The 115,343-nt window shown below is 63.4% G+C and carries 106 protein-coding genes (1 of these 106 running past the window's edge); 41 read left to right on the top strand and 65 right to left on the bottom strand.

Annotation, left to right across the window (positions count from 1 at the left end; translation table 11 throughout):
- Positions 1 to 21: 21 nt before the first annotated feature.
- Positions 22 to 372 (bottom strand): hydrogenase maturation nickel metallochaperone HypA, encoded by a 351-nt coding sequence (locus tag KRX12_RS10720; protein ID WP_218366613.1) that lies wholly within the window; start codon positions 370 to 372, stop codon positions 22 to 24.
- A 37-nt stretch (positions 373 to 409) separates the two neighbouring features.
- On the opposite strand from KRX12_RS10720, the gene hypF reads away from it, so the two are divergent.
- Positions 410 to 2,656, top strand: coding sequence for a carbamoyltransferase HypF (gene hypF / locus KRX12_RS10715; protein ID WP_218366612.1), 2,247 nt, complete (start codon positions 410 to 412; stop codon positions 2,654 to 2,656).
- Here the strand turns inward: hypF and hypE are convergent.
- Positions 2,585 to 3,691 (bottom strand): hydrogenase expression/formation protein HypE, encoded by a 1,107-nt coding sequence (gene hypE, locus KRX12_RS10710; protein WP_218364422.1) that lies wholly within the window; start codon positions 3,689 to 3,691, stop codon positions 2,585 to 2,587. The two genes, hypF and hypE, sit on opposite strands and share 72 nt — an antisense overlap.
- A 435-nt stretch (positions 3,692 to 4,126) precedes the next feature.
- Between hypE and KRX12_RS10705 the strand changes: the two genes are divergently transcribed.
- Both KRX12_RS10705 and KRX12_RS10700 read left to right on the top strand, forming a co-directional pair.
- Entirely contained in the window at positions 4,127 to 5,383 is a 1,257-nt protein-coding gene (locus KRX12_RS10705) for an alpha/beta hydrolase-fold protein (RefSeq protein WP_218366611.1), read from the top strand.
- Positions 5,380 to 7,806: a bifunctional lysylphosphatidylglycerol flippase/synthetase MprF gene (locus KRX12_RS10700; RefSeq protein WP_218366610.1), complete on the top strand. Its 2,427-nt coding sequence runs from the start codon at positions 5,380 to 5,382 to the stop codon at positions 7,804 to 7,806. Before KRX12_RS10705 ends, KRX12_RS10700 begins: the two co-directional genes overlap by 4 nt.
- Before the next feature lie 91 nt (positions 7,807 to 7,897).
- Here the strand turns inward: KRX12_RS10700 and lysS are convergent, their stop codons facing one another.
- Positions 7,898 to 9,481 (bottom strand): lysine--tRNA ligase, encoded by a 1,584-nt coding sequence (lysS, locus tag KRX12_RS10695; RefSeq protein WP_218366609.1) that lies wholly within the window; start codon positions 9,479 to 9,481, stop codon positions 7,898 to 7,900.
- A gap of 606 nt (positions 9,482 to 10,087) precedes the next feature.
- Here lysS and KRX12_RS10690 point away from each other — a divergent pair.
- A complete protein-coding gene (locus tag KRX12_RS10690; protein ID WP_218366608.1) occupies positions 10,088 to 11,197 on the top strand; it encodes an alpha/beta hydrolase in 1,110 nt (369 codons plus the stop codon).
- 110 nt (positions 11,198 to 11,307) lie between these two features.
- Here the strand turns inward: KRX12_RS10690 and KRX12_RS10685 are convergent, their stop codons facing one another.
- On the bottom strand, positions 11,308 to 12,459 hold the full coding sequence (locus KRX12_RS10685; RefSeq protein ID WP_218366607.1) for a GuaB3 family IMP dehydrogenase-related protein: 1,152 nt from the start codon (positions 12,457 to 12,459) through the stop codon (positions 11,308 to 11,310).
- A gap of 94 nt (positions 12,460 to 12,553) precedes the next feature.
- Positions 12,554 to 14,080, bottom strand: coding sequence for an IMP dehydrogenase (gene guaB, locus KRX12_RS10680; RefSeq protein ID WP_151529862.1), 1,527 nt, complete (start codon positions 14,078 to 14,080; stop codon positions 12,554 to 12,556).
- A gap of 279 nt (positions 14,081 to 14,359) precedes the next feature.
- Here guaB and KRX12_RS10675 point away from each other — a divergent pair, with 279 nt between their 5' ends.
- On the top strand, positions 14,360 to 14,740 hold the full coding sequence (locus KRX12_RS10675; RefSeq protein ID WP_218364430.1) for a DUF5319 domain-containing protein: 381 nt from the start codon (positions 14,360 to 14,362) through the stop codon (positions 14,738 to 14,740).
- Between the two features lie 61 nt (positions 14,741 to 14,801).
- Here KRX12_RS10675 and KRX12_RS10670 read toward each other — a convergent pair whose 3' ends face one another.
- Entirely contained in the window at positions 14,802 to 15,785 is a 984-nt protein-coding gene (locus KRX12_RS10670; RefSeq protein WP_218366606.1) for a hypothetical protein, read from the bottom strand.
- Entirely contained in the window at positions 15,782 to 16,348 is a 567-nt protein-coding gene (locus tag KRX12_RS10665) for a sigma-70 family RNA polymerase sigma factor (RefSeq protein WP_218364432.1), read from the bottom strand. Before KRX12_RS10665 ends, KRX12_RS10670 begins: the two co-directional genes overlap by 4 nt.
- Positions 16,349 to 16,749: 401 nt before the next feature.
- Between KRX12_RS10665 and KRX12_RS10660 the strand changes: the two genes are divergently transcribed.
- Positions 16,750 to 17,025: a WhiB family transcriptional regulator gene (locus tag KRX12_RS10660; RefSeq protein ID WP_151528879.1), complete on the top strand. Its 276-nt coding sequence runs from the start codon at positions 16,750 to 16,752 to the stop codon at positions 17,023 to 17,025.
- A gap of 84 nt (positions 17,026 to 17,109) precedes the next feature.
- On the opposite strand, the gene groL is transcribed toward KRX12_RS10660, so the two are convergent.
- The 7 genes from groL to tsaB form a co-directional block, all read right to left on the bottom strand.
- Positions 17,110 to 18,726 (bottom strand): chaperonin GroEL, encoded by a 1,617-nt coding sequence (gene groL / locus KRX12_RS10655; protein ID WP_218366605.1) that lies wholly within the window; start codon positions 18,724 to 18,726, stop codon positions 17,110 to 17,112.
- Between the two features lie 18 nt (positions 18,727 to 18,744).
- On the bottom strand, positions 18,745 to 19,044 hold the full coding sequence (groES, locus tag KRX12_RS10650; RefSeq protein ID WP_151528881.1) for a co-chaperone GroES: 300 nt from the start codon (positions 19,042 to 19,044) through the stop codon (positions 18,745 to 18,747).
- Positions 19,045 to 19,222: 178 nt separating this feature from the next.
- Positions 19,223 to 20,581: a sodium/glutamate symporter gene (locus tag KRX12_RS10645; protein WP_370625189.1), complete on the bottom strand. Its 1,359-nt coding sequence runs from the start codon at positions 20,579 to 20,581 to the stop codon at positions 19,223 to 19,225.
- A 179-nt stretch (positions 20,582 to 20,760) separates the two neighbouring features.
- Complete coding sequence (locus KRX12_RS10640; protein WP_218364434.1) at positions 20,761 to 21,189, bottom strand: hypothetical protein; 429 nt, start codon at positions 21,187 to 21,189, stop codon at positions 20,761 to 20,763.
- A 152-nt stretch (positions 21,190 to 21,341) separates the two neighbouring features.
- On the bottom strand, positions 21,342 to 22,370 hold the full coding sequence (tsaD, locus tag KRX12_RS10635) for a tRNA (adenosine(37)-N6)-threonylcarbamoyltransferase complex transferase subunit TsaD (RefSeq protein ID WP_370625584.1): 1,029 nt from the start codon (positions 22,368 to 22,370) through the stop codon (positions 21,342 to 21,344).
- 14 nt (positions 22,371 to 22,384) lie between these two features.
- Positions 22,385 to 22,885, bottom strand: a complete 501-nt coding sequence (rimI, locus tag KRX12_RS10630) for a ribosomal protein S18-alanine N-acetyltransferase (protein ID WP_370625214.1) — start codon at positions 22,883 to 22,885, stop codon at positions 22,385 to 22,387.
- A 157-nt stretch (positions 22,886 to 23,042) separates the two neighbouring features.
- The gene (gene tsaB / locus KRX12_RS10625) at positions 23,043 to 23,717 is read right to left on the bottom strand and encodes a tRNA (adenosine(37)-N6)-threonylcarbamoyltransferase complex dimerization subunit type 1 TsaB (protein WP_218366604.1); all 675 of its coding nucleotides are present in this window, start codon (positions 23,715 to 23,717) and stop codon (positions 23,043 to 23,045) included.
- A 37-nt stretch (positions 23,718 to 23,754) separates the two neighbouring features.
- Between tsaB and KRX12_RS10620 the strand changes: the two genes are divergently transcribed.
- On the top strand, positions 23,755 to 24,207 hold the full coding sequence (locus KRX12_RS10620; protein ID WP_255550228.1) for a methylated-DNA--[protein]-cysteine S-methyltransferase: 453 nt from the start codon (positions 23,755 to 23,757) through the stop codon (positions 24,205 to 24,207).
- On the opposite strand, the gene KRX12_RS10615 is transcribed toward KRX12_RS10620, so the two are convergent.
- A complete protein-coding gene (locus tag KRX12_RS10615) occupies positions 24,204 to 25,658 on the bottom strand; it encodes an MFS transporter (protein ID WP_218366603.1) in 1,455 nt (484 codons plus the stop codon). The genes KRX12_RS10620 and KRX12_RS10615 overlap by 4 nt on opposite strands.
- A 255-nt stretch (positions 25,659 to 25,913) precedes the next feature.
- Between KRX12_RS10615 and KRX12_RS10610 the strand changes: the two genes are divergently transcribed.
- Positions 25,914 to 27,401: a DUF1624 domain-containing protein gene (locus tag KRX12_RS10610; protein ID WP_218366602.1), complete on the top strand. Its 1,488-nt coding sequence runs from the start codon at positions 25,914 to 25,916 to the stop codon at positions 27,399 to 27,401.
- Here KRX12_RS10610 and tsaE read toward each other — a convergent pair.
- Together tsaE and alr are read right to left on the bottom strand one after the other, a co-directional pair.
- A complete protein-coding gene (tsaE, locus tag KRX12_RS10605) occupies positions 27,379 to 27,867 on the bottom strand; it encodes a tRNA (adenosine(37)-N6)-threonylcarbamoyltransferase complex ATPase subunit type 1 TsaE (protein ID WP_151528889.1) in 489 nt (162 codons plus the stop codon). The two genes, KRX12_RS10610 and tsaE, sit on opposite strands and share 23 nt — an antisense overlap.
- A gap of 6 nt (positions 27,868 to 27,873) precedes the next feature.
- Positions 27,874 to 29,037 (bottom strand): alanine racemase, encoded by a 1,164-nt coding sequence (alr, locus tag KRX12_RS10600; protein WP_218366601.1) that lies wholly within the window; start codon positions 29,035 to 29,037, stop codon positions 27,874 to 27,876.
- Positions 29,038 to 29,080: 43 nt separating this feature from the next.
- Between alr and KRX12_RS10595 the strand changes: the two genes are divergently transcribed.
- Positions 29,081 to 29,818 carry a CPBP family intramembrane glutamic endopeptidase gene (locus tag KRX12_RS10595; RefSeq protein ID WP_218364445.1) on the top strand — a complete coding sequence of 246 codons (738 nt, stop codon included), beginning with the start codon at positions 29,081 to 29,083 and terminating at the stop codon, positions 29,816 to 29,818.
- Positions 29,819 to 29,886: 68 nt separating this feature from the next.
- Here KRX12_RS10595 and glmS read toward each other — a convergent pair whose 3' ends face one another.
- Complete coding sequence (gene glmS, locus KRX12_RS10590; RefSeq protein WP_218366600.1) at positions 29,887 to 31,752, bottom strand: glutamine--fructose-6-phosphate transaminase (isomerizing); 1,866 nt, start codon at positions 31,750 to 31,752, stop codon at positions 29,887 to 29,889.
- 154 nt (positions 31,753 to 31,906) lie between these two features.
- On the opposite strand from glmS, the gene KRX12_RS10585 reads away from it, so the two are divergent.
- Complete coding sequence (locus KRX12_RS10585; protein WP_218366599.1) at positions 31,907 to 32,773, top strand: dienelactone hydrolase family protein; 867 nt, start codon at positions 31,907 to 31,909, stop codon at positions 32,771 to 32,773.
- Positions 32,774 to 33,085: 312 nt separating this feature from the next.
- Here the strand turns inward: KRX12_RS10585 and KRX12_RS10580 are convergent, their stop codons facing one another.
- The 3 genes from KRX12_RS10580 to glmM all read right to left on the bottom strand — a co-directional run bounded on the left by KRX12_RS10580 (position 33,086) and on the right by glmM (position 36,453).
- A complete protein-coding gene (locus KRX12_RS10580; protein ID WP_218366598.1) occupies positions 33,086 to 34,639 on the bottom strand; it encodes a hypothetical protein in 1,554 nt (517 codons plus the stop codon).
- Positions 34,636 to 34,959 carry a hypothetical protein gene (locus KRX12_RS10575; protein WP_218366597.1) on the bottom strand — a complete coding sequence of 108 codons (324 nt, stop codon included), beginning with the start codon at positions 34,957 to 34,959 and terminating at the stop codon, positions 34,636 to 34,638. The genes KRX12_RS10580 and KRX12_RS10575 overlap by 4 nt, the downstream gene beginning before the upstream one ends.
- A gap of 150 nt (positions 34,960 to 35,109) precedes the next feature.
- Positions 35,110 to 36,453: a phosphoglucosamine mutase gene (gene glmM, locus KRX12_RS10570; protein ID WP_218364455.1), complete on the bottom strand. Its 1,344-nt coding sequence runs from the start codon at positions 36,451 to 36,453 to the stop codon at positions 35,110 to 35,112.
- Positions 36,454 to 36,588: 135 nt separating this feature from the next.
- Between glmM and KRX12_RS10565 the strand changes: the two genes are divergently transcribed.
- Positions 36,589 to 37,569, top strand: coding sequence for a TIGR00730 family Rossman fold protein (locus KRX12_RS10565; protein ID WP_218366596.1), 981 nt, complete (start codon positions 36,589 to 36,591; stop codon positions 37,567 to 37,569).
- Positions 37,570 to 37,670: 101 nt separating this feature from the next.
- Here the strand turns inward: KRX12_RS10565 and rpsI are convergent, their stop codons facing one another.
- Positions 37,671 to 38,219 (bottom strand): 30S ribosomal protein S9, encoded by a 549-nt coding sequence (gene rpsI / locus KRX12_RS10560; protein WP_151528898.1) that lies wholly within the window; start codon positions 38,217 to 38,219, stop codon positions 37,671 to 37,673.
- On the bottom strand, positions 38,216 to 38,659 hold the full coding sequence (gene rplM, locus KRX12_RS10555) for a 50S ribosomal protein L13 (protein ID WP_151528899.1): 444 nt from the start codon (positions 38,657 to 38,659) through the stop codon (positions 38,216 to 38,218). The genes rpsI and rplM overlap by 4 nt, the downstream gene beginning before the upstream one ends.
- Before the next feature lie 321 nt (positions 38,660 to 38,980).
- Between rplM and KRX12_RS10550 the strand changes: the two genes are divergently transcribed.
- Positions 38,981 to 39,664, top strand: coding sequence for an SDR family oxidoreductase (locus tag KRX12_RS10550; RefSeq protein WP_218366595.1), 684 nt, complete (start codon positions 38,981 to 38,983; stop codon positions 39,662 to 39,664).
- A 271-nt stretch (positions 39,665 to 39,935) separates the two neighbouring features.
- On the opposite strand, the gene KRX12_RS10545 is transcribed toward KRX12_RS10550, so the two are convergent.
- The 4 genes from KRX12_RS10545 to eccCa all read right to left on the bottom strand — a co-directional run bounded on the left by KRX12_RS10545 (position 39,936) and on the right by eccCa (position 45,538).
- On the bottom strand, positions 39,936 to 40,223 hold the full coding sequence (locus KRX12_RS10545; RefSeq protein WP_151640686.1) for a WXG100 family type VII secretion target: 288 nt from the start codon (positions 40,221 to 40,223) through the stop codon (positions 39,936 to 39,938).
- Positions 40,224 to 40,294: 71 nt separating this feature from the next.
- Positions 40,295 to 40,609 carry a WXG100 family type VII secretion target gene (locus KRX12_RS10540; RefSeq protein WP_151528902.1) on the bottom strand — a complete coding sequence of 105 codons (315 nt, stop codon included), beginning with the start codon at positions 40,607 to 40,609 and terminating at the stop codon, positions 40,295 to 40,297.
- Between the two features lie 192 nt (positions 40,610 to 40,801).
- Positions 40,802 to 41,896, bottom strand: a complete 1,095-nt coding sequence (locus tag KRX12_RS10535) for a type VII secretion-associated protein (protein WP_218366594.1) — start codon at positions 41,894 to 41,896, stop codon at positions 40,802 to 40,804.
- Positions 41,897 to 45,538, bottom strand: coding sequence for a type VII secretion protein EccCa (gene eccCa, locus KRX12_RS10530; protein WP_218366593.1), 3,642 nt, complete (start codon positions 45,536 to 45,538; stop codon positions 41,897 to 41,899).
- A gap of 369 nt (positions 45,539 to 45,907) precedes the next feature.
- Here eccCa and eccD point away from each other — a divergent pair, with 369 nt between their 5' ends.
- Entirely contained in the window at positions 45,908 to 47,335 is a 1,428-nt protein-coding gene (gene eccD, locus KRX12_RS10525) for a type VII secretion integral membrane protein EccD (protein ID WP_218366592.1), read from the top strand.
- Positions 47,336 to 47,341: 6 nt separating this feature from the next.
- On the top strand, positions 47,342 to 48,556 hold the full coding sequence (locus KRX12_RS10520) for a S8 family serine peptidase (RefSeq protein WP_218366591.1): 1,215 nt from the start codon (positions 47,342 to 47,344) through the stop codon (positions 48,554 to 48,556).
- A 62-nt stretch (positions 48,557 to 48,618) separates the two neighbouring features.
- On the opposite strand, the gene eccB is transcribed toward KRX12_RS10520, so the two are convergent.
- A complete protein-coding gene (eccB, locus tag KRX12_RS10515) occupies positions 48,619 to 49,944 on the bottom strand; it encodes a type VII secretion protein EccB (protein ID WP_218366590.1) in 1,326 nt (441 codons plus the stop codon).
- Between the two features lie 312 nt (positions 49,945 to 50,256).
- Between eccB and KRX12_RS11045 the strand changes: the two genes are divergently transcribed.
- Entirely contained in the window at positions 50,257 to 50,925 is a 669-nt protein-coding gene (locus KRX12_RS11045) for an SHOCT domain-containing protein (protein WP_218366589.1), read from the top strand.
- Positions 50,926 to 51,183: 258 nt separating this feature from the next.
- Positions 51,184 to 51,870 carry a metal-dependent transcriptional regulator gene (locus KRX12_RS10505; protein ID WP_218366588.1) on the top strand — a complete coding sequence of 229 codons (687 nt, stop codon included), beginning with the start codon at positions 51,184 to 51,186 and terminating at the stop codon, positions 51,868 to 51,870.
- Between the two features lie 18 nt (positions 51,871 to 51,888).
- On the opposite strand, the gene KRX12_RS10500 is transcribed toward KRX12_RS10505, so the two are convergent.
- Positions 51,889 to 52,149 (bottom strand): hypothetical protein, encoded by a 261-nt coding sequence (locus KRX12_RS10500; protein WP_151549503.1) that lies wholly within the window; start codon positions 52,147 to 52,149, stop codon positions 51,889 to 51,891.
- Positions 52,150 to 52,639: 490 nt separating this feature from the next.
- Between KRX12_RS10500 and KRX12_RS10495 the strand changes: the two genes are divergently transcribed.
- A complete protein-coding gene (locus KRX12_RS10495; RefSeq protein ID WP_151528910.1) occupies positions 52,640 to 53,221 on the top strand; it encodes an NADPH-dependent FMN reductase in 582 nt (193 codons plus the stop codon).
- A 709-nt stretch (positions 53,222 to 53,930) separates the two neighbouring features.
- Here KRX12_RS10495 and KRX12_RS10490 read toward each other — a convergent pair.
- The 4 genes from KRX12_RS10490 to KRX12_RS10475 form a co-directional block, all read right to left on the bottom strand.
- The gene (locus KRX12_RS10490) at positions 53,931 to 54,089 is read right to left on the bottom strand and encodes a hypothetical protein (protein WP_218366587.1); all 159 of its coding nucleotides are present in this window, start codon (positions 54,087 to 54,089) and stop codon (positions 53,931 to 53,933) included.
- Positions 54,090 to 54,117: 28 nt separating this feature from the next.
- Positions 54,118 to 56,553 carry a DUF6541 family protein gene (locus KRX12_RS10485; RefSeq protein WP_218366586.1) on the bottom strand — a complete coding sequence of 812 codons (2,436 nt, stop codon included), beginning with the start codon at positions 56,551 to 56,553 and terminating at the stop codon, positions 54,118 to 54,120.
- 111 nt (positions 56,554 to 56,664) lie between these two features.
- On the bottom strand, positions 56,665 to 57,543 hold the full coding sequence (gene truA / locus KRX12_RS10480; protein WP_218366627.1) for a tRNA pseudouridine(38-40) synthase TruA: 879 nt from the start codon (positions 57,541 to 57,543) through the stop codon (positions 56,665 to 56,667).
- Positions 57,544 to 57,607: 64 nt separating this feature from the next.
- Positions 57,608 to 58,504, bottom strand: a complete 897-nt coding sequence (locus KRX12_RS10475; protein WP_218366585.1) for a DUF998 domain-containing protein — start codon at positions 58,502 to 58,504, stop codon at positions 57,608 to 57,610.
- 195 nt (positions 58,505 to 58,699) lie between these two features.
- Here KRX12_RS10475 and KRX12_RS10470 point away from each other — a divergent pair, with 195 nt between their 5' ends.
- Positions 58,700 to 59,461 (top strand): siderophore-interacting protein, encoded by a 762-nt coding sequence (locus tag KRX12_RS10470; RefSeq protein WP_218366584.1) that lies wholly within the window; start codon positions 58,700 to 58,702, stop codon positions 59,459 to 59,461.
- Positions 59,462 to 59,592: 131 nt separating this feature from the next.
- Here KRX12_RS10470 and rplQ read toward each other — a convergent pair whose 3' ends face one another.
- The 20 genes from rplQ to KRX12_RS10370 form a co-directional block, all read right to left on the bottom strand.
- Entirely contained in the window at positions 59,593 to 60,084 is a 492-nt protein-coding gene (rplQ, locus tag KRX12_RS10465) for a 50S ribosomal protein L17 (protein WP_151528914.1), read from the bottom strand.
- A 94-nt stretch (positions 60,085 to 60,178) separates the two neighbouring features.
- Positions 60,179 to 61,204, bottom strand: coding sequence for a DNA-directed RNA polymerase subunit alpha (locus KRX12_RS10460; RefSeq protein WP_218364474.1), 1,026 nt, complete (start codon positions 61,202 to 61,204; stop codon positions 60,179 to 60,181).
- A gap of 177 nt (positions 61,205 to 61,381) precedes the next feature.
- Positions 61,382 to 61,987 (bottom strand): 30S ribosomal protein S4, encoded by a 606-nt coding sequence (gene rpsD / locus KRX12_RS10455; RefSeq protein WP_151528916.1) that lies wholly within the window; start codon positions 61,985 to 61,987, stop codon positions 61,382 to 61,384.
- A gap of 28 nt (positions 61,988 to 62,015) precedes the next feature.
- Positions 62,016 to 62,420 (bottom strand): 30S ribosomal protein S11, encoded by a 405-nt coding sequence (gene rpsK, locus KRX12_RS10450; RefSeq protein ID WP_018018725.1) that lies wholly within the window; start codon positions 62,418 to 62,420, stop codon positions 62,016 to 62,018.
- Entirely contained in the window at positions 62,420 to 62,788 is a 369-nt protein-coding gene (gene rpsM, locus KRX12_RS10445; protein WP_018018724.1) for a 30S ribosomal protein S13, read from the bottom strand. The genes rpsK and rpsM overlap by 1 nt, the downstream gene beginning before the upstream one ends.
- A gap of 252 nt (positions 62,789 to 63,040) precedes the next feature.
- On the bottom strand, positions 63,041 to 63,259 hold the full coding sequence (gene infA / locus KRX12_RS10440) for a translation initiation factor IF-1 (protein ID WP_012359610.1): 219 nt from the start codon (positions 63,257 to 63,259) through the stop codon (positions 63,041 to 63,043).
- A 157-nt stretch (positions 63,260 to 63,416) separates the two neighbouring features.
- Positions 63,417 to 63,908, bottom strand: a complete 492-nt coding sequence (locus KRX12_RS10435) for a GNAT family N-acetyltransferase (protein ID WP_218366583.1) — start codon at positions 63,906 to 63,908, stop codon at positions 63,417 to 63,419.
- Positions 63,909 to 63,989: 81 nt separating this feature from the next.
- On the bottom strand, positions 63,990 to 64,829 hold the full coding sequence (locus KRX12_RS10970; protein WP_218366582.1) for a L,D-transpeptidase: 840 nt from the start codon (positions 64,827 to 64,829) through the stop codon (positions 63,990 to 63,992).
- Positions 64,830 to 64,978: 149 nt separating this feature from the next.
- Positions 64,979 to 65,788, bottom strand: coding sequence for a type I methionyl aminopeptidase (map, locus tag KRX12_RS10425; protein ID WP_218366581.1), 810 nt, complete (start codon positions 65,786 to 65,788; stop codon positions 64,979 to 64,981).
- A 97-nt stretch (positions 65,789 to 65,885) separates the two neighbouring features.
- Entirely contained in the window at positions 65,886 to 66,431 is a 546-nt protein-coding gene (locus KRX12_RS10420) for an adenylate kinase (protein ID WP_151528920.1), read from the bottom strand.
- A complete protein-coding gene (gene secY / locus KRX12_RS10415) occupies positions 66,431 to 67,753 on the bottom strand; it encodes a preprotein translocase subunit SecY (RefSeq protein WP_151528921.1) in 1,323 nt (440 codons plus the stop codon). The genes KRX12_RS10420 and secY overlap by 1 nt, the downstream gene beginning before the upstream one ends.
- A gap of 366 nt (positions 67,754 to 68,119) precedes the next feature.
- On the bottom strand, positions 68,120 to 68,569 hold the full coding sequence (gene rplO / locus KRX12_RS10410; RefSeq protein ID WP_151528922.1) for a 50S ribosomal protein L15: 450 nt from the start codon (positions 68,567 to 68,569) through the stop codon (positions 68,120 to 68,122).
- Between the two features lie 7 nt (positions 68,570 to 68,576).
- Entirely contained in the window at positions 68,577 to 68,762 is a 186-nt protein-coding gene (gene rpmD, locus KRX12_RS10405; RefSeq protein WP_151528923.1) for a 50S ribosomal protein L30, read from the bottom strand.
- A gap of 3 nt (positions 68,763 to 68,765) precedes the next feature.
- A complete protein-coding gene (gene rpsE, locus KRX12_RS10400) occupies positions 68,766 to 69,392 on the bottom strand; it encodes a 30S ribosomal protein S5 (RefSeq protein ID WP_151528924.1) in 627 nt (208 codons plus the stop codon).
- A 40-nt stretch (positions 69,393 to 69,432) separates the two neighbouring features.
- Positions 69,433 to 69,834 carry a 50S ribosomal protein L18 gene (gene rplR, locus KRX12_RS10395; protein WP_151528925.1) on the bottom strand — a complete coding sequence of 134 codons (402 nt, stop codon included), beginning with the start codon at positions 69,832 to 69,834 and terminating at the stop codon, positions 69,433 to 69,435.
- Complete coding sequence (gene rplF, locus KRX12_RS10390) at positions 69,834 to 70,370, bottom strand: 50S ribosomal protein L6 (RefSeq protein WP_218364480.1); 537 nt, start codon at positions 70,368 to 70,370, stop codon at positions 69,834 to 69,836. Before rplF ends, rplR begins: the two co-directional genes overlap by 1 nt.
- A gap of 18 nt (positions 70,371 to 70,388) precedes the next feature.
- A complete protein-coding gene (gene rpsH / locus KRX12_RS10385; protein ID WP_151528927.1) occupies positions 70,389 to 70,787 on the bottom strand; it encodes a 30S ribosomal protein S8 in 399 nt (132 codons plus the stop codon).
- A 303-nt stretch (positions 70,788 to 71,090) separates the two neighbouring features.
- On the bottom strand, positions 71,091 to 71,852 hold the full coding sequence (locus KRX12_RS10380; protein WP_218366580.1) for an ATP-binding cassette domain-containing protein: 762 nt from the start codon (positions 71,850 to 71,852) through the stop codon (positions 71,091 to 71,093).
- Between the two features lie 3 nt (positions 71,853 to 71,855).
- Complete coding sequence (locus tag KRX12_RS10375; RefSeq protein ID WP_218364877.1) at positions 71,856 to 72,857, bottom strand: ABC transporter permease; 1,002 nt, start codon at positions 72,855 to 72,857, stop codon at positions 71,856 to 71,858.
- 35 nt (positions 72,858 to 72,892) lie between these two features.
- Positions 72,893 to 73,891: a substrate-binding domain-containing protein gene (locus KRX12_RS10370; RefSeq protein ID WP_218364876.1), complete on the bottom strand. Its 999-nt coding sequence runs from the start codon at positions 73,889 to 73,891 to the stop codon at positions 72,893 to 72,895.
- A 394-nt stretch (positions 73,892 to 74,285) separates the two neighbouring features.
- Between KRX12_RS10370 and KRX12_RS10365 the strand changes: the two genes are divergently transcribed.
- The 15 genes from KRX12_RS10365 to KRX12_RS10295 all read left to right on the top strand — a co-directional run bounded on the left by KRX12_RS10365 (position 74,286) and on the right by KRX12_RS10295 (position 93,431).
- Complete coding sequence (locus tag KRX12_RS10365; RefSeq protein WP_370625583.1) at positions 74,286 to 75,329, top strand: ATP-binding cassette domain-containing protein; 1,044 nt, start codon at positions 74,286 to 74,288, stop codon at positions 75,327 to 75,329.
- A complete protein-coding gene (locus KRX12_RS10360) occupies positions 75,326 to 76,126 on the top strand; it encodes an ABC transporter permease (protein WP_218364484.1) in 801 nt (266 codons plus the stop codon). Before KRX12_RS10365 ends, KRX12_RS10360 begins: the two co-directional genes overlap by 4 nt.
- Positions 76,116 to 76,889 (top strand): ABC transporter permease, encoded by a 774-nt coding sequence (locus KRX12_RS10355; protein WP_218366578.1) that lies wholly within the window; start codon positions 76,116 to 76,118, stop codon positions 76,887 to 76,889. The genes KRX12_RS10360 and KRX12_RS10355 overlap by 11 nt, the downstream gene beginning before the upstream one ends.
- A 463-nt stretch (positions 76,890 to 77,352) precedes the next feature.
- Positions 77,353 to 78,579, top strand: a complete 1,227-nt coding sequence (locus KRX12_RS10350) for an RtcB family protein (protein ID WP_218364488.1) — start codon at positions 77,353 to 77,355, stop codon at positions 78,577 to 78,579.
- Positions 78,580 to 78,676: 97 nt separating this feature from the next.
- On the top strand, positions 78,677 to 79,381 hold the full coding sequence (locus KRX12_RS10345) for a 6-carboxyhexanoate--CoA ligase (protein ID WP_218366577.1): 705 nt from the start codon (positions 78,677 to 78,679) through the stop codon (positions 79,379 to 79,381).
- Positions 79,378 to 80,547, top strand: a complete 1,170-nt coding sequence (locus tag KRX12_RS10340; RefSeq protein ID WP_218364493.1) for an 8-amino-7-oxononanoate synthase — start codon at positions 79,378 to 79,380, stop codon at positions 80,545 to 80,547. The genes KRX12_RS10345 and KRX12_RS10340 overlap by 4 nt, the downstream gene beginning before the upstream one ends.
- Before the next feature lie 163 nt (positions 80,548 to 80,710).
- Positions 80,711 to 83,038, top strand: coding sequence for an FdhF/YdeP family oxidoreductase (locus KRX12_RS10335; protein ID WP_218366576.1), 2,328 nt, complete (start codon positions 80,711 to 80,713; stop codon positions 83,036 to 83,038).
- Positions 83,031 to 83,348 carry a DUF6457 domain-containing protein gene (locus tag KRX12_RS10330; protein ID WP_255549173.1) on the top strand — a complete coding sequence of 106 codons (318 nt, stop codon included), beginning with the start codon at positions 83,031 to 83,033 and terminating at the stop codon, positions 83,346 to 83,348. The genes KRX12_RS10335 and KRX12_RS10330 overlap by 8 nt, the downstream gene beginning before the upstream one ends.
- 78 nt (positions 83,349 to 83,426) lie before the next feature.
- On the top strand, positions 83,427 to 84,260 hold the full coding sequence (gene fdhD, locus KRX12_RS10325) for a formate dehydrogenase accessory sulfurtransferase FdhD (RefSeq protein ID WP_218364499.1): 834 nt from the start codon (positions 83,427 to 83,429) through the stop codon (positions 84,258 to 84,260).
- Between the two features lie 59 nt (positions 84,261 to 84,319).
- On the top strand, positions 84,320 to 86,146 hold the full coding sequence (locus KRX12_RS10320) for a GAF domain-containing protein (RefSeq protein WP_218366575.1): 1,827 nt from the start codon (positions 84,320 to 84,322) through the stop codon (positions 86,144 to 86,146).
- A 226-nt stretch (positions 86,147 to 86,372) separates the two neighbouring features.
- A complete protein-coding gene (locus KRX12_RS10315) occupies positions 86,373 to 87,491 on the top strand; it encodes an alcohol dehydrogenase catalytic domain-containing protein (protein WP_218366574.1) in 1,119 nt (372 codons plus the stop codon).
- Positions 87,492 to 87,517: 26 nt separating this feature from the next.
- Complete coding sequence (locus KRX12_RS10310) at positions 87,518 to 88,984, top strand: NAD-dependent succinate-semialdehyde dehydrogenase (RefSeq protein WP_218366573.1); 1,467 nt, start codon at positions 87,518 to 87,520, stop codon at positions 88,982 to 88,984.
- 3 nt (positions 88,985 to 88,987) lie between these two features.
- On the top strand, positions 88,988 to 90,493 hold the full coding sequence (locus tag KRX12_RS10305; RefSeq protein ID WP_218366572.1) for a hypothetical protein: 1,506 nt from the start codon (positions 88,988 to 88,990) through the stop codon (positions 90,491 to 90,493).
- Between the two features lie 754 nt (positions 90,494 to 91,247).
- Positions 91,248 to 92,531 carry a hypothetical protein gene (locus tag KRX12_RS10300; protein ID WP_218366571.1) on the top strand — a complete coding sequence of 428 codons (1,284 nt, stop codon included), beginning with the start codon at positions 91,248 to 91,250 and terminating at the stop codon, positions 92,529 to 92,531.
- A gap of 81 nt (positions 92,532 to 92,612) precedes the next feature.
- Complete coding sequence (locus KRX12_RS10295) at positions 92,613 to 93,431, top strand: SDR family NAD(P)-dependent oxidoreductase (RefSeq protein ID WP_218366570.1); 819 nt, start codon at positions 92,613 to 92,615, stop codon at positions 93,429 to 93,431.
- A 6-nt stretch (positions 93,432 to 93,437) separates the two neighbouring features.
- On the opposite strand, the gene KRX12_RS10290 is transcribed toward KRX12_RS10295, so the two are convergent.
- The 5 genes from KRX12_RS10290 to pulA form a co-directional block, all read right to left on the bottom strand.
- Complete coding sequence (locus tag KRX12_RS10290; protein WP_218366569.1) at positions 93,438 to 93,785, bottom strand: DCC1-like thiol-disulfide oxidoreductase family protein; 348 nt, start codon at positions 93,783 to 93,785, stop codon at positions 93,438 to 93,440.
- 9 nt (positions 93,786 to 93,794) lie between these two features.
- Positions 93,795 to 94,547: a hypothetical protein gene (locus KRX12_RS10285; protein WP_218366568.1), complete on the bottom strand. Its 753-nt coding sequence runs from the start codon at positions 94,545 to 94,547 to the stop codon at positions 93,795 to 93,797.
- A 203-nt stretch (positions 94,548 to 94,750) separates the two neighbouring features.
- Positions 94,751 to 95,872: a phosphatase PAP2 family protein gene (locus tag KRX12_RS10280; RefSeq protein WP_218366626.1), complete on the bottom strand. Its 1,122-nt coding sequence runs from the start codon at positions 95,870 to 95,872 to the stop codon at positions 94,751 to 94,753.
- Between the two features lie 140 nt (positions 95,873 to 96,012).
- The gene (locus tag KRX12_RS10275) at positions 96,013 to 97,698 is read right to left on the bottom strand and encodes an alkaline phosphatase D family protein (RefSeq protein ID WP_218366567.1); all 1,686 of its coding nucleotides are present in this window, start codon (positions 97,696 to 97,698) and stop codon (positions 96,013 to 96,015) included.
- A gap of 130 nt (positions 97,699 to 97,828) precedes the next feature.
- The gene (gene pulA / locus KRX12_RS10270; protein ID WP_218366566.1) at positions 97,829 to 99,823 is read right to left on the bottom strand and encodes a type I pullulanase; all 1,995 of its coding nucleotides are present in this window, start codon (positions 99,821 to 99,823) and stop codon (positions 97,829 to 97,831) included.
- 139 nt (positions 99,824 to 99,962) lie between these two features.
- On the opposite strand from pulA, the gene KRX12_RS10265 reads away from it, so the two are divergent.
- The gene (locus tag KRX12_RS10265) at positions 99,963 to 100,691 is read left to right on the top strand and encodes a hypothetical protein (RefSeq protein ID WP_218366565.1); all 729 of its coding nucleotides are present in this window, start codon (positions 99,963 to 99,965) and stop codon (positions 100,689 to 100,691) included.
- Between the two features lie 134 nt (positions 100,692 to 100,825).
- On the opposite strand, the gene rplE is transcribed toward KRX12_RS10265, so the two are convergent.
- The 4 genes from rplE to KRX12_RS10245 all read right to left on the bottom strand — a co-directional run bounded on the left by rplE (position 100,826) and on the right by KRX12_RS10245 (position 103,031).
- Entirely contained in the window at positions 100,826 to 101,401 is a 576-nt protein-coding gene (gene rplE, locus KRX12_RS10260) for a 50S ribosomal protein L5 (protein WP_151528944.1), read from the bottom strand.
- A gap of 2 nt (positions 101,402 to 101,403) precedes the next feature.
- Complete coding sequence (gene rplX, locus KRX12_RS10255) at positions 101,404 to 101,718, bottom strand: 50S ribosomal protein L24 (RefSeq protein WP_151528945.1); 315 nt, start codon at positions 101,716 to 101,718, stop codon at positions 101,404 to 101,406.
- Positions 101,719 to 101,722: 4 nt separating this feature from the next.
- The gene (gene rplN / locus KRX12_RS10250) at positions 101,723 to 102,091 is read right to left on the bottom strand and encodes a 50S ribosomal protein L14 (RefSeq protein WP_151528946.1); all 369 of its coding nucleotides are present in this window, start codon (positions 102,089 to 102,091) and stop codon (positions 101,723 to 101,725) included.
- 286 nt (positions 102,092 to 102,377) lie between these two features.
- Positions 102,378 to 103,031: a TetR/AcrR family transcriptional regulator gene (locus KRX12_RS10245; RefSeq protein ID WP_218364510.1), complete on the bottom strand. Its 654-nt coding sequence runs from the start codon at positions 103,029 to 103,031 to the stop codon at positions 102,378 to 102,380.
- 427 nt (positions 103,032 to 103,458) lie between these two features.
- On the opposite strand from KRX12_RS10245, the gene fabG reads away from it, so the two are divergent.
- Positions 103,459 to 104,196, top strand: coding sequence for a 3-oxoacyl-ACP reductase FabG (fabG, locus tag KRX12_RS10240; protein ID WP_218364512.1), 738 nt, complete (start codon positions 103,459 to 103,461; stop codon positions 104,194 to 104,196).
- A gap of 75 nt (positions 104,197 to 104,271) precedes the next feature.
- On the opposite strand, the gene KRX12_RS10235 is transcribed toward fabG, so the two are convergent.
- Positions 104,272 to 106,023 (bottom strand): siderophore-interacting protein, encoded by a 1,752-nt coding sequence (locus KRX12_RS10235; RefSeq protein WP_218366564.1) that lies wholly within the window; start codon positions 106,021 to 106,023, stop codon positions 104,272 to 104,274.
- Positions 106,024 to 106,501: 478 nt separating this feature from the next.
- Here KRX12_RS10235 and KRX12_RS10230 point away from each other — a divergent pair, with 478 nt between their 5' ends.
- Genes KRX12_RS10230 through KRX12_RS10215 form a run of 4 tightly spaced genes read left to right on the top strand, consistent with a single transcriptional unit; the run spans position 106,502 to position 110,403 of the window.
- On the top strand, positions 106,502 to 107,530 hold the full coding sequence (locus KRX12_RS10230; protein WP_218366625.1) for an iron ABC transporter permease: 1,029 nt from the start codon (positions 106,502 to 106,504) through the stop codon (positions 107,528 to 107,530).
- Complete coding sequence (locus KRX12_RS10225) at positions 107,527 to 108,576, top strand: iron chelate uptake ABC transporter family permease subunit (protein ID WP_218364518.1); 1,050 nt, start codon at positions 107,527 to 107,529, stop codon at positions 108,574 to 108,576. Before KRX12_RS10230 ends, KRX12_RS10225 begins: the two co-directional genes overlap by 4 nt.
- Positions 108,573 to 109,349: an ABC transporter ATP-binding protein gene (locus tag KRX12_RS10220; protein WP_218366563.1), complete on the top strand. Its 777-nt coding sequence runs from the start codon at positions 108,573 to 108,575 to the stop codon at positions 109,347 to 109,349. Before KRX12_RS10225 ends, KRX12_RS10220 begins: the two co-directional genes overlap by 4 nt.
- A gap of 43 nt (positions 109,350 to 109,392) precedes the next feature.
- On the top strand, positions 109,393 to 110,403 hold the full coding sequence (locus KRX12_RS10215) for an iron-siderophore ABC transporter substrate-binding protein (protein ID WP_218366562.1): 1,011 nt from the start codon (positions 109,393 to 109,395) through the stop codon (positions 110,401 to 110,403).
- Positions 110,404 to 110,496: 93 nt separating this feature from the next.
- Here the strand turns inward: KRX12_RS10215 and KRX12_RS10210 are convergent, their stop codons facing one another.
- Positions 110,497 to 112,038 (bottom strand): PucR family transcriptional regulator, encoded by a 1,542-nt coding sequence (locus KRX12_RS10210; protein ID WP_218366561.1) that lies wholly within the window; start codon positions 112,036 to 112,038, stop codon positions 110,497 to 110,499.
- 172 nt (positions 112,039 to 112,210) lie between these two features.
- Between KRX12_RS10210 and gabT the strand changes: the two genes are divergently transcribed.
- Positions 112,211 to 113,539: a 4-aminobutyrate--2-oxoglutarate transaminase gene (gene gabT / locus KRX12_RS10205; protein WP_218366560.1), complete on the top strand. Its 1,329-nt coding sequence runs from the start codon at positions 112,211 to 112,213 to the stop codon at positions 113,537 to 113,539.
- A gap of 133 nt (positions 113,540 to 113,672) precedes the next feature.
- Positions 113,673 to 114,884 carry an amino acid permease gene (locus tag KRX12_RS10200; protein ID WP_218364528.1) on the top strand — a complete coding sequence of 404 codons (1,212 nt, stop codon included), beginning with the start codon at positions 113,673 to 113,675 and terminating at the stop codon, positions 114,882 to 114,884.
- An 80-nt stretch (positions 114,885 to 114,964) separates the two neighbouring features.
- On the opposite strand, the gene KRX12_RS10195 is transcribed toward KRX12_RS10200, so the two are convergent.
- Positions 114,965 to 115,343, bottom strand: the 3' end of a protein-coding gene (locus tag KRX12_RS10195) for an APC family permease (protein WP_218366559.1). 1,166 nt of this gene lie beyond the right edge of the window; the window shows 379 of its 1,545 coding nt (coding positions 1,167-1,545); its start codon lies off the right edge, out of view — the gene reads right to left on this strand; its stop codon occupies positions 114,965 to 114,967.

The raw sequence follows: 115,343 nt of genomic DNA, 5'->3' as shown, positions 1-115,343 counted from the left end.
TCGCAGAAAGTGGCTATGCCCTCAGCTTAGCGCGGTGGCCGGCCCCTCTACCTCGATATCGACCACCCGGAATTCCTCCCCGGAGAGAATCTCGGCGGGCTCACCGCAGCGAGGGCAGCACAGGTTCAGCTCGGCACCCATCTCGCCGTGGAAACCGCAGGAGCAGCGCAGCCGCACCGGAATCCAGCGGGTGTCGAGCTCGGCACCATCGAGTTCGGTGCCGGCAGAAACGAAGTGCCACGCATACTCGAAAGAGGCGGGCACCACCTGCCGCAGTTGCCCCACCTCGAGATGGACCACGCGCACCCGGCGGCCGGCGGCGGCGCGGCGCACTACTGCTGCGAGCTGGGTGGACAGAGCGACTTCGTGCACGTGATCGAATCTAGCAGCCGCTACTACTATCGGGGATATGGTGAGTGAGCGCAGGCGCGCCGAGATTCTCGGGGTGGTACAAGGCGTCGGGTTTCGACCCCATGTCGCCCGCTGTGCCGCGCGCTTTCCGCTCACTGGGTTCTGCGGCAATTCCGACTCGGCCGTCTATATCGAGGCCCAGGGCGACTCGGCGGTCCTCGCGGAGTTCTTCCACGCTGTCATCGACGAGCTGCCACCGCTGGCGCAGGTGCAGCAGCACCACATCACCGCGCTACCGCTGCGCCCTGCAGAACGCGGCTTTCGCATCGTCGCCTCGCAGCATTCCGGCGCCACCCCTACCTTGCTGCCACCAGATGTGGCCGTCTGCCCAGAGTGCCTGGCCGATATGGCGGATCCGCATAATCGGCGCTTCCGCTACCCCTTCACCACCTGCACCAACTGCGGCCCACGGCTATCGATAATCGAGTCCCTGCCCTATGACCGCCCCCGCACCACCATGCGGGAGTTTCCCATGTGCCCGCGCTGCGCCGCCGAATACGCCGACCCGCTGGATCGGCGCTATCACGCCCAGCCCATCAGCTGCCCCGATTGCGGCCCGCAGCTCTGGCTAGAGCGCGAGGGCCACCGAGTGGAGGGCGATCTCACCCGCGCCGCCGAGTGGCTGGCCGCAGGCGAGATTCTGGCGGTCAAAGGCCTAGGCGGGTTCCACCTGCTCTGCGATGCGCGTAACTCAGCCAGTGTGGCGCGGCTGCGCCGGCGGAAGCAGCGGCCCCATAAGCCCTTCGCCGTGATGGCGCCGCTCGCCGAGGTCGAACACCTCGCAGAGATCGACCCGACGCTGCTGTCTCAGCCCGCCCATCCCATCGTGATCGCCCCACAGGCCGCCACCTATGATCTCGCCGACGAGGTGGCCCCGGGCAATACGGATATTGGCATTATGCTGCCCTATACCCCGCTGCATACCCTGCTCGTGGATCGCCCCGTGGTGGCCACCTCCGGCAATATCTCCGGCGAGCCGCTCTGCTTCGAGAATGATCGCGCCCGCGCCCAGCTCGCAGGAATGGCCGATGGGTGGGTGATGCACGACCGGCCGATCCACATCCCGGTGGAGGATTCCGTGGATCTTGCCGACCATGATCGGCTGCTGCCGGTGCGCCGCTCGCGCGGTCAGGCGCCGCTGCCGCTGCGGCTCTCGCTGCCCGGCGCGGAGTCCTCGCCGCCGGTGCTGGCCGTGGGCGGGGAACTAAAAAACACCTTCACCCTGCTTATCGGCGAGACCGCCCATATGTCCGCGCATATCGGCGACATGGGCTCCTGGGCGACCCAGCAGGCTTTTGAGCGCGCCGTGGAGCAGCTGCTGAGTATGCGTCGCACTGAGCCGGAGCTCGTGGCCTGCGATCTGCACCCGAACTATGCGACCACGGCGTGGGCGGAGCGCACCGGGTTGCCCGTGGTGCAGGTGCAGCATCACCACGCCCACGCGCTCTCGCTGCTCGCCGAACAGCAGCTTCTCGATCAGCCGGCGGTGATCGCCACCCTGGATGGCACCGGCTATGGCCTCGACGGCACGATCTGGGGCGGCGAAATCCTCAGCTACTCCCCTGAGCGGGGCTGCACCCGCGCCTGGCATATCCCCCGCTTTCCGCTTCTCGGCGGCGACCGCGCGGTCCGTTATCCCTGGCGCATCGCTCTCGGGCTCAGCCACGCCTATGGCCTCGAGTGCCCGCCGCTGCCCGCGCCCGCAGCAGAGCGGGAGCTCGTCGACGCCCAGCTGCGCACCGGATATGGGGCGGTGGAGTGCAGCTCGGCAGGCAGGCTTATCGACGCCATCTCCACCATGCTTGGCCTCTGCCCGGAACAGAGCTTTGAGGCCCATGCTGCGCTGCGGCTGGAAGCCTGCGCCCGCAGCGCCACCGAGCAGCTGCCCTCCACGGCTAGCACTATCCCCGAGCTGGTGCAGGAGGCCCTGGATGGCACTGCCGCCGCGCCGGCGGCATGGCGTTTTCACCACGGGCTGGCGCAGATTCTTGCCACCCAGATGCGCCGCATCGCCGCCGAGACTGGGGCGGAGATCCTGGGTATCAGTGGAGGCTGTGGCCTCAACCGGCTGCTGCTCGGGCATCTGCGCCGGGTGCTGCCGGGGCTGAAGGAGCACCGCGTGGTGCCCGCCAATGATGGTGGGCTCTCCCTCGGCCAGGCCGTGGCGGCGCGGCTAACAAATGCGGGGCAATGGGTCCCCGACCAGCATGTCCACCATGCGGGTGCCACCGAAGCCGGTGCGTAGCACCACCGAGGCGGCCGGTTCTTCCACGACCTGCCCCAGTTCCACGGCCTCGGGTGCGCCCGCGGCATGGAGTGCCTGCAGCGCCGCCTCGGTCTGCGCCGCCGGAACTACGGCGACAAAGGTCCCCTCATTGGCCACATAGAGCGGGTCGATGCCCAGCATGTCGCAGGCGGCGCGGGTCATATCCCGCACCCGCACCCCCTGCTCGTCGATGGCGACGCCGAGGCCGGTGGAACGAGCAAGCTCATTGAGCACGGTGGCCACACCGCCGCGGGTGGCGTCCCGCATCCAGCGCACCTGCGGGGCGGCGTCGATAAGCGCCTGCACATCGGAATTGAGGGCCCGGGTATCGGATTCGATGGGGGCGTGAATGGCCAGATCGCCGCGGGCCAGCATGACGGCCATGCCGTGATCAGCGATGGGGCCGGAAATAATGATGCGGTCTCCTACCTGCACCTGCTCGGAGCCGAGCTGCAGATTCGGCTGGATGGTGCCGATGCCGGCGGTGGTGATGTAGAGCTTGTCGCCCGCCCCCTTGGGCACCACCTTGGTATCGCCGGTGGCGATGGTCACCCCGGCGGCATCGGCGGCGGCGCGCATATCCTCCACAATGCGGCGCACTACCGCGATCTCGAGCCCCTCTTCCAAGATAAAAGCCACCGAGATCAGCGCGGGCTGGGCGCCTGCCACCGCAAGATCATTAACCGTGCCGTTGATGGCGAGATCGCCGATGGATCCGCCGGGAAACTCGATGGGATTGACCACATAGGAATCGGTGGACATCGCCACCGCGCTACCCGCGTCGCGGATGATAGAGTCGGCGGCCACCACGGCGGAATCGCCGCCAGCGGAGAGAATGGGATTGCCATAGGCGTCGAGGAATACCTGCTCGACGAGCGCGGCAGAGGCCTTGCCGCCGGAGCCATGGGCCAGGGTCACGCGATCCTCGGTGAGGCGGAAGGGGCGGGCCCGGACCCGAGAGATATTGCTCTGGACCTTGTGTTCATCGTGGTTCAGCCGGTTCTTCGGTTCCATGGCGTGGGCCCTGCCTCGCTTCGTCGCTACATTCGTTTAGGGCGCCGCAGCTCTAGGAGCGGCGGGCATATGTCTCGCCTTTTAAGCGTAGTAGCCCCCAGCCAGCCGCAGCGGCCCCATCCACCCACCTGTGCCTACCCTCGCCACGGTGAGATCAGCCACATATTTGATGACAGTTAGGACACGCTCGGCCCTGAGCGGCGGCGTGTTGTGAGTATTTTGGGTACAAGTCCTCAGCAAGCCGCTAGCAGGTTCACAGCTGATCTCCAGATTACCCCTCTCCAGCACCCCCACACACTACCCTGAGCTGGTAATTTCCATTTGTTTTGAATAAAGAAACACAGGGGGTAGCAGACCTGCGGAGCAACTAGGGCGACGGCGCCGAGCAGGCTAGTGTCTCCGACTATGACAACAGTGTGGAGAACACTCACGGCGGTGCCGTTGACGACCCACAAGGCAGCCGCGGTGAGTATCGCGCTGTTGGTGTGCGCACTCGTGGCCGCAGCAATACTGCTGCTGCGTGGAGGTCGGCTGCACCGCCGGGTCGGGCTCATCGCCCTGGCAACGGGCGCGCTTGTCCCCCTCGGAATATGGATCGGGCTGGAAAAGATCTGGCGGCCCTTCCCCGATCACATCCCCACCGAGATCTATCTCTCGGGCGGTGTGGCGGTGGCTGTGATCGTGGCAGCGCTGGCGAGCCTGGCGATCCGGCCGCGGCGGCGGGGAGTGCTGCTGCTTCCCTTCGCGGTGCTCGCCCTAGTCGGGGCGCTGATGGTGGCCAATACCGCCTATCAGGTCTATCCCACGCTCGGCGCCTTGGATCCGCGACCTCATGCGGCGCGGATGTCCATGAGCGAGGCGGAGGCGATGCGTGCAGAGAATACCGCCCCGAAGAATAAGGATGGCGAGACCATCGGCGCGCTCGTCAGCATCGACATCCCCAGCGGCAGCGGCTACCAGCCGCGCCCCGCTCAGGCCTATCTGCCCCCGGCCTTCTTCGCCGGCGAGCAGCTACCGGTGCTGATGCTCATGCCGGGCTCCCCCGGATCGCCACCCCAGTGGTTCACCACCGGCCAGCTGACGCACATAGCCGATGCCTTCCAGCAGCGGCACAATGGCGCCGCCCCGCTGATACTGAGTGTCGATGCCACCGGCGCTCTCGCGGGCGCCCCGAAGTGTGTCGGCGAGGTCGAGGACTATCTGCGCACCACCGTGCCGAACTATGCGCTCTCGTCCCTTGGCGCCACCCCGGATCGCAGCCGGTGGAGCATCGGCGGGCTGTCCTATGGTGGCACATGTGCACTGCAGATATTCTCCCGCCACCCCGATGCCTTCGGCACAGTGCTGGACTACTCCGGCGAGGCGGAGCCCTCGGTGGGCAATCATGAACAAACCGTGCAGCAGCTCTTTGACGGCAGCGAGGAGGCCTTCGCCGCCCACAATCCACGGGATATCCTCCGCGCCGCGATGGACGCCAACTCCACGGCCTATCGGGGGCGCGCCGCCCGCTTTGCTGCCGGGGCGCGCGATCACGATGCCCAAGAGGCGATGCAGGGATTCGACTCCCAACTGCGTTCCCTCGGGGTAGATAGCCACTATCAGGAATATCCCGGCGGCCACACCTGGCAGGTATGGCGCGCGGCCATCACCAACGATTTTGAATTTATTGCTCAACGAGGGGGACTGACATGACACCTACGCCCGACGCCACGTCTGCTGACTCGACAACCGCCGCGACAGCAGCACCCCCCACCCTGCTGACGCTGCTGCGGCGCCGGCTGTTCAGCTATGCAGTCTCCGGCCCCGTCACCCTCGTGATGATCGCCTGCGCCTGGATTATCCACCTAGTGGGGATCAACGCCGTCTTCGGCCCAGAGAGCTATTTGGAAAAGGTGGCGATCAGCGGGCTCAGCACCCAAACGGTACAGGGCCTGATTCCCGCCACTTTGGGCCTTCTGCTGCTCGGCATTCCTGCCGAGCGCGCCCTCGGCACCTGGCGCTATTTGCTCGCCGCGATCCTGTCCCAAACCCTCGCCGTCGGCACGGCGGTGACCCTCGGCGAGCTCTGGACAACGCACTCCGGCTGGGCCCACGGCATCGCCACGGGCACCATTCTCACCCCCGCAGTGTGGCTGCTGGCTGTGAGCATGCTGGCCGCCACCCGCTATACCGTGGTGTGGCGCCGCCGCGTGCAGTTCTTCTCCGTCGTGATCGCGGTGGTCTTGCTCCTCTATTCCGGCACCTTGCAGGATGTGGCGATCGCAATCGCGGTGGCAGGCTGCGGGATCCTCACGGCCCGCCATTGGGACTGGCAGGCGACTGTGCGAGAAAAGCGCCGCATTTCCGCAATCACGGTATTCGCCGTGGCCATCGGCCCCTTTTTGGCGGCCATGAACCCGCACAGCAATGCCGTATTTTCCTCCCTCGGGCTCTTCGTCACCTCTCCCGCGTGGTCGCTGGATTCGGCGGAAGAGGTCTGCGCCCATGCCCGCCATAGCGCGGCATGTATGAGCGCGGCATCCTCCGTGAACAATGCTGGTATTGCGCCCTTCCTCGGCAATGTGGCCATCGCCCTCGTCTTTGGCGTGCTCTGCTATGGTCTCGCCCGCGGCCGCCGCCGCGCTCTCTACGGCACTATCGTGCTGCTTATCGCCACCGCCGGCGTGATTATCGCCGCCTCCTCGCGGCTGGGTATCGCGTGGGTGCCCTTCGTGGTGCAGGCGCTCGCCCTCATTGCCCAAAGGAAGTGGTTCACCTCGGCGGGCTCGCGCCAGGCTATGGTGCGTTCCGTGGCCATCATGGGCGGTCTCGCCGTGGCGCTCGCGGCGCTTTGGCTCGCGATCTTGCCCACCATGACCGGCCTGCGCGAGCTGCCGTGGCGCTTCCTTCCTCCGGTCTTGTCCCGGTTCTCCCCGGCACCACTTATTCCAGAATCGGGCATTGAGAGCCTCGGCTTTGAGTGGACCCCGGTGATCTTCTGGACGGCCGCAGCGATCATATTGTGGCGGCTATTCACCTCCCCCGCCCCGTCGACCGTGCCGCCGGCGGTGCGCCGGATCCTGGACGAGGGCACCGGCGACCATATTTCGTGGATGGGCACCTGGCCGCACAACTCCTATTGGCTCGCAGCAGCAGAACGCGGCTATGTGGCCTATCGTGTCCACGGCTCCATCGCGGTCACCGTCGGCGCCCCGGTGGTGCTGGATGCTGCCGAGTTGTCGAGTGTGGCCGATGAGTTCGAGACCTATGCCCGCAGCCAAGGCTGGCGGGTGGCGTGGTATTCGGTGAATGACGAGTTCGCCGCCACCCGCGCCGCACATTATTCCTCCCTGCACGTGGCCGAGGAGTCCGTGGTCGAGGTGGGCATCGAGTTCAAGGGCAAGAAGTTTCAGGATGTGCGCACCGCCCGCAACCGCGCCGTGAAGGAAAATATCCGCTATGAGTGGACCACGTGGTCCCAGGCCAATCCTGTGATTCGCTCCCAGATTCACGCGCTGAGCGAGCAATGGGTTTCGGAAAAGGCCCTGCCGGAGATGGGCTTTACCTTGGGCTCGGTATCAGAACTCATCGATGATGAGGTGAAGCTGCTGATCGCCGTGGATGACACCATGCACGTGCACGGTGTCACCAGCTGGCTGCCGGTACGCCACAATGGCGAGATCGTCGGCATCACCCTGGATTTCATGCGTCGAGATCGCGAGGGATTTCGGCCCGTGGTGGAGTTTCTTATCGCCGAGGCGATCACCACCGCCCCCGATATCTATGGCCCGCAGCTGACGTGGGTCTCGCTTTCTGGGGCTCCGCTCTCTGGCGGGGATACCTCCAGCCTGCTGGGCATGATGCTCAATGAACTCGGCAGAGTTCTCGAGCCGCTTTATGGCTTCCGTTCCCTTGCCGCCTTCAAGCGCAAGTTCAAGCCGGTGGAGCACTCCTGGCTGCTCTGCTATGACGACCCCGCCGCCCTACCCGCCATCGGGCTCGCTGTGTCGCGCTGCTATTTGCCGCACGTGAAGCTGCGCGACGCCCGGGCCGCCGCGGCGGTATGGAGCGCCGCCCGCAGCGAACGCAAGGAGCGCGCCACAGCCGCCCACGCGGGCAGCCGCGAGCACTCCTAGAGCCCTTAAGACACACCGCACCCGCCGGCTGCGCCTCGGGAAGAATCCCTAAGCGTCGCCGGCGGGTGCGTCTCTGTTCGGCAGCGAGTTTTTAGAGCTCGGGCTTCACAATCGGGAAGAGCACGGTCTCGCGGATACCGAGGCCGGTCAGCGCCATGAGCAGGCGATCGATGCCCATGCCGCAGCCAGCGGTGGGCGGCATGCCCTGCTCCATGGCGGCCAGGAAGTCCTCGTCCAGCACCATGGCTTCATCATCGCCATCCGCGGCCAGGCGGGCCTGGTCCTCGAAGCGCTCTCGCTGAATGATCGGATCGACCAGCTCGGAGTAGCCGGTGGCCAGCTCGAAGCCGCGAACGTAGAGATCCCATTTCTCGGTCACGCCGGGCTTCTCGCGGTGGGAGCGGGTCAGCGGCGAAGTCTCCACGGGGAAGTCCTTGACGAAGATCGGGCCGTGCAGCTGATCTTCGCAGAGCAGCTCCCAGATCTCCTCCACCAGCTTGCCGTGGCCCCAGCCGCCCGTGGCAGGAACGTCGAGGCCGATCGCTGCGGCGATCTGCTTCAGCTCCTCGACGCTGCTGTCGATGGTGACCTCCGGCTGGCCGGGGAATTTCCGCTGCAGCGCCTCGTTGAGCGAGGGATACATCTCAATTTCTTTCCACTCGCCGCCGAGATCGTACTCGGTGCCATCGGCGAGGGTAACGGTGGTGGAGCCAAAGACCTCCATGGCCACGGCCTGAATCAGCTCGCGGATGGTGCGGGCACCGTCCTCGTAGGTGCCCCACGCCTGATAGGTCTCCAGCATGGCGAACTCGGGCGAATGGGAGGAGTCCACACCCTCGTTGCGGAAGTTGCGGTTCACCTCGAAGACGCGCTCCAGGCCACCGACCACGCAGCGCTTGAGATAGAGCTCCGGGGCGATACGCAGGTAGAGATCCATGTCCATGGCATTGGAATGGGTCACAAAAGGACGCGCCGCGGCGCCGCCGTGCAGGGTCTGCAGCATTGGGGTTTCTACCTCCACGAAGCCTTCGCCCTCGAGGTGGTGGCGCAGCGCGCGCATGACCTTAATGCGGGTCATGGCGTTGCGGCGGGCCTGCTCGCGCATAATGAGGTCGGTATAGCGCTGGCGCACGCGGGTATCTTCGCTCATCTCCTTATGCGCCACCGGCAGCGGGCGCAGGGACTTGGCCGCCATATGCCAGCGCGCGGCCATCACGGAAAGCTCGCCGCGCTTGGAGGCGATCACCCGACCGCGCACGGAGACAATATCGCCGAGGTCCACGTCCTGCTTCCAGCTGGCGAGGGAGTCCTCGCCGACCTCGCGTAGCGAGAGCATCGCCTGCATGGTCTCGCCGCTGCCCTCTTGCAGGGTGGCGAAGCACAGCTTGCCGGTATTACGGACGAAGATCACGCGCCCGGCGATAGCCACCTCGGTATCGGTTTCTTCCCCGACCTCCAGCACTCGCGCCCCCTCTGGGGCCTCGCCGGCATCGTCTTTGCGCACAAAGAACTGGCGACGCAGCTCCGAGATAGCGATGCTGCGGTCTACCTCCACGGGGTAGGGATCGCGCCCCTCGGCGAGCAGCTTCTCGCGCTTCTCGCGACGGATTCGCAACTGCTCAGGCACATCATCTACGCGCTCGGCGGGTTTTTGCTTCTTAGTCTGCTCGCTCATGACTGATTACTCTAGTGCATTCCCCCGCAGGCGCTTTTCGACGCCCACCTCCTGCCCAGCACCCCGCTACCACTCACTCACCCCGCGCCGATCCACAGCAAAACGGACATCATAGGCCCATATACCCGCAGATTCCCACAGTAGTTTTTACCCCCATTACTTTCCGGTCGCCTGACATACTACCCCTTTACCCGAGGCCAAAACAGCGGTTACTGGCGACTGCATAAAATAGGCCGCCAGCCAGCGGCTTTAGATTGTGAGCCACATCCGGTGCGCGCCAGCCCTGTGATGCCTACCCCATAGGCCACGCCGCGGACCCTACCCCGCTGCAGCGCAACTGTGCTGGTCTGCCCTTGATGGGGCGCAATAGGAGCCATAGACTTACGGTTACGTAATAAACGCTGATGCCGACGAGGCCACGCCGCCCTCCTGGGACGCCACGCCCTTGCCATCACCAACGTTTCCCCACGTGCTCTGGCGCGCATGTACCGCGGATTGCGTCGAGAAGCATCCGCGAAGCGGTTGAGCCTACGTACATCGCGCCACCCTATATAGGGGGCATGTACGCCCATGCTCCCGTGTCACTTTATGGAAAAGAGGCCGACCATGAACTCGAAGCGCACACTGTTCATCGCCACCGCCACCGCCCTGGCCACCATGGCGACACCGCTCGCCGTGGCCACACCGGTCTACGCCGCCGAGGCGCCCGCCGCAGTGCAGGACCATGCCCAGGTCCAGGTGCAGGAGGGCTACATGACCAGCACCGATGGCAAGGGCACCAAGATCTGGTGGAAGTCGCAGACCCAGCCCAACGCCCGCGGCACCGTGGTGGTCATCCACGGCGCCGCCGAGCACTCGGGCCGCTATGACTACGTGAGCAACCGCCTGCTCGACGCTGGCTACAATGTCTACCGCCTGGACCACCGCGGCCACGGCAAGTCCGCCCTGCCCGAGCTGGGCAATGCGGTGGTGCGCGGCCACATCGACGATTTCCACTATCTCGTCGACGATATGAACCAGCTGGTGAACAAAGCCAAGTCCGAGAACCCAGGCATGAAGACCTTTATGCTCGGCCACTCCATGGGTGCACTCGCAGCACAGTTCTACGGGATCAAATACCCCGGCCAGATTGATGCCTTTGTGACTAATGGCGGCGGCGCCCCGCTCAACTTCTCTGGCGTGAACAACCCGGGCCAGACCATCACCCCCGAGGCGATCACCGAGACGCAGCGCAATGCCCAGCCGAGCATCTATGAGAGCCTGCCTTTCCGGGAGCTGACCACCTTTAATGCCCATATGGTCAATGAGATGATCCCCGGCCGCCGCGATATTCATATGCCCTCGCCGCTGGGTAGCGATCTCATCCAGGTGCCCAATGCCTTCACCGACGGGGTGGCCTCCGATCCGGCGGTCACCGCCGAATACCAGACCGATCCGCTGGTCAATAAGAAGATCAGCCTCGGCATGGCCGAGCAGATGGCCTTCGCGGGCTTCTACGATGCGGCGAATGCCGATCTCTTCACCGCCCCGACCCTCATCATGCACGGCAGCAAGGACGGGCTGGTGCCGCCGTATTTCGCCCAGGACTGGTACAACGCCATTGGCTCCGCCGATAAGGAGCTCATCTACTGGGAGGGGCAGATGCACGAGGTGCTCAACGAGCCCGCCAAGCACGAGGCCATGGATAAGGTCATCGACTGGCTCAACGCCCACTAGAAAAACAGGAACCCCCACGCTGTCGGCGTGGGGGTTTGTGCTGTGTGCAGCCGCGCTACAGGAAGCGTGGCCGCCGGCTCATGGTCTCAGGCGCGGCGGCACACCGAGCATCAGAAGGGCGCGTTGCGCACCATCAGCTCCACCTTCTGGAAGCTCTTGAGATCCGAGTAGCCGCACTTGGCCATGGCGCGACGCAGGCCGCCGACGAAGTTCTCCGAGCCATAGCAGGAGCTGGAGGGGCCGTGCAGCAGGGTCTGCAGCGGCACCAGGTCGCTGCCCTCGGAGTCCCCACCGAAGCCCACCTGCTGCACCATGCCACGCGGGAACCGGGGATGCGCAGTCACCGACGGCCAGAACCAGCCGGGAGCGGCGGACTCGGTGGCAAAAGCCAGCGGGCTGCCCAGCATGACGGCATCGGCGCCGCAGGCCATGGCGCGGGCGACATTGCCGGAGTACACCAGCTCATCGGAGTCGGCGATGATGTGCACATAGCGGCCGCCGGTCTCGTCGAGGTAGTCACGACGTGCCGCAGCCACATCGGCGATGGCAGAAGCCATCGGGGTGTGGATGCCCACGGTGAGGTCATTGGTATTCGAACCGCCGCCCACAATCACACCGGCGGCGCCGGTGCGCATCAGGTGCAGCGCGGTGTGATAATCGCCCACACCACCGGCGATCACCGGCACATCCAAGGTGCCGATGAACTCCTTGAGGTTCAAGGGCTCGCCGCCGGTTTCCACATGCTCTGCGGAAATAATGGTGCCCTGGATGACGATGATCTCGGCGCCGGCCTTCACCAACACCGGGGAGAGCTCGCGGGCGTGCTGCGGGGAGACGCGCACGGCCACCGTGGTGTCGCCGGAGCGTACCTCGCGGATGCGCTCCGTGAGTAGATCCACGTCCAGTTCTGCGGCGTGGAGCTGCTGCAATAGCGCCACCGCGGCCTCGGAGCCCTGCTCCATCTCGGTGTTCACCACCTGCGCGATAGCGCCCTTGAGATCAGCGTGGCGGCCCCACAGCCCCTCGGCGTTGATCACGGCCAGACCGCCGTTCTCCGCCATGGCGTTGACGAACTCCGGGGAGGCGAGGCTGTCTGTCGGATGGGAGAGGAAAGGAATATCGAAGCTGTAGGCATCGAAGTGCCAGGTGGTGTCCACGTCCTTGGAGGAGCGGGTGCGGCGCACGGGCACAAGCCCGATATCAGCGAGCGAGTAGGTGCGGCGGGCCTCCCGGCCGATGCCGATTTCCACGATGTCACGCATAGTCTTTGGTATTCACTTTCCGTCTATGTCGGGGGCGTATAGGTGCCTAGGGTCAAGAAGAAAGGCCCTAGGTCGTCTGCCTAGAGCCTTCATCTTAGCGCTGGTAGTAGTTCGGAGCTTCAACGGTCATCTGAATGTCATGCGGGTGCGACTCGCGCAACCCGGCACCGGTGATCCGCACGAACTGCGCGTCGTGCAGCTCCTCAATGCTGGAGGAGCCGGTGTAGCCCATGGCCGCGCGCAACCCGCCCACCAGCTGGTGGGTGATGGAGTCGATCGAGCCGCGGAAGGGCACACGGCCCTCGATGCCTTCCGGCACCAGCTTGTCTTCGCTTTTCACATCGGCCTGGAAGTAGCGGTCCTTGGAGAAGGAGCGCTGCTCACCGGAGAGGCCGCGGCCGCGCATCGCCCCCAGCGAGCCCATGCCGCGATACATCTTGTACTGCTTGCCGTTGACCACGGTGATCTCGCCCGGGGCCTCGGCGGTGCCGGCTAGCATGGAGCCGAGCATCACGGTCGAAGCGCCGGCGGCCAGGGCCTTGGCGATATCGCCGGAGTATTGCATGCCGCCATCGGCGATGATGGGCACGCCGGCCTTGTGGGCCTCGGTGGCGGCCTCCATGATGGCGGTGATCTGCGGGGCACCCACACCAGCGACCACGCGGGTGGTGCAGATAGAACCCGGGCCAATACCCACCTTGATGGCGTCCGCGCCGGCCTCAATCATGGCCTTCGCGGCGCTACGGGTGGCCAAGTTACCGCCGATCACCTCGACGGTCTCGCCCCATTCCTTCTTCACGCGGGAGACCATCTCCAGCACGCCGCGGGAATGGGCGTGGGCGGAGTCCACCACGAGCACATCCACGCCGGCATCCACCAACGCCCCGGCGCGCTGCCAGGACTCATCGCCGGTGCCGATGCCTGCGCCCACCAGCAGGCGGCCGCGCTGATCCTTGGAGGAGTGCGGGTACTGCTCGGTCTTCACGAAGTCCTTGACCGTGATCAGACCCACCAGGCGGTTGTCATTGTCCACGATCGGCAGCTTCTCGATCTTATTGGCGCTGAGCAGGTGTAGTGCTTCCTCCTTGCTCACGCCCTCCTTGGCCACCACTAGCGGCATCGGAGTCATGACCTCGGCGACCGGGCGGTTGAAGTCCGGCTCGAAGCGCATATCGCGGTTGGTGCAGATGCCCAGCAGCACGCCGTTATCGTCCACCACGGGCAGACCAGAGATACGGAAGCGGGCGCACAGCGCATCCACCTCGCCGATGCTCTGATCGGGGCGACAGGTGACGGGATCGGAGACCATACCGGATTCGGAGCGCTTGACCAGCTCTACCTGCTCGGCCTGATCCTGAATGGAGAGGTTGCGGTGCAAAATACCCATGCCACCTTGGCGGGACATGGCAATCGCCATGCGGGCCTCAGTGACGGTGTCCATAGCCGCAGACACCACCGGAATGTGCAGGCGCAGCTTGCGCGTCAATTGCGCGGACGTCGTCACCTCGGAGGGGATCACATTGGACTCATTGGGCAAAAGCAGCACATCATCAAAGGTCAGCCCCACCAAGGCCACCTTATTAGGATCATCGCCGCCGGTTGTCACTCGCTCGTTATTCATCTGCTTGAAAGATCCTCCTCGTAGTTGCACGTATCCCCGTCGCTGTCCCAGCGCCACCGCCTGTGGGGCCAGTCGATGCTTATCGACGCCACCTCGCGGTCACGCTCACCGGCACGGTGCAGATACAGGTGCCTTCCACACTAATCCCTCCGCCTCAGAGTTGAGAACACTTCTCCCCTGCTACCCCTACTCGTGGCAGATGGGGGCGCTGGGGATGCCCGATTGCTGGGTGGAGGCCGACAGTTGATTAATGAGGGCACACTCAATACCCTGAACGATGTGAATTTCTCTGAGATGCCACGCGATCCCTTTGAAGGCGATCCCAACGACCCCGCCCGTCTGTTGGATGAGGACGAGCCCTTTGCGCCCCTGAGCGAGGACGAGCGCGCCGGCCTGCATCAGGATCTCAAGCTGGTCAAGGAGTTTCGCACCCATCTCGCTCCCCGCGGGATCAAGGGCATCGTCTACTTCTGTGAGGATTGCGATCGCCCCCACTATTGCGACTGGGAGATGATGCAATCCAATATTCACGCCACCTTGCAGGAGGAGCTGCCGCCGGTGCACGAGCCGAGCGCCAACCCCAATCCCGATGAATATGCTCCCTGGGAGTACTGCATGGGCTTTCTCGACGGCATCACCCACCGCCGTTTCGGGCGCTAAGCTCCCACACATCACGACAGGCCCCGCCATATGGCGGGGCCTGTCGTCATAGCTGGGGTAATTAGAGCTGATCGCGCACGGCGTCGGGCAGTTCGGGGCCGCCATCGTGCATCAGGCGCTCCACCACGGACTTCTCTTTATCGTCCTTGGACTCCTTGGTGTCCACCTCGAGGGAGCGCTCACCCGGGGCCAACGGCGAGTCCACGGCCTTCGGCTCGCGGCTGGCCCGCTCCGGTCGGGTGGTCTCGCCATACTCATGGGACTCGGTGACCGTTTCCGTGACCGTTTCGGTGGCGGTGGTGGTCTCCGTCGTGGCACTGGGCTTCGAGGACTGCGAGCTCGCCGAGGAATTCGGCTGCGTGACCGTGGTCGTCACCGTGGAGGTCCGCGTGGACGGGCGCGGCGCGGCGGGAGTCATGGTGACAGTGCGCTGGGCTTCTTCCACCTGGCGGTGCGCGAGCTCCCGATCACGTTCATCGAGGTAGTTAATCAACTCACGGGCCTGGGCGATGAGGCGCTTGGCGCCTTCCACATCGCCGCGCTCGCGCAGTTCATCGGCCTCCTCCAGGGTGGAGGCGAGCTGCACCATATCGGCCTGGGGCTCGCCGAAGACGGCGACGCGAGCGCCCCACAGGGGGCCGCCAGGCTGGGCGTTGTAGACGGTGGTGCCGCCGACGACGATCATGGCGCTGGCTGCCACGGCGCCGAGCGCGGCGCCACCGACCATGCCCATCAGGCGCGGCTGCTGCGGCCGGCGCCGCCGAGCGCGGTGCGTGGCCATCGAGGTCACCGGCGCAGCGGCGGAATCCGTGGTGGTGTCGTTGTCTGCCGCTTGGTCCAGCAGCGCGCGAATATCCGGCACCGCATCGCTGGCGGCATCGCTGTGCACTTCCTCGCGCATGCCTGCGAGGGCCGCGGCGAGGGGATCCGAGCCATGGCTGGGATCAGCGCCGGCGGCGAGTTCATCGAGGAACGCATCGCACTGAAAAAATTCATCGCGCTGCACAGACAGATCCCTCGGATCTTCATGAGAACGAGATGTCATCGTGTGCTTCCTTCAAATTTCTTACGCAGCTGCTTCAGCGCTCGGTGTTGCGCCACGCGTACTGCCCCTGCTGTGGTGTCCAGAACCTCCGCAGTTTCCTCTGCGCTCAGTCCCACAAAGAGGCGGAGAACAAGGATTTCGCGAGACCTATCACTTAATAGATCGAGCAAGGCCCTCACCTCGTTACTACCGTCGAGACTTGGACTTACATCTTCGGGATTCATCGAGCGATCTGCGGTGTCGGGAACCTCGTCGGTGGGGTGTAATCGGTCACGACCCATGGCCCGATGCGCATCGATCACTTTATTGGAAGCGATTCCATAAACAAAGGCCATGAAGGGGCGCCCATGGTCCTTATAGTTCGGTATCGCGGTAGCCACCGCTAGGCACACATCCTGGATCACATCCTCGGGCGAGGGGTACTGGCTGCGGGAGATACGCGCCCGCACATAGCGAGCCACCAAAGGGTGAATTAGCCGAATAATTTCCTGTAGAGCTTTGTTATCCCCATCAGCAGCGGGCGCGACCAGCGGGGCGAGCTGTTGCTCCAGTTCACCTGACACTGTTCGTCGGGCCTCCCACTATCTGCGATACGAATATGACATATGTCCTACCGGCACCACGCTGGGCAAACCACAGCGTGGCCGCCTCTCGCTAAAGAGCCCGCACATTAGCTCGGACAGTAAAAAGTACTTTTTAAGTATAACGACAGGTTCTATTGAAACTTTTTGAACACCCCCCGCCAGACTAACCCCCCTCCCCTGCCTGCCCCCACCCAAGAGTTCACGCATCGTTCATATCACTCCATAGCCCCTGTACAGGGCATATGCGTTTGTTAGGAAAAGAGTTTCTTTAAATCAGGTGCCATGAATGCTTAATGTGTCGTTTACCCGTAGCGCGCACACTGATCGGCGTATCACCACCGTCTTGTTCATACGCCTTTTATTCATCAAGGAGCATCCTCATGCCCCAGCCGAGCGAGCTACCCGGTACCTACACGGATTTTTGGGATTGGCAGATGAAGGGAGCCTGCCGCGGGCACGAGTCCGCGGTGTTCTTCCACCCCGATGGGGAGCGCGGCCGCGCCCGACTCAATCGCGAAAACAAAGCCAAGGAAGTCTGCCATGGCTGCCCCGTCCTCGAGCAGTGCCGTGACCATGCCCTGCGGGTAGGCGAACCCTATGGCATCTGGGGCGGGCTCTCTGAATCCGAGCGCGCCATTATCCTCCGCACCCGCTAAACGCCTCGCTGGAGCCACCACAGCATAAACGCCCAGCCCCTGAGATATTCAGGGCGCTGGGCGTTGCTGCAGCATGAGCCGAGTTTAGTGGTGGTGGCCGCAGCCACCCTCCTGCTCCTCGGGCTCGGCCGGCTTATCCACCACGGAGGCCTCGGTGGTCAGCACCATCCGGGCCACGGAGGTGGCGTTCACCACGGCGGAGTGGGTCACCTTCACAGGGTCAATGATGCCCTGCTCGATGAGGTTTCCATACTCCAAGGTGGCGGCGTTGAAGCCGGAACCATTGTCCATCTCTGCGGTGTGAGCGACGACGACGGCACCGTCCAGACCTGCGTTGGCGGCAATCCAGTAGGTGGGCTTGGTCAGTGCGCGGGCGGTAGCCAGCACACCGATCTTTTCCTCGCCCTCGAACTCCTCGGCATAAGCCTTGAGCTCTTCGGCGATCTGCACCAGCGCGGATCCACCGCCGGCCACGATGCCCTCATCGGCAGCGGCCTTGGCAGCGTTGATGGCGTCCTCCACGCGCAGCTTGCGCTCGCCGACCTCGGTCTCGGTGGCGGCGCCCACCTTAATCACGGCGATACCGCCGGAGAGCTTGGCCAGACGCTCCTGCGCCTTTTCCTTGTCCCAGGTGGAGGAGGTGGACTCGATTTCGCGGCGAATCTGCTCGCGGCGTACCTCGACGTCCTCGGCGGAGCCGGCGCCATCGACGATCACGGTCTGATCCTTGGTCACGGTGACGCGACGAGCGGAACCGAAGTGGCTCATCTCGGTCTCGGAGAGGTTGATACCCACCTCCGGGTCGATCACGGTGGCGTTGGTGACCACGGCGAGATCATCCATGAAGGCCTTGCGGCGATCGCCGAAGTACGGGGACTTCACGGCCACCACGTTGAGGGTCTTGCGCAGGGCATTGACCACAACCATCTGCAGCGGCTCGCCCTCGATGTCCTCCGCAATGATGAGCACGGGGCGCTTGGAGTCCACGATCTTCTCCAGCACCGGCACGAAGTCCGGCAGCGAGGAGATCTTGTTGCGCACCAGCAGGATCAGCGGATCGTCCAGCTCGGCGCGCTGGGCGTCGACGTCGGTGATGAAGTAGGGAGAAAGGAAGCCCTTGTCGAAGGACACGCCCTCGGTGATGTCGAGGGTGGTCTCCATGGACTGGGACTCCTCAACGGTGACCACACCGTCCTTGCCCACCTTCTCCATAGCGCCGGCCACCATCTCGCCGATCTCCGGATCGCGCGAGGACACAGTGGCCACGTTCGCAATCTCGGAGGCAGCGGAGACATCGGTGGCGCGCGCCTTGAGCAGCTCCACGGTCTTCTCCGCCGCAGCCGCGATACCGCGGTTGAGGCCGATGGGGTTGGAGCCTGCTGCTACGTTGCGCAGGCCTTCGTCGATAAGCGCCTGGGCGAGCAGCGTGGCGGTGGTGGTGCCATCGCCGGCAGCGTCGTTGGTCTTGATGGCCACAGACTTCACCAGCTGGGCGCCGAGGTCCTCGAGGGGCTCCTCCACGTCGATATCGCGGGCGATGGTGACACCATCATTGGTGACGGTCGGGGCACCGAAGGCCTTCTCGAGCACCACATTGCGGCCGCGGGGGCCAAGGGTGACCTTGACGGCGTCGGCGAGAGTATTGACGCCGCGTTGGATGCCCTCGCGGGCCTCCTGGTTAAAAGCAATGAGTTTCGCCATAAGTGGCTCGACCCCTCCTTAGTTCTCGATGACTGCGAGAATGTCGCGCTGAGACAGCAGCAGGTACTCCTGGCCGTTGTACTTCAGCTCGGTTCCGCCGTACTTAGAGAACACCACGACGTCGCCTTCCTTCACGTCCATCTGGACGCGCTCGTCGTTGTCGCCCCAGCGGCCCGGGCCCACAGCGATGACGGTGGCTTCCTGCGGCTTTTCCTTAGCAGAGTCCGGGATAACCAGACCGGATGCGGTGGTGGTCTCGGCCTCGTTGATCTGGACCAGGACGCGGTCTTCCAGCGGCTTGATGTTTACATTCGCCACGATATTCCTCCATATGACATAGCAAGAATGGTTTCCATGTGCCGGTTGGTACTTCCAGCACAGCCGTCGTCGCGGGTGAACAACTGTGGGTCACACAACCTATTGGCACTCTACCCCCGTGAGTGCTAACGCTCAACTGTGCCCACTGCTAGGGTGCTGAGCTCTCGGGCCCGGGGCCTCAGCCTGGCGTCGATGCGCCCGCATCCGCGGAGGATCGACGGCGCCACTGGGCAATAAAGGGCAGGGACAGGATAATTAGCCCCGCCCCGAGAGTGGCCGCGCCCAACCCGAGGGTAAAGCCGCCGAGGATCAGCATGGGGGCAATAATGATCACCAGAATCTCGATGGGCGCGAATCCCACATAGGCCACCCCGAACTCCTCAAGGGTGCCGGACTTCATATTCGGATCCACGATCTTCAGAATGGCAATCGCCGTGGCCACAGAGGCAGTGGACCAGCCCCAGCCGAAGAGGGCACGCTCAAACCACGGATCCTTGAAGGCGCGCGGCGCCACCACAAAGGCGTAGACACAGCAGAACGCCAGAGCAAAGAGGAAAAGCAGCACCAGCGCTAGGGCATAGTCGGCCACCACCGCGGGAATAATCGCGGCCACGCCCGTGACCACGAGATAGTCGGTAAACCCGCCGGAAATGGAGCCCACGAGGTCCTTATCCACAAAGTGGGGCGCCTTCACTATGTGCAGCAGCCCCACCCCGAGCATGCCGACGACGAAGGAGGACGCAAATAGCGGCACGGACAGCACCGGAAAGAGCGACTCGAGCAGCAGCTTGATCTGATAGCCCACGAACATGGTGATGCCCACGACGGAGACGTGCAGGGCGATTGGCTCGATCGAGGAGGGATTCGTGGTGGCCTTGCCCACGCTCGGGCGCTCGCTGCTCTGGCCGATCCAGCCGGTGCGAATATCGTCGGAGAGGCTGGAGAAATCCGGCAGCTGCGAGGTCTTGCCGGTGGATGAGCCCCACTTGGCAATGATCACCCCGCCCACCACGGCGGCGAGGGTGCCGACGGTAGCCGCCGTAAAGCCGAGTGTCATCGCCGCCTCTTGTCCCTGACTTTCGAGCGATCCGCCGACGGCTGCGGCCACGCCGAAGCCGCCCACAAAGCCGACGGGCACCATCGCGCCGAACCACTCGGGCGTGCCCAAGAGCGGGGCAAAGAGTAGCACGCCGAGCAGGGCGAATATGCCCCACTGCGTGAGAAACATCGACACCGATACCGACCACATCGTGCGCGCCCCAGAGCGAACCTCCTGGGAGAAGTTCATGGTGTAGGGCAACGCGCCGAAGACGGCCGCGATGAGCATGGTGGTGTAGGTGTTGAGCTGATCGGAGAAGGGGATCCACCCCAGCCCCTCGGGGCCGAGGGCGAGGCCGAGAATGCCCGCGGTAATGGGCGCGGGCACCATGAGTTTCTGGAATACCGGCACGAATCGCCGCAGCAGTTTGCCCACCACGAGCAACACGGAGATCCAGCCGAGGTCTAGCAGCAAAACATAGGGCGAAAAATCATCCACAGGTGTACCTCACATCTTTGGAAGCTCTATGACTTAAGCCATATTCACAACAATGTCAGCTACACTACAGACTTTTCTTAGTGTCTCGAAACCTTCCCCCACACACGAGGAGAAGCCGGCGCTGTCGCGGACGCGAGGGACATCGCACGCGGACAACGCCCCTGCTGCACGGGGCGCGTCTACTCGGCGGCGCGGCGGCCGAGGTTGAGCACTGCTGCACGCCAGAGGGCATAATCCTCCGGCTCGTCTTGCCGGTAGTTGTCTACGGCGCGGATACCGGACCGCACCTGCTCGATATCGTCATCGCTGATATCGGAGCCATCGGCGCCGACGAAGAGGACCGGACCGCAGACGGCATTGGTGGGGTCGGTGAGGAAGGCGGAGTTTCCGGTGGTGGCCTCTTGGCGGCCCATGGATGCCACGGGGTTGGGCTCGGCGCCCTCGCTGGCCGCCGCGGCGGCGTAGAGTGCCGCCACGGTGGTGCCATCATCACGGAAGGTGACGGACACACGCTGCCCGTCGGCGCCGAGATACGCAGCGGCGTCCTCAAGCTCGAAGGTGATCAGCTGCGAAGAGGAATCGGGGTGCACGAGCAGGCCACGGGGCATGGAAAAACAACCTTTGCTAGTTCTGCGTGAGGAGCGCGCGGGCGCAGGGACATCTTCTGTGTCTAACAGAGCACTCAGCCCAGTCGCCTGCCCTCGCCGCACAATTCAGCAGATGTTTCCCAAAGTTTCACCCCGCGTGTGTGCTGCGGCAACTAAACCTGGGGCTGTTCCACCTCAAGCGAGGGGTCGGTGCCCACGCTGAGATCCGAGGGGGCGGCCCCGGCGCGAATCCGCTCGGCGCAGAGCGCGGCGATCATCACTCCATTATCGGTGCAGTAGCTCAGCGGCGGCACCCGCAACTCGATGCCGGCGGAGCGGCAGCGCCGCTCGGCGAGCTCACGCAGGCGGGAATTGGCGGCCACTCCCCCGCCAAGCAGCAACACGCTGGCACCGGTATCGCGGCAGGCGCGCACTGCCTTGGCCGTGAGGACATCCACCACGGCTTCTTGGAAGGAGGCGCACACATCGGGGATATCGATCACCCGGCCCTCCCGCTCGGCCTGTTCCACATAGCGGGCGACGGCGGTTTTGAGCCCAGAGAAGGAGAAGTCATAGGCGGATTTACGCATGCCGCGGGGAAAGGCGATGGCCTTGGGGTTGCCTGTGCGGGCGAGGCGGTCGATCACGGGCCCGCCCGGGTAGCCGAGACGCAGCAGCCGGGCCACCTTGTCATAGGCTTCACCGGCGGCGTCGTCCACGGTAGAGCCCAGTTCCACCATGGGTTCGCCTACCGCGCGCACCTCGAGGAGCTGGGTGTGCCCGCCGGAGACCAGCAGTGCCACGGAGTGCGGCAGCTGCTCGCCGTCGATAGTGGCGACGGCCACGTGGCCGCCGAGGTGATTGAGCCCGTAGAAGTCCACGCCCCAGGCCGCGGCATAGGCTTTCGCGGCGGAGGCGCCCACGAGCAGCGCGCCGGCAAGGCCGGGGCCCACGGTGGCGGCAACGACATCGGGTTTATCGATGCCGGCCTCCCGTAGGGCTTGGTGCATCACCGGCTGGATGGATTCCAGGTGGGCGCGGGAGGCGATTTCGGGCACCACGCCGCCGAAGCGGGCGTGCTGGTCCATGGAGGAGGCGACGGCATTGGCGCGGACGGCCATGCGGCCATCCTCGAAGAGCTCGATGATGCCGACACCGGTTTCGTCGCAGGATGATTCGATCCCGCAGATAAAGCGTGACACGACTATGTAGTGACCTAGCTGGGATTGGGGGCGCCGTGCGGATTGCGCTGCATCACATAGGCATCGGCGCCGGAGGGCTGATAGTAGTTCTTGCGCTCGTCGATGACGCCGAAACCATAGCGCTGGTAGAGCGTCACCGCGGCGGTGTTATCGGTGCGGCATTCGAGGAAGATCGGGCCCTCATAGTAGTCGGCCACGTCCACAAAAACCTGCAGCATCAGGGTGGCAATACCCTGGCGGCGGTAGTCGGGGTCCACGCCGATGGTGTGGATCTCGAACTCGGGATCATCTTCCGGCCCGAGCATGGCGAGGCCGGCATAGCCCACGAGCACGCCATTGTCCTCGTAGCCGATATAGATGGTGCGGCCGGCAAACTCATAATAGAAGGCCTGCTCGCTCCACGGGTCATCCTCGCCGAAGAGCTGCTTTTCCAGCTGGGCGCAGCGCGGGGCATCCTCGTTGTTCAACGGGCGCAGCGCGTCGGGCAGGATCAGCTGCCCATCGTCGTCGGTGATCGCAGGGCGCGGGGTGGATGATGACGCAGGGTTGGAGTCACTCACGGGAACAGTTCACACTTCCTTGACGGGTCTCACTCGGTGTTGATGGGCGCTACCCGGCGCTACACGGGCGGTGCCGCGATGCGCCGCTTATCTTCGACACTATACGCAGCCGCTAGCCCAGATTGATGTCGGGGATCGCCGGCGATAGCGGCTGCGGCGCGGGTTCCACGGCATCGGGCCGGCGCAAATAGAGCGGCACCAGCGGCGCGGGCTCACGTTCCCACTCCGCCACGGCCACCAGCGACGCCGGGGTGGGGCTGATATCCACGCGCCGCGCCGTGGCGGGCAGCTCAATGTGCGCGGGGCAGTTGAGCACTTCCACCGGATCGTCCTGCAGCAGCTCGGCCACATGGGCGGGGGCGTGCACCTCGGGGCCGGTGCTGCGCTGGCCATCGCGGTAGCGGGACCAGTAGACCTCGCGGCGGCGGGCGTCGGTGGCCACGAGGAGGCTGCTGGGCGGGGAGGCGGCGTCGATAAGCTGCTGGGCGATCGCATCGTGGGAGACCACTCCGTGCACGGGGATGCCGAGCGCATCGCCGAGGGCGGCGGCGGTGGCCATGCCCACGCGCAGGCCGGTGAAGGGCCCCGGGCCGCAGCCGACGACGATGGCGTCGAGATCAGGCAGGGTGCAGCCGGCGCGGGCGGCGCAGTCCTGGATGGTAGGAATAAGCACCTCATTGTGCTTGCGGCAGTCGCGCACCAGCTGCACGGCGAGCTCGCCGTGGACGGTGTCGACGATGCCGGCGACAAGTGTAGGTGTGGAGGTATCGATGGCTAAGCACAACACGATGTATCACCCTACCCACCCGCTAGGCTAGGAGCCTATGCAGGCAACAGTGACCACCGCCCTGGGCGCCTTTACCCTCACCGCGGGCCCGCACGGTATCACTCGGGTGGATTTCGGCGCGGAGCAGCCCATCGCCCCAGCTAGTGACGTACTGCGCCAGGCCTGCGAGGAGTTATGTGCCTATGCCGCGGGCGAGCGCCGGCAGTTCTCGGTGGCGTGGGACTCTCGCCCCCACACCGCTTTTCGACGCCATCTCTACGCCGCCCTGAGCACTGTGGGCTATGGCGAGACGCTGAGCTATGGCCAGCTCGCAGCGCGGGCCGGTCATCCCCAGGCGGTGCGCGCCACCGGCACGGCGCTGCGGCTGAATCCCGTGCCGGTGTTTCTGCCCTGCCACCGGATTCTGCGCGGCGATGGCAGTATCGGCGGCTACGCCGGCGGGGTGGAGCTGAAGCGCCGGCTGCTGCGCCTGGAGGGCGTGGAGATCTAGTCGGTTATGGCGCGGCGCTGGCGCACATCGTGCACCCCGATCGCGGTGGCGCTGAGCATGATAATGACGATGATGCCGAAACTGCCGGCCACGGCCACCGGCCACGCCACGCGCTCCAGCAGGGCGAAGAGCACAGCGGTAATCATGGCCAAGCCGATGGCGGTGCCGATGCGCTGGCCCACCTGCAGAACCGCTCCGGAGGAGCCGGCATAGTTTTGGGGCACATCCGCCAGCGACAGGGTTTGGTTCGGGCTGATCACGCTGCCCTGCCCCACGCCAACGATGCCGAGGGTGGCCACCAGCCACCACTCGCTGAGCATGCCGCGGTGCTCGCCGAGGATCACGAGGATGCTCAAGATCATGCCGGTAGTGGCCACGAGCATGCCGCCCACGACCAGCGGGCGGCCAAGGTCCATCACGCGCCGGCCGGCCCAGTCCGCAGAGAGCGAGGAGGCCAGCGCGGCGGGGATCCCCACGGAGCCGGCCACGAGCGCCGAGTAGCCTAGGCCCTGCTGGAAATACATGGCCACGATCACCCAGATGCTGGTGATGCCCAAAAAATACAGCGAGGATAGCGCGGCACCATTGCGGAAACTCGAGACCACCAGCACATCGAGATCCACCATAGGGGCGTGGCCGGAGTCCTTATAGGAGCGTTCCCAGCGCACAAAAGCGGTGAGCAGCAGCAGGGAGAGCAGCGCTAAGAACCACACCCACGGCCGTTGTTTTCCTTCCGCGAAAGGCAGCAGGAAGAGCAGCACGGCGCTGGTCAGCAGCGCCACGCCCACGGGGTCGATGGCTCGGATCACCGAGGAGATTTTGTAGCTGCCATCCGCGGTGCGCACCGGATCGGCGCTCGCCAGCGGCCGCGGGAACCATAAAAGCCCCAAGATCAGCACGATCAATCCGATAGGCAGATTGACAAACATGGTGAGCTGCCAGCCTAAGTCTTCCCCGCCCAGACCGATGAGGAATCCGCCGAGCACCGGGCCAATGGCCACCGCGATGCCCACGGTGGAGCCGAAGAAACCAAAGGCACGGCCGCGTTCTTTGCCGGTGAAATAGTACTGAATCATGCCGATCAGCTGGGGATTCATCAACCCCGCACCCATGCCCTGCACCAGCCGGGCTGCCACGAGGAAGGCGGGAGTAGGTGAAAGGCCACCTGCGACGGAACCGCTGAGGAACACGATGAGGCCAATGAGGAAAAACCCGGGCCTGCCGAAAATATCTCCGGCCCGACCGGCGGGCACGAGGAAGGCACCAAAGACGAGTGTGTAGCCGGAGAGCACCCATTGGATATCGGTGTGGGTGGCGCCCAAGCCGGCCTGGATCGCGGGCAGCGCCACGTTCATGATGCTCACGGACATCAGGGACATGAACACGGACACGAGCATGAGCCCGAGGATTTTCCAGCGAATAGGATCCGCGGCAGCGGGGGTGGTACTCAACTGCTTAGTCTCCTCATCTATCCATCGTCGCCACACTGGGCTCGTCCTTCATCGGCGCCGATCATGCACAGCCGCAGCGTCGTTCCCACACAGACCGGACACGGCGGGAAGGCGATATCTCTCGATGCCGACGTGCTGGGCCGAGCACTCCCCGAAAAAATTCGTGGAGTAGTGCTCCGGCTGAACGCAGCACCACCCTACTCATACTCCTCTTTCTCCGGCGCTGCCCACTGGACGCGCCTACAGTTATGAGCCATGGCGACATCACCGCAGAGAGTCGATGGGCTCGATATCGCACGGGCGCTCGCGATCATCGGCATGATGTACGCGCACACCGTGTATCACGGGCCGAGCGTACTCACAGATCTTTCGGACGGCTATCCTTCTACCCTCTTCGCTGTGCTCAGCGGCATCACCTTGGCCATCATCGTGGACAGACATGACTGGGGCGTGGCCACCATCAGAGGCATCGCCCTGATCGCGGTGAGTATCGTCCTCACTCCCTTCAGCGGCGCCATCGCCGTCGTCCTCGGCACCATTGGCGTGGCGCAGATCCTGCTCGCACCCCTCGCGCAGTGGAGCACGCGGCGCTTAGTCATTCTCACCGGGGTGCTCGTGCTTATCGGACCGTTGCTGCAGCAGGCGCTGCTTATGTCGATGAGCCCCATCGGCCTGATAGGAGACGGCGCCTATCCGCTGCCGGCGTGGCTGGCCTACACCCTCCTCGGAGTCCTGCTCGCCAGGGTGTACTGGGCGCGAGCGCTGCTGTGGTGCATCCCCGCCGGCGCAGCTGCCGTCCTTGCCCGCTCTGTGCTGATTGATCACAACGATTCTTTTCTCGCCCCCGCAGGGATGGCGGATTCCCCCTTATCCGCTGCGCTCGAGTTCTATCTGCTGCCGCTGCCGCACAGCGGCTCCATCGTCGATATGGCGGCTACCGGGCTCGCGGCCGTGGCCGTCATCGTGGCGCTGCGATATGCCCACTTCTACCCACTGCAGGCTGTCGGCTCCATGGCCCTGACGGTCTACGTCACCCACGTTCTGCTCACCGCGCCACTGACGGCGGCGCTCAACCCCACGGCGGATGGCTATTCCTCCGCCCCGGTATTCGGTTCCTCTGTATTCGGCACAGATGACTTCGGCACAGATGACACAGACACAGCTCCGGGCAGCACACGCTACGAAGAAGGCGACTCGGTGGCCGACTCCGCGGAGGCAGAGGTGTCGCAGCAGCGCCAGCGCGCCTTGGATGTGCTCCACATGCGCCTGCGCGGGCCCCTCAACAGCGAGCAGTTCGAGCGCGCTCTCAGCGAGTACACCCTGGACTATTACATGGCCGAGCCCGATCCCCTTCTCGATTCCACGGCACCGCTGTCCGCCGAGCAGGAACAGCTCCGCGATGAGCTTCTCGCCCTCGACTCCCCCACAGCCGCCAGAGAGAGTGCTGAGCGCTTCATCGGCGAGTACTCCCCCGATGCAGATGGCAGCGTCGGCGAGATCCCAGCACCGGACGCCGAGCCCTATAGCTGGCAGGATGTGAGTGTGTTCAGCATCCAACTGCTGACCGCCCTGCTCGGCACCTCGCTCTATCGCCTGCGCTGGCGGCGCGGCCCCATGGAATATCTACTCCACCGGCTCAGCATCGCCACGAGCACCAGCGGCGGCGAGCCGCCCTCGCGCTCGCCATCGTGGGTGCTGCGGAGGAGGCGCCCGCGCGCAGCTAGTGCCACTGCCAAGAGATGAGGCGCGCCTCCGAGTCTGGGTCGGCCTCCACCGCGGAATGGCGATCGAGGGTAAGCAGCAGATAGTGCTCGGCGAGCTGCTCCATCAAGCCCTTACCCCACTCGGCCACCACCACCGCTTCGTGCAGCTCGCTATCCATATCCAAAGAGTCAAGCGCGCCCACCGGATCCACCGGGCCGCTGCCCTCCCCGAGCAGCCGATACGCATCCACGTGGATCAGGCTCGGGCCGCTGCCGCGCGGGCGATGCTCCCGGGCGATAGTAAAGGTCGGCGAGGTCACCCGCCCCTTCACATTCATGCCGCGGGCAATGCCCTGGGTGAGGCTGGTTTTTCCCGCCCCCAGCGGGCCATCCAGAATCACCACATCCCCGGCTTCGAGGACACGGCCGAGCCGTTCCCCGAAGGCGTGGGTGTCCTCCAATTCCTCGCAACGCTCCTGCCCAGAGGCGGGCCACTCTTTAAGCATCTACTCCTACTCCTCCACTGGGTTGTGCTGCTGAGACGGCAGATAGTGCCGCACCGTCCGTCCCTTTGGGGCGCACACCATCTCATAGGCGATCGTGCCGGCGGCCGCGGCGAGCTCGGCGGCGGTCATGTCTCCCGCGCTGCCATCGCCTAAGAGCACCACCTCATCACCGATGGCCACTCCCTGTGCATTATCCCCGAGATCCACCACGATCTGATCCATACACACCCGACCGATCTGCCGATAGCGCTGGCCCTTAATGCTCACCCAGAGATCGGATTCGCCGCGCCGGGTCTGCACGGCGCGCGGCAGCCCATCGGCATAGCCCACCGCCACCACGGCGGTCACGCTCTCCCGCGGGGCACGCCACGTCAGCCCGTAGCTAACGCCTTCGCCGGTGTGGGTGGTTTTGATGGTGGTCACCCGCGCCGTCCACCGCATCGCGGGGAGAAGCCCCCACTCCTTAACGTCTCTTCCGGCGAAGGGAGAGACCCCATAGAGCGCCAGCCCGGGGCGGATGGCCTCGAAGTAGAGATCGGGGCGGGTCAGGGTCGCTGGGGAATTGGCCAGATGCCGCAGCCGCGGGCGCAGGCCGCAGCGCTGGGCGCAGTCCCAGGCGCGGCGCAGCAGCTCTGCTTGGGCGTCGATGCTGCTATTGCCCGGATCATCGGCGCAGGCCAGGTGGCTGAAAATACCATCGACCGTCACCGTAGGGGCGGCGGCGAGCAGGTGAAAGATCTCCTCCCACTGCTCTTCATCCACCCCCGAGCGATTCAGCCCGGTATCTACCTTCACGTGCACGGTGATGGGGCGGCCCTGTAGCTGGGCAATAAGACTACGGGCCTGCTCCAGGTTCGCGATGCCCAGCACCACTCCCGCCTCGAGCACAGCATCTAGGTCTTGGGCGGGATGCCAGAGCCAGCACAGCACCGGCTGCTCATAGCCGCGCGGGCGCAGCGCGGCGACCAGCTCGAGCGCCTCAGGCAGGGTGGCCACCCCAAACATATCGGCGCCCTCGCGCGCCATCACGGCAGCGCATTCCGCCATGCCATGACCATAGGCATCGGCCTTCACCACCGCGATGAGCTGGGCATTCCCGGCGCGCGCCTTGAGCGCACGGGTATTGTGCGCAATCGCCTCGAGATCAATGGTGGTGCTGAGCAAATCCATAAGCCACATTGTGCCACTGTCACCGCAGCGTAGGATGAACCGCATGTTCGTTTTCGCTGCCCGTCGCCCCCACCTATCCGGATCGCGGCGCTCAGCGCTTATCGACGTCGCCCTCTTGGTCGGCAGCCTCGCCATCATTAATTCCCTCGCCCACTTCACCGAGCTGGCGTCCTATCGTTCCACGGTGCCCTTGGGGGTAGCGGCGATGGTGCTGCTGGCCTTCGCCCGCGGCTATACCCCGCAAGCGATGGGGATCTCCCGGGCTACGCTGCGCCGTGGGGCGCGCTGGGCGGGGATATCGATGGCGGCAGTGATCCTCGTGGTGGGTGCCGGGCTGGCGCTGCCGTTGACGCGCGAGTTCTTCCTCAATGATTCCTACGCCACGCTGCGCCGCGCGCTGCTGGCCGCGCTGGTGATTATCCCGCTGCAAACCGTGGTTCCGGAGGAGCTGGCTTTTCGCGGCATGCTGCATGCCTCCCTCGCTCGCCTCGGCGGCACCAAGCTGGTCTTTGGGGCGGGTTCTGTGTTGTTCGGGCTGTGGCATATCAGCTCCTCGCTGGGGCTGACCGCCTCCAACGCGGGCCTATCGGGGCTACTCGGCTCCGGTAGCCTCGGCACCTGGATCGGGGTGGGCTTGGCGGTGCTGGCCACCGCCGGCGCCGGGGCGGTGCTCACCTGGCTGCGCCACCATACCGATAGCGTGATCGCCCCCATTGGTTTGCACTGGGCGCTGAACGCCACCGGGGCGCTGGCGGCCGCGGCGGCGTGGACGTGGCTCTAGGGCGGCGTCGATAAGCAAAAAACTCGAGCACCACGGCATGTGGGCTCGAGTTCTTTTTGTTGCTGGGACTATTCCACAGTCACGGACTTCGCCAGGTTACGGGGCTTGTCGATGTCCTCGTTACCGCACTCGCGGGCGATGAACGCGGCGAGGAACTGCAGCGGCACGGTGGCCAGCAGGGGCTGCATGATCGTGGAGGTCTCGGGGATACGGATGAGCCAATTGGCGTAGGGCTCCACCGCATCATCGCCCTCCTCGGCGATCACGATGGTCTTCGCGCCGCGGGCACGGATCTCCTGAATATTGGAAACGATCTTGGAGTGCAGCAGCTTCACCCCGCGCGGCGAGGGCACCACCACAACCACCGGGAGATCGTCCTCGATGAGCGCGATCGGCCCATGCTTGAGCTCACCGGCTGGGAAGCCCTCGGCGTGAATATAGGCCAGCTCCTTCAGCTTCAGCGCGCCCTCCAGCGCCACGGGGAAGCCCACGCCGCGGCCCAAGAACAGCATGGTGGGAATCGCGCCCAGCACCTCCGAGATGCGCTTGGTCTCGTCCTCGACGGCGAGCAGAGTCTCGATCTTCTCCGGGATGGACTCCAGATCGTGGTAGATATCCGTGATCTCATCCGGGTACTTGGTGCCCTTGGCCTGCGCCAGGGCCAAGCCCACGATGTAGTTGGCGGCCACCTGCGCCAAAAAGGCCTTGGTGGAGGCCACACCAATCTCCGGGCCGGCGTGGGTGTAGAGCACCGCATCGGACTCGCGGGGAATCTGCGCCCCGTTGGTGTTGCACACCGCCAGCACCTTGGCGCCCTGGGCCTTGGCATGGCGAACGGCCTCGAGCGTATCGGCGGTCTCACCGGACTGGGACACGGCCACCACGAGGGTATTTTTATCCAGCACCGGATCGCGATAACGGAACTCGCTGGCCACCTCGATCTCCACGGGGACGCGGGCCCAGTGCTCGATGGCGTACTTGGCCAGCAGGCCCGAGTGATAGGCCGAACCGCAGGCCACCACGAAGATTTTGTCCACGGCCTTGAGATCGGCCTGGCTGAAGTTCTGCTCGTCCAAGACGATGCGGCCGTCCTGGAAGTGGCCGGCCAAGGTGTCGCGCACCGCCGCGGGCTGCTCATGAATCTCCTTCATCATGAAGGAATCGAAGCCACCCTTCTCGGCGGCGCTCAAATCCCAGTCAATGGTGAAGGGCTTGCCCTCAGCGGGGCTGCCATCGAAGTTGAGAATCTCATAGGAATCACGGGTGATGATCACCACGTTGTCCTGGCCCAGCTCAACAGCATCCTTGGTGTATTCAATAAAGGCCGCCACATCCGAGCCAAGAAACATCTCGTCCTCGCCGATACCGACGATCAACGGGGTGGAACGGCGGGCCGCAATGATGGTGTCCGGGTGATCGGCGTGGGTAAACAGCAGGGTGAATGCGCCCTCGAGGCGATTGAGCACATGCAGGGCAGAAGCCTGGAAATCGCCCTTGGTCTCACCCTCGTTATAGGCGGCGGCCAGCATGTGGGCGGCCACCTCCGAGTCGGTGTCAGAGAGCAGCTCCACGCCGCTGTGCTCCAGCTCCTCGCGCAATACCGCGAAGTTCTCGATAATGCCGTTGTGCACAATGGCCACCTTGCCGTCCGCAGACAGGTGCGGGTGGGCGTTGTTATCGGTGGGGCGACCGTGCGTGGCCCAGCGGGTGTGGCCCACAGCGGTGTGGCCCCGGAAGTTATTGGCACCTTCCTCGTCGATACGCATCTCGAGGTTGCTAATCTTGCCGGCCTTCTTCACCGCATTAATGCTGCCCGCACCGTCTGCGACGGCGATTCCTGAAGAGTCATAGCCGCGGTATTCCATGCGCTTGAGGGCGCCGAGCGCCACATCCAAGCCTTCACGATGACCGATGTATCCAACGATTCCACACATGCCGTTCATCCTAACCCAACCCAGAGACACCTCCCCTCGCAGCAGCTCACCGCGCGCCGCGGCCCCTTCTCCCCGCCGCTGCGCCTTGGCCGTGCACTCTCCGGCCGGAGCCGCCGCCCCACGGCCTGGCGTGCATAGACTATCCTTGAACACCGTGGCTGAGAACTTGAAGAAACACCTAAGCAAACTGTCCAAGCGTGGCCCCCACCGCGTGCTCGTGGGCGATCTGTCCTATGCCGGTATCCCCGGCAAGGTTTATACCCCCGCCGAGGGCCAGGGCCTGCCCGCAGTGGCCTTTGGCCACGATTGGCGGCAGGGCATTAAGCACTACCACGCCACCCTGCGCCACCTCGCGAGCTGGGGCATTGTGGCGGTGGCACCGGATACGGAGACCGGCTTCGCACCCGATCACCGTGGTTTCGCCGCCGATCTAGAAACCTGCATGCAGATTGCCGCTGGGGTGAAGCTCGGCCAAGGCAATATCACCGTCGCCCCGGGCAAAATCGGCTTGGTGGGCCATGGCATGGGAGCCGGCGCCGCAATCCTTGCCGCCGTGGACCGCGATCTGGTCAAGGCCGTCGCCGCCATCTACCCCTCCGTTACTGCCCCCTCCTCCGAGGAAGCCGCCCGCCACGTGAACGTGCCCGGGCTGGTGCTCTCCCCAGGCCGCGGCGAGTTCCTCGATATGGGCAACCCGCCGAAGGTGGCCTTCAACTGGGGCGGCGATGTCGCTTTCCGCGTCGTGGACAAGGCGAGCCAAACCGGCTTCCGCGAGGCGAGCGTGAGCAAGCTCCTCACCGGAATCAGCGGGCTCGAGTTCGGCGCCCAAGAGACCGCCCGCGGCCTGGTCACCGGCTTCCTGCTGCACCAGCTCGCCGGGGAGAACAAGTACTCGGCATTCTCTGCCTTCGCGGCTGAGGGCAAGGGCGTGACCGCTTGGACCCGCCAAGAGCTGCGTGAAGAGGTAGCCAAGCACGACCCCCATGTGGATGCCTCCACTGAGGATGACGAGCAGGACTAACCTCCACATCTGATCTTTATTCCCGCCCCGAGCGGTGCCTTTAGGGTGAGTTTCTCAGCACTCCCCGAACAGGACCACGCGGGGCGGGTTTCTGCTGCGCTGGGCGCGGCCATGCCCGCTCTGCCGCACTCGCCGCAGGGCGCTGCCTAGCAGCCGGGTGCGGCGGGGTGGGAGTGTGTTCTGCGCTGGCGCGCGCCTCGCGCCGTGCCTGGGCGGTGAGCTCATCGAGGGAGCGGGAAAACTCCGCTAGCCGCGCACTCGTGTGGCGCTGGAAGGTTTCGAGATGCCGGAGGAAATCGGGATTCACGTTAGTCACCATGCACCTGCCTTGTGGGGCCAGCTGGTGTGCTCACTGTGTTCTCCTTCATCAGTCGGTGGGGCGGTATCCGCGGCAGCTGCTGCCGGCTCGGCAGCCTCGGAAGACGATTCTGGTTGTGGCTCGGGCGGTGCCGGGGCTGGATCTGGGGCTGGGGCTGTGTCCGGTTCTGAGACCGGGGCTGCCTCCTGCGCCACGTTCTGCATAGCCACCTTCTGCGCCGGCGGCTCGGGTTCGGGCACAGCGGTGAGATCCTCCGGTGGGCAGGGATCATCCGGCTGAGGCGCTTCGGGCTCAGGCTCCGGTTCGGGTACGGGTTCCGGTTCGGCAGTTGGGACAGCCGGGGCGCAGGGGTGGTCCACCACTGGCGGGCAGTCCGCTACCGGCGCGGGCGCACAAGCGCTGGGTGCTTGTCCGAGCTCGGCGGATACCTCGATAGAGCCGGTGATAGCGGCCTCGAGGTGCGCATGCAGCGAGGCCTGAGCCTGTGCCACTCCCACGGCGGCGGCGCTGGCCATCGCCTGCCCCACCGTGAGTATCGAGCCACTCACTACCCGTCCGAGCTCGGCAGCAGGGCACGGCGGTGCGGCGGCGGGAGCAGGAGCCGGTGGCGGGGTCGGCGGGGTGTCTGGCACGCAGGGCTTCGGCGGTGCTGTCGGTGGTTGTGGCGGCGGTGCGGCGGACGCGGGTTCGCAGGCCGGGGCCGGTTGTGGGGCCGGCTGCGGCTCTACCGACGGCGTCGGTTGGGGCGCTGCCGCAGGCGCCGGTGCCGGCTGCGGGGCGGGTTTCGGCGTGGGTTTTTCTGCCACGCAGGGCTCTGGCTCCGCTACGGGCGCGGCGGCCGCGGGCTCGCATGGCGGCTCCGGCTCACACGGCGGCTCCGGCTCACACGGTGGCGCGGACTCGCACGGCGGTTCTGGGGTGCACGCAGCGGGCGGTTCGCTGGCGCAGTGCTGTTCGGCGTGGGCGATCAGCTCATCAAAACAGCCCGCCACGGCGGTGTCGTGATCGCCGAAGATACCCAGCAACTGCTGGCCGGCACTATCGATGAGCCCTGCGCCCATGTGCACTAATTGCTGCGCCAGCCCGCGGGCTCCGCTACTGCCCAGCAGTTCGAGGGCGTGGCACACCGCGCGTACGGCCTCATCAAGGCTCAGCGTCATCGTCTGCGCCGCCTCATGGGCGCTGCTAGCGACCGCGTCGATGCTATCGGCGCAGGAATGCGCGGCCGCCTCTACTGCTGCGGCACCTTCTACCCGCTGCTCCCACTGCCGCATAGCCTCGTTCAGGCCGCCACACATGGCCCCTTCGGCCACTCCGGCGAGAGCGGGGCTGAGCACCTCCTGCACCCAGCGGCCGGCGTCCTGCGGGGCGGATTCCCCTAGGGCGCAGCTCGCGGCTGTGCGTAGTGCGGAAGTATCCAAACCGGCGAGATTCTCGGCGGCGGCGCTGAGCTCCTCGGCGCTGATCTGCGGCCCGGCATACAGCCCGCCCGCGGCCAGACGCAGCGCCTCCACCGTGGAGGCGTAGCAGGTCACGGAGCTGTTCATCTGCCCTCACCTGCCCTATCGATGCGGTGCAGAGCGTCGGCCACCGCGTGGTCCTGCTCTGAGAGAGCGCGGAGATGATCGCTGGCGGTATGCGTCGATAAGCGTGCTGCGTCTAAAGCAGTGGCGGTATCGGTGTGCAGTTGGGTGAAGACACGGGCGAGGGCTTCACCGCGTGCACGCAGCCCCTTCCCCGCCGCGGCGGGCGGAAACTGTGGTGCGTGGCGCTGGTGCGCGCTCGTGTTCTCGGCGAGAGTGCGGAGCAACTCGGCGGTATGCGCCAGCGCGGTTGGTGGATCGACATCTATGTCAGTGTGCGTCATAGCCTCCCCCATGCGAGGTCAAAGAAACGGCGGCGTGCACCCTGGCAGGGCGCACCTTCTCACCGAGTTAGACGCACATTCGCACCTGGGAGGTTCCCGCGGCGCGGAAGTATTCTGCGCCGCCCGCGGGATTGACGGGCTCAGGCGGGTTTAGATCTCGGCCACCACGGCGGCCAGGCGGCCGGCCACCTTCCGAGCCTGCTCCTCGTGGGCGGCCTCCACCATGACGCGGAAGAGCTCCTCGGTGCCGGAGGCGCGCAGCAGCACCCGGCCGGTGTCGCCCAGCTCCGCCTCGGCCTTGGAGATGGCCTCCTTGACGCGCGGATGATCCATGATCACGGACTTGTCCGAGACCGGAACGTTGATGAGCATCTGCGGCAGCACCGTCATCACGGTGGCCAATTCCTTCAGGCTCGAGCCGGTTTCGGCCATGCGGGCCATGAGCGAAAGACCAGTGAGTACGCCATCGCCGGTGGTTCCGTGATCGGGGATCACAATGTGGCCGGACTGCTCGCCGCCAAGGCTATAGCCGCTGCGGTTGAGCTCGGCGAGGACATAGCGATCGCCCACCTGGGTGGTGAGCACCTCAATGCCTGCGTCCTCCATGGCCAGCTTCAGCCCGAGATTCGACATCACGGTGGCCACGAGGGTGTTCTTGCGCAGCTCGCTATTGGCCTTCATCGCCACGGCTAGGATCGCCATGATCTGATCGCCATCAACGATGGTTCCCTCGGCATCCACGGCGAGGCAGCGATCGGCGTCGCCATCGTGCGCCAGACCAATATCGGCGCCGTGCTCGCGCACCGCGCGCTGCACCTCCTCGATGTGGGTGGAGCCGCAGCCATCGTTGATGTTGTAGGAATTCGGCTTGTGGTGAATCGGGATCACCTCGGCACCGGCGGCACCATAGGCCAAGGGGGCTACCTCGGCGGCGGCGCCATTGGCGCAGTCCACCACCACCTTGATTCCGGAAAGATCCTGCGGCACGGCCTGGGCCAGGTGCATCAGATAGCGCTCCTGGGCGTCCGAGGCTTCCTCAATCACGCGGCCGATACCGTGGCCGGTGGGGCCTTCGTCGGCGATATTGTCCATGCGGCGCTCGATCTCGTCCTCTACCTCATCGGGCAGTTTATGGCCGCCATCGGAAAAGAACTTGATGCCATTATCCGGCATGGGGTTGTGGGAGGCGGAGATCATCACGCCCATATCCGCGCCATAATCATCGGTCAAAAATGCCACCGCTGGGGTGGGGATCACGCCGACGCGCAATACGTCCACACCGCGCGAAGCCATGCCCGCGGAGATCGCCGCGGCCAGCATCTCGCCGGAGACGCGCGGGTCGCGGCCCACGATGGCGACGGGGCGGCGCTTGGAGTTGCGGTACTCCTTCGTTAGTACCTCCGCAGCCGCTGCACCGAGCTGCAGCGCCAAGGGGGCCGTCAGCTTCTTATTGGCTAATCCGCGTACACCGTCTGTTCCGAAGAGTCGAGTCATTCCTCCATTATGCACGCTCGGCTACCCCGATCCCACGCCAGACATTCCCCTGCGGTGGTGCTCAGACGTATGACCGGTGTCCGTGTGGGAGCAGCTGCCCGTGCGCCGGGGCTGACAGCTAGTAGCCTTGCAGCCATGTCTGTCGATGCCCGCGCAATGAGTGCCGTTATTATTCGCGATCCCCGCCGCCGTCTCCTCACCGTGCCCGAGCCCGCCGGCGCCGCGCTGACCCTCCCCCAGGCTGTAGCTCGGCCGGGAGAATCCCCCGTACAAACCGCGCTCAGGGCGCTGCAGGAACTCGGCATCACCCTCGCGGCAGCGGAGCTCACCCCCTGCGGAGAGATCACGACCCGCACTAGCAGCACCACCCAACTATGGATCGTTCCTGGCTCGCCGCTTCACGACGCAGCCTCGCAGGACACAACAGCTCCTGCCGCAGGGCAGGGGCTCGGCCCCGAGCGGCAGTGGCTCGCACTCGATGCACTCGATGATCGCTCCATCCCGCTAGCGCCGCTGCTCACAGAGCATGTGCTGGATTATCTTCAGGCCCATCCGATTCACTCGGTGGCGGTGTTTAGCGGCGCCCGCGCGGGACAGGATGGGCGCCACCTCGTGGCTGCCCGCGCTGTGGGAGAAAGCCTGGCGCGCAATGACATGCGCCTGGTCTATGGCGGCAGCGCGGTGGGGTTAATGGGGGCTGTGGCCACGGCGGCTCTCGAGGCCGGCGGAGCGGTGAGCGGGGTGCTCCCGCAGAGCCTGATGCACGGCGAGATCGCCCATCCCGGGCTGACGCAGCTCGAGGTGGTGGAGACAATGCACGCCCGCAAACAGCGCATGAGCGAGCGTGCCGACGCCTTCCTTTGCCTGCCCGGCGGGACCGGCACATTAGATGAGTTCTTCGATGTGTGGACCGGCCAGCAGCTCGGCTACCACGCCAAGCCGATCGCGTTATTAGACAGCGACTATTGGGCTCCCACTCTGCGGGCGCTGAGCATCATGGTGGAGGAGGGCTTTGTGCGGGCAGAAGATTATGACGCGCTCATCCTCGGCGATAGCCCCGAGGAGATTCTCCAGGCCATGCGCACTTGGACCGCCCCGAGACCGAAGTGGAGCTAGCAGCATCGCGGCGGGTGTGTCTGGCCGGGCGCTGCTAGCGGTGCCCCAGAAACGAGCAACGCCCGCGGCCGAAGCCACGGGCGTTGAAAAAGCGTTGGTGTTTAACGCTTGGAGTACTGCGGAGCACGACGGGCCTTGTGCAGACCTGCCTTCTTGCGCTCCACGGCACGGGCGTCGCGGGTGAGAAGGCCAGCCTTCTTCAGCTGCTTACGCTCAGCCGGGTTGTACTCGTTGAGGGCGCGGGCGATAGCCAGACGCATAGCACCGGACTGACCGGTGGGGCCGCCACCGGAGATGCGGGCACGGATGTCGAACTGGTTCTCGCGCTCCAGAAGGGTCAGCGGGGTCTTGATGTCCTGCTGGTTGAGCTTGGAGGGGAAGTACTCCTCGAACTCACGGCCGTTGACGGTGATCTTGCCGGTGCCCTGGGTCATGGTGACGCGGGCGACGGCACGCTTACGACGGCCAACGGTCTGGATCGGCTGGCTGAGATCGGCCGGGCCCTCGGCTGCGGGAGCCTCGGCGGTCTCGGCGGACTCGTCCACGAGGGAGTCACCGATGGTGTTGGTGAACTCCTCGGTTGCGGCCTGCGCTGCAGCGATGTCCTCAGCGGAGGCTACCTGGGATTCGTTCTGATTCTGTTCGGTCACTGGGCCACCTGCTTGATCTCGAAGGTCTCGGGCTTCTGGGCTGCATACGGGTGCTCGGAGCCGGCGAAGACGTGAAGCTTCTTCACCGAGGCGCGGGAGAGACGGTTGTGCGGCATCATGCCCTCAACAGACTCGAACACAACGCGCTCCGGGTGCAGCTCGAGGGAGCGACCCAGGGACATGGTCTTCAGACCACCCGGGTAGCCGGAGTGACGGTAGCGGAACTCACGCTCGCGCTTGTTGGAGGAAACAGCAACCTTGTCAGCATTGATGATGATGACGTGGTCACCGCAGTCGACGTTGGGTGCGTACTGGGGCTTGCCCTTGCCGCGCAGGAGGCCTGCGGCGGTCACTGCCAGGCGACCCAGCACCACATCAGTGGCGTCGATGACATACCACTTGCGGGTGATGTCACCGCTCTTCGGGTGATAAGTAGACAATGCAAAACCTTTCAAAGTCTATTCTGCTCGCTGCCAGCCAAACGTGTCAGTTATGGATAGCGCGGCGGCCGGTGGAGACCCGCGCTATCAGTACTCTTCCCAGCTTCCGCATGCCCTCAGAGGGCAGGCGTTACTACGGGGAGTACACACGAAGAGTGAATTTTAGCCCCCTTTGCCTGCGCAGCGCAAACTCCTCGCAGCATCACTGGTCCGGCTCGCTCGGGAATATCGTCTCGGGCTGTGTCGTTGGAACCGCACTGCACCACCGCAGGCTCTCGCCTGGGGTGGAACCACGCGTCTATAGCTTTAAGGAGGACAGCTATGTCTCATATCGTCATTATTGGTGGCCACGGAAAGATCGCCCTTGAGCTGGCCCCGATTCTCAGCGAACGCGGCGATAGCGTCACTGCATTGATCCGAAACCCCGACCATGCCGCCGATGTGGAGGCCGCCGGAGCACATCCGGTGGTGGTCGACGTGGAAGAATCCTCGACCGCAGAGCTCACCGCGGCCCTGCGAGGCGCCGATGCCGTGGTGTGGTCCGCCGGTGCCGGCGGCTCTGGTGGGGCCGCGCGCACCTACGCCGTGGATCGGGACGCCGCTATCCGCAGCATGGACGCCGCCCAGGCGGCTGGGGTGAAGCGCTATATTATGGTCTCCTTCAATGGTTCGCGCTCCCCACTCCAGATCCCAGAGGATCATCCCCTCTACGACTACGCCGTGGCCAAGCTCGCGGCCGATACCTACTTGGTGGATAGCGACTTAGACTGGACCATCCTGGGCCCTGGCGCACTGGACGATGAGCCAGCGACGGGGACGGTGCGCGTCACGCCGATAACGCACGGGATGTCCTCCGCGACCTCCCGCGGCAACGTCGCACAGGTGGCAGCCGCCGCGCTGCAGCAGCCCGCCACCATCCACCGGGTGATCCCCTTTGTCAATGGCCCCACCCCTATCGCCGAGGCCCTCGCCGAGGTGCCTGAAGACTACTCGCAGATCAGCTAATACCGGACAGCTCTCGGGGGACGTGCGACAGCACACACCCCGCGGTAGCGTGCCGCCCATTCATCACTGGCGGCTGGTGCTACTACGCGGGGTGTGGCTGCGTATTGCTCGATGAGGTGGTGGTTTGTGGCGCCGCGGGGCACGAGGCGGTGCGCTCACGCGAGTGGCTGGCTGCGTCCCTGGATTTTGGAGATACACGGAGAACACGGGGATTCCACGGACACGCCCGCGCGCGAGACTTACCGGCCCGAGCCTCTGCGGCGGCGGGCGGCTAGCTCCAGCTAGCGGCAGCGCGGCGATTGACATCGCTCATACGCTCATTGCCTTCTGCCACAGTGCGGGAGATGGTGGTCAAAATAGTGTTGATCTCCAGTGCGGCGGCATCCCACGCGCGCTGGGCTTCCTGGTAGGCGGAGGAGGATTCGCCTTCCCACGCCGCGGTCATCGGCGCGATCTGGGCTTTGAGATCCTCCAAGTTGGCGTTGATCTTGGCGGAGGTGGCGCGAATATCCTCAGCCGCTTGGCTGATGGCGCCGAATTGATAACGAATCGTGTCCATGAGTGGCACTAGCCTTTCTGTGTTGCGCTCTTATGAGGTGTGCTGATGCAGGTGAGTGGGATGCGGGTGCGCTAGAGCGCCAAGCCGCCACCGACCTGACGGAATGCGGTTTCGTTCTCGGTCTCGGAAACGTCGAAGGCGCGGGCATTGGCGCGGATATTCTCCGAGATGGAGCTCAGCGCCTCCTGCAGCTGGCGTGCCGAGGCGTCCCAGCGGCTCATGAGATTGGTGAAAGCCAGCTGCGCGCTGCCTTGCCAGCTGCCGCCGATGGCGTCGACGGTGCCGCGCAGCCGCGCTAGCTCGGCCTGAACGTCGTGGTTGGTCTGATCCACCTTGCCTGCGGTGGCGACCATGGTCTGTGATTCTGTGCGAAAATGCCCAGTCATAGATACTCCTTGAAAGATAATCCTGTGTGCATTGATGCAGCAGCTGCTGCCGGATATATAGGGAATGGACTGCACAGTGATCGGATGTGATGCTCCCCCGAGTGCTCCACACAATCCCCCCCCTGTGATGGTGAAACCAAGTGGCTTCATGGGATATAGACGTCAGACACAGCGGCTGAGGTTCCGCCCCGGCTAAAAAAGCTTCTCCCCATCGCCGGTGGTGTTATCGCGGTGCTCGAGACTATCCACCGCCATGCGGCAGCTGGCGGTATGCGCATGGCTGGGCTGGTGCCGCGAATGACAGCCCACGCTGATCAAAGTCCCCTGCTCGACCCAGGCGGTCCAGCGCACCACCGAGCCATCGCCTGGTTCTTCCACATAGCTGGTCTGGGCGGGCTGCCCATGCCGGCGAAATACCGCCGCCTCGGTGCGCAGCGTCTCATCCACAGCCACCATCGCCTCTATCTCAGCGATCACCGCCTCCGGCGACACGGAATAGACCTCATCGAAAGAGATGAGGATGCGCAGTTCGGGATCGGCACCGTTGAGCTGAAAGCTACTGTCCCCGCGGTCACTAATCTCGAATCCCTCTGGGGTGCGCACCCGCACTGGGCCGCGCTCTACCACGATCTCTCGCGGCGCCGCCGCGCTTATCGACGCCTCCTCCCCGGCACTGTCACTCGGCGGCGGGCTGGCGCTCGACTGCTCCGGTTCCGCCACCGTGCGTACCGGCGCCGGTTCTAATGACTGGCGGGTGGACCACCAGCTCACCCCCACCACCAGCAGCACCACGGCCACGATGGCCACGCTAAAGAGATTGACCCGCTCCAGCAGCCGGGCGATGCCGCCACCGTGGAGGGAACGGCGGCGCACGCCCTGTGGCGGCTGCGGCCACGGGCCGTCCTCGAGCTCCGGCCGCGGCGCGGTGGCAGATCGTGGCGCGGAGGCGTTTGGGGCAGGCACCTCGGCAGGCGCCGCAGGCTCTGCTGGCTCTGTAGGCTCTGCTGGCTCGGGCGGTCGCTCGCCATAGCGCCAGGCCCGCACGCGGGCGGTGTGACACTGCTCGAGCAGGCACTCGCCGGGTTCTTCGGCGGCGTCGATGATCACCTCCACCTGCGGCCACTGGCTACCGGTCAGATCCCGCAGCTCGGAGACTAAGCGGCGGGCCTGATCGGGCTCGCTCAAGGCGGCGGCGCCAAGATCGTAGAAATAGTGCGCTTTAGCGGTGGTTGCTTCGACCACGATGGTGAGCGCATCGGTGACGGAGACTTCCCAACGGGGCATCATTTAGTCACTCACCACCTGAATGAGTCCCTCGGCACTGCCGCCGCGGATCAACTGGGCCCTACCCGGCGCGAGGGTGGCAGGCCGCGCCCCGAAGAGCGGGCCCTCGTCTTTGTCGCTGTCGAAGAGCAGCACCAGTGGCGAGGAGTCCTTCAATTCGGCAAGCCCGGGCGCGTAGAAGGCGCGGGAGGCACCGCCGGATTTGCGGGCGTAGATCAGGTGCAGGCCGATATCGGTGGCGTGTGGCAGCAGGGGCGCGAGCGGATCGAGCAATCCGTGCGGCAGCAGCTCGGCGTCGTCGATAAGCAGATATAGCTCGGGCCCGCTCCACCAGGAACGTTCGAGCAGCTGCTGCGGGGTGATGTCTTCGCTGGGGAGGCGTTGGCGCAGCGTGGTGCAGAGATCGCTGATGAGGCTGCGGCTGGCGTCGGTGGTGCCGCTATAGCCGGCCAGCATGTGCTCGGGGACTACCCCGAGGTGGCGGCGGCGATGATCGATGAGCAGCAGCCGCGCCTGCTCCTGCGGCAGCTGGGCGAGCTGCCGGCCCACGACCTTGAGCAGCTGGGATTTGCCGCAGCCCTTGTTGCCGAGGGCAATCACGTGTTGGGTGTCGCTGAAGTCCACCGCCACCGGCTCGAGTCGGGCCCCGCCCATGCCCAGCAGCACCTGCTCGGAGTCGGGCAGGCTGGCGGCCGGCAGGCTAAGAGGCAGGGTTTTTAGTGCGGGCACGGCCGCCATGCCGGCCTCCTCGCTCTGCTGGGCCACATGGGCGATGTCTTGGGTGCTGGATTGGGCGATGAGGATATTCTCCCCTGCCGCGTTCAGCCCCCGGCCGGGCAGGGCGGGGAGTTTTTCTTGGCGACGGCGATCGATCATGGAGTCCATGGCCTCGGGCAGGCGCAGCTCATAACGTTGGCCGATGAGATCCCGCACCGATGGCCGCAGGGCGGTCCAGCGGGAGGTGGAGATCACCAGGTGCACCCGCGCCGCGAGGCCCTCGCTGGCGATGCGCTGCAGGCTCGGGGTGAGCTCCTCGAAGTCGGTGGTGAGTGCCTGCCAGCCGTCGATAAGCAAGAAAGTGTGGCGTTGTTCCGGCTCATCGATGAAGCCGAGCACCTCATCCACCACGCGGGCGATGGTTTCTTCCTGCTCGCGGCCAGCCACCCCAGCGGTATGCGGCAGGCGATCGAGGGTGCCGAGTCCACCGCCGCCGAGGTCCAGAGCGTAGAGGCGTAGCGTCTCGGTGCTGTGGGTGGAGGCGAGCGCGGTGGCGATGCTGCGCAGCATGGTGGTTTTGCCGCTCTGCGGCCCGCCGCAGACGGCCACATGCCCGTGTTGGCCGGTGAAGTCCACCACGAGGGGATCTTGGCGCTGCTCATAGGGGCGATCGATCACACCCACCGCGGCGCGTAGCGGGCCGAGATCCTCCGCCACCCCGCCGAGCGGGATGGCGGCGGGCAGCGGATCCAGCCACACCTTGTGCGCTTTTAGCCCCAGCTGGGCGGCGCGGGCGGTGGTGAGTTCCACGGTGAGATCCACGAGCGTCTGGGTGCTCGAGGGGTCTTGCTGCGAGCTGGTGCTGGCGGCGGGCAGGCGCGGCTCGGGCAGGGTATCGGCGCGGGTATCGAAGCGGCCCACCCGCCCGATCGCCTCCGCGGCGGGGCCGGTGCTGGCGCTGACCGGGCCGGAGACATAGCTGGCTTGGAAGCCGCGCACCTCGGCAGCATCGGCTTTGATGAAGCCACGGCCGGGTTGATTGGGCAGCTCATAGGCGTCCGGCACGCCGAGTACGTGGCGGGATTCCATGGCCGAGAAGGTGCGCAACCCAATGCGGTAGCTTAAGTGCGAGTCCAGCCCGCGCAGCCGCCCCTCCTCGAGGCGCTGGCTGGCGAGCAGCAGGTGGATGTGCAGGGAGCGGCCCAGCCGGCCGACGGCGGCGAAGAGATCGGCGAAGTCGGGGTGCTGGCCGAGCAGCTCGGAGAACTCATCGATCACGATCACCAGCGCCGGCATTGGCTCGGTGCCGGCGGCGGCTGCGGCGGCGTTGAAGGCCTCCACATTGGGCACGTTGCCGGCCGCGCGCAGTACTTCTTGGCGGCGGTTCATCTCCCCGGAGATGGCGTCGCTCATGCGCTCTACTAGGTCAGCTTCGGCGTGCAGGTTGGTGATCACCGCGGAGGTATGCGGCAGGCCATCGAGGCCGAGGAAGGTGGCGCCACCTTTGAAGTCCACCAGCACAAAGTTCAGCTCCGCTGGGGAGTGGCTAAGGGCAAGAGAGACCACGAACGTGCGCAGGAGCTCGGATTTTCCCGATCCCGTGGCACCGATGCATAGCCCGTGCGGCCCCACCCCGCCGTGGGCGGATTCTTTGATATCGAGCAGCAGCGGCTGGCCATCGCTTCCCACGCCGATAGGCACATTGAGACGGGTGGGATCGCCTGGGGCGCGCGGCGCCCACAGGGTTTCGGCGCGCACATGCTCCCGCTCGTGGTAGCCGAGCAGCGGCAGGAGCTCTCCCGAAGGGGCGCTGCTCTGCCGCTCGGGTCGATCGTGCGGATGAAGGGCCTTGGCTAGGCAGGTGGCCTCGGTGATGCTGAGGGTATCGGGCACCCCAATGTTTTCCTCGCCGCCAAGAATCGAGACCACCAGCGCAGCATCGGCGCGCAGGATCAGCCCATCATTGAAGGCTGCCTCATACAGCGGTGTGGCCTGGTGGGCGTCGATGGCGATGATGAGATCCCAGCGGCGCGAGCCCACGAGGTGGGCGGGCTGCTCGCCATCGTCGATATCCACGATGAGCACCCGGCAGGCGGCCTCGCTGGGAGTGCGGGTGTGCGGTAGCCATTTCAGCCACTGCCACTCCCCCTCGGCGGCGTCGGCGGTAGTGGCTCGCGCCCCGCTGAGCACCTCGATGCCGATGGCCTCGGGGCCGTGGTGAAAAACCAGTTGGGCGATGAGTGCCCGCGCGAGAGCCCGGGCCTTCTCCCCGTGCAGTGAGATCACGCTAAACGATCCCACCTGCACCACCAGCGGCATGGCGGGCACGGTGTCCACGGCGGTCACCATGTGGCGCAGCGCCACCGCGCACACCGGGTCAAGGTCCTCGGTGGCGTTGATGTTCTGTAATTCGATCGGCGTGCACAGCGCGGTGGTGCCACGCCCGATACGCACCTCCCCCACATCGGGATCGCCGAGGCTGCGCTCCCACATCCGCGGCGAGCCGGCGGCGGCGTAGAGCGCCTTCGGATCGGGGTGGCGGTGCAACTCGTGGGCGCGCTGCGCGGCGGCGTTGTTCAGCGCGGCGCGGCGCACATGCGAGAGATGCCGCAGATAGGTGCGGCGGGTGTCATCGCTGTCCTCGCCGCCCTGGGGCAGAAACATCGCTAGCATCGAGGCGCCCATCATCAGCGGAAAGAGCAGCATCATGGGATTAAGCTGCCGCTCCCCAGTGAGCATCAGCGCCACCATTCCCACCATGGCCAGCACCATCACCACTGGGATGATGATGCGCACCAGCGGCACGGGCTGCCGCGTCGGGGCATCCGGTACGGCCTCCGGCTGGATGCTGCCGCTGGGCAGCGGTGGTGCGGCGATCCGCTCGATCGCCCTGGTTTCTTCTACTGCCTGCGGAAATGCGACAGCCATATCTCAAACTCCCCCCGTAGCACGGATACTGGCTGCACCCGGCGCGCAGGCATGTCCCCCATCCCCGCGCCGCATGCATGATCGACGTCGCCCGCTCGATCGCTCAGCCCCACCGGTACAGCACTGCTCGGCCGCGGCGGGGTGCGCCTCGAGTGGACACGGCACTGATCCTAAGCCAAGCTGATGGGCACTGCAGGCCAACAGTTTCGCGCCTGCAGCTCGCCAGCACCCCATGGAGGGTGGAGGGGGAGATGGTTCGGGGGAACCATCACAGCAGTACTCGGCGCTATCGTCTGCGCGCGCGAGCCTAGCTATCTCTCTGCGTCGTCTGTGGGCGTGATCGTGTTATCTACTCAGGGGGAATTTCTTGTGACGCTGTCACTGCACTCACCATCGGCGCCGCCACCCGAGCCGCGCCCCGCCACCACGGCGGTGACCACCACCATCCGTCTCGAGGTGCCGGAGCAGCCCGAGCGCAATCGCCAGCTCGATATTGTGTTGCCGCCGCGTTCCTCACTGGCGGAGGTGCTCGATGAGGTCTTAGATCTCCTCGATGCGCCGAGTATCAGCGTGCCCTGGCAGGGGCGCACCGCCGCGGGGGTGCCTATCGACGCCACCCGGCCGCTGCATACCGTGCCCTTCCTACATGGGGGCGTGCTGGTGCTCGGCCCCTATGAGCAGCACGCCGCGCCGGTGGTCAAAGACACCGCCCATGCGCTTGCCGACGCCGCCAGCACGCCCTGCCGGCGCGGCCTCGATACGCTACCGCTGCTGGTGGCGGGCCTGGTGCTGTGTCTCGGCGCGGTGGCCGCACCCTTAAGCCCCACCGCAGTGGCGTGGTGGTGCGCCAGCCTCGCCCTGGCGGCCAGCGCGGTGGCCCTGCGGGCGCGCCGCCGGCTCAGCCCAGAGGCCACCGCCTGCTATATGGCCATTGCCCAGCTCAGCGCAGCGATAGCCGGGGCCAGCGCCGCCCAGCAGCGCGGTGTGGAGTCCTTGGTGCTCTCGAGTAGCGCTGCGGGGTGGACGCTGGTGGCTGCTGCGGGTGGACTGGCCGCTGCCACCGCCCTCGGCGCGAAGGCCCTGCATATTCGACACTGTGCCGCGGCGATCACCACGGTCGCCCTGCTGATGGTGTGCGGCGGGCTGCTGGCAGCGAGCGGCCAGTGGGTGGCTGCCAGCGCCGGCACCATCGCGGTGGCCATGGTGGCTATGAGCGCCGCACCCAGTGTGGCACTAAAAACCGCGGGCCTGCGGGTGCCGCTGATCCCTTCGGCCGGCCAGGACCTCGAGGTGGCCGATCATACGATCGCCGAGCCGGAGAAGAAGGCCCGCAGGACTGCGCAGATCCTGGGCGGTTTCTACCTCGGGCTCACGGTGGTACTGAGCCCACTGCTGCTGGTGCTCGCCCAGCGCGCCGATGCGTTCGCCCTCGCCTTGGTGGCCTGCACCGTGGGGTCCGTGGTGGTGCATGCCGCCCGCCATCACGATGTCTGGAGCATGTGGGCGTTGTGGGTCTCTAGCTGCGCCGGGGTGGCGGCGCTCGCGCTCTGCGCGCTGCGTATGGCCACTGCGGAGCTTGCCGGCCAGGGCTCGTGGATTATCTGGCCGCTGGTGATCGCCGGGGCTGTGCTCGCGCTCGCGGGCGCCGCTCCCCTGCTCACTGGGCCGCTATCGACCATGGAGCCCACATGGCAGCGGCGCCTCGAGCGGGTGGAGCATATCGCATTGGCCGCCATCATTCCGCTCTCCGCGCACCTCATGGGCGTATTCACCGCGATCCGCACCTGGGGATGGTAGGCCGTGATGCGCTTCGTGTGTCCCCTGCTGGCCGCCGTGTTGCTCGTCGGCTGTGCCCCTCTCGCTACCGCCCAGGAATCGCCGCCCGCACCGAACACCCCAGACATTGCCTGCGCTCAGCCCGTGCAGATCAGCGACTCCGCTGGCGATCGTGCCGCGTGGGATGAGGCTTTACGACGCTCCCTCGCCCTCCGCGATACCCACCAGCACGCCACCGGCGCTGGGGTAAAAGTCGCCGTAGTCGATACCGGGGTGGCGCAGCATCCGCGCCTGCGCATAACCCCGAGCGCGGATTTTATCCACCCCGAACAGCCGCGCGCGGATCATGATTGTGACTCCCACGGCACCGTGGTGGCGGGGATTATCGGCATGCGCCCCGACCCGAGCAGCGATGAACTCACCGGCATCGCCCCGGATGCCGAGATCCTCAGCATCCGCCACACCAGCGCCCACTATCGCAGCCCGCAGCGCGACAGCAGCGGCAATCTCGCGAATCTCGCCGAGGCTATCGATGCGGCTATCGACGCCAAGGCGGATGTGATCAACGTGTCGGTGGTGTCCTGTGTCTCTCCCGCCCGTGCCGCGGGGCTGAACACGCGAGCGCTCCGCGCCGCGGTACGGCGGGCGGAGGCCAGCAACGTCGTGGTGGTCGCCGCGGCCGGCAATGCTTCCGAGAGGTGCTCCCCCGGTGATGTGGTGTATCCGGCGCATCTGCCCACCGTGATCGCGGTCAGCGCCGTCGATCACTCCACGCGCAGCCTCGCCGACTACGCACTCCCCGCCGCCGACGATACTGGGCTGCAGCTCAGCGCCACCGGCGATGTGCCCATAGCCCTGCACTCGGAAGGAAGCGGCCTCGCCTCTGGGGTATACGGCGAGGAGGGCCAAGTACACGGCTATATCGGCACCAGCTTCGCCGCGCCGGTGGTCTCTGGCGCGGTGGCACTTCTGCTGCAGCGCGACCGCCACGCCAGCCCAGCGGAGATTCGAGCGCGACTGGCCACCATCGCCGATCCAGCGCGGGGTGAATTCGATATCCACGCCGTACTCACTCATCTCGATCTCGACACCCGCACCAGCGCAGCGGAGCGGGATATCACCATCCGCACCGCGCAAAGCGATCCCACCCGCAACCGGGTGGCGATCATGACAGCGGTGGCTCTTGCCGCCATCGCACTCCGCGCCATTATCCGCGGCTGGCGCAGCGACCGCGAGGCCTAAAACCCCCTCGCCCCTCGCCCACAGACTGCGGCGAGGGACGAGGGGATACTTTAAGCGCCGAATTACTCCTCTATACGGCGATGCGCGGGAGCACGGGCCGCCTCAAAAGACAGCACCTCGCCCTCCGGCAATAACGACACCACCGACCACGAGGCCGCCGTGGTGGACTCCACCCCCACCACCGCCAACTCTTTGCCCGAGGGCACCGCATGCCGCCGCCCCGTCTCCGAGATCACATGCGTGCCCTGGGCGGTATCCACCCCAAAGGCCAGGCCCGAGCGCTGCTCATCCTCATAGGCCGGACGGTAATGGGTGGCATGGGCGCCCAACACGGGGATCGACCCCTCCAGCGCGCGCATCCGCACCCCAGGGCCGCGCTGTTTTCCCGCCGAGCACACCGCCACTGGATGCGACTCGGGCGCGCCGAGGAAGGGGGCGTCGATAAGCGAATAGGGGCGACGCAGCAGCTGCAGTGTCTGCCCACTATCGCCGAAACCACTGATCTCCTCCCGCGTGCGCTCGCGCGTCCGCGCCCCCAGTTGCACGAGAATGCTGCGTTGCGTATCCGTGAGCTCTATCAGGTTCTCGCGGCGGATGAGATAGGCGGCCTCACCCACATCCGCGATCTCCCACGGGGCCGAGGGCACCGCGAAATCCGGCAGCGCATGCACAGTATTCAGCCACGTACTGGTGGTCTCCACCACCGGCGTGTCTCTATCCACCCCCACTGCCTGGCGGGTAGCGGCCCCCAGCTCATCACGCGCAAAAGGCAGCCGGCGACGCCCCTCGGAGGTGATCAACCACTGCGTACCGCGCTCATCGCGGGCCACAAACGCCTCCTCCTCCGTTAGCGGCCGATACGCAATCCCCGAACCCACGTGCAGCTCATCACTACGCACCTCGTGGCAGGCCACCAAAGGCTGCTCCGGCGCCGAATCCGCCACGGCCGAGGGCGCCACACCGATGCCCACCTCATGCGCGAAACGCTGCGTGGCCAGCACCGCATCCGAAATCCGCGCCGGGGTGGCGGCCTCGCCCACCACCAGCCGCGCCGAGGCCAGATTCGTCACGGGATGAACGCCCTCCTCAGAGCGCACATAGAGCGCCCCCGAATCGGCCACCATGATCGGCGCCTCCCCTGGATCGCGCTGCGGCGAAAATAGCGCCATCGCGCCGGCGCCCAGCCCCACCACCACAGCCGCGGCAGCACCAAAGGCCAGCGCCTTATTCCGCGCCCCGAGCGGATCGTGGATCATTCGAATATCGCCCATCACCGCCCCGAGCTCGGCGCGGCGGAGCAGAAACTTATAGCCGCTCACCTGCGCCTGCGTGGTGGGCTGCAGGATCGATCGCAGCGGCTGATGATGTGTATCGGAGTGCTCACCCATGTGGCACCAGACTCCTCCCCCGAGAATGACTATTGGAACTGCGCCCTCGCACACACACTCACGCGAAAGCCTCTACGTGGCTTTTCGACGCACCCCGTCCCCCGACGGGTGCTGATGGCCTCAAGGCCTGCAGATTCTGTGCTGTGTACCTGCGCTGAGCGACGCTGCTCTCACTTTAAACGCTGCGCAGGCGGGGTGCAGGGTGAGGGCAGCGCGTGCTCCCCTGTACTCACTGAATCATTCCCCAGAGCGCTACCCCCACCCGGTATTCTGCAGAGGTTGGAGTACTCAACCATCTTGTGGAGGAACACTGTGGGTATTTTTAAGCGCCGGCCTGGGCAGACCCCTTCATCGTCTGATTCGAAGAACACCAACCTCGTGGGGTCGATGGTGGACAAGCTCGGCGCCAAGGTCGATTCCGAAATCGCGTTGCACAAGCAGGTGCTCGCCAAAACAAAAATCATCCAGAAGCATCTCCCCGCACTTGAGCGAAACACCTGCTCGGTAGCGGTATCACAGGCTGGGATGGTCCTGCGAGACGATGAAGAGATTCTTTTTGCAGCCGTAGCCAAAGAAGCGGACTTGGATGTCGGATGCGTACTTGTCGCCACGGTGGATCGCATTTTTATTGCCTATAACAAGAAGCTCAACTTCGCCCATACAGAGCTGCTCTACAGTGCAATCGACCGTATTGACGTAGGGCGTAATCTCCGAGGAGCATGGATCAACCTGTGGTCTAATGCCCAGATGATTCAACTCGAAAAGTGCACTCGGGATTTCGAGGAATTGCAGGACATTGTGCGTGAGCGCCAAACAGCCGGAACGCAGGATGCCGCCACGTCGCCCTCCCAGGCTGCGGCTGCCCCTTCTGATCTCGATACCGGCATGGAACAGATTAAGAAACTTGCTGATCTTCATGCCCAAGGAATTCTCTCCGACGAGGAATTCGCCGCCGCGAAGGCCAAGGCCCTCGGGCTCTAATAACCGCCATATGATGAGGTATCGCTCGTCACGACATCGGGCCGCTGTGGTCGCGACGGTGGCATAAGCAGTATGGCCAGGTGATTACACTGACGCGCGTGGGATGGGGGCACCCCGAGTCAAGGGGCCTCCATCCCCGTGCAAAGAGTTATCCGCCGCCTGTGGAGCACCGCCAGCATCGCCACAGCGCGATAAGCGATATCGCTGACTAAACGAAATTCTGAGTTGGGAGGCCCGAAGTACGGGTAGTCTGGAACCATGTCTGTTAGCTCGTTATCTGCCAGTACCCAGAATTATGTGAAGATCATTTGGGGGCTGAGCGAATGGAGTACGGCGCCCATCACCACGGGAATGATCGCGGACAAAGCTGGGGTGAAGAAGTCCACGGTCTCCGATGCGTTGCGCAAGCTTAGTGACGCCGGCCTCGTCGAGCACTCGCGCTATTCCGCAGTGACTCTCACGGATCTGGGCAGAGAGTACGCAGTGGCCATGGTGCGCAGGCACCGCCTGATCGAAACCTTCCTCGTGGACACCTTGGGATATCGCTGGGAACAGGTGGATCGCGAAGCGGATGCTCTTGAACATGTGGTGTCCGATCTGATGATCGAACGATTGGATGAGCACCTTGGCCATCCACAACGCGACCCGCACGGGGACGCAATTCCTGACTCGCGGGGCACTATTATCCGCCCACCCGCGGTGCGATTAACGGAATGCGAACCGCATTCCGTAGTGACCATTGCCCGCATTGCCGATGATGATCCGCAGCTTTTGCAGTACCTTGCCGAACATGACATCGGCCTCGATACGCGCGTTCAGGTCACGGCGGGGCCGCCCTTTAGTGAGTCAATTACTATCACCCCGCACGACGGCGAGGAGGCGCTGACTATCAGCAGCACCATAGCGCAGTCGATCTTCGCTATTCCCTCGCAGCCGCAGGACTAACTATGCTGCGCCGCGCGATCAGAAGAATCCGCGGAGCGCATCTGGGATCCGGGGTGGCGGTCCCATCTGCCACGCTGCATCCACAAAACGAGTCACGTCGTCTTGATCGGCGTTGCGCAGGTAGAGGCTGACCATCCTCATGAAATATTCCATGACCTCTTCAGGCGCATGGGAGCTAGCCAAGATGCGCGTAGCCGATGCGGGGTTTCCCTCTTTGAGATCACTAAACATGCCTACGGCTTCTATCCAGTGACCATCGGAGGCTGGTTGTGCATCCATCGCTCTTCCTCCCTCGTATGACGAGAAGTGTCCATCCACCGCACCGGCACCAGCTGCGTCAAGGACACAGCCACTGCCCATATCGGTGAACATGTGCATGGTCTTCGGTTCGCGTACTGCAGATCGCAACAGAGCCACAGTGTTCGCCTAGCCGAAGTTAAATGTTTGACACAGCCTATCACAAGCGCTCATAATTGCCGTGGATAACTACACATTGGTGCCCGCGGTCGCTGCGGGCGGGGCGGATTAGCGCATTTGTGCAGCTCAAAGTGGATTACCACCGCTGCGAATGCATGAGTACGAGCCTTTCTGAGCGGGCCCGCACGGCCCCCTCCGCGATGGGGCTTTCCCGTCGCGTGCTCATCGTCTCAGCGGCACGTGCCTCAGCGTGGTTATGCCACAGCACGGCCCCCACACCAGGATCGTCCTCCACTGCGGGAAGCGCCGAGCAGCCCCTCAACACCAGCTACACACGCTTTAAGGAGTATGTATGACTAACAAGAACGTAGTAGTACTTGTCGGAAGTTTGCGACGTGGATCCTTCGCCCGCAAGATCGCGAAGAATGTGATCCCCATGTTCCCCGAGGACATCTCCGCCGAGATCGTGGAGATCCGGGACCTGCCTTTGTACGACTTTGATTATGACGACCCCGAGGTCGAGGACAAGACCACTCCGCAGGAGTACACCGAGTTCCGCGAGCGGCTCAAGCAAGCCGATGGCGTTCTCTTCGTGACGGCAGAAAACAACCGCACCATCCCCGCTGCCCTGAAGAACGCCGTTGATATCGGATCCAAGCCCAATTCCGATGTGGCATGGAAGGGCCTGCCTGCTGCGATCATCAGCCACTCCGTTGGCCGGATGGGCGGTTACTCCTCCCAAAAGAACCTGAAGCTGGCACTCTCCTACTTCGACATGCCGATGCTGGGGCAGCCGGAGGTATTCCTCGGCCAGTCGCCGACGCTTTTCGACGACAATGACAAGATCGCTGTGGAATCCACGGTGGAATTCCTCCAGGGCCACGTCCAGCGCTTCGTCGAGCTCATGGAAGCCAACCCGCGAAACAAGGCCTAACGCCCCGCGCGCGAAGGGGGTACGTACACCCCAACCAATCGCGCTCAGGAATTAAGCCGCGCCAATCGTTTCGGTCTGCACGTACCGGCGATTAGTGGAGGCAACAGCTGTGGGTCTCTAGCTACCACCCACTAGCTGTGCAGCCTCCTGGCGCGGCTTTTTCGTACCTCTTTAACGGCGCCGCCAAGGTGCGGTGAGTTCTATGAGAGTGCCGATCTAGCTGGGCGACTGGGTAGTGCCCCACTATGCGCGGCTCTGCCGATCTCGTCCTCGATCACTTCGGCTCCCTCAACAAACTCATCGTGCGCGGTGTCATCGGGCGGAGCGAAGCGCCGCATCGGATACCGCTATCCGGACAAGCGATAGTAGTTAAGCCGCGCGAGGAATTGTGCTGCAGCTGCCTTGTCGTCGATGCGCATGCCGCGTTGCTCGAGCAGTTCTACCTAGTGCTCGTAGCTCAGCCAGCCTTTCGGCATCGTGTATGCCTCCATAGAAATGAAAGGCCCCGGTCATGTGTGCATTACCCACAAGGGGAAGAGGCCTGACCGAGGATCTATCACCGAAAATTCTATGTCACCGCACACACTGGCACAAGGGTACTGCTGTCAGGGTGTCCGGATCGGGAAACGTTTACCGGCGAGAAGCACGGCCACCTACACCCCATGGATAAGAATCCACACCTATCCGCCACTGCTCCCCACCCCGCTAACTAGCGCACATCATCTCGCTCGTCTGCGCCATCGCCCGAGTCCCGCCGCTGCGATGGGCGCGGGCCTTTGCCGAGGACCTTGGCGGCGACCACCACTGTGGGAGTCACCAAGGTGATGAGGAAGATGAGAACAATGATGAGGATGTCGCCTGCGCCCATGGTTGCGCACCTCCGTGGTGTCGTCGGGTTAGGAGTCCTTGTCTTCTGGATCAGCGGCTGCGATCGGCTGGGGTGCTGGGCCGCGGGGCGGATCATCGAGGTGATTGCCCTTGAAGCGCCAGCCCTGCATGGTGGCAGAGAGCTCCTTCGGATCGCGGTCCCGATTCTTATTGGGCTTAGAGGGGCGATGGAAATAGGGCACCTCTTCGCCCTCGTCGTTGACGCGGGTGGGCAAGGGCGGCAGCTTCTCCGGGGAGAAGCGTGAGTTCTTGCGAATCTCTAGCAGCTCCTTGTCGGTGAAGTTAGCGTTCACCGCCCAGATCACTGTGTCGTGGTCCTTGTACACCGGGGTGAGCCCGGGTGATTCCCAGCTGCCGTGGTCGAGGCGCAGGTGCGGGTGCTGGAAGGGCCAGAAGATCGGCGGGGAGGAGATGTAGTACTTCACGTTGAGCTTTTTGACCATCTCATCGGCAAAGTTCTCCTCATCCGGATCATAGGTGGTGCCAGCGCCCACCAGGTTCGGATAATCATGAGCGATGTGTGTCGGCGAACCAATGGGCGGCTCGGGCCACTGATAGTGCCTAAATACCGCGGGCAGCCCGTTATAGGCATACATCCACCCATGACCATCCGCCGGCTCACCAATAATCGTTCCCTCATAGGCACCGGGCTGCTTGGCCAGCCAGTCGAAGGCGTGGCGATCATAGGGGGTGACCATGCGCTCTACGCGGTAGGTGGAGCCCACCGCCCACTGGTCGCCGCCGCGCACAGCCGCCTCGGCCTCGTCGACGGCCACGAGTGCCACGATTCCGGTGAAGAGCAGCGATACCGCGGCAGAGGCCGCCGCCCAGGTACGTACCTGCTTGCTTGGGGCGGGATCGTCATAGTCTGGGGAGTGGGCATGCTCCCCCGCCGCGGCACGGGCGCGGCGTATCTGGGAACGACGCAGCCACCAGGTCACAGGGGCCAAAGAGACGAGCCGCACCGCGGCAGCGAGGGCCACGCCGGCGCCGGCGGCGATGAAGATCCCCACCGGCATCACCAGCCGGTGCGGGCCGTTGTAGTGCAACGCCGAGATCATGTGCAGCAGATCTCCCACGGCGGTATCGAAAGGCTCGAAGGCTTCGGTGGTGACCGCCAAGAACACTCCATAGGCTGCGGCGGCCCACAGCGCGCGACGCCACAGCAGTGCCACAATGCCGCCGGCCAATGCCAGCCAGAGCAGCCCCATGTGGAGCTCAAAAATCTCGGTGTGGCGGGTCTGCAACGTAGCGGCGTGATACCACGCCTCGGAACGGGAGAAACCGAAGTCCTCCCCGAAGGCCTCCACTTCCTTCGTCGCGCCGAAACCAGCCACAATCTGGGGCAAGAGCACCAGCATTGCGCCTGCACCAGTCGCGGCAAGCAACCCCACATCCTTCAATCGGACGAGAATGCGTTCCCGCCAATTCTCCGGTGTCGTCGACGGCGACCACAGCAGATACAACAGCCAATAACAGGCCACGAGTGTCACCACGATCGTAACCACCGAGGAATGCACTTGAGCCGCGCCCAAAAAAGCCATCCCCGCGGCCAACGCCCGGCCAGGGTTCTCCGGCACCTTCATCATCGCGCAGCCAGCGATCATCGCCATGCCTACACCCGCGATATACGGCCAGGCCCCCACATAGTGCCCGATCCAGAACACAGCCGGAATAGCGTAAACAATGATCCCAGCGAAGGCGGCAGCAATGCCCGCCGCCATGCCGCGGGAGCCAAGGATGCGCCATGCCACATAGGCTGCGGCCATCACAAAGCCCAGTGCCGGGAGCATGATGGAGGATATATTCAGTGCCTCGATAACGGAGTAGTTGCTGGCGTCGACAAGCGCAAAAACCCCGGCATGCCAACCGGAGGGATAAAACTGGCTCACCTCGGGCTCGCGGGAGAGCACCTCGCCCATGCGGGTCGGCGACGCCATGTGGTTCTCCGCGATATAGCGCACCACATTGGCGTGCCATTCCACGTCCCAGCCTTGGTGGATCGAGCCCAAGCCTTCGGGTGTGTCGGTGAGGATCTCCAGCCCCCGTCGGAGGAACATGCTGACGCCCAGGAGCACACCGGCCGCCGCGATCAACCAGGTGTAGGTGCGGCTATCGCGCACGCGGCGGCGCACCGCATCGGTAATACGCGAGGAGGCATCGCCCCAGCCTTCGCCGCCGCGCGCCCGCGCGAAGCGCCGTTGGGCAATCACGAGCCGCGCCATGCCCCATAGGGCTGCGATCACCCACATGCTGATGATGCCGCCGCGGATAAATCCACCGTCGTAGTCTTTATCGATAGCACCGGCCAACCACGCCAATAACCCGTAGATGCCGAAGCTCAGCGGCAAGGACATGGCAGCTGCGCTCGAGGGGCGCAGCCCGCTGATCAGGGCGAAAATAAAGCCGGGCAGCAGAAAGACCAGACTGGTGATGGTGAGCACCGAGAACAACAACGCGTCTACCCTGCCTTCATTACTCGCATGAGGGATACTGCACGGACTTTTATCCTAGACCCACTACCCCACGAGCCGGTATGCCCGCGCTGCACACCGCTAGTGATCGCGGCGTTTTTTAGTCACGAGGGAGCGCGCCTGCAGCTCCTCGACGCTTGTTGGATAGTCCACCCCGGCCAGCGCCAGTCCTCGTGCTGGTGCCAGCCGCAGCCGCGGGGAGCGGGTATCGCGGAGAAGCAGATCGTCCACGAACTCCACCGGTTCGGCGCCGCGACCGACCTCGATGCAGGCGCCGACGAGAGCGCGCACCATGTTCCAGCAAAACGCATCCGCGCTTAGCGACGCTTGCAAGAGCCGAGGCTCCAGGGCGGTGGAGATATCCTCCCACTGGAAATACTGCAGAGTACGGATCGTGGTGGCGTGGGGCTTGGCTTTGCAGAAGCCCGCAAAATCGTGCAGGCCGAGCACTCGGTCCGCGGCCTGTTGCATCAGCTCGAGATCCAGTTCATGACGGACCTGCGCGGTATCGCGGCGACGCAACGGGTGGGCTCCGGCGCGGGCACAGGTGAGACGGTAGACGTAGTGGCGTCGTAAAGCGGAAAAACGCGCGTCGAAACCCTGCGGGGCGAGCTGCACATCGCGGACCTGGATATCGCCCTGGAGCATCTTATTCAGCCGCGTCACCAAACGCGCGGGATCGCCATTGATGGAGCGGGACTCCAGGGCCGCAGCCGGCACATCGGCATGGGCTACTTGGGCGAGGGCATGGACTCCCGCATCGGTACGGCCGGCCACCACCAGCTCAATGGGCTGGCGAAAGATCGTGCTCAGCCGCTCTTCCAGCTCCTCTTGCACCGTGCGCGGGCGCGGGGCATCGGGGCGCGCACGGTTGAATTGTTTGGCCCAGCCGTGAAAGTCCGTGCCGTCATAGGCGAGGTCAAAGCGCAGGCGGACAGTATCAGACTGCGCGGTGTCGATCTCAGACACGGGAGATAATCCTCCTTGCGGGATGAGCGAGACGTGGCCACGGTGACGCGGCCGTTTAGTTGTTCATAAAATACTTGGTGAAACGCTTAGAGCCGGTGAGCACCACCGTCAAACCATAAAACTGCAGCCACAGCCCGAGGGTATCGAGCGAGATGCGCTGGAAGATACCGCCCGAGGCGCCGGTGACCGCCACGAGGAACATCATCGCGGAGACAACGGAGAAAAAGAGTATGAGCGCGGTGGTGATGATGAACGCCCAGCCGGCAGCCTTCACCCCGTGCGCGGCACGGGCGCCGACGATCACGATAAACGTGACCACCAAGGTAGACCACGCGGAAATGTAGATCAGCCCCAGCATGGCCTCATGCACCCACCGGGTGATATCGAGAGGCGCCAGCCCTGCCAAGCCCACGCCCACACCCCACACGCCGATCAGCCGGGTCACGCGGGCATCTAAGAGCGGGTGGAGGCGGGTAATACCCATGCGGAGCTGCTCGCACATCAATGAGGCGGTGAGCATCAACACCCCGGTGGCGAGGAGCGCCCCGTTAAACACGAAGAATCCCGGGGAGCAGATCTCCACCGCGGGGATCTCCATGGGCAAGGAGCCGCAGGTGCGGGCACCGAGATCATCGACACGGTTGGTCTCGATATTGAAATCGCCCAGATAGACCCGCGCGGCATAGAGGCGGGCCAGGAAAATCAGGAGCGGCCCGAGGAAGATCATCCAGCCGATCGTGCGGATGCGCGACCACTGCATCGCGGCATTGGAAGGCCGATCCTCATAGCGGGGGCGCGGACGCTGCTCCTTGCCCGTGGCCGCACTACTCGACGTGGCGCTCGGGGTGGCGCTCGGCGTGGTGCTGGAGGTAGCGGCGTTCGACATATCCGCAGCACGAGAACCCTTCTCGGGTGGCTGCGGGGACTGCGGGGCGCCGCTGGTTTCATTCACGCCTCTACCCTAACCGATCAACTGCGACCGACTAGCGACCACGAGGAAGAAACCTCGAGCACGCGTGCGGGCACCACCACTGCCCTGCGCCGCCTAGATACTTAGGGCCGCCTTGCCTATATATTCTTGTCTCCGATAGCATCGACGTGACTAACACGCCATGACGAGCCACGAACGCGTAAAGGACAGTGCAGCATGGGCAAGGGAATATACGGCACGATCATGAAGCTGCTGCGGGCGGAGGATCTGCAGTGCAGGGTCGAGCGGGTGTGGATGCACACCGACACCATGAAGGCGCTGCGCATCAGCTCGCCCGAGTTCATTCGCGCCCACCGGCCCGCCGAGGGCGAGTACCTGCGCTGCTGGTTCCCAGAGCTGAACAACCCAGCTAAAGAAGTGATGCGCGGCTACACCCTAACCGATATCGACTATGACACCGGGGAGTTCACCCTCTACTTCCTGCTCCACGAACCTGCCGGGCCCGCGTGTGCGTGGGCCCAGACCGCTACAGAGGGCGATACATTCGACGCCGCCTACTATGGCTCCAGCCCCTTTCACGTGGAGGGTGCAGACCCCGATGGCTTCGTCTTCATTGCCGATGCCGCAGGTATCCCCTATGTCAACGCCCTTGCCGCGGACTTAGCGCCCCGCTTCCCTGTGCAGGTGTGGATGCTTGATTGGCACGCAACCGATCATGACATCCCCATCATGGAGCATGAGAATATCTCGGTGGAATGGGTGGCTCCCACCAGCGAGGCACTGCTGGAAAAGGCCCGCGGCTTCGACTGGGAGGGCTGGTATCCGCACCTTATTTGCGAAACGAAGGTGCTGCTCGCTACGCGACGCTACCTGCTGAAAAACGTGGGCATGAAAAAAGCCGACATGCACAACCACGCGTATTGGATTGCCGGCAAGGCGATGGGTACGAGCCGGGACGTCTCCCGCTCTGAAGACTAGGCGCCCGTACCGCTACCGCGGCTGACACAGCCGAGCCAGTGCGGCCGGGCCTAGGAAAAGACGAACACCGCAGGGAAATCCCTGCGGTGTTTCTATCTGAATCCGACGAGTGTCGGGCTTAGCGGAAGCGCTTAAGCCTTGTCCTCGGTGGACTCGGTGGTCTCAGCGGCCTCGGTCTCCTCGACCTCGGTCTCCTCAGCCTGAGCCTCTTCAGCCTTCTTGGAGGCTGCGGCGCGGGTGGCGCGCTCTGCCTCGGTGGAGACGGTGGGCTCGAGCACCAGCGAGATCTGGGACATCGGGGCGTTGTCGCCGCGACGGTTCTCCAGCTTGATGATGCGGGTGTAGCCGCCCTCGCGACCCTCGAACTGGGGAGCCAGCTCGTGGAAGAGGTGGAAGATGACATCCTTGTCCTGGATGTGCTTAGCAACGTTGCGGCGATCCGCGACGGTGCCCTTCTTGGCCTTGGTGATGAGCTTCTCCGCGTAGGGGCGCAGCAGCTTGGCCTTGGCGTGGGTGGTAACGATCTGCTCGTTCATGAACAGCTGGGCTGCCAGGTTCGCCAGAATCTTCTTCTGGTGAGAAGCCGAGCCGCCCAGACGGGCACCCTTCTTCGGGGTAGGCATAATGGTTCTCCTCGTATAGGAATGTTGTGAGCTTATTCCCGCCGCGGGCCCAGCCGTTTAGCGCTGGTGGGCGGCGGTTTCGCCCGGATATGTCTTACTCGGAATCTTCAGCGTCGGAGGCGTCAGTGTCCACGAAGTCGCCGGTCTCGGCGTCGTAGCCCTCGATTTGGGTGGGATCGAAGTCCTCCGGTGCGTCCTTGAGGGTCAGGCCCAGCCCTGCGAGCTTCACCTTGACCTCGTTGATGGACTTCTGACCGAAGTTGCGGATATCCAGCAGATCCGACTCGGTGCACTCTGCGAGCTCACCGACGGTGTGGATGTCCTGGCGCTTCAGGCAGTTGTAGGAGCGAACGGAGAAGTTCAGATCCTCGATGGCCACGCTGTAGGCGGCGATGTTCTCGGTCTCCTGCGGGGAGGGGCCGATCTCGATGCCCTCGGCGGCGGTGTTCAGCTCGCGGGCGAGACCGAACAGCTCCACCAGGGTCTTGCCGGCGGAGGCAAGAGCGTCGCGGGCGGTGATGGAGTTCTTGGTCTCCACATCGATGATGAGCTTGTCAAAGTCGGTGCGCTGCGCAACACGCGTTGCCTCAACCTTGTAGCTCACCTTGAGCACCGGCGAGTAAATCTGGTCCACGGGGATGCGGCCGATTTCCTTGCTGCCGTTGTACATGGTGGCGGGAACGTAGCCGCGGCCGCGCTCCACCACCATTTCGATGTCCAGACGACCCTGCTCATTCAGCGAGGCGATATGCAGATCCGGGTTGTGGATCTCCACGCCAGCCGGCGGCTGAATATCAGCTGCGGTGACCTCGCCTTCGCCTTCCTTGGACAGATACATCACAACCGGCTCGTCGGAGTCGGAGGACAGCACGAGGCCCTTGATGTTGAGGATGATGTCGGAGACATCTTCCTTCACACCCGAGATGGTGGTGAACTCGTGGAGCACACCGTCGATCTTGATGCTGGTCACGGCCGCGCCCGGGATGGACGACAGCAGGGTGCGACGCAGCGAGTTACCGAGGGTGTAGCCGAAGCCGGGCTCCAGCGGTTCGATCACGAAGCGTGAACGAGCCTGTTCCACGAACTCCTCGGTGAGGGTAGGGCGTTGCGAAATGAGCATGGGATAGAACTCCTTGTGTGGCGACCGCTATATGACGCCTGAGATAAGGAACATATGACGTTGTTGTGCTGCCGGTGCAACAACCACCTGGGTGGCATCGCACCAGCACGAGCACGTGAAGATTCCTCTTCGGTAATGGCGCCCCGCCGGCCGCTATGGGCCAGCGAGTGGCTGCTATTACTTCGAGTAAAGCTCGACGATGAGCTGCTCCTGCAGCGGAATGTCGATCTGGGCGCGCTCGGGCAACTGGTGCACGAGGATGCGCAGGGTGGAGGGCACGACCTGCAGCCATGCCGGAACGACGGCGTCCACCTGGTTGTCCTGGGCCTCGTCGAACCAGACCATCTTGCGGGACTTCTCACGGACATCGATGATGTCGTACTGAGAAACCTGGAAAGACGGAACGTTGATGTTCTTGCCGTTCACGGTGAAGTGACCGTGGGAGACAAGCTGACGAGCCTGACGACGCGTGCGGGCGAGGCCGGCACGGTAGACAACGTTGTCGAGACGGGACTCGAGCAGGATGAGCAGGTTGTCGCCGGTCTTGCCGGGCTGACGGTTCGCCTCTGCGTAGTAGCGGCGGAACTGCTTCTCCATGACGCCGTAGGTGAAACGAGCCTTCTGCTTCTCCTGCAGCTGCAGGAGGTACTCGGACTCCTTGATGCGAGCGCGGCCTGCCTGTCCCGGGGGGTACGGGCGACGCTCGAAGGACATATCTCCACCGACGAGGTCGACGCGGAGACGGCGGGACTTACGGGTTGCTGGGCCGGTATAACGAGCCATGAGTTTCTAACCTTCCTTTCCCGAATTCTTAAACGCGACGACGCTTCGGCGGACGGCAACCGTTGTGCGGCTGCGGAGTCACATCCGAGATCGAGAGAACCTCAAGGCCGGCGGCCTGGAGGGAGCGGATTGCGGTTTCGCGGCCCGAACCTGGGCCCTTGACGTAGACGTCAACCTTCTTCATGCCGTGATCCATTGCCTTACGGGCAGCGTTCTCGGCAGCCATCTGCGCAGCGAACGGGGTGGACTTACGGGAGCCCTTGAACCCGACGTGGCCGGAGGAGGCCCAGGAGATGACGGCACCATTCGGGTCCGTGATGGACACGATGGTGTTGTTGAAGGTGGACTTAATGTAAGCGGCACCCTGTGCCACATTCTTCTTTACGACGCGACGGCCAGAACGGCGAGCGCCGGAGCGAGTCTTTGGAGGCATTACTTCTTCTTTCCTGCGATCGTCTTCTTCGGGCCCTTACGGGTACGAGCGTTGGTCTTGGTGCGCTGACCGCGCACGGGCAGGCCACGACGGTGGCGCAGACCCTGGTAGCAGCCGATCTCGATCTTGCGACGGATGTCAGCCTGAACCTGGCGGCGGAGGTCACCCTCAACCTTCCACGAGTTCTCGATGACGTCACGCAGAGCAGAGATCTGCTCGTCGGTCAGAGCGTCGGTACGCAGGTCGGGAGAGATGCCAGTCTCTTCCAGCAGCTTGGCGGCGCGAGCCGGGCCAATGCCGTAAATGTAGGTGAGAGCGACCTCCATGCGCTTATTGCGCGGGAGGTCAACTCCAGCTAGACGTGCCATGAGGCATTACCTTTCCGGTTGTTACGGTGGTTTTCTCCCAACTCGTCCCCACCAGTTGACGCTTCGCCCGGATGCGGTGCCGGACTGTGGGCCAAGATACGTAGGGCTTCAGCCACCGATTGCCGAAGGTTGGTTGAGTGCCGAAGCTGCATCCGCCGCGAAGGCGCATACATGAGCAAGAACCCAACGTGAAATAACCGTCGGGTTCCGTCTCGCCTCGGGGCACTCGGTAGAGTTAGGAGGCTGTGAGTTTTACTTGTAGCGGTAGACGATGCGGCCGCGGGACAGGTCATAGGGAGACAGCTCCACTACCACGCGGTCCTCGGGCAGGATACGGATGTAGTGCTGACGCATCTTGCCACTGATGTGCGCGAGCACCTTGTGGCCGTTGTCCAGCTCTACTCGAAACATTGCGTTCGGAAGAGGCTCGATAATTCGACCCTCGACCTCAATTGCGCCTTCTTTTGCCATATCCTCAAACATTTCCCCAGCCACTGCTGTGGCCGGTTTGATGGTCGTCTGCTACATCGGTGCGACAGCCAAAGCAGTCACACCAAAGCGCAAGCATACCGTTTCTGCTGGAAATCGCAAAATGGCGGCGCCATCACGCGCTCGGGGCCGGCGAGTTTTAGTCTTTCTTGCCGGCGCGGAGGAGGGCATCGCCTTCGAGGCGGAAGATTTCTTGATCCTCCAGCGCCCCGCCGCCCATCCTGGTGTAGAAGGCGCGGCCATTGTCATTGTCTTTGGAGACATTCCACTCCATGCGGGCATAGCCGCGGTCCACGCATTCGGCGGCCAGCGAGCTCAGCAGCGCTTGGCCATAGCCCTTGCCGCGGTGCTCTTCGCGCACATAGAGATCTTCCATGTGAATGACGGGCGTGGATTCCCAAGTGGAGAATTTATAGAACCACAGGGCGAAGCCGGCGAGCCGCTCGGCGCCGTCTTCCTGAAGCACAGTCACCCGCGCCAAAGGGTACGGGCTAAAGAGGTGCTGTTCGAGACGCTCCTCGTTGGCACGTACGCCATTGGGAGCACCCTCGTGTTCAGCGAGGCAGTGGATGAGATCGAGGATCTCAGGGATGTCTGTGTCACGGGCGGGGCGGATCGTATAGTCCTGCATAACTATCCAGTGTAGCGATCTAGGCCACACTATGATGCCAGCAGCGCCGGAGCGCTGGCCCCGCCGCGCGTCAAAGGACGCTTATCGACGTACGGGACCGTTGGGAACGCCGTAGTCCACATCGCCCCACACGTAGACGAGATCGTTGATGTTGAGGTGGTTGTAGAACCGCTCGGACTCGCGCATCGGCACGTGCACGCAACCGTGGGAGAGCACCTCGGGGTCACCGCCGTGGAAGGCGATGCCGTTGTAGGTGAAGTACACGGAGTTCGGCATGGGAGCGTTGAAGAACTCGCGCGAGACCTCGTCCTTGACCTTGCGGTTCACATAATGGCGGCCGGGCGGGGTGTCATAGCCATCGGCGCCGGTGGAGATGCGAATGACGTCGCTGACGCGGTGACCCTTGCCGTCTTGCAGCCATGCCACCTGCTTATCAGCGTCCACGCAGGCACGTGCCTCCTTCGGGCACGGGCTGGGAGTGGGGCGCGGGCTCGGCGCCGGAGCGGGCTGCGGGGCCGGAGCGGGGGCCGGGTTCGGGGCGGGGCGCGGGCCGGAGTGACGGGCGATGATGCCCGGATAGACGGCCTCGAGGGTGCGGTCTACGGCGTCCTTGGCCTGCTGTGCCAGCGGTGCCGGCAGCAGCTGATCGGCGCTGCGGTGCAGATCACCGCGGGTGCGCCATGCCTGGGCCTCGCCCTGGGCCTGGAAATCGGACTGGGTGGGGATGGTGAAGTCATCGAGACCCGGCAGCTGGAACTGGGAGGAGCCGAAGTCCGGCACCATGTTGTCGAGGCCGAAGGGAAGCTGTGCCTGCGCGGCCGGAGCCAGCGGGAGAGCAACAGCGAGGGTGGCACAGACGGCGGTAGCGCCGCGCACGAGTCGAGCACCAACACCGCGGCCCGAGGAGTGACGAGAGCCCATAGGAATGTAGACGTCCTTTTCTTCAAGCGACACCTCCGATGGGTGCCGCGATGTGTATTTCAAGCCCACCCTATCTGATTACACTCAGGTTGGGCCATATTTGTGGAATCTTATCCCCTTATCGTGCAGTGCAGTCAAGGGGACACGCCTTAGGAGAAGTCCCCCTCCGGGCGCGTGGTAAGAATGCGCGGCCCCGCGGCGGTGGCGGCAACAGTATGCTCCCAGTGGGCGGCGGGCGAGCCGTCCTCGGTGACCACCGTCCAGTTATCCTCCAGCACCTCCGAATAGGCAGTGCCGCCAGCAAGCATGGGTTCGATCGCCAGCACGGAGCCCTCCTGGATCAGCGGCCCCCTATTGCCCCGACCCTCATTGGCAAGGAAGGGATCCTCGTGCATGGTGCGCCCGATTCCGTGGCCGCCGTAGCCATCCACGATGAACAGCTCCACATTGAATTTCTTCTCGGCCGCGCGGGTGGCCATCTCGAGGGCGTGGGAGATATCGGTGAGCCGATTGCCCGGCACCATGGCCTCGATGCCCTGGCGTAGCACCCATGCCGTGGCCTCGTTGAGCGCGGAGGTGGCGTCGTCAAGCTCCCCGATGCCGAAGCTGAGGGCGGAGTCGCCGACCCAGCCGTTATAGGTCGCGCCGCAGTCGATGGAGACGAGATCGCCGGGCTGCAGGATGGTCTCCGCGTTGGGGATGCCGTGCACAATGGCGTCGTTGACGGAGGCGCAGATGGATGCCGGGAAGCCCTCGTAGCCGAGGAAGGTGGGGGTGGCGCCGTGATCGCGGATGACGGTCTCGGCGATGCGGTCGAGCTCGAGCGTGCTCATGCCCTCGCGGGCGGCGGCGCGCACCTCGTGCAGGGCGTGGCCGACGATAGCGCCTGCGGCCGCCATCTTCTCTAGCTGCTCGGGGGTTTTGGCGGGAATCTTTCGGTTGTTCTTGCGACGCGCCATGGGCGGCGTTCTCCTTTGGTTCTTGGTTAGGGGTCGGCACAGCACAACGCCGACCATCCTCTCGAGGAGAGGAGGCCGGCGGAGGCGAGAGACAAACTTATTTTCCGAGGGCGCTCATGGCGCGCTCGTTGATCTCTTCGATGCTGCCTTCAGCTTCGACGGTGTAGACGCTGTCGCCGTAGTAGTCGATCACGGGAGCGGTCTGCTCGCGGTAGACCTCCATGCGGGTGCGGATGGTCTCCTCGTTATCGTCGGCGCGACCGCGGGCGAGCATGCGCTCGACCACGACGTCCTCGGATACCTGGAAGTTCAGCACGCCGTCGACATCCACGCCCTGCTTCTGCAGCATCTCAGCCAGCAGGTCGGCCTGCTCGGTAGTGCGGGGGAAGCCGTCCAGCAGGAAGCCCTCGCTGGCGTCGTCCTCGGCGAGGCGGGATTCCACCATGCGGGCGGTCACCTCGGTGGGGACGAGCTTGCCGGCGTCGATATAGCTTTTCGCCTCTACGCCCAGCGGGGTTCCTTCGCCAATATTTGCTCGGAATAGATCACCGGTGGAGATGTGCGGAACACCCAGCTTCTCGGAGAGAATCGCAGCTTGGGTGCCCTTGCCTGCACCGGGAGGGCCTAGGAGAACGAGTCGCATTACTTCAAGAATCCTTCATAGTTGCTTTGCAGGAGCTGACTCTCAATCTGCTTGACGGTGGTCAGAGCCACCGAGACAAGAATCAGAAGTGCGGTACCACCAAAGGGAGTTGCACCTGCGTCTATGTTACCAACTCCGAGGTCCAGCATGATGTTCGGCAACACGGCGATGATGCCCAGATAGGCCGCACCCACGAAGAGCAGTCGATTCATCACATAGCCCAAGTACTGGGCGGTGGGACGCCCGGGGCGAATGCCCGGCACGAAGCCGCCGTACTTCTTCATGTTCTCGGCCTGCTCGTAGGGGTCGTACTGCACCGAGACGTAGAAGTAAGAGAAGAACACGATGAGCACAAAGTAGAGCACGATGTACTGCCAGGAGGAGGGGGTCTGCAGGTGCGCGATCACATTGCGCATCCACCAGTTATCCGGCGGCGTGGGGTTATTGGAGTTCACGATCTGGGTGATCAGCACCGGCATGTAAATCAGCGAGGAGGCGAAGATCACCGGGATCACGCCACCCTGGTTCACCTTGAGCGGCAGGTAGGTGGAGGTGCCACCGTATTGGCGGCGGCCCACCATGCGCTTGGCGTACTGCACCGGGATGCGGCGCTGGCCCTGCTCGATGAAGACCACGCCGATCACCAGCAGGATCACCGCGGCGAGCACGACACCGAAGACCACCCCACCGGAGGATTGCAGGATGTTCATGCCGTCGGTGGGCAGACGCGTGGCGATACCGGCGAAGATCAGCAGCGACATACCATTGCCGATGCCGCGTTCGGTGATGAGCTCGCCGAGCCACATCACCAGCACCGCACCGGAGGTCATCACCACAACCAGCATGAGCAGGGTGAAGATATTCGAATCTTCCACCAGCACGCGCTGGCCTTGGCCCAGTAGCTGCTCGCGATCGGCGAGCGCCACGATGCCGGCGGATTGCAGCAGCGCCAACGCCACCGTGAGGTAGCGGGTGTACTGCATCATCGTGGATTGGCCTGATTGGCCTTCCTTTTTGAGCTCCTCGAATCGCGGGATCACCACTGTGAGCAGCTGCACGATAATCGACGCCGTAATGTAGGGCATGATGCCGATGGCGAACACCGAGAGCTGCAGCAGCGCACCGCCGGAAAACAGGTTAATCAGCGAGTACACGCCGGAGTTTTCCGAGGCGATCTCATGCAGCCGTGCGCTGATCTCGCGATAGTCCACGCCGGGCGAGGGGATCTGTGCACCGATGCGGTACAGCACGACCATCGCGAGCGTGAACAGAATCTTCTTTCGCAGATCAGCGTCCTTGAAGGCCGAGACAATGGCGGACACTAATAATCCTCCTGTACACCCCTAGCTCGATCTGCGGCGGCTATGCCGCGCCCGATCGAGGACATCAGGGACGTAGTAACAAATACCTAACTGGACGAATCAGCGCACGCACCAAGCTCGCGTGCCTGAGATCAAGAGTTAACAACGGTGCCACTTTACCAGCAATGCTCGCCGGCACCGATATTGCGTACTCACCACACCCTAACCTTGAGGGGGAATCCCCGCTCAGCAGGGCCGCGCGCTTATCGACGCAGCCCTCGCTCGGCCATCGTATGGGAGATAACAAAGCCGCCAGCCTCAGCTACTGCTGGGACTGGCGGCTTCCACACTCTTCACGCCCCGCGCACGGCGCGGGACTGAGGGGTGCTACTGAGCCTCGGCGACAGAGCCGCCGGCGGCCTCGATCTTTTCCTTGGCGGAACCGGAGAACTTCTGGGCGGTCACGTTGACCTTCACAGAGATCTCGCCGTTGCCGAGCACCTTAACGGGCTGGTTCTTGCGCACCAGGCCGGCTTCCACGAGATCGGCAACGGTGACGTCGCCGCCCTGCGGGAAAGCCTTCTCGATGTCTGCAACGTTGACCACCTGGAAGATGACCTTGTTGCGGGCCTTGAAGCCCTTGAGCTTCGGCAGGCGCATGTGGATGGGCATCTGGCCACCCTCGAAACCTGCTGGCACCTGCTTACGAGCCTTGGTGCCCTTGGTACCGCGGCCAGCGGTGGTGCCCTTGGAGGCATTACCGCGACCCACGCGGGTCTTGGCCTTCTTCGCGCCCTTCGCCGGGCGCAGATCGTGGAGCTTAATAGGTTCGCTCATGAGTTATCTACTCCCCTGCTACTTCTTCGACCTCGACCATGTGGCGAACGGTGTTGATGTAGCCACGAACGATCGGGGTGTCCGGGCGAACAACAACATTGTTCGGGCGCTTCAGGCCGAGGCTGCGCAGCGTGTCACGCTGATTCTTCTTAGCACCGACGGTGCTTTTGGTCATGGTGATCTTGAGGGCCATGATTTAAGCCTCCTGACCTGCGCGTGCGCGCAGCATACGGGCCGGGGTGACCTCTTCGATGCTCTTGCCGCGGCGGGCAGCGACCTCTTCGGGGCGCACGAGCTGCTTGAGGGCATCCACGGTGGCGTGGACAACGTTGATGGCGTTGTCCGAGCCGAGAGACTTGGACAGGATGTCCTGCACGCCAGCGCACTCCAGCACCGGGCGGGCAGCGCCACCAGCGATCACACCGGTACCGGGGGCAGCGGGGCGAAGCATAACGACGCCTCCTGCGGCCTCACCCTGAACCGGGTGGGTGATGGTGCCGGCAATCATCGGGACGCGGAAGAAGTTCTTACGAGCTTCCTCGGCACCCTTCTGGATAGCGGCGGGAACTTCCTTGGCCTTGCCGTAGCCAACGCCGACCATGCCCTGGCCGTCGCCGACGATCACGAGAGCGGTGAAGCTGAAGCGACGACCACCCTTCTGGACCTTGGACACGCGGTTGATGGTGACAACGCGCTCCAAGTACTGCGAGCGCTCGTCCTGCTGGTTGCGGTCATTGCGACGACCACCGCGGCGGTCGTTGCGGTTGTTCTTCTGGTTCTCGTCGGCGGTGCGTCCGCCGTCGCGCCGTTCACGTCCTGGCATTACGCGATCCTTCCGTTGTTGAACTTATCTGCGGTGATCATTAGAAGTTCAGACCACCTTCACGAGCGCCATCGGCCAAAGCCGCAACGCGGCCGTGGAACTGGTAGCCACCACGGTCGAAGACAACCTTCTCAATGCCGGCAGCCTTGGCGCGCTCGGCGACGAGCTTGCCCACAGCGGTGGCCTTGGCCTTCTTGTCGCCCTCCATCTCGCGGATGGACTGATCCATCGAGGATGCAGCGGCCAGGGTGTGGCCGGCCAGGTCGTCGATGACCTGAACGTGCATGTGACGGGAGGAACGGTGGACGACGAGACGCGGTGCCTCGGGGGTACCGCGCAGCTTCTTGCGCAGACGGAAGTGACGACGGGCACGAGCCTGACGACGACGGGTAGAGATGTCCTTGCCGACAGGAACGCGCTTGTTCTCTGCAGTGTTGCTCATTACTTACCTGTCTTTCCGAGCTTGCGGCGGACCTGCTCACCCTCGTAGCGGATGCCCTTACCCTTGTAGGGGTCATCCTTACGCAGACGACGGATGTTAGCGGCGACCTGGCCGACCTGCTGCTTGTTGATACCGGAGATCGAAAGCTTGGTGTTGCCATCGACCGCGAAGGTGATGCCCTCGGGGGCCTCAACCAGCACGGGGTGGCTGTAGCCGAGAGAGAACTCGAGGTTCTGGCCCTTGGCCTGCACACGGTAACCAACACCGAAGATTTCCATCTTGATGGTGTAGCCCTCGGTCACGCCCACAACCATGTTGTTCACGAGAGAGCGGGACAGACCGTGCAGGGAACGGTGCTTACGGTGATCATCGGGGCGGGAGACAATAATCTGGTTGTCTTCCACGGCAACGGTGATCGGGGCCGGGATGTCCTGGGACAGAGTGCCCTTGGAGCCCTTGACCTCAACGTGCTGGCCGTCGATCTTGATGTCAACGCCGCTGGGGATGGCGATGGGAGCTTTACCAATACGAGACATATTTAGATTCCCTCCCTCTTACCAGACGTAGGCGAGGACTTCTCCGCCTACGCCCTTCTCGTGAGCCTGGCGGTCAGTGAGCAGCCCCTGGGATGTGGAGATAATCGCCACACCGAGGCCACCGAGAACCTGCGGCAGGTTGGTGGACTTTGCGTACACGCGCAGACCGGGCTTGGACACGCGACGAACGCCGGAAATGGAACGCTCACGGGCGGAGGAATACTTCAGATCCAGGGTGAGGGTCTTGCCAACCTTGGCGTCCTCCACCTTGTAATCCTTGATATAACCCTCTTGCTTGAGGATGCCCGCGATGTTCGCCTTCAGCTTGGAAGACGGCATGGACACGGTCTCGTGGTACGCGTGATTAGCGTTACGAATGCGAGACAGCATGTCTGCAATGGGATCAGTCATGGTCATAAGACTTAGACCTTGATACCTTTCTCGTTGCGGTTCCTAATTCACCCAAGAACCGTTGTCAGCTGTCACTAGGGAGCCGGCGACTCTGGCGCTTCCACGCACTCAATAGTGGGAAAGCTCGCTGCCTTGCGCTCACGAACGCTGGACGTTATGGGGCGAATATAAGGCCTACAACAAAGTAGGAACGTACAAAATAAAAGGATCTCGCGGGATCTCGCGAGTCCAAGAATGAAATGATACACACCCCCAGCCTGCGGGTCAAGACGTTTCAGCACGTCACCGCTCTCGGTCGGGGTAGTGCATCTAGCGCTGGAGCTCGTGTTGCAGGGCGTCGAGTTCCCCGCCGCCGGACATCTCCAGGGTGAGGGTGTCGACATCCACGTCCTCGCGCCGCGCCTGCAGCGTCTGCTTGCCGAGGGTGAGCACCACAAACCTATCTCCCACCAGCAGCGCATGCTTGGGATTGTGGGTGATGAAGATGACGGCGGTGCCCTGCTCCCGGGCCTTGGCAATGAACTTCAGCACCATGCCGGACTGTTTTACGCCCAACGCGGCGGTGGGCTCATCCAAAATCACTACGCGGGCGCCAAAGTAGATGGCCCGAGCGATGGCCACCACTTGGCGCTGGCCGCCGGACAGCGAGGAGACGGGCGCGTCGATATCGGGGATGACAATGCCCATGCGTTCCAGCTCCGTGGCGGCGATGCGCTTCATCTTCCCCTCATTGATCAACCCCCAGCGATTGCTGATTTCCTGGCCGAGGAAGAAGTTGCGCCACACACTCATCTGGCCCACCACGGCCAAGTCCTGGTACACGGTGGCGATACCGGCTGCGAGAGCATCGGCCGGGGAGGTGAAATGCGTCGGGGTGGCGTCGACAAGCATCGTGCCCGAGGTGTGGGGATGCAGGCCGGCCAGAATTTTGATCAGCGTGGATTTGCCGGCGCCATTATCGCCCAGCACGCAGGTGACCTCGCCGGGCACCACCTGCAGATTGATCGAGCGAAGCGCGTCGAAGGCGCCGTATTTTTTGCTGACGTCGTGCAGCTCAATGATCGGGTCCATGGGCTATTTCTTTTCCGTGTATTTCGCGACGCCGAGGTTCGTCATCACGGCGAACAGCAGCATGGCGCCGAGGAAGAACTTGAACCAGTCCGGGTTCCACCCGGCGTAGACGATGCCTTGGTTGGTCATGCCGAAAATCAGGGCGCCGATAGCGGTGCCCACGGCGGTGCCTTTGCCGCCATTCATCGCGCAGCCGCCGATAACGGCCGCAATAATATAGAGGAACTCATTGCCCACGCCCTGGCCCGCCTGGATGGAGTCGAAGGCGAAGAGATTGTGCATGCCCACAAACCATGCGGCGAAACCAACGAACATGAACAGGATGATCTTGGTGCGGCGCACCGGCACGCCCACGGCATGGGCGGCGTCTTGGTTGCCGCCGACGGCGAAGATCCAGTTACCAAACTTGGTTTTAAACAGCAGGATCGACGCCAGCGCCACGAAGCCGATCCACCAGAACACCGTCACCCGTACCTGCACCCCAGCGACATTGACATTGGAGGCAAACACCATGTTCGCGGAGTAGAAACCCTCCATATCCGCGATGGTGGGGGTGGCCACCGCGCCGGTGACGAGCTTGGTGATGGCCAAGTTCAGCCCCTGCAGCATGAGGAAGGCGCTCAGCGTGATGAGAAAGGAGGGGATGCCGGTGGTGGTCGTGAGATAGCCGTTGAGCGCGCCGATGGCCAGCGCAATCAGCAGCGCAATGCCCGCCCCCACCCAGGAGTTCAGGTGCAGATTGTAATTGAGCATCGTGGCGGCCAAGGCTGCGGTCGTCACGGCGACACCGGAGGAGAGGTCGAATTCATCGCCAATCATGAGCATGCCCACCGCCAGGGCCATGATGCCCATCGTGGACGATGCATAGAGCACCGTGGCCAGCGACTCAAAAGAGCGGAAGGGTGGGGCCACGATCATGAAGAGCGTGAAAATCACGATGGCGCCGAGCAGGCTCGCTAGCTCGGGGCGGCGAATGAGTTTCTGAAAGAAGGAGCGCTGCAGCATGCGTTCATCGGCGGCGCTCGCCGCGGCGGTGTCGCTCATCGCAGGCCCGCCTTTGCCGCTGCGGCGATGGCATCAACATTGCTGGCATCCACGAAGGAGGGGCCGGTATAAACCGGCCGGCCACCGCCCACGGTGGTGCCATTGCGCATATTCAGCCACAGCGAATCCACGGCCAGATAGCCCTGCAGATAGGGCTGCTGGTCCACTGCCCACTCGATGTCCCCAGCGGTGATGGCGCTCACCAGTTCCGCGTTGGTGTCGAAGGTAGAGATCGTGGCCTCGGAACCGGCCTGCTCCTTGGATTTCACGGCGGCCAGCGCGACTGGGGCCACCAGCCCCATCACCCAATCGATACTCGGATCCTCCGTGAGTTTCGCCTGCAGAGTAGAGGTGACGGAGGTGAGGTCCATGCCATTGACATAGAGAATCTCCACCGAACCGCCGGCACCGGCCTTCTCGAGGCCCTTCTTCACTCCCTCGCAGCGCGCCTCTTGGGAGGAATTGCCCTGCTCGTGGATCACACAGAGCACATTCGATGCATTATCTGCGGCGAGGCGCTCGCCGGCGAGCTCGCCGGCCACGGATTCATCCTGGCCGAAGAAGCCGCTCAGACCGTAGTTCTGATACTCGTTCATGCCGGCGTTGAGTCCCACGACGGGAATGCCGGCATCCACGGCGTTCTGGGCGGCGGGGCCGATCGCCTGCGCATTCGGCAGGGTGACAGCAATGCCGTCTACCCCGGCATCCACCGCCGACTTCACTAGGTTCGCCTGATTGGGCGCCTGCGGATCGGAGGAGTAGCGCAGCTCAATATTGCTCTTCTTGGCCGCATCCTCCGCGCCCTTGCGCACCAGATCCCAGAAGGTATCGCCCGGCGCGCCGTGGCTGACCATCGCCACCACCGCGCGATCGGTATCGGCCCCGCCGAAGCCGGGGCCGCCGCCCGTGCCACCGCCGGAGTCGCTGGGACGCGGGGCGCCGCCGGTGGAGGAACAGGCGCTCAGCAGCAGCGCCAGCACCCCGAGGAGGGCCATGAGAATAGTGGCGGGGGAGGTGGCGTGCCGCGAGAAAGGCACGGACACACGGTGGGAAAGACCTAGCATAACTATTGATTCAACGGAAGCGCCCTCCCCGCTGTCAAATGCGTTTGCCCAGCTCATACGCTATTTCTTGAACGATTAAGAATGGCTGTTCTGGCCTTTTAGCGCACTGCCCTGCGAGCAAACTCCACCCGCGAGCACACCCTCACACCCCGCCCCGGAGCTCGCGGGCCGCGCATCTGCTGCCACCCTGCCGCCGCGCCATACACCAGAAGAGGGGCATTCCCCGTGTCTCCACGGCCACATCCCTAGCCCTAAGTATTAGCGTAGCCTAACCTTGAAATTAGGTGCGTATGAATACTTTTCCTAGTTCAGTGAGGTGGTACTTGTGCCTGATCCCCGCTCCCACGACTCTCAGCTCGCCCTTGAGGTCACAGACCTTCGCTGCGAGCGAGGCTCGGCGAAAAAGCGCGTCCCCGTACTCAAAGGCGTGAACCTGCACATAGCGTCTGGGGAGATTGTTGCGGTCTTAGGTGCCAATGGCGCCGGTAAGACCACTCTCATCAATGTGCTGTCCACTCTCCTTCCCGCATCCTCCGGCACGGCGCGGGTGGCGGGCCTCGATGTCACGACCCAGCCCGCCGAGGTGCGGCGTCACATCAGCATGACGGGGCAGTTCGCCACGGTGGATGAGCGGCTCACCGGAGCGGAAAACCTCATCTACTTCGCCCGGCTCGCGGGACTGTCTCGCAGCGCCGCCACCGCCCGCACCACCGAGCTGCTCAGCGAGTTCCAGCTGGACGCCGCCGCCGATCGCCGGGTGGCGGATTATTCCGGCGGTATGCGCCGCCGGCTGGACATCGCCATCTCTCTCGCCGTCCCGCCCACGCTGCTCTTCCTGGATGAGCCGACCACCGGCCTCGACCCGACGGCGCGGGCCCATGTGTGGGAACTCATCACCCGGCTCAGCAATGAGGGCACCTCCATTTTGCTCACCACGCAATATCTCGACGAGGCCGATAGTCTCGCGGATCGTATCGCGGTGCTTGCCGACGGCGTGGTGATTGATGAGGGCACTCCCACCGAGCTTAAGAGCCGTTATGGCATGCTCATCTGCGAGGTGAGCATGGATAGCGCCGCCCACGCCGAGAAGCTCTGCATGCAGGCCCACAAGGCCGGGCTATCCGCCCAAGTGGAACACACCTGCGTGCGGACTGAAGCACCCCGTGGGCACCGCGATCTCGTTCACCTGCTCGGTCTCTGGGAGGGCGAGGACAGCAGCATCGTGGACGTGGCGCTCACCCCGCCCTCGCTCGATGATGTCTACGCCGCCATTGCCGATAGCGGCGATGTGGCCGGACAGCACATCACGTCCTCCTCCAGCAGCGAGCAGCCTGCGAATACGGGCAGCGACCGGCGGGGGCGGCCATGAGCTCCACTCGCATCCACCATCCCCTCGAGGCGACTCCACGGCCCTTCGGGGCGATCGCCAGCATCTGGAAACGAGACATGCTGCGATTGCTGCGCAATCAGGCGGCGATGATCTCCAGCATCATGATTCCGTCGATATTTATGCTCGCGTTCTATGCGTCCTTTGCTCGCTCCGCGGAGCACTTTATGGATAGCTATGCCGACTTCATCCTTCCGTCCGCCGTCACCCAGGCGATCATTTTCACCGCCGGTGGCTCCTGCCTAGCCGTCGCCGAGGATAAGGAAGATGGTTTCTACTCTCGCCTGCTCAGCATGCCTGTGCCTTCCTGGTCGATTGTGGCCGGCCGGCTCTTGGCCGATCTCACCCGCATGACCTGGTCTGGGGCGATACCGTTGGCGCTCGCATTTCTGCTTGGGGCGCGCTTTCACGGCGGCATCGGTGCCGCCGCGCTCTTCCTGCTCGCCCTCGCCCTCATTACTGTGGTGCTCTCCGCGGCGATCGACGGGCTGGTGCTCATCACCGCCCATCCGGTGTCCACCGCGCTCACCTTCCAAGGGCTCACCATCGCGATACTCTTGCTATCCACCGCCTTCGTCCCTGCGGACGCCCTGCCGGGGCATGTGGGGACGGTAGTCGCCCATATTCCGCTCTCTCCCATCTTGGATTCCTTGCGCGCACTCGCCGCGGCCGAACCACTGGGCTCCACCGGGGTGGAGGCCGCAGTGTGGCTGATCGTGCTCAGCGCGGCCGGATTCTGGGGATTTAGTACTGCGCTCAGGAGGGGCCATGTCTCTTAAGCTCACGTCTCTCATGCTGCATACGCGACGCCGTATTCTGCGCACCATCAGAGATCGCGCCAGCATGTCCGCAACACTGCTCACCCCCGTGGTGATGTTTCTGATCATGCGCATTCTCTTTGGTGATCTCATCGCCGCCTCCCAAGGCCGCACCAGCCCCGATCTCGCGGCGGTGTGCCTGCTCATGGTGCTCGGTGCCCAGTGGATGAACTCCACCTACTGCGCCTCCGAAACCGTCCGCGAGCGCACCTCCGGATTCACTGCCCGCATCGCCGTTAGCCCGGGCGGCACCGTCCCCTTGGTGTGCGGCGAGACCCTCTATTATGCGATTCGCTTCCTCTCCGCAGCATTGGCGACGCTCATAGTGGGCGTGGCTGCTGGGGCGCGTTTCCACGGCGCGGCGACCATCACCGTTGTGCTGCTGGCAATCGTGATCTCCTCGCTGGTGTCGGCGCTCATGGCCACGTGGATGGCGTATTCCACCACCAATCCGGAATCGCTGATGATGGTCACCCCACTGCTGATGACGCTGCTCTTCCTCTCGGCTGGAGTGGTGGGAACAGACAGCTTTGTCGAGCCCGTACAACCCTTCGTGCGGCATAACCCCATCACGCATCTCGTGGAGGGGGTCACTGCCCTCAGCGCTGAGAGCGATCCTGGCAATCACCTGCTCATTGCTCTCGCGTGGGCGGTCGGCGCCGGGGTGATCTTCCTCATCGGCGCGAGCCGCACCTACTCCCGCGCCCAGACGCAGCTGAGCTAAATGCGGCCTCCACTGTGTCTCATATCACCATTGCCTTGGGTGGGACGACCTGCTAGAAGTGAAAGAGCGCGTGTTCTTCTCCGCCCGAGGCGCTAGCGGGACACGCAGGACACACTATTTTTATCCGCACTAGGAAGGAGCGACGGCCCCTATGTTTGACCAACAACAGGTGAAGCAGAAGCTGTCGCCGTACCTTGTTCTCACGCGGATTCAGAGCTCGATTATCTAGATCGACATTCCGCCGCAGGGTACGGCAGACAGCACACACCGACTGTCTCCTCCCCGCGGTTTCTTCTTTCCGCTCCCCGTCTACCTCCTCCCCAGCATCGTCTCTGCTGCCGCTGCGCGAGACGAGCAGGCGAGGTGGCGTCGATAAGCGGCCCTGCTACTGCGGCACAGGACCGAGACAGCGGTGTGGTCACCACCCACCGATACTCACTTAGCTCATCGAAGGAGAGCACCTATGTCACCACAGCGCAGACGACGCGGCCGCCGCAGAAGAGATCCCGAGATCCGTTCGCTGCAGCCGCACTCCCCCATCGTGAAGAACTTCGCCTCAGAGATCGAGGACGGGGTTCTGCTCCAGGCCCAGCAGCTGGCCGCGATGCCCTTCGTGCACCCGCACGTGGCACTCATGCCAGATGCCCACATCGGACTCGGCTCCTCTGTGGGATGCGTATTCGGCACGATCGACGCCGTCATCCCCGCAGCCGTGGGCGTGGATATTGGCTGCGGCATGATCGGCGTGCGCACCCAGTTCAGTGCCGCCGATCTTGCCGGCCGCAACCTCGAGCAGCTGCGCGACGCCGTCGAGGCCGCCATTCCCCTCTCGCCGGGAAACTACAACGACTGGCAGCTTGCGGACAGCGCCGACGCTCGCTGCCGCGAACTCAACGAGCTCGCCGAGGCCGACGATGTAGATCTGAGCCACTCCCCGCAGTGGCGGCAGCAGCTCGGCTCGCTCGGCGGCGGAAACCACTTCATCGAGCTCTGCCTCGACGAGGAGGAGCGGGTGTGGATGTTTCTGCACTCCGGCTCGCGGGGTGTGGGCAACCAGATCGCCCGCATGCACATCCGTATCGCCCAGCAGCTCATGGACCGCTGGTGGATTCCGCTGCCCAATAAGGATGTGGCCTATCTGGTCGATGGCACGCCCGAGTTCGATCGCTACATCAAGGATCTCACCTGGGCGCAGCGCTTCGCCTATCTCAACCGCGAAGAAATGATGGATCGCTTTGCCCGCTGCCTCGGGGAGTTCCTCGGTGCCGCGGTGGTGGAGGAGGAGCGCATTAACTGCCACCACAACTACACCGAGAAGGAGGAGCACTTCGGGCGCACCGTGTGGCTCACCCGCAAGGGCGCCATCCGCGCCGATGCGGGCAGTCTCGCCCTCATCCCGGGCTCGATGGGCACGGCCAGCTATGTCGTGGAGGGAAAGGGCAATGCAGTAGCGCTGCGGTCCGCACCCCACGGGGCGGGACGTCGCTTCTCTCGCAGCGAAGCGCGCCGGCGCTTCACCGTCGAGGATCTGGACCAGCGCATGGGCGGGATCGTCTACCGCCACGGCGATGCCTGGGTGGACGAGATTCCCGATGCCTATAAGGACATCGACGCGGTGATGGCCGACTCCGCCGAGTTGGTCCACATCCGACACACCCTGCGCCAGGTGCTCAACATCAAGGGCACCTAGCGCCGCAGCGAGAAGCGCCCCGGGCGGCGCGGCACGCACAGCATCGCGCCGCGCCGCCCTTAACGCTGTTCAATCATCGCCGGTATAGTCACCACACGTGGGTTATTACAGCATCAAAATGCACGCCAGTGCGCACGGCCAGCACATTTCGGGAGCTGAGCGCATCCTGCCGAAGGAGCAGCTCGCGGAGATGGCAGAGATCCTCGTCACGCGCGCACTGACCCACCCCAAGGGGCAGGCTGCGGAGATCTCGCTGCACGCCACGGCGGTAGCAGAGGAGCAGATCGTCACCGTGCCCGCGCTCGAAACCAGCACGGTGCCCACTGACTCCCCGGCCGCGGCCGACGCGGTGATCGCCGAGGTTCTCAGCGAGGTGGGCGTGGCGGATGCCGACCCCTTCGTGCGGCTATTGCGCGAGGTCTCGGGGCTGCGCGGGGCGATGATCGCCGATGCCGCCACCGGCGCCCGGCGCGAACCCGATCCCCAGCGCGGGGTGCGAGTATCCACCTTCGATGCCACCGCCAGCTCGATGTCTGCGGAGAAAGAACACTATCGCGAGGCACTCACCCTCGCCTCCAAAGCCCTGAGCGCACCCGGCATTGTGGCGGAGCTGTGCATGTCTGATGACCCCGACTACACCACCGGCTATATCGCCACCGCGGGCCACTACCGGCGCCTGTTGAACATGAAAGAGCAGGGCAGCACACGTGGTACCCGCGTCCTTATATATAGGGGTACGGACGCGGATCTCGCGGCGACAATTAACTATCTTGAGAACATCCCAGTATTAGTTGAATTATGAGCACACTCTCCCACCACTCCCGCGCCGCCAATCAGGTGTGGTCCGCCGAGGGCCTGGCACGCCAGATTCACACCTTCGACGGCTCGCAGCAGCCGCGCGGCACGATCGACGGCGAGTACTATCTCCAGTTCTCCAGCTCGGACTATCTGGGGCTCTCCACTCACCCGCGCATGCGCGAGGCAGCCACCACCGCCATTGAGCACTATGGCACCGGCTCGGGCGGCTCGCGCCTGACCACCGGCACCACCATGCACGGCGCCCTCGAACGGGAGCTGGCCGAGCATTTCGGCTATGAGGACGCAGTGTGGTTCGGCAGCGGCTACCAGGCCAATCTCTCCACCATCGCCACGTTGGCTCAGCTTGCCGGCAGTGAATTAACGATCTTCTCGGATGCGCTCAATCACGCCAGCCTTATCGACGGCATCCGCATGGCGCGGCACACCGCCGGCTGCCGGGTGACTGTCTTCCCGCACGCCGACTATGACGCGCTCTCCGAGCTGACTGCCACCTGCCCCACCACCTTCGGGCTCATTGTCTCCGATGGGGTGTTCTCCATGTCCGGCGCGGTCGCCGATCACGCCCGCTTGGAGGAGATCGCGCTCAGCCGCGGCATGTGGCTACTCGTGGACGATGCCCACGGTGTGGGCGCCCTCGGCGAACACGGCCGGGGTAGCCTCGACGGTATCTCTCGCCCCGATGTGCTCATCGGTACCGCCTCCAAGGCGCTGGGCTGTTCCGGCGGTTATGTGCTCTGCGATGAAGACACCGCCACCCTGCTGCGCAACCGGGCCCGCAGCTTCGTGTTTTCCACGTCCTCCCCGCCGGCCACGGTGGCCGCCGCCCGCACCGCCCTGGAGATCCTCACGCAGGAGCCGGAGCACCAGCAGCGCTTGCACGACAATATTGCTTATCTGCGCGCGGGCCTGGCCGAACAGGGGCTGCCCAGCCCCGGGATCTCGCCCATCGTGCCGGTGGTGATCGGGGATGAGCGCGAGGCCATGGCTGTCAGCGAGGCGCTGAAACAACGCCAGATTTTCTGCAATGCCATTCGCTACCCCACCGTGGCCCGCGGCGCCGCCATGCTCCGCCTCACGGTGCAGGCGACGATGGAACATGAGGATATCGACGCCCTTCTCGCCGCCCTCGCTGAGGTGCGCGGCGTCTAGATACCCGCCGCGCGCGAGCCCCATGCCGCAGCCGGATACGCGGTGGTGAAGGCGGGCTATGCAGCGATTCCGGCGCGCCTCGGCGTAGCCCCGAGTGAGGGAGCCACCCCCAGCTATTTCCCCCATATAGGGGCAAGCTCGGAGGACTTATATACTCAATTCTATGACTATCGCACATATTGATTCTGGTTTCCGCCCTCCCGCAGGCGGTTTCAAGCCTGCACCCGTCAACCCCGTGGCGAACGAGTTTGATAATCCCGAATCGACCGGCAAGCCCAAGCCCTACGCTGCGGGCATTCCCGGTGTTGCGCACGCTATGCAGCACGCAGTACCGAACCGCGGGTTGCTGCCGCTGCTCACCATGAACAAGCCTGGCGGCGTGGACTGTCCCGGCTGTGCGTGGCCCGAGCCGCCGCAGCACGAGCTGGGCATTGTGGAATTCTGCGAAAACGGCGCCAAGGCTATCGCGGAAGAGACCACCCCGAACCGCGCCGATCGTGATTTCTGGGCCTCCGTCTCCGTGCCCGAGATGCGCGAGAAAACCGATTATTGGTTGGGCAAGCGCGGCCGCATCACCGAGCCGCTGCTCTACGATCGCTCCAGCGGCGATGAGCACTACCGCCCGATCTCCTGGGAGGATGCCTTCTCCCTCATTGCGGACAAGCTGAGCACCATTCACCCCGATGAGGCCGTGTTCTATACCTCCGGCCGCGCCTCGAATGAGTCGGCGTACATGATTCAGCTGCTGGCCCGCCGCTTCGGCACCAATAACCTGCCCGACTGCGCCAATATGTGCCACGACTCCACCGGTGCCGCCCTCGGCGAAACTCTCGGCCTGGGCAAGGGCTCCGTGGTGATTGAAGACTTCTCCCGCACCGACCTGATTATCTCGGTGGGACAAAACCCGGGCACCAACCACCCGCGCGCCCTCGGTTCCTTCTCCAAGTGCAAGGAAAACGGCGGTAAGATCCTCGCGATTAACCCCATGCCGGAGACCGGCCTCCGGGGCTTCCGCGATCCCCAGGAGCCCACTGCTCTGGTGGGCAAGCCCGCCAAGCTGGCCGATGAGTTCCTGCAGGTGCGCCTCGATGGCGACCGCGCCTTCTTCCAGGCCCTCAACAAGGAACTGATCCGTCGCGACGCCATCGATCATAAGTTCCTCGATCACTTCTGCTCCGGTGTGGAGGAGACGATCGAGCACCTCAACTCCCTCGACGATGCCGAGCTGCTGCGCGGCTGCGGGTTGAGCATGGCGGATATCAAGAAGGCCGCCGACATGGTGGAGGAAGCCCGCACCGTGGTGCTTACCTGGACCCTCGGCGTGACCCAGCACGAGAACGCTGTGTACACCATCCGCGAGATGGTGAACTTCCTGCTGCTGACCGGCAATATTGGCAAGCCGGGCGCCGGCACCGCGCCGCTGCGCGGCCACTCCAATGTGCAGGGCGACCGCACCATGGGCGTGTGGGAGAAGATCAAGGAGCCCTTCCGCCTCGCCCTCGAAGAGCGCTTCGGTTTCGACTGCCCCGCCGAGGACGGCTTGGGCACCGTGCCTTCGCTGCAGGCGATGCGCAGTGGCAAAACCAAGTTCTTCCTCTCCCTCGGCGGCAACCTGGTGCGCGTGGCTTCGGACACCTCGGTGGTGGAGCAGGCCATGGCCTCCAATGAGCTGACCGTGCACTTGTCCACCAAGCCCAATGGCTCCCACGCCTGGCCGGGCGAGAAGTCCCTCATCCTGCCGGTTCTGGCCCGCACCGATGTGGATAACAAGCCCTCCGGCCCGCAGAAGGTCACCGTGGAGGACTCCGCCGGTGCCGTGCACGCCTCTGAGGGGCACCGCACCGCCAACCACGATCTCTCGCTGCGCAGCGAAATCGAGATCCTGGGCACCATCGGCAAGATGGTGTGCGGCGACGAGTGGTGGCAGCCGATGATCGACGACTACTCGGTGATCCGCGATCACATCGCGGCCACCATCCCCGGCTTCGAGGACTACAACAAGCGCATCGAAAACCCGGGCGGGTTCATGCTGCCTAATGGTCCGCGCCAGCGCGAGTTCAACACCCACGACGGCAAGGCCCACCTCACCGTCAACGAGACCAATGTGATCGACCTGCGTGAGGGCGAGCTGCTGATGAATACTGTCCGCTCGCACGATCAATACAACTCCACCATCTATGGTCTGGACGATCGCTACCGCGGCATCAAGAATGGCCGCCGCGTGGTGTTCATGAACCCCGAGGACGCCCGCGAGCGCGGGGTCCGCGATGGCGACCTGGTGGATCTGGTCTCCCGCTACTCCGATAGCGAGCGCCGCGCCCCGAACTTCCGCATCGTGGAGTTCCCCGTGGCCAAGGACTGCGTGACCACCTACTTCCCCGAGGCGAATGTGCTGGTGCCGCTGGATTCCCGCGCCCACATCTCCCACACCCCGGTGTCCAAGTCCTGCCGCGTGTTCATCGAGCCGCTGGGAAGGAATGTCAATGACTAATTCCTCCCCCGCTAAGGGCAAGAAGGACGACCCGGAGAAGATGGCGGCCATGCAGCGCTGGCTCGATCAGGTGTGCTCCGAGCTGGGCGTGGATCGCGCCCTGGCCAGCGATAACACCGATCAGCTCCTGGGGCTTACTGGGCGTATCGCCCACGGCCCCAGCCGCCCCGGCGCGCCGCTGAGCTGTTTCCTGCTCGGCCTCGCCGTGGGGGCGGACACCGCTGGGGACAGCAGCGAGCTGGATCCCGAGCAGGTGCGCGCTGCGGTACGGGAGCGCGCCGAACGGCTCATCGGGTTGATCGAGGACTAAACCAGTCTGTAGTAGTGGGCAGGAGCGCAGCGTCGATAAGCGCCCTGCCCACTACCAGATAAGGTGGAAAGCACAGCTGTGGGCAGAATCATTGATAATCCCCGCATCACTCGGGTGGTGCTGCGCGACGATGAGATCTTTATGAACGAGCGCAGCGATGCGGTGGCGGTAGAAGAACCCCTCGAGCTGCGCGTCGGCGGGACCACCTACACCACCACCATGCGCACCGCCGGCAACGATATCGAGTGGATGCACGGCTTTCTCTACAGCGAAGGGCTCATTAGCAGCGCGGAGGATGTGAAGGAAGCCCGCTACTGCGCTGGGGCCACCGGAGAAGACGGCGCCAACACCTATAACGTGCTGGAGTGCTCCTTAAGCAGCGTGCTGCCGCTGCGGCCCCGGCTGGGCACCATGACCAGCGCCTGCGGGGTGTGCGGCACCAACTCCATTCAGGAGATCACCCGCGCCGCCCGCTATCCCATCACCCCCATCGCCCCGCACCCACGGCTTATCGCCGCGCTGCCGGAGGCGCTGCGCACCGAGCAAAAAGCCTTTGAGAAAACCGGGGGCATTCATGCCGCCGGGCTCTTCGCCCCCGATGGCACGCCGCTGTTTATCCGCGAGGACGTGGGCCGGCACAATGCCTGCGACAAGGTGATCGGGGCGGCGCTGCTGGCCGGCATGGAGTTTCCCCTCGCCGGGCACATCATGGTGATGAGTTCGCGTGCCTCCTTCGAGCTGGTACAAAAAACCGTGCTGGCTGGGTGCTCGGGACTAGTCGCGGTATCGGCCGCCACCAGTCTGGCGGTGGACCTCGCCCGCGCCACCGGGCTGCTGCTCGTGGGGTTTGACCGGGGCGATCGCTTCAACCTCTACTCCGGCGAGCTGGCCGCGGTGAACACAGAGAGCTAGCTGCTGACTCTGCTCTGACTCATATAAAAGCGCACTGCCTAGGGCGAAATGGAGTCAAGATGAGCACGGATTCTGCGGCGATAGATCAAGTACTCGATCACCTCTTGCGCTTCCAACGAGTGCCAGAAGCATTGCTCAATGCAGTGACGGATTCACAGCGGGTTCGAGTACGCGAGCTCGAGGAGATTATGGTTCGCAACCGTCAGTGGCGCACCACTTCCATGGAGATTCTCGGTGTATCCCAGATGCTCAACCGCAGCGAAGCCACTGAATCAGTATTTTCTAGCATCGTGCAAGAGGCTCGAGGCATCCTCAACGCGGACGTCGGCTACATCAGTCTCAATAATACGAAAACTTCCACCACGTCTATCCTCGTAACTTCGGGGGTGAACTCGGAGGAATTCCGCTCCATTAAGATGCCCATGGGTACCGGTGTACTCGGCCTAGTGGCCACCTCCAAAGGACCAGTGTGGACAAGCGACCATCTTCGAGATCCTGATGTCTCACACGTTCCAAGAGTGGATGCCGCCGTGCGAACTGAGGGTATTCGCGGGATACTTGGAGCTCCACTAGAGATCGGCGGAAGCACCATCGGTGCACTCATGGTTGCCGATCGCAATCCCCGCAGGTACACCCACGATGAAGTGAGTGCCCTTGAGCTGCTGGGATCCATCACCTCCGTGGCCCTGGAAAACACACAGCGACTGGAACAACATCACCGTTCTGTCACCGAATTGACCACCACCCAAGCAAGCCAGAGTGAACGCATCAGCGTGTTGCATCGACTCTCCGAGATCGACCACGATCTGCTTTCACTCCTAGAGCAACGTTTGCAGCGCACCTCCCGCAGCCCGCGACACCAGATCGCTAGAATCCTTAGCCGTCATCTGGAATGTGAAGCATGGACGTGGGCCATCGACGATACGGACGACAAAACAGTTGCTCTCTCACCTGAGCGAGCTGCCCTACAGCACCGTTGCGAAGCTACCACCGATGTGGTGGCCACGGACCAGTTCAGCGGCATGGCAGTGGTGTTTAACCAGCAGGTAGTGGGCGGTATCGGCATCGAAAAGGAAGCCAGCGAATTTGAACTAACCGCACTCACTCGCGCCGCCGCCGTATTCCGTGCTCTCAACGCATTCGAGGAGTCAGTCTTGGCTGCCACGACCCGCAAGGTTGACGACCTGATACACGCCGTGGCTCTCGGTACCGCAGGGCCAGAAGAGATCCGGCGTCTGCGCCTTTTCACTGGAGTCGATCTGGAACACCTCCAAGGGGTTAGCTTCGTGGTTATGCATGCGCCTCTCGGAAATAGCTCACGTCGCGAAATCAGCAATCTTCTCCCGGACACCACGGCGATCACTTGGCATGACGAGCACATGTGTGCACTACACCAGTCCGAACAACCGCTAGAGCTGAGCCTGCGAGAGTTGTGTGCCTACGCTTGCGAAAAGCGCATGGCGATTGCTGCCACCACGCTATCCGATCCCGATCAATACAACACTGCCCACGACCAAGCTTTGGAATATCTCGCAGCTGCAAAGGCTTTAGATATCTACGGCAAAATCGTAACTCCGACTAATCTCGGATCCCTCGGACTGGTTTTGGGAGCAAATCAGCACAGTATAGATGCTCTGCTCTCCTCTACAATCGCCCCCTTAATAGACTACGATCAGCTCAACTCGACCGAACTGGAAACCACCGCCTACACCTATATGGAGTGTGGACATTCGGTAACCGAGACCGCCCGCCAGTTGTTTATCCACCAGAACACAGCGCGACAACGACTCGAGCGAATTGGCAACCTGCTGGGCCCACACTGGAACGTGGGGGCCCTCAGCCTCGACATCCATCTGGCATTACGTATCCGACGACTGACTCACTAAGAAACGCAAGGTCTAGTGGCCCTAGGATTGACACACCTTCCCTTATGAATTTTAGGTTGGCCTTAGTGTAGCGACCTGCAGTCTAGGAATAGATATTTCTCCATTTGCCCCCTTTCGAAGTGGAGAAATATACACCTGTAACCCCTTTTTTTGTGACCTGCAGCTCAGTAGCGTGTAGCACACAGACAGCAGCTTTTGAGTGCAAGTCACAACCTAAGGAGTTGACATGGCATCTACACGTACGATTCGTGGCGCAATACTAGAGCGTTCAGGCGATCCTCGGCCGTATGCCGATTCCCGTCCCATCACTGTCGGAGAGCTGGAACTCACCGAGCCTGGACCAGACGAAGTACTAGTCAAGATCAATGCGGCAGGCCTCTGCCACTCCGATCTCTCGGTCGTCAATAACAACCGCCCTCGGCCGTTGCCCATGCTGCTCGGACACGAGTCGGCTGGTGTCATCGAAGCACTCGGCCCAAACGTAGAAGAGTTTGAAGTGGGCCAGCATGTAGTGATGACGTTTCTGCCGCGCTGCGGCGATTGTCCTGGTTGCGCTACTAATGGCATGATCCCCTGCGAAAAAGGTTCGAAGACCAACAATGAGGGAACCCTACTGGCTGGCACTCGCCACCTCACCCGCGGTGACGAGACCATCCAACACCACCTTGGTGTCTCCGGCTTCGCTACCCACGCAGTGGTCTCCACGAAGTCGATCGTTCCTATTGGCTCAGATGTGCCTGCTGATATCGCCGCTATCTTCGGCTGCGCAATTCTCACCGGTGGCGGCGCGATCCTCAACGAAATCAAACCCAGTCCCGATGACACCATTGCCGTAGTCGGACTAGGTGGCGTAGGAATGGCCGCTATCATCACTGCCGCTGCGGTGGGCGTCAAGGAAATCGTTGGTATTGATTTGCAGGAGTCTAAGCGCGAGAAAGCTCTAGAGCTCGGCGCTACCCACGCAATGACTCCAACAGAGGCCATCGAATCCGGTAAACGCTTCAGCGCCACCGTGGAGGCCGCTGGCCATCCAGCAGCGTTAAAAACGGCCTACGACATCACAAAGATGGGCGGACTCACTGTCACCGTAGGTCTGCCCCACCCCGAGGCGGACTTGGTGATTAATGCACTAAAAATCACCGCTGAGGCCCGTCGTATTCACGGCAGCTACCTCGGGTCCGCCGTACCGTCGAAGGACATTCCTCGATACGAGGAGCTCTGGCGTGCCGGCAAACTCAATGCTAAAGGCCTCATATCCTCTTACATCGGCTTAGAGGACATCAACAAAGGTATGGACGCTCTCGAAGACGGCGTGGCCCTACGCCAGATCATCATGTTCGATTAATCGTCAAAGGAAAGAACACGGTTTCAATGACTACTTCCATCCATGCCCTGCTGGATCGTGTCCCAACGCAACTACTCATCGGCGGAGAGTGGCGAGATGCTTCAAACGGTGGCACCTTCATCGTGGACAACCCTGCGACTGGTGACACTCTCGCCACCCTTGCCTCCGCCACCCAAGATGATGCCCATGATGCACTCGACGCTGCTTGCGCCGTAGCCGCCGAATGGGCCGCCACCTCTACGCGCGATCGCTCAGATGTTTTACGTCGCGCTTTCGACCTCATCACGGAGCGCGCCGAGGACTTCGCCACCCTAATAACTCTCGAGATGGGTAAGCCGTTGACCGAAGCGCGCGGAGAGGTTAATTACGGAAGCGAGTATCTCCGCTGGTTCTCCGAGGAGGCCGTACGCGACTACGGCCGCAGTTTTCCGTCTCCAGAGGGAACCCTAGAGATGATGACCCGCCGCAAGCCAGTGGGACCCTGCTTACTCATCACCCCCTGGAACTTCCCCTTAGCAATGGCATCACGGAAGGTAGCCCCAGCGGTGGCTGCCGGATGCACCATGGTGCTCAAGCCCGCTGCACTCGCACCTTTGACTAGCCAGTTTTTCGCACAGACGATGCTGGACGCAGGATTACCCGCCGGTGTACTCAACGTGGTCTCCTCGGCGACACCATCTGACATCTCAGAACCGATCATGAAAGACCCGCGCCTGCGCAAAATCTCTTTCACCGGGTCTACCTATGTGGGCAAAAAGCTGCTCGAGCTCGCATCCCAAAACGTGTTACGCACGTCCATGGAACTAGGTGGTAACGCCCCCTTCCTCGTATTCGAAGATGCAGATATCGACGCCGCGGTCAACGGTGCTATGCAGGCCAAGATGCGCAATATTGGCGAGGCATGTACCGCCGCCAATCGCTTCATCGTTCATGAGAGCGTGGCCGAGCAGTTTGGTGCCAAGCTTGCTACGTCAATGAGGCAACTCCGCGTGGGAAATGGACTCGCCGAAAAAACCACCTGCGGTCCTCTAATAAATTCCGCCGCAGTGGACTCTATGGCGGAGCTCGTACGGGATGCTTCCAACAAAGGTGCCCGCGTGCTCTGCGGCGGCACGCGCGGCGAAGGAGCTGGATATTTTTACAACCCTACTGTTCTCGTTGATGTCCCCCGTAGTGCTCGAGCCGCTCAAGAAGAGATTTTTGGCCCCGTCGCACCGATTATGACCTTCAGCAAAGAAGACGAGGCGCTGGAGATCGCGAATGATACCGAATACGGCCTAGCTTCCTATCTTTTCACCCAATCTATCGATCGGATTTGGCGAGTTTCTTCCGGTTTGGAGTTCGGCTTGCTCGGGATCAACGCCGGCATTATCTCCAACGCCGCTGCCCCCTTCGGGGGTGTGAAACAGTCCGGGATGGGACGCGAAGGGGGAGCCGAAGGACTCGACGAATACACCAGCCTGCAGTATGTCGGAATAAAAGTGGAGCGATAAACCATGAGCACTGAACACACTGAAAACAACGAAGGTATTGGCATCGAATCGCCACACTGGAAGGCTGGGCCCTTCCAAATCCGTCTACCCTTCGTCCACTATCGCATCGAATGGCCAGACTATGCCCAAGGGCTCTTCATGTGCGTAGTGGACCTAGGGGCAATCCCACTGATGACGCAGGCTTTAGGAATGCCCTTCGAGGTAGCTCTCGCCGTAGTGATGCTAAACGGCTTGTTCTACCTACTTCACCATATGCTCGGCGATCCAGTAGTTCCTGGCTGGATTACCCCAGCGATCCCACTGCTCATTCTTTACGTGGAGCAGTTCGAGGAAGGCCCCGAGAGAATCTGGGCCCTCATCGCATTTCAGTTCACACTGGGTATGTTCGCAATCATCTTAGGCGTAACGGGACTCGCTTCTCGGGTGGTGAAGGTAGTACCTTCCGGTTTGCGAGCAGGCATCGTTCTCGGTGCTGGCATCGCCGCGATCATCAGTGTTTTTAAGGAAGGCGGGCGCTTCCACGCTTTCCCCATCACTATAACCATCGCTGCTCTGATCGCCTTTTATCTGATGTATTCCCGTAGCTTCGCTGAACTACGTAAAAAAGCCGTGGGCTGGCGCTTCCTGGCTTCCCTGGGAATTCTGCCTTCGATTTTCGCCGCCGTGCTCGTCGCCCCTCTCGTTGGTGAAAGCGAGTGGCCGGAGATCGAATGGGGCTTCTCCAGTCCCGATTTCGGCACACTGTGGTCTGACTACACCATTTTCGGCCTTGGGTTTCCTCCACTCATGGTGTTTATTACCGCTATTCCGACGGTTCTGGCCGCCTACATCGTGGTATTCGGAGACGTCCTCCAAGCTGAGGCCGTGCTCAAAGAGGCTGACCACGTGCGCACCGATGAAGCTGTGGTGTACAACCCCAACCGCGCCCACTTACTCTTTGGTGGCCGCAACGCCGTAATGAGCGTGATCGGCCCCGATGTGGCCATGTGCGGACCGCTCTGGGCAGCCATGCATGTGGTGATCGTCGAGCGCTACAAACAGGGGAAACGAGCAATGCGGTCCATCTATGGTGGAGCTGGCTCTTTTCGCTGGGGCACCAACACCGGTTTGCTCTTAATGCCGATCGTCACTTTTGTGGAGCCAATCCTTGCGGTGGGCCTTGCACTCACCCTCATCATCCAAGGCTTCGTGTCGGTTCGTGTAGGAATCATGGAGGCTAGGAATCAAAAAGATCTTGGTATCGCGGGTGTAACTGCAGGCGTCCTCGCTACACAGGGAGCCGCATGGGGTTTCGTTGCTGGAATTCTCGCAGTTGCAGTAATTTACGGACGCGATTTCTTCAAGGACGAGCGAGACGGCACCATCCGTCACTTCGATGAGATCGATGAAAGCGAGGGTTTCGCCGACGCCAATGCAGACTTCGCGGAACTCGCCGAAATTAACGACGAGTCCCTGCACCTACCGCGGCGTGGACATAAACGAAACCAAGAGCAGAACGACGATGACTAAACCGCATCCGATGTCGCTCAACACTGGGGACTGAATTACTCCGTACTCGCGGGTACTGCTAGCCATCCTTCATACCGATGGAACAGACTTGCACCACTTTCTCTCCCGACATACTCCAGCACTATGTCCTCATTGCATCGCCGCCATTGACCTGAGTGACTCCACTTCAGCTCACTTAACTGTTCGTGTGCGGCGGTGGTAATGAGAGCCTCATCCCGCACACCCCTACCCCCGCTGCCCTCGCCGCTGGGCGCGGGGCACTACTCTATGTCATGGACGCTGGCACCGAGCGACGGCCGTATGGGATCTACGTATAAGGCTGTACGCTGCTGCAAGGCGACCGCCGCGAGCGGCCCGCCCACCCAGCACGGTGCCACCCACAAGGACGCTGCCCGCGGCTCTCTACCTCCGCCCTGTTTGTGTTTTCGGTCCTTCCAGGATCGCTAGGGCGCAGTACGCAGCGCCTCGGCGCTGCCGGCAACGCGATCGTGTCGTTGCGCCAGCGAGACATCGCGTCCACGAGGCGGCAGCCACCGCAGGGCCCCACGCCGCCGCAGGGCCTGTGCACACCAGCGGGCCCCGCGCCGCGCACGGGCAGGAAGCAGCACGCCCGTCCGGCCACAGCGTGAGATGAATGGGAAGGCACACGTCCTCGCCCCGCCACCGCGGCGGGGCCACCCGCGCCGCAGCAGTGCCGCGCGGAGAGAAGACACTGCCCGATAGTGCTTCATTATTGAATAAAGGAGAAGAAACGATGATTCGCCGCTCACTTGAAATCGCCATGGCCTTCATTGGCGTGCTGGTGGGAGCCAGTTTCGCCTCGGGCCGCGAGGCGCTGCAATACTATGTGGCCTTCGGTAACTGGGGCATCTTGGGGGCTGTTTTGGCTTCCTTGGCGATGATGATTGCCGGTGTCACCATTTTGCAGCTGGGCAGTTATCACCGCGCGAAGGAGCACACCAACGTCTTCGACGCGATCTCTGGCCCGGTCACCTCCAAGATCTTGGATGGTGCCACCATGATCACCCTGTTTTGTATCGGCTTCGCCATGTTCGCTGGCGCCGGCGCGAATCTCGAGCAGCAATTCGGCTGGCCGGTGTGGGTGGGCGCGATATCGATGCTCATTCTGGTGCTGCTCACAGGATTATTGGACGTGGATAAGGTGACCATCGTCATCGGCGCCATCACTCCCTTCATCATCGTGTTGATCAGTACCGCCACCCTGTGGACGATTTTCCACTCCAACCCGGACTTCTCGACGCTGCACGAGCAGGCCACCCAGATCCCCACCACGCTGCCCAATTGGTGGATTTCCGCACTCAATAACCTGGGCCTGCAGGTGATCGTGGTGGTGTCGATGGCCATCGTGATCGGCGGTAACTTCCTCGATTCCCGCGAGGTGGGTATCGGCGGCATCGTGGGCGGTTTCGTGTTCCTCTTCCTGCTGGCGGTGCTGGTGGGTTCGATGTACATGTCCGTGGACACCGTCATGGAAACGGACATGCCTACCCTGGCGATGATCAATGACATCCACCCGACGCTGGGCTTCATCATGACCTTCGCCATCTACGGCATGATCTACAACACGGCGATCAGCATGTTCTACGCCTTCGCCAAGCGCGTGACCAAGAACAAGCCGCAGAACTTCTACAAGGCCTATTGCATCGCCGTGCTCATCGGTTTCGTGCTCAGCTTCATCGGCTTCTCCAACCTGATCGGCTGGATTTACCCGATTCTGGGCTATATGGGCATCCTCATCATGATCATCATCGGCTGGGCTTGGTGGAAGCACCGCGGTGACCTCGAGTCGGAGACGGAGCTGCGCCGCCGCGCCCGCGAGCTGCTGGGCAAGCGGGTCACCTCCGATGAGAAGCTCACCCGCACCGAGGCCCGGGAGCTGCGCTCGATCGCCTATAACTCCAATATTCCGGAAAAGGAGTTCATCTCCGAGATCCTCACCGAGGTGGACATCGATTCCGATTCGGATGAGGCGGAGCAGATTATCGCCTCCAATACCCCGACTACACCCTCCTCCTAGCCCCTCTCCCCGCCTCGGCGGGGATTTTTTTCGCTTATCGACGCCATCCCGCAGCCACTGCATCCCGCTAGGCTAGAGGACATGAAAAATATTGTGATTACCGGTGCCAGTGATGGGGTGGGGGCAGCCACCGCCCGCCAGCTCGTAGAGCGTGGCCACCGGGTGCTGATCGTGGGCCGCAACGAGGAGAAAACAATCCGGCTGGCCACCCAGCTGGACTGCACCTACTTTTTGGCGGATTATCTTGAGCTCGACCAGGTGCGCCGCCTCGCCGCGGATATTGCCGGTCACTGGGACAGCATCGATGTGCTCATGAACAATGCGGGTGGCATGTTCCAGCACTATGGGCTCAGCGCCGATGGCTATGAGCGCACCTATCAGCTCAATCACCTCGCCCCCTTCCTGCTCACCAATCTCTTGGTGCCGCAGCTCGCGGCCGGGGAAGGACGGGTGGTGGGCACCTCCTCTATCGCCGCGCTCGTGGGCAAGGTGGATTTCTCTAACCTCATGCACACGGAGGACTACTCGTGGCGTAAGGCCTATCCAGATTCCAAGCTGGCCACTACCTTGTTCTGCGCCGAGATCAACAACCGCTTAGGCGATCGCGGCATCACTGGGCTGTCGCTCCACCCCGGTGTGGTGTCTACCTCCTTTGCCCGCGACGCCAGCAATCTCATGGGGGCGTTCTATAACAGTCGCCTCGCACCCAAGGTGATGGATACCCCAGAGACCTCGGCCACGCGCATGGTGTATCTCGCAGAAACGCCCTTCGGCGAGGGCGTAGAGCCTGGTGGCTACTATGTGCGCAATCGCCGCTTCCCGCTGCCGCCGAAGGGCCGGGATAGCCGGACCGCCGCCCGGCTGTGGGAGGATTCCGCCAAGAAGGTCGGGCTGGACTAGCGCGTTTTAGCGCAGGCGCAGCAGCCGCGAGATATGGCGGCGGTTGCGCGCCACCCAGCGATACACGATCCCCGCCCCAGGCAGCAGACACGCAAGCCCGAGGGTGCGGACACCGAGGCTGCGCCCGTGCTGGCGCAGGGCCATGCCAATAGCAGCGTTCCCGCGATAGAGCCGCAAGCCGGTGGTGTAGAGGGCGTGGTCGGTGATTTCCGCGCGCACGACCCGCGCCAGTCCCTCATCGCTAGGGGTGGCCGGCTCCACCGCGACCTGCGGGGCCAGCTGGGCGAGCTTGAGCGCGCAGGCCTGGCAAAAACCGCAGTCGCCGTCATAATAAAAAACCGGTTGTGCTCGCATTGGTATCTCCTACTGATCCTTTATTTGCACCCAACTGACGACAGCACCGAACTGACGTATCTCCCCGCCCGCGGTGCGCACCCGCAACGGGGCACCGGGGCTGCACTCGAGCACCTGCTCCCAGCGATAGCTGCGTGTTGAGCTCGTGCGCCGCCCGCGGCGAAACTCCACCAGCTCGCGGCCCAGCTGCAGCCGCACATCATCCTCCACATCGATGCACCAATAGCCCTCACCGCGCTCACTGCGGTGCAGGCCCTCGGGGCTGCGCTCGATGTCTGCGAGGCGCTCAATACGCTCAATCACACCCAAGCGGTGGCTCACGCCTTCGGTGTCGAGCAGCACGAGTGGCATGGACACCTCGGCGCGGCGCACCTCGGAGAGCGTCCACACCGATGGCCGCAGCGGGGTGCGCGAGGTGGTGTCGGCGTGTCCCGGGCCGGCAGCGGAGCGTCGAGAAGCGCGCCCGGAGCTCTGCCGTTGCCAGCTGACTACTGTCGTGCCCCGCAGTGTCAGCAGCCGCGGGTGGTCGGCGAAGCGCAGCACAAAGCGATCGGTGGCCGCGAGCGTCGAGGGCAGCGCGGACAGGCGCGAGCCGCGTACCGCCCGCAGCGCCTGCACCACTTCCTCATCGGTGCTCGTGGCGCTGACACCATGGGTGTTTAAGCCCAGCAGCAGGTGGGCGAAAGGCATCTCCGGCTGGGCCTCCCAAGTGCGGCGCAGCTCCTCGAGGATGATCGGGATACGCGTGGGATCGCGGTCCACAGCCCCTCCTTTCGCTCCCCGCGGCGTCGGAGCTCACTACCCCGAGACGGCACCGCTGGTCTGGACACGAGCATAGCCCCGACGCGACACGGAGTCCGTGCCGGGGCGGGCAGCAAGCGAGAGCACCCTAGGTGCCACCTACCTTAGATGTTCTCTGCTATTAGCTAGAGAAATAATGGGGACACCCTTGACCTCGCTGGGGGTTATCCCTCGACGCTCACCGAGCCATCGTCATGGACATGCACTGTCGCGGCGGCGGCCCGGGCAAGGTTGAGGCGTTGCCAGGACCCGGCGGCGGACTGATCATCCAGCGGGGCACCGGCAGCAGCGGCAGTCTGGCGCAGCACCTCGGCGCGCTGCTGCCAGGTGAGCTCGGGGAATATGGAACTCAGCAGTACCGGTGCGGCCGCGGGAACGATCATTGGGGCCGTGGTGGTGGCCACGGGTGCGAAACCATAGTCGAGGCGCTCAGTATAGGTATCTACCACCGCCGCGCTGGGGGCGAGGTCCGCAGCGCATGCGGAGAGGCTGGACTGGCAGCGCCACTCCAGCTCCGCCCGCAATTCCGCGGCGGCCGCATCGAGGGCTGCGCGCATGCGTGGATCATTGAGCCGGTCCGCAGCCGCGGCCGTGCCGGTGATGCGCCCGCCGATCACGTCGAGGGGATAGTGCACCCCGAGCACCACGCGGTGATAGCCGGATTCGGTACCGCGGGCGATGAGCTGCGGGGCAAATTCGGGCAGCATATAGGCCAGCAGAGTAGTGGTCCACGTGGCCTGGTTGGTGTGCCCCGAGGGGAAGGATTTACTGTCTTTATAGAGGTTCTCGCCCTCGGGGTTGTAGCGGTTGATCCGCTCGGGAGCCACTTTAAAGGGGCGGTCATAGCCGAAGGCTGCCTTCTCGGCGAAGGTGGAGCTAGCGGGGCCGCCGGCGCGAGCCAGCCAGCCGCGCCCGAGGAGCATCTCCGTTTTAGGTAGCCGGCCCGCCGCGAGTGCCTCGCGCACATGCTGGGCAAGCGTCGGCCCGAGCGCATCCGTGACCACCGGCAGCAGTCCCCTTTTATCAGCGAGCGCCCCTTCTTGGGCGGCGGCGATGAGCTCGGGGTTATCGGCGGCGGCGTTATTGATGGCGATGGTGCGCGCGAGGTTGTCCTGCATCACCTCGGGGTGGTTGCGCTCGAGATCCCAGAATCCCGCGACTGGCTGCAGGTACACCCCACCGGGATAGGAACTGATATCGGAGATATATCCCACGTAGTCGCTGGCCGCGAAGGGCTGCGGGCTCGGCTCAGCTACCTCCGCCTGGGCGAGCGGGGCGGCAATCATCATGACGCTTCCGAGGGCGGCGGCGAGGCTAAGGGCACGACCCCGACGAGGATGGACCATGAGTGTTTTTCTCCTTAGAACATTTCAGTGTGGCCGCGCCACCCACACGGGGGCGCGGAGGTATGTGCTGGTGCTCTCGCTTAGGCGAGGGCGTGGGGATGGGGCTGGGCCCCTGGGTTGCCCGCATAGGTGCGGTAGCTCATCTCTACCCAGAGCGGTGCGTCCGGCTCGAGCACGCTATCGCCTAGGACCCAGTCGGCGTGGGCATAGTCCGGGGTGATCTCTACGGCCATATAGCCGTGCCGGGAGAAGTCGATGTGCTTAAACCAGGGATTAATCACGGTGAGCGTGGTTTCCCCGGCGCGCATCATGTTCTTCACTACCTCGTGCTGCGGGATCTTCTGACTCACTGTGTCATAGGCGCCAGCCGCGCTGATAGAGGTGGTGACGAATTCCGTCGCCGCCGCACGGCGGTTGCCATCGCGGTAGCCTTGGGGATCCAGCGGCACATCATTGGCCCAGCTGCTGTGGATGTCTCCGGTAAGAAAGACCACGTTGCGGCCGCCCGCGCCGACGATGCTATCGACAATGCGCTGCCGCTCCGCCATGAAGCCGTCCCATTGGTCAGTATTGAGCGCCACGCCCTCTTCGGGCAGCCCCACCTGCTTTTGCAGGAAGGAGCGCAGCAGGGGATCGAGCCCGGTGGGCAGCGTCATGGGGGCGATCATCACCTCATTGCCCACCACCTGCCAGCGGGCGGTGGAATTGGCCAGCTGCTCGCTAAACCACTCGAACTGCTCTCGTCCCAACATGGAGCGTTCGGAATCATTCGCATGGGCCCAGAAGAGAGGGTCGCTGCGATCCTTATTGTCTCCAGAGTGCACCAGCGCGGCGTCGCGAAAGGTGCGCAGGTCCGGAACGATGAGGTCGAAAAGACTGCCATAGGAGAAACTGCGGTAGATCGTCTCGCGGCCGTCGTGGGTGCGCACCGGCATCCACTCGTAATAGGCCTGCATGCCGTTGCGGCGCAGCTGCTGATACTCCTCGCCGAACTCCGGCGCGCCGCCGCCCTGGCCATCCTTATAGGCATTATCGGCGAACTCGTGATCGTCCCAGATGCAGATCATGGGCAGCCGAGCGTGCACGGCCGCGAGATCGGGGTCCTTTTTATAGTGCCCCTGCCGAATGCGGAAATCCTGCAGGCTGGTGGTGCGGTGCGGCGGCTGTACGCGGCGCACCACGGTATCGAAGGCGCCGGTGTAGCCGCCGGTTTCATACTCATAGGTGTAGTCACCTAAATGCAGCACAAATTCGAGGTCAGTGCGCTCGGCGATGTGCCGGTAGCCGCGGAAATAGCCGGCCTCGTAGTTGGAGCAGGAACACACCGCGAAGCGCACGGGATCCATCGCCCCTGCTGCGGGCGCTGTGCGGGTGCGGCCGATGGGAGAATGCGCCTCACGGTAGGCGAAACGATAGTAGTACTCGGTGGCTGGGTGTAGACCAGAGACGTCGACCGAGATGGTGTGGTCTCGCTCCGCGCTGGTGTGGGCCACGCCGGTGGCGACGATGTGGCGAAAAGCCTCATCGCTGGCCACCTCCCAGGACACCTCGGCGGCAGGCCCTAGCCCTGAGCCAGGCAGGGACTCGGCGGTGGGGGTCAGCCGCGTCCAGATGATGACCGCATGGGGCAGCGGATCACCGGAGGCGACTGAGTGCTGAAAATAGCCCTCGGGCGGGGCGGGTTCGCTCGCCACAGCGCGGCTGCGGGGCGCCACCGCAGCAAGGCCCGTGGCGGAGGTTAATGCGAGAAAGTGTCGGCGTTTCACTCGGGTGAGGCTAACAGGACCATTCCCGCACTGAGCTGGGTTTTCACCGTATTCTCTTATGTTCCTCCAAGGTTTTACGCCGCGTTAACCTTCCTTAAACTCACCGTTACGCAGCGGGGGTGAATTCCGGCTAGCGCCGCCACTGCCCCACCGGCCAGGGCTGCGCTTCTTCTTGCAGCTCCGCCAGGGTCACGCTCAGGCGCGGGATGCTCAGCTCCGCTACCGAATCCGCGCGCACCGCCTGGCGCCGCACGCTGTGATCATGCAGATGCAGCGCCACCACCTCGCCCAAGCCCCATTCCGCCGCGGGGGCCCACGCCTCCTCGGAGCCGTTGATGAGCACCAGGGCGGCGTGCTCGCCGAAGGCGCCGCGAACCACATAGGCCAGACGCTCCTCGCCGCAGTGCAGCACCGTGGTGCGGGCCGCGATCTGGGCATAGTCGCTTTCTCGTAGCCAGGAGTGCTCCCGCCGCAACCGCAGCATATCTCGCACAACATGCCCCATATTCGGGAAGCCAGCGGCGCGGTCATAGTCGAAGACGTTGATCGTATCCGGGGATTTATAGGAGTTCTCCACCCCGTGCTTGGTGCGGCAGAATTCCTGCCCGGCATGCAGGAACATCACCCCGCGGGAGAGCAGCTGAATCTCGGTGGCGAGGGCATGCCGCCGAGCCGGATCACTGACCCCAGTGGCCAGGAGTTTGTCATACATGGTGAGGTTGTCGTGCGCCTCGTTGTACACCACCGATTGGGCCGCGCTGAGATAGGTGCGGGTGGTGCGGGCACCCAGGTGGGCGTCGATAAGCGTCTGTCCCCCGCCGCCACCGGAGATGAATCCACGAGAGTCCGCGTGAAACACCCCGCCTTTGATCACATCGCGGAAGGTGTCATTGAACATCGCCACCCGCGGCAGCAGCCGCGCGTTATGTTGATTCGCGCCGAGCGACTCGGGCGGATGATTGCCCATCTCCCAGCCCTCCCCCAGCAGCACGATGCCGGGATCGATCGCATCCAGTGCGGCGCGCACCGCCCTGATGGTGGCGACATCGTGCAGCCCCATCAGATCCAGCCGGAAACCGTCGACGCCATAGGTGCTGGCCCAATAGCACAAGGAATCCACAATATAGCGGCGCATCATGGATCGCTCCGAGGCCGTCTCATTGCCGCAGAAGGACCCATCGCTCAGCTGCCCCTCGGCGTCCGTGCGGAAGAAGTAGCCGGGAACCGTGCGCTGCAAAGGATGCTGTGTCGCATCGTAGACGTGGTTGTACACCACATCCATCACTACCCGCAGGCCACGGGCGTGCAGGGCGTCCACGAGTGCACGGAATTCGCTTATCCTGGCCGCGGGGTCAGTGGGATCGGTGGAATAACTGCCCTCGGGGACGTTATAGTGCGCCGGATCGTAGCCCCAGTTGTATTGGGCATTGAAACCGAGGTCAGCAGTTTCATCAACGGTAGCGAAATCGCTCACCGGCAGGAGCTGAATGTGCGTCACCCCGAGCGAGCAGAGATAATCCAGGCCCGAAGGATAACCGGCCGCGGTGCGGGTGCCTTCCTCTGTCAGGCCCAAGAACTTTCCCTTGTGGGTGATGCCGTTATCCTCGCCGATCGTGAGATCCCGAATATGTGCTTCGTAAATCACCGCATCCTCGAGCGCCCCGAAGGAGGGAGCCCGCTGCACCGCGGGCAGCAGATGGGCCGGATCCAGCACGACACCGCGCACCCCATTGGCCGTGACCGCGGTGGCATAGGGGTCCACCGCGGTGGTGCTGTAATCGGCGAACTCCAGCACATAGTGGTAGTCCCAGCCCCACACATCGCTATCTACCCGGCAGTGCCAGCTACCGTGTGCACCGCGTTTCAGGGCATAGACTGCCGGTTCGGCCGCGGCCACACGCGCAGCCGAGGACGCACTCGCCGCCGGGCGGCGGAGCGGCTGCTGCGGCGGCGCCAGCTGCAGACTCACCGAACGCGCGGTCGGTGCCCAGAGATAAAAATCCGCCCCCGCGTGCGGATCATGCCGGTCACACACCACCCCCAAGGGGCCGGAGTAATAGGGATAGCGCTGCGAGTGCGCGCCAGGGTGGGCGAGTGAGCGGGCGGGCAGATCCTCGTCGGACACGGTGGCGGTGGTCCCCTTCCTTGCATCGCTTAACGACGCGAGCTTCCCCGCGCACGTAGGCACAGTGTGTATGCTACCGCCGCATCGATAGCGATTAATCATCGCATCCCCGTTGGCGGCGGATCGTTAAGCTGAAGGTATGACGTATCAAAGGACCAAAGATATTCCCGCCATCGGGCTGTCCACGGGAGCCCTGAGTGTCACTGCCGGTGTGCTCTTTTTAGCGATTATGGCCCTCAAGGAGGGTTACTCGGATGGCTCGGCGGTGCTCTGTGTGCTCTGCGGGCTGGCGATGGTTATTCACGCCGCGCTGGTCCCCACCTTCCCGCCGCTCGCCCGTTTCTCGCTCTTCGTCGCAGCGGGCATCACCATCGTGGCCACCGAACGCATCTACGACGTCTGGATAGGCATACTGGTAGCCGCCTTGGCCTGCGGCGGCTCGCTGCTCGGCACGTGGGCGGAGCTCTGGGGGCCAGGAGCCACCCGCAGCACAGGACGGCGAGCTCCCCGCGGCGGGCTGCTGCACCCCTCCCCCACGCCTGCGCCACCCATCGCCTATTTCCTCATGATGGGCTACGTCGCACTCGCCGCCTTGGGCATGCTCGCTTTCACCCTTCCCATCACAATCCTGCTGCTCGTTCTCGGGGCCGGATTTGTGGCCGCGGTGTGCTATTACCGCTGGAACTTCACCCAGCGCGTGGCACTGAGCATCGCCGCGCTCGGCACCATCAGCACCTGGATTGGCGCACTGCTTATCATCAGTAAAAACGTGGTGGGCGCGATCTATATCTGGCCCATCCTGGCCCTGCCCGTCTCTCTCATCGCCATGGCGCTGGTCTTTAATACCCGCCCCCAGCCACAGCCATAACGACGATAGACAGAGACAAAACCCGCCCCTTCCCCGGAACGGATCCGGAAAGAAGGGGCGGGTTTCTAGTCTTGAGACAGATGCCCAGCGCTGCCTAGCGACTACTCACTAGCCGGCGCCGAGCGATGAACGCCTTAGGGGCGCTGCATCTTGCCATCCTTGTCCTTGAACGGGAAGCCCAGGTGGCGCAGCAGGGCGCGGCCTTCCTCGTTGTTGGTGGCAGTGGTGACCACGGTGATGTCCATACCGCGCGGACGATCGATCTTGTCCACGTCGATCTCGTAGAACATGGACTGCTCGGTGAGACCGAAGGTGTAGTTGCCGTGACCATCGAACTGCTGGTCGGACAGACCACGGAAGTCACGAATACGCGGCAGAGCCACGGTCAGCAGACGATCCAGGAACTCCCACATGCGGTCGCCACGCAGGGTGACGCGGGCGCCGATGGGCATGCCCTCACGCAGCTTGAAGTTCGCGATGGACTTCTTGGCGCGACGGATCTGCGGCTTCTGGCCGGTGATAGCGGTGAGGTCCTCGAGAGCACCGTTGATCATCTTGGAGTCGCGGGCGGCGTCGCCCACACCCATGTTGACCACGATCTTGGTCAGGCCGGGGATCTCCATGACGTTGGAGTGGTTGAACTCCTCAGCCAGCTTCTGCTTGATGTCCTCGCGGTAACGGGTCTTCAGACGCGGGGTGTAGTTCTCCATTGTTAGATGTCCTTCCCGTTGCGCTTGGAGATACGAACCTTCTTGCCGTTCTCGTCGAAGCGGTAGCCAACGCGGGTCGGGTTGCCATCGGAGTCGAGCACCATCACGTTGGACACGTGAATGGGGGCCTCCTGGGTGACAATTCCGCCGGACTCAGCACCAGCTTCGGGTGCGGAGTTGACGACGTGCTTCTTGATGCGGTTGACGCCCTCGACGAGGACCTTGTTCCGCTTCGGGAAAGCCTGAATGACCTTGCCCTTAGCGCCCTTATCCGGACCAGAGATCACGATGACGTTATCGCCCTTATGGATCTTCATAGTCTTAGATCACCTCCGGAGCGAGAGAAACAATCTTCATGAACTTCTTGTCGCGCAGCTCACGAGCAACGGGGCCGAAGATGCGGGTACCGCGGGGCTCGTTGTCGTTCTTGATGATCACTGCAGCGTTCTCATCGAACTTGATGTACGAGCCGTCCGGGCGACGGGTCTCCTTCTTGGCGCGAACGATGACAGCCTTGACGATCTCGCCAGACTTCACGTTGCCATTCGGAGCAGCTTCCTTGACGGTGGCGACAATGACGTCGCCGATTCCTGCGAAGCGTCGGGTGGAACCGCCGAGCACACGGATGCAGAGAATCTCTCGTGCACCAGAGTTGTCGGCGACCTTCAGACGCGATTCTTGTTGAATCACAGTGGGTCTCTCCTGACCTGGATATAACGCGTGTCAGATTTCCGTCCTGTACACGCACGGTCTATGTCTTTCTGCGTACAACCACTACTACCCGCCCTGATGAGCGGGGAACGACCATCCGGCTCGGAACGCACCGAATGTATGCCGTCGCGTGACGGTTGCAACCCGAATATTCAACCACATGCCCACCGTGTGCACCAAATTTTTCTTGTCACACGCAGATGCTTGTCGACGCCTACTCGCAGCCACCCCACCCGCACCCGCGGGGCTTACACCGCAGGGCGGGTTAAGCGCGGCGAGCCCGCTGATGCTGCGGCTCGGGATCCACCAGGTAGCCGCGCAGACTGCGGGCCAGCTCCTCCTGCCAGGTCGATAGCCCCTCGAGGGCGTTATCGGCGAGCGTGGAGGTGACGGCAACATGGCGCACCATGCCGTAGCTCACCAGCGCCAATACCCGCGGGTCACGGGCAGAGATGCACGGCACATCGGAGGCGGCGCCGCGCCCACCAATGCCGAGGCGAACCTCATCGGCGGTTTGGATGCGTTGGATGATCTTCTCCAGCAGGGCGACGATGCGCAGCTGGCCACTGCCGAGGCGCTCAATAGTGAAGGTATAGGCGTGGGAGTAGTCCGCACGCAGCACCGCCTCCAGCAGCTCACTGGCGGAGGCCTGCTCAGCGGAGGCCACGAGCGCGGCGATGAGATCCTCCACGGTCTCCGGGGCCGGATTGAGTGCGGAGACCACACTCAACAGCTCCTCAGTGAGCAGTGTGGTGGTCAGATCCGACAGGGCTTTATAGCGGGCGTAGAGAGTGGGCCGAGAAATGCCGGCCCGGCGCGCCACACCAGACATTGTGGTGCGTTCGAGGCCCTCCTCGAGCACACTCTGGCGCGCAGCATCCAAGATTGCAGCGTCAATATCGCCAGTCCCTGTCGGCATAAAACGTCGCCTTTCTTCTCTACGCACTCACGGGGACACGTCACAACGCGTCACCAGAAACTGTAAGGCTAGCCGTGCTGCGCTGGACAGATTGTTGAACATGCAGCATTTTTCCTGCGTATAGCCCTTCAGCATGGAACTCCCGCTCCAGAAAACAACAATAGCGCAGATTAGAGCGACCTATTCTCAATGGGGACCACAAAACTTTTCACCACTATTCAGGGTGATGCATATTATAAACTGCGAAGGGGTGTACATTAGAGCCCCGATTCGTATTACAGGGGCCTGAGTTGTGTAACCCCATCGAGGCGTTCACACCCCTTCCGAGATGCGCACAGTGGCCCCAGGGTGGCGTCGATAAGGGTGCCCCGCCCACGCGCTCAGGAGGGGGTTCCATTCTTAACGAAAATACTTACACTGAAGAGGTATGAGTACCTCACCGAATACCTTGAATGGCAAGACTGCACTCGTTAGTGGCGGCACCCTCGGCATTGGGGCGGGAATCGCCCGCGCCCTCGCCGCCCAAGGCGCCCACGTGATCGTCACCGGCCTGACCGAGGAGGAGTGCGCCGCATCCGAGTTTGAGGCACATGTCCTCGATGTGCGCGACGCCGCGGCCTGCACCCAGCTCCTCGAGAGCTTCGACAGCCTGGACATCCTGGCCAGCAATGCCGGCATCTATCCGCAATCCTCGATTGCGGAGATGAGCGATGAGGACATTGACCTCATCTTCGACGTCAACGTCAAGGGCACCATCCACATGGTGCAGGCCGCTACCCCGCTGCTCGCGGCCTCCGGTGCGGGGCGCGTGGTAATTACCTCCTCGATCACGGGTAACTACACCGGCTATCCGCTGTGGTCCCACTATGGCGCCACCAAGGCCGCCCAGATGGGCTTTGTGCGTAGCGCCGCCATCGAGCTGGCGCCGCAGTCCATCACCGTCAACGCCGTGCTTCCCGGCAATATTCTCACCCCGGGCCTGAAGGAGATGGGCGAGAAGTACATCGCGGACATGGAAGCCACCGTGCCGCTGGGATTCCTCGGCACCCCCGAGGACATCGGCCACACCGTCGCCTTCCTCGCCAGCGATGCCGCCCGCTATATCACCGGCCAGGGCATTGTGGTCGATGGCGGCCAGATCCTGCCTGAATCGCCCGATTTCTAAAAACACCAGCACCGCCCCGCTGCCGAATATCCAGCGGGGCGGTGCTGTGTGTTGAGGGGCTGTGGGAGCCGCGGTTTAGCGGCTCAAGGTGAGCAGCTGCATGCCCCAGCCGGCCGGCTGAACCGCATCGACTCGCCACCCCGCGTCTGTGGCCACGGCCGTGATCTCCTCTTGGGTGGGAACGCAGCCTCCGCTCTCGCAGAGCCGCTGCAAATCGTTTTCGCATGCTTCCGCATGGATTCTGTGCGTGACCATGAGCTCCTCCACGATCCAACACGTGGAGATTCCTGCCGCCGCGATGCGCTCCAGCAGCTCCCCGACCTGCTCGATCGGGCCCTGCGCGCAGGGAGTAATGACCATCGCGCTATCCCCCTGCCATGTCGCAGCACGGGTGATGCCTGCCTGCTCGGGCTCGCCCTGCGCGGCCTGAGCGCGCTGGCCCAGCTCGCGCTCATCGCCGACAACGACCGTGACGGCCACGCCCGTGCGGCTCGCGATCTCAGCGGCATAGACCTCTGCATCGGGACCGCCGATACTGAGCGTGCGCTGCGGAGAGATGGCGGCCGCCACGGCGGGCGCCGTCCACGGCGCGGTGGAGCTATCCAGCGGATGGCGCTGGGCACCGGCGGCTGCGGGAGATGCACCGCGAGACTGTCCGCCGCGCAGCGCCTCCCCCAGTCCCATAACTTCAGGCTTAAAGTCCGTGGCGAGGAGATAGCCCATGGTCTCGTAGTCCAGTACCTCGGCGAGGTCGGGACTGAGAGCAAAGCGCCCATCCTGCTCGATAACGAGGCCAGTCGTGGACAGATAGCGGAGCAAGCGCTGTGCCGCATGCGCATCAAGTTTGCAGCCGGACTCAGTGATCTGCGCTGGGGTAGCGCCATCTGTGAATTCCCACAGCCGCGCCACCACACCCGAGCGGAGGGCGGCCTGCGCTGCAAAGATGGGGAGAATATTGCTCATTCCTCTGAGCTTTTCTCGTATGGCCATGAGCGTGTTGAGCGGCGCGCCATCCTCGGCCACGGTGGATGTGTGCTCCCGCCAGTAGCCGACAATCTCGGTGTTCTCTCGCCCCACGCCGAGCTCCTTCGCGAGGCCGCGAATCTGCTTCAGGGCACCGGCTTCCCCTGCCGCCCATACAAAGCCTTCGCCTTCAGGCAGGCTATCGCGCAGGCTAAGAGCCAGATCCGCGAAGGACTCCCCTTCCGCGACCACGGCCCAGTGGATGTCTGCATCGGCATCGCTCGGAAGCGTCATAATGTCCGAGCGTTCGGCAACCTCAATCGCCGCAATCACGCGATGCCCCTGCGGTAGCTCTTCGAGGCACCGGGAGATAGCCGGCAGCGCGGTGTGATCGCCGCAGAGCAGAAGCCAGTCCGCGTGTGTCGGCAGCGCAGCACTTCTCTTTGGGCCCACCACATATACCTTGTCGCCGATAGTCGCCTTGGCACTAAATGCCTCAGCGAGACCATCGTGGTGGCGGGCGAAATCGATATCAACGGTGCCCGCCTCTTTATCGAATCGGCGCACGGTATATGTGCGGAAGAGGTTCTTTACTTCTTCCGTCCAATCGAGGGCTCCATTACCCAGCGGCGGCGGATAGGGACGATCGCCGGTGACAGGGTGGGGAAAGACCAATCGGACGTCATCATCAAAACCCGTACTGATGAACTCCGGATTATCTACGCCATACCCGGCAAAGGCCTGGAGCTGCTCACCAGCGAGAGTGATGCGCCGGAGATTGGGCGTAATATCACGAACCTGCACCACCTCGAGGTCGCGCAGGGTAATGGGAAATATATCTTGTTGTCTATGTGTCCGAGCCATACAATGCCTTTCTCACTTATATATAGATAGCTGTGGATATTTCTGCGAAAAACCCCGCCGATTACCTACCGCAGCTATCTGGGCACGAGAAATACTGAACTGTCTCACCATGCTATCGACATTTGTCGACCCTGAACAGACCCCTTTTCCACATTTAGGAGCCACTCTTAGACTTCGAAGAGGAAATCCCGCAAGAGTTTTAAGCATGCAGAAATAGACGCCCATTAATTTCCCCTGACACGGCATAGGATCTATGAACATTGCGGCACACTCGGCCATGACAGTCCGCCCGAGCAGCGAACGCCGACCGCAATGACGGCGAGGGCGAGAGCGCCCTGCCATAAGCGATGTACCCGCCCCCCCCTCAGTGCCCCATCACCCCTCAGCGGAAACTCTTATACATTGCAAAGCCTAGCCTTAACTTACTAAGGTGTTGCTACGCTAATATTTTCGCTTAGTGTGGCTCTACCTAAGGATTATTTTTATGCGATTGCGACGACTCGCGGGACTCGGTTCCCTGGGGCTTCTGCTCCTCGCCAGTGTGGTGGCGAGCCTGTTTTTCGGTGCCCGCACGATCCCCTTCGCCGCCGTTAGTGATTCCCTCCAGGCATGGCTCGGAGGAAGGGGCGTTCCTTCAGGAGTGGATCCCATCGATGCTCAAGTTATTCGTGAACTACGGGCTCCCCGCACCCTCTTAGGTATAGCCGTAGGCCTCGCGCTCGGCGCCGCTGGCGCCATCATCCAAGGGCTTACCCGCAATCCGCTCGCCGACCCCGGAATTCTTGGTATCTCACCAGGAGCGTCTCTCGCCGTGGTGCTCAGCTTCGCGGCGCTAGGGCCTCAGTCCATCTACGCAACCGCTGGATGGGCTTTTGTGGGTGCCGGACTGGCCACGCTCGCTATTTTTACGGTGGCGGCGCTCGGCGGTGGGCGCCTCAATCCCCTCACACTCATCTTGGGTGGCGCCGCGTTATCCGCAGTGCTGAACTCCATCACCGGTTCCATGGTGCTTTTCAGCGACGCTCAACTTAATGTGCTGCGGCTCTGGACAGTAGGGTCCATCGCTGGACGGAGCATGGATTTTGTGACCACCGCGGCACCCATTCTGGTGCTTCTGGCCTTTGCCGCCAGCGCTATCGGCCCCACCCTCAACCTGCTGAACTTGGGCGATGACGCCGCTCGAGCACTCGGAGCTAATCCGGAGCGGTCCCGCGCTATCGGCATGGTACTCATCGCCCTGCTTGCCGGCGTGGCCACATCGGTTGCCGGACCTATAGGTTTCGCGGCCCTCATCGTTCCACACATTGCACGAACCATCACGGGCCCCGACTACCGCTGGATTATCCCCTATTCCGCGCTCTGTGGTGCCGTTTTGCTCCTCAGCGCGGATGTAGTCGGGCGAGTAATCGCCCGGCCGGGAGAACTGGAAGTCGGTATCGTTCTCGCTTTTGTCGGCGCGCCCTTCTTCATCGCCATCATGGCTACAAAGAAGGTGTCACGACTATGACAAGCATCAGTATCTGGCCGATGCGCGTTCGATGGCGGCCGTGGGTGTTCCTCATGTCGCTCGTACTCACGGTGGTTACCGTCCTTCTCGTGGCTATCTCCATCGGAGAAGGGGATTATTCCCTGTCACCGTGGCGCGTCCTTCAGCTTCTCAGCGGCGCCCCTGGCCGAGAGATTGAGCAGGCTGTGGTGTTTGGCTGGCGCCTACCCCGAGCCCTCACAGGAGTAGCAGCGGGAGCTGCCCTTGGTATCGCTGGCGCGATCTTCCAGAACGTCACGCGCAATCCCCTAGCTAGTCCCGATATCCTAGGAATCACTTCGGGCGCATCTGCCGCCGCTGTCACTGTCATCACCCTGGGATCCAGTAGTTCGAATGCCCTGGTTATGTGGCTCGCTGAGGCAGGTATTCCCCTGGCTGCGTTGTGTGGCGCTGTGATCACTGCTCTCGCAATGTGGATGTTGGCATGGAAGCGCGGCATCGATACCTACCGCTTGGTGCTCTATGGCATTGTGATCTCCGCCCTGCTCCACGCCTATATTCGTCTCCTCTTGGTGCGGGCACATATTCGCGATGCTGCCACGGCACAGCTATGGCTGTCGGGATCCATCGCTAACGCCAGCTGGCAACGCAGCCTCCCTCTCTTCGTGCTCATCATCGTTATTGTCCCTGCACTGGCATGGGCGACATTCACCTTGTCGGCCTTAGCCTTGGGTGACACCACGGCTATGGCTCTCGGCCTACGTTTAGGTCCCGCTCACGCCGGCCTTCTCGGTCTTGCGGTAGCACTGACCGCTGTGGCGGTATCTGCTGCCGGCCCGATTGGCTTTATCGCCTTCGTCGCACCGCAAGTGGCCTTAAGACTGAGTAGACGACCCACCCCGCCGCTCTACGCCTCGGCGGCTACCGGCTCCGCGTTACTTCTTCTCGCAGACATCATCACCCGCTTGTTGCCCAGGGAACTGCCGGTGGGACTGGTGACCTCCACGATTGGCGGCATCTTCCTCATCTATATCCTCATCCACCAAAGCCGAAAGGTTGGCCTATGACTCGCCTTATCGCGCGCGCCCTTCATGCATCCTATGGACGCACCGACGTGCTCAAGGGCGTCGATCTCAGCATCGGCTCCGGCATAACCACCATCATCGGCCCTAATGGCTGCGGCAAATCGACACTGTTGAAAGCACTCTCGCGCCTCATCCCCTCCACCGGCGCGATCGAGCTCGACGGCAAAGACCTGCGGACGCTGCCGCGCAAAACCCTCGCCCGCACCATTGCTGTGTTACCGCAATCTCCTATTGCCCCGGAAGGCGTGGTCGTCTCCGATTTGGTGGCGCGCGGGCGCCATCCGCACCAGTCATGGATACGCCAATGGTCCGATGATGATGCCGAGCATGTGGATAAAGCTCTCACGCTCACGCACTGCGTAGAGCTGGCTGATCGTCGCTTGGATTCGCTATCGGGTGGGCAACGGCAGCGCGTATGGATTTCCATGGTGCTCGCCCAAGAAACATCCATGATTTTCCTCGACGAACCAACCACCTACCTCGATCTCACCCATTCGATCGACGTTCTCAACTTGGTGGCTCGCCTGCGCGATGCGGGCACAACCATCGTGATGGTGCTGCATGATCTCAACCTCGCGGCTCGTTACTCAGACCATCTCATCGTGGTGAACGACGGAGAGATACGGGCTGCCGGCCCACCGGGGGAGATCGTGACCCCCGCAATGGTGAAAGATGTCTTCAATCTCGATGCGCTCGTGATTGATGATCCCGCCACCGGCAGTCCCCTCGTTGTTCCCGACGCACCGCGCTGGTGAACAGACCCCTCCCCTCAACCAAGTCCTTGGAAAGGACCGCACTATGAAGAAGACCCTTATGGGAGGCCTCGCAGCCCTCCTCGCTATCAGCACCCTCAGCGCATGCGCAGGGGAGACCATTGACGCCCCCTCGAGCTCCTCGGAAAGCTCCGACGCTGTCGCCGATGCCTCGGCGTTCCCCGTCACCATCGAGCACAAGTTTGGAGAAAGCACCGTCAATGAGGCCCCCCAGCGGGTGGTGTCGGTGGGCTATACCGACCAAGATGCGCTCCTCGCATTCGGTATCACCCCTGTTCTGATTCGCGAATGGCAGGGCATGGCTCCGGAAGGAGAAATTGCTGGCGAGTGGGCCTCCGACCGCGCCGATGGCGAGACCGAGATGCTCACCGCCGACGACATCAATGTGGAAAAGGTGGCAGAGGCAAAACCTGACCTGATCGTCGCCACCTACTCAGGCATTGACCAAGAGATGTACGACAAGCTCTCGGTCATCGCTCCAGTGATCGCTCAGAAGGGGGAGTACCCCGACTACCAGCAGCCGTGGCAGGTCACCACTCAAGAGATCGGGCAGGCGGTCGGAAAGGGCGCCGAAGCCGAGGAGATGGTGCAAAAACTCGAGAAGCGTTTCAGCGATGCTGCACGTCCGGAATGGAAGGACAAGAAGGTGATTGTGGCAACCTGGGACGGCAAAGATCTCAGTGCCTTCTCCTCTCAGGATCCTCGTAGCCGATTCTTTGAAGAGCTCGGGTTCGTTGTTCCTTCCTCTGTCGATGATGCAGCCGGAGATTCCTTCTACGCCTCCATTTCTCCGGAAAACGTAGACATCCTCAACGATGCCGATGTCATCATCTGGGACCAGCTCTCCTACGCCCCGAATGGCAAGGAAACCGTCACCGAGGATTCCCTCTTCGACAATATTGACGCGGTGAAAAATGGCCACAGTGTGTACCTCGAAGACGAGCTTGAAAAAGCCTTCGGCTGGCAGACTGTGCTCAGCCTGAACTATGCCCTCGAGAACATTCAGGAGCCCCTGGCCGAGGCCACCCCTAAGTAGTTCTCCGCAATACTCACCACCGCCCCGCAGGCACAGCTGCTGCGGGGCTGTTTCTATAGCTATGGCAGCGCGGCGGATAGCAGATGAGAGCCCCTAGCCCCGCGCAATCACCACAAAAAGCAACTCGGCCCGGATCACAGCATCGGAGAGATCGACATTGCACGTCTCGCTGATATGTGCGAGCCGGCTGCGCACGGTGTGGCGATGCGCCCCCAGCGCCGCCGCGGTGTCTCCGATATGCCCGCCGAGTCGTAGGTACAGCTCGAGGGTGCGGGCATATTCCGTGCCGTCGCGCTCATCGGCGGCGCTGAGCACATCGAAGGTTTCCGCGCCGCGGGCCTGCAAGGCGCTGAGCACTTCGGGCCGATGCAGCCAGGAGGCTTTTACATTGAAGGGGCCCACATGCGCGCCGGTGGCTGTCGCCCGGGCGCGGCGCATCAACTCTGCCACATGCTCGCGGCTGAGTTCATTCCACCGGATAGCCGCCCCCATGGCGATCGCTACCTCGCGCGCCTCTGGGCCAAAGTGTTCCACAATGTCGTGATCATCGCGGGAGCCGCGAAAGAGGAAGAGCTGCATGTCCGTCTCCAGCGGCAGGCTAAAGAGCGCTCGGGAATGGGCCTGTAGCCGTGAGTCGAGGGTGGTACGCGCCGCAGTTAGGGCTGCGGGATCATCCGCACGCACCACCACGGCGCGAACCCGGCCCTGGGAATCCACGGCATGGCGCATGGCATGCGCCACCGAGGAGCCCTCTTGGTCGATGCCGAGCAGCAGCGCTAGCGCCAGCGAGTTCATCTCCGAGCGGGCGGCCCGCAGGAAGGTGGGACGCTGCAATAAGATATCCGCCAGACCGCCGCAGTGCTGGAGCACACTGCGCTCCCGGGTGTGGAAGCTGCTGCGCCGCACCACCATCATTAGGTTCACGCGATCTCCCTGTTCAGAGAGCCGCTGGGTAAGGTGCACCAGTTCTCCGGTCCGCCCAGCCCGCGAGTGGCGGTGGCCGGCCGCAATATCGGCCACCACAAGCTCCCCTGCGTCGATGCCATCGAAGGGCACATTCACCAGCACTCGGGCGTCATTATCCGCAATCGCGATGGCCGCCTGCAGCGAGGCCGAGGCGCTGCCGAGTAGCCGGTGCACATCACCGCTGACGGCATCCTTATTGAGCTGCTGCTGCACGCGCTGCTGCCAGCGCTCCCCTTGGGCGGCCCGGCGCGCCTGCTCCTTGTGCACCGCATGGATCACCGAGATAAAAGGGATGTGCGGGGGAACCTCAAAGACGGGGATACGGTGCCGCTCCGCTGCGTCGAGAAGCGGCTGCGGCACTGTCTCAAAGGCATAGCCAGTGCCAAAGCCGATGGCCACCGCCCCGGCGTGGACGAGGGTATCCACATAGTCGCCCAGCGCTTCTGGGGTATCCGTGAAGGACATTCCGAGGGTGAGAATGATGGAGTTGGCGATGATGAAATCAGCGGGTTTCTTCAGCTCATTGGTTTGAATATCTAAAAATTGGGTGCTCCACCCGTTGTGTGGGGTGAGTTCGAGGCTCTGCCGTTGCAGCAGCCAGTCAGTAGTCAACGGGGAGGTTGCGGTGCCGGCCAGCGCCGGTTCTGCCGCACGCACAGGATTCGCCATGGCGTCCAATCTATATAAATTTTTTGGACTAGATGGCGATATTTCTTTGGTGGGCGCGGGGTGCATACTCAAGGCTATCGGCGTGAGCGCGATATAGGTCACAGTCAATAGTGGGTTCGCGCCCCACGCATCACGCTTTTATCGTCCCCCACCACGCTCAAAGGAGTTGCCCATGCACGATTTCACCTATCGCCTCCCCCAGGAACGCGCCGTGCGTACCAGCTTGCCGGGGCCGCGTTCTGCTGCCTTGAGTGAGCGTCGCGAAGCTGCGGTGGCCCGCGCGTTGTCCCCAGGACTTCCCGGCTTCGTCGTGGACGCTGATGGCGGTGTGCTTGTCGACGCCGACGGCAATTCTTTTATCGACTTTGCCTCTGGCATCGCCGTCACCTCGGTGGGCGCCTCCAATACGAAGGTGGCGGAGGCGGTGGCCGAGTCGGCCACCCACTTCACCCACACCAGCTTCATGGTCTCGCCCTATGAGTCCTATGTGGCCGTGTGCGAGAAGCTGGCCGAGCTCACCCCAGGCGAGCACCAGAAGAAGTCGGTGCTGCTCAATTCCGGCGCCGAGGCTGTGGAAAACGCGGTGAAGATCGCCCGCGCCCACACCCGGAAGAACGCCGTGGTTGTCTTCGACCACGGCTACCATGGCCGCACCAATCTCACCATGGCGATGACCGCCAAGAACAAGCCCTATAAAACGGGATTCGGCCCCTTCGCCTCCGAGGTGTATCGCGCCCCGATGTCCTATCCGCTGCGCGATGGCCTCGATGCGGCTGCCGCCGCGGCCCGCGCCACCACCATGATGGAGCAGGAGATCGGCACCGAGAACCTCGCTTGCGTAGTGATCGAGCCGATCCAGGGCGAAGGAGGCTTCATCGAGCCGGCTCGCGGCTTCTTGCCCGCCCTACAGGCGTGGTGCCGGGAGAACAATGTGGTCTTCGTGGCCGATGAGATCCAAGCCGGCTTCTGCCGCACGGGCCACTGGTTCGCCTGCGAGGAAGAGCAGGTGGTGCCGGATCTCGTGGCCATGGCCAAGGCCATGGCCGGCGGTTTGCCGCTTTCGGCTGTGACCGGTCGCGCCGAGATGATGGACGCGCCCGTGGTCGGCGGGCTTGGCGGCACCTATGGCGGTAACCCCATCGCCTGCGACGCCGCGCTGGCCGCCATCGGCGAGATGGAGGAGCACGACCTAGCGGGGCGCGCCCGGGAGATGGAACGCATCATCCGCGAGGTCCTGGAGCCCCTCACCGAGCTCGACACCGTAGCTGAGGTCCGCGGCCGCGGCGCGATGATCGCCATCGAGCTGGCTACCAGTGACGGCGAGCCCCTTGGCGCGCTCACCAGTGAGGTGGCTGCCGCCTGCAAGGAACAGGGCATTCTCATTCTCTCCTGCGGCATCGACGGCAATGTCATTCGCCTGCTGCCCTCCCTCGTGATCAGCGAGGCGCTGCTCCGCGAGGGCTTGGAGATTCTCGCCGCCGAAATTCGCGCCCGTTCCTAGCCCCTTTATTGCCCCCACTAGCCCAGGGCGCGTATCAGCGCCCCATATACACCGCACCAGAGGCCCCACGCGGGCACCTAGTGCGGTTTCTCTTAGGCCCATATACCTTTTCGATCTTCTTAAGGAGTGATCTATGAGCACACAGACTCGCACCACCGCGGAGAGAGAGCACCGCATCACCCCGCTGCAAGGAGTGGCGCTGATTTTCGGCACCAATATCGGCGCCGGTATCCTCTCTCTGCCTTATGCCGGCAAAAATGGTGGGTTCTTAGCGCTCGTGATCGCGCTGCTCATCGCCGGCACTCTCACCACCATTTCCATGCTCTATGTGGCCGAGGTGTCGCTGCGCACCCAGGAGCCGCTGCAGCTCTCCGGCCTCGCCGAGAAATACCTCGGCAATCTCGGCCGCTGGCTGGTGTTTAGCGCCATCCTCATCAACGGCATCGGCGCGCTCATCGCCTACGCCGCCGGCTCGGGCCGGCTCCTGCACAATCTCCTCGACATCTCCCCCACCCTCGGCACGCTGCTATTTTTCCTCCTCGGCTCGGTGGTGATGTGGAAGGGGCTGCACGCCACCGGCATCGCCGAGGGCGCGATCACCACCGGCATGGCCGCCATCATCGCCATCCTCTGCGGCTGGACCTTCTTTGGCCCTGGCATTGATCTCAACAATCTGTGGATCCTGCGCCCCTACTACATTGTGCCGATCATGAACCTGGCGGTATTTACCTTCCTCGCCCAGTACGTGGTGCCCGAGCTGGCGCGCGGACTCGCCGAGGACAACCCCTCCGCCATTCCGCACGCCATTGTTGCCGGCATGTGCATCACCGGTTTCACCCTGACGCTCGTGCCCTTCGCCGCACTCGGGCTGCTCGGCGGCGATGTCACCGAGGTGGTCACCCTCGCCTGGGGCGAGAAGCTTGGCGACGTCGCCTACCTGCTGGCCAATGTCTTTGCCCTGCTAGCCATGCTGACCTCCTTTTTGGCCATCGGCTTCACCACAATGCGCAATGTGTTAAATATCGCGCACTGGCCGGAATATGGCTGGCAGCGCGTCGCCGCCGTCGGCATCACCGTGCTCCCGCCACTACTTATCTCTCTGGCGGGCTTCGGCGGCTTCGTCAGTGCGCTCAGCTATGCCGGGGGCTTCGCCGGGGCAATCATGTCGATCGTGCCGGTGCTCTTACTCAATATCGCCCGCACCCACGGCGATAAGCCCGCCGCATGGCAGACCACCTGGCAGGCGCATCCACTGATCCAAGGCACCATCGTTGTGGTCTATATGGCCGCCTTCCTTTTCAGTATCGCGCTGCTGCTGCACCTCGTTCCGGAGGCCTGGCAATAGGTCACATCACCTACACGCCCTCCCCCGGCCCATGCGCTAGGGGGACGGGGAGGGCGGCGTCGATAAGCGAGCGAGCCCCTTTAGTAGGGATCGAGGTCGAGGACATCATCGACGGTGACCATCTCATCGCTCGGCAGGCCCCGCTTCAGCCCCTCGCTGCGGAAGAAAGCGGGATTGCGCCACCATGTCAGCGCCATGACCAGCACGCCCAGCACCAAAATGGTGATTCCGAGCACGAACACCAGGCCCATGCCGAAGATCTCCGATCCCGAGCCATAGGCGGGATCCATGGCGTCGTGGGAGGTCTGGAAGAAGAAAATGAGCAGCAACGCCCCGCCGATGAGGGGCGCCAAAAACTGGGTAAGCGCCGTGGACCAGCTCTGCAAGGACTGGCGGCGGAAGTACCACACGCAGGCGAAGGCCGTCACCCCGTAGTAGAAGCAGACCATCATGCCCAGC

It is taken from the genome of Corynebacterium sp. TAE3-ERU2, assembly GCF_019209955.1.
Lineage (GTDB): Bacteria > Actinomycetota > Actinomycetes > Mycobacteriales > Mycobacteriaceae > Corynebacterium > Corynebacterium megadyptis.
The sequence above is the reverse complement of the archived record's forward strand: the minus strand, read 5'-3'. Positions and strand labels throughout refer to the sequence as shown.

Excerpts from the sequence above, each read along its gene's own strand:
- rplF (WP_218364480.1), bottom strand. The coding sequence starts at position 70,370 with ATGTCTCGTATTGGTAAAGCTCCCATCGCCATCCCCAGCGGCGTTGAC.
- glmS (WP_218366600.1), bottom strand. The coding sequence starts at position 31,752 with ATGTGTGGAATCGTTGGATACATCGGTCATCGTGAAGGCTTGGATGTG.
- tsaE (WP_151528889.1), bottom strand. The coding sequence starts at position 27,867 with ATGCTTAAAGAGTGGCCCGCCTCTGGGCAGGAGCGTTGCGAGGAATTG.
- KRX12_RS10340 (WP_218364493.1), top strand. The coding sequence starts at position 79,378 with ATGAGCACACTCTCCCACCACTCCCGCGCCGCCAATCAGGTGTGGTCC.
- KRX12_RS10565 (WP_218366596.1), top strand. The coding sequence starts at position 36,589 with ATGTCTGTCGATGCCCGCGCAATGAGTGCCGTTATTATTCGCGATCCC.
- KRX12_RS10310 (WP_218366573.1), top strand. The coding sequence starts at position 87,518 with ATGACTACTTCCATCCATGCCCTGCTGGATCGTGTCCCAACGCAACTA.
- KRX12_RS10265 (WP_218366565.1), top strand. The coding sequence starts at position 99,963 with ATGACGTATCAAAGGACCAAAGATATTCCCGCCATCGGGCTGTCCACG.
- KRX12_RS10370 (WP_218364876.1), bottom strand. The coding sequence starts at position 73,891 with ATGGCCCTCCTCGGGGTGCTGGCGCTGCTGCTGAGCGCCTGTTCCTCC.
- glmM (WP_218364455.1), bottom strand. The coding sequence starts at position 36,453 with ATGACTCGACTCTTCGGAACAGACGGTGTACGCGGATTAGCCAATAAG.
- KRX12_RS10200 (WP_218364528.1), top strand. The coding sequence starts at position 113,673 with ATGAGCACACAGACTCGCACCACCGCGGAGAGAGAGCACCGCATCACC.
- KRX12_RS10220 (WP_218366563.1), top strand. The coding sequence starts at position 108,573 with ATGACTCGCCTTATCGCGCGCGCCCTTCATGCATCCTATGGACGCACC.
- KRX12_RS10300 (WP_218366571.1), top strand. The coding sequence starts at position 91,248 with ATGATTCGCCGCTCACTTGAAATCGCCATGGCCTTCATTGGCGTGCTG.
- KRX12_RS10335 (WP_218366576.1), top strand. The coding sequence starts at position 80,711 with ATGACTATCGCACATATTGATTCTGGTTTCCGCCCTCCCGCAGGCGGT.
- hypE (WP_218364422.1), bottom strand. The coding sequence starts at position 3,691 with ATGGAACCGAAGAACCGGCTGAACCACGATGAACACAAGGTCCAGAGC.
- infA (WP_012359610.1), bottom strand. The coding sequence starts at position 63,259 with ATGGCAAAAGAAGGCGCAATTGAGGTCGAGGGTCGAATTATCGAGCCT.
- rplO (WP_151528922.1), bottom strand. The coding sequence starts at position 68,569 with ATGAGCGAACCTATTAAGCTCCACGATCTGCGCCCGGCGAAGGGCGCG.
- KRX12_RS10550 (WP_218366595.1), top strand. The coding sequence starts at position 38,981 with ATGTCTCATATCGTCATTATTGGTGGCCACGGAAAGATCGCCCTTGAG.
- hypF (WP_218366612.1), top strand. The coding sequence starts at position 410 with ATGGTGAGTGAGCGCAGGCGCGCCGAGATTCTCGGGGTGGTACAAGGC.
- KRX12_RS10210 (WP_218366561.1), bottom strand. The coding sequence starts at position 112,038 with ATGGCGAATCCTGTGCGTGCGGCAGAACCGGCGCTGGCCGGCACCGCA.
- KRX12_RS10700 (WP_218366610.1), top strand. The coding sequence starts at position 5,380 with ATGACACCTACGCCCGACGCCACGTCTGCTGACTCGACAACCGCCGCG.
- KRX12_RS10280 (WP_218366626.1), bottom strand. The coding sequence starts at position 95,872 with ATGATTGCCGCCCCGCTCGCCCAGGCGGAGGTAGCTGAGCCGAGCCCG.
- gabT (WP_218366560.1), top strand. The coding sequence starts at position 112,211 with ATGCACGATTTCACCTATCGCCTCCCCCAGGAACGCGCCGTGCGTACC.
- KRX12_RS10245 (WP_218364510.1), bottom strand. The coding sequence starts at position 103,031 with ATGCCGACAGGGACTGGCGATATTGACGCTGCAATCTTGGATGCTGCG.
- KRX12_RS10545 (WP_151640686.1), bottom strand. The coding sequence starts at position 40,223 with ATGGACACGATTCGTTATCAATTCGGCGCCATCAGCCAAGCGGCTGAG.
- rpsM (WP_018018724.1), bottom strand. The coding sequence starts at position 62,788 with ATGGCACGTCTAGCTGGAGTTGACCTCCCGCGCAATAAGCGCATGGAG.
- KRX12_RS10575 (WP_218366597.1), bottom strand. The coding sequence starts at position 34,959 with ATGACGCACACTGACATAGATGTCGATCCACCAACCGCGCTGGCGCAT.
- KRX12_RS10360 (WP_218364484.1), top strand. The coding sequence starts at position 75,326 with ATGAGCTCCACTCGCATCCACCATCCCCTCGAGGCGACTCCACGGCCC.
- KRX12_RS10320 (WP_218366575.1), top strand. The coding sequence starts at position 84,320 with ATGAGCACGGATTCTGCGGCGATAGATCAAGTACTCGATCACCTCTTG.
- KRX12_RS10490 (WP_218366587.1), bottom strand. The coding sequence starts at position 54,089 with ATGGGCGCAGGCGACATCCTCATCATTGTTCTCATCTTCCTCATCACC.
- alr (WP_218366601.1), bottom strand. The coding sequence starts at position 29,037 with ATGGATTTGCTCAGCACCACCATTGATCTCGAGGCGATTGCGCACAAT.
- KRX12_RS10295 (WP_218366570.1), top strand. The coding sequence starts at position 92,613 with ATGAAAAATATTGTGATTACCGGTGCCAGTGATGGGGTGGGGGCAGCC.
- KRX12_RS10495 (WP_151528910.1), top strand. The coding sequence starts at position 52,640 with ATGACTAACAAGAACGTAGTAGTACTTGTCGGAAGTTTGCGACGTGGA.
- rpsK (WP_018018725.1), bottom strand. The coding sequence starts at position 62,420 with ATGCCTCCAAAGACTCGCTCCGGCGCTCGCCGTTCTGGCCGTCGCGTC.
- KRX12_RS10500 (WP_151549503.1), bottom strand. The coding sequence starts at position 52,149 with ATGGATGCACAACCAGCCTCCGATGGTCACTGGATAGAAGCCGTAGGC.
- KRX12_RS10315 (WP_218366574.1), top strand. The coding sequence starts at position 86,373 with ATGGCATCTACACGTACGATTCGTGGCGCAATACTAGAGCGTTCAGGC.
- rpsH (WP_151528927.1), bottom strand. The coding sequence starts at position 70,787 with ATGACCATGACTGATCCCATTGCAGACATGCTGTCTCGCATTCGTAAC.
- KRX12_RS10305 (WP_218366572.1), top strand. The coding sequence starts at position 88,988 with ATGAGCACTGAACACACTGAAAACAACGAAGGTATTGGCATCGAATCG.
- rpsD (WP_151528916.1), bottom strand. The coding sequence starts at position 61,987 with ATGGCTCGTTATACCGGCCCAGCAACCCGTAAGTCCCGCCGTCTCCGC.
- KRX12_RS10595 (WP_218364445.1), top strand. The coding sequence starts at position 29,081 with ATGTTCGTTTTCGCTGCCCGTCGCCCCCACCTATCCGGATCGCGGCGC.
- eccCa (WP_218366593.1), bottom strand. The coding sequence starts at position 45,538 with ATGGCTGTCGCATTTCCGCAGGCAGTAGAAGAAACCAGGGCGATCGAG.
- map (WP_218366581.1), bottom strand. The coding sequence starts at position 65,788 with ATGGCGCGTCGCAAGAACAACCGAAAGATTCCCGCCAAAACCCCCGAG.
- lysS (WP_218366609.1), bottom strand. The coding sequence starts at position 9,481 with ATGAGCGAGCAGACTAAGAAGCAAAAACCCGCCGAGCGCGTAGATGAT.
- KRX12_RS10460 (WP_218364474.1), bottom strand. The coding sequence starts at position 61,204 with ATGCTCATTTCGCAACGCCCTACCCTCACCGAGGAGTTCGTGGAACAG.
- KRX12_RS10355 (WP_218366578.1), top strand. The coding sequence starts at position 76,116 with ATGTCTCTTAAGCTCACGTCTCTCATGCTGCATACGCGACGCCGTATT.
- KRX12_RS10685 (WP_218366607.1), bottom strand. The coding sequence starts at position 12,459 with ATGCGTGACATCGTGGAAATCGGCATCGGCCGGGAGGCCCGCCGCACC.
- KRX12_RS10235 (WP_218366564.1), bottom strand. The coding sequence starts at position 106,023 with ATGGCTCGGACACATAGACAACAAGATATATTTCCCATTACCCTGCGC.
- KRX12_RS10540 (WP_151528902.1), bottom strand. The coding sequence starts at position 40,609 with ATGACTGGGCATTTTCGCACAGAATCACAGACCATGGTCGCCACCGCA.
- KRX12_RS10660 (WP_151528879.1), top strand. The coding sequence starts at position 16,750 with ATGCCCCAGCCGAGCGAGCTACCCGGTACCTACACGGATTTTTGGGAT.
- KRX12_RS10380 (WP_218366580.1), bottom strand. The coding sequence starts at position 71,852 with ATGGACCCGATCATTGAGCTGCACGACGTCAGCAAAAAATACGGCGCC.
- KRX12_RS10670 (WP_218366606.1), bottom strand. The coding sequence starts at position 15,785 with ATGACATCTCGTTCTCATGAAGATCCGAGGGATCTGTCTGTGCAGCGC.
- KRX12_RS10420 (WP_151528920.1), bottom strand. The coding sequence starts at position 66,431 with ATGCGACTCGTTCTCCTAGGCCCTCCCGGTGCAGGCAAGGGCACCCAA.
- KRX12_RS10225 (WP_218364518.1), top strand. The coding sequence starts at position 107,527 with ATGACAAGCATCAGTATCTGGCCGATGCGCGTTCGATGGCGGCCGTGG.
- KRX12_RS10690 (WP_218366608.1), top strand. The coding sequence starts at position 10,088 with ATGAACTCGAAGCGCACACTGTTCATCGCCACCGCCACCGCCCTGGCC.
- KRX12_RS10215 (WP_218366562.1), top strand. The coding sequence starts at position 109,393 with ATGAAGAAGACCCTTATGGGAGGCCTCGCAGCCCTCCTCGCTATCAGC.
- rplX (WP_151528945.1), bottom strand. The coding sequence starts at position 101,718 with ATGAAGATCCATAAGGGCGATAACGTCATCGTGATCTCTGGTCCGGAT.
- KRX12_RS10620 (WP_255550228.1), top strand. The coding sequence starts at position 23,755 with ATGCAGGCAACAGTGACCACCGCCCTGGGCGCCTTTACCCTCACCGCG.
- KRX12_RS10640 (WP_218364434.1), bottom strand. The coding sequence starts at position 21,189 with ATGCCCCGTGGCCTGCTCGTGCACCCCGATTCCTCTTCGCAGCTGATC.
- fabG (WP_218364512.1), top strand. The coding sequence starts at position 103,459 with ATGAGTACCTCACCGAATACCTTGAATGGCAAGACTGCACTCGTTAGT.
- rpmD (WP_151528923.1), bottom strand. The coding sequence starts at position 68,762 with ATGGCCCTCAAGATCACCATGACCAAAAGCACCGTCGGTGCTAAGAAG.
- KRX12_RS10610 (WP_218366602.1), top strand. The coding sequence starts at position 25,914 with ATGGCGACATCACCGCAGAGAGTCGATGGGCTCGATATCGCACGGGCG.
- KRX12_RS10970 (WP_218366582.1), bottom strand. The coding sequence starts at position 64,829 with ATGGGCTCTCGTCACTCCTCGGGCCGCGGTGTTGGTGCTCGACTCGTG.
- KRX12_RS10505 (WP_218366588.1), top strand. The coding sequence starts at position 51,184 with ATGTCTGTTAGCTCGTTATCTGCCAGTACCCAGAATTATGTGAAGATC.
- KRX12_RS10470 (WP_218366584.1), top strand. The coding sequence starts at position 58,700 with ATGGGCAAGGGAATATACGGCACGATCATGAAGCTGCTGCGGGCGGAG.
- KRX12_RS10330 (WP_255549173.1), top strand. The coding sequence starts at position 83,031 with ATGACTAATTCCTCCCCCGCTAAGGGCAAGAAGGACGACCCGGAGAAG.
- KRX12_RS10535 (WP_218366594.1), bottom strand. The coding sequence starts at position 41,896 with ATGATGCCCCGTTGGGAAGTCTCCGTCACCGATGCGCTCACCATCGTG.
- KRX12_RS10350 (WP_218364488.1), top strand. The coding sequence starts at position 77,353 with ATGTCACCACAGCGCAGACGACGCGGCCGCCGCAGAAGAGATCCCGAG.
- rplE (WP_151528944.1), bottom strand. The coding sequence starts at position 101,401 with ATGGAGAACTACACCCCGCGTCTGAAGACCCGTTACCGCGAGGACATC.
- KRX12_RS10290 (WP_218366569.1), bottom strand. The coding sequence starts at position 93,785 with ATGCGAGCACAACCGGTTTTTTATTATGACGGCGACTGCGGTTTTTGC.
- guaB (WP_151529862.1), bottom strand. The coding sequence starts at position 14,080 with ATGAATAACGAGCGAGTGACAACCGGCGGCGATGATCCTAATAAGGTG.
- KRX12_RS10580 (WP_218366598.1), bottom strand. The coding sequence starts at position 34,639 with ATGAACAGCTCCGTGACCTGCTACGCCTCCACGGTGGAGGCGCTGCGT.
- KRX12_RS10375 (WP_218364877.1), bottom strand. The coding sequence starts at position 72,857 with ATGCTGCAGCGCTCCTTCTTTCAGAAACTCATTCGCCGCCCCGAGCTA.
- KRX12_RS10435 (WP_218366583.1), bottom strand. The coding sequence starts at position 63,908 with ATGCAGGACTATACGATCCGCCCCGCCCGTGACACAGACATCCCTGAG.
- rpsE (WP_151528924.1), bottom strand. The coding sequence starts at position 69,392 with ATGCCAGGACGTGAACGGCGCGACGGCGGACGCACCGCCGACGAGAAC.
- groL (WP_218366605.1), bottom strand. The coding sequence starts at position 18,726 with ATGGCGAAACTCATTGCTTTTAACCAGGAGGCCCGCGAGGGCATCCAA.
- eccB (WP_218366590.1), bottom strand. The coding sequence starts at position 49,944 with ATGGGTGAGCACTCCGATACACATCATCAGCCGCTGCGATCGATCCTG.
- KRX12_RS10520 (WP_218366591.1), top strand. The coding sequence starts at position 47,342 with ATGCGCTTCGTGTGTCCCCTGCTGGCCGCCGTGTTGCTCGTCGGCTGT.
- rplQ (WP_151528914.1), bottom strand. The coding sequence starts at position 60,084 with ATGCCTACCCCGAAGAAGGGTGCCCGTCTGGGCGGCTCGGCTTCTCAC.
- rplR (WP_151528925.1), bottom strand. The coding sequence starts at position 69,834 with ATGAGCAACACTGCAGAGAACAAGCGCGTTCCTGTCGGCAAGGACATC.